The sequence below is a fragment of the Arthrobacter bambusae genome (genome assembly GCF_022606295.1).
In the GTDB taxonomy this organism is placed as follows: domain Bacteria; phylum Actinomycetota; class Actinomycetes; order Actinomycetales; family Micrococcaceae; genus Arthrobacter; species Arthrobacter bambusae_A.
Map to the genome: position 1 here is coordinate 1 of NZ_JAHHZS010000016.1, position 107763 is coordinate 107763.

Here is a 107763-nt window from a genome sequence, read left to right on the forward strand (position 1 = left end):
CGTCCAGATGATCCGCACGCGGTGATCTTGCGCAGCGATGCTCTTGTCGCGGTGGAAGATCGTCTTCTCGGCGGAGAATGCGCTATCGCGTTGGGCCCGGAAATATGCGGTGATCTCTCGTTCCTGGGAGCGGAATTGCTCGGGCACGAGCAATATCCACGACGATTCACTCTCATCGACCGTGACCGGCCGGCCGTTTGCGTCACGGATCGGGTATGTGTGGAGGTAGGCAGGATTTACTTGCATTGATCGGTACTGGCCGGCCTGTTGACTTTGCTGGAGCGCTGTCTTTGAGAATGCGCCGGCGTACACATAGAGGGCCCCGCGGGCGGTGAGTGCGTCGTAGAGGTCGGTGGCTTGAACGATGGATGAACCGGGCTGGCCGGTCTGCAGGTCCACTGCATCGTTGCCGTTGCTCACCGGAACGAAAACACCATACCCGGTTGTCGAGGTCCAATGTTGCAGCGATTCGCGTTCATTGTTGATCGCATCCACGTTGGACCAGGCGCCCGCAGCGACCACTACAAGGGCCGACGAAGTCACAACGGACAGCGCGATTCCTGCACCAAACAAAGCTCTGGTGTCACGTCGGTTCTTCAACGCGTCCGAGACTCGCATCCTTGCCACGTACGGTATGGTCAGCAAGCTGGCCGCAATGAGCAAGCCCACGGCAATTATCTGGTCGAAGACCACAACTGCAACGAATCCGCTGTCCGCGCCAGGCAGAAGGGCCGAGATGGAAACGAGAGCGACGCCGGAAGCAGTGCCGACGACGATCACTGGCCGCCCTGTGATCGTCCACCACACCCTAGTCGCACCGTAGCCAAGCAAGCGCATCGCGCCAGCTCTCTTTGCCTCATATAACTGTCGATATACAGCAAGCACCGCAGTGAGGAGAAGCCCGACGAAAACCGCGAGTTGCAAGTAGACCGGCGGGACGTTTGTCGGGACAATCAATTGCTGATTCGGTGCGCTCAAATCCGTGGCCTCGAAGGACCGTCCGGCAATGTGAGTAGTGAGCGCGGCAGCTACTGCGTCCACAAAGGCCGCGCACCCGGCGGGCCCACACTCGGCATAGTAGGTTCCCGGCGCAGGCATCGTGTCGAACGCTGTCCGTAGTGGACGGAATGAGAAACGCTCTCCGGCCCCCAGGACACGCAGAACACCAACCGTGTTCGGGCTGGTGTCCGGTGACGCGACCGAAGCGTCGCCTTCCTGTGACTCTTGGACGGTAAGGAATCTCCCCGATGAGAGGGCGGTCCCGTCGAAGACGCGAGTATCCGGCCGGGTCAAAAGCACGTACTGAGTCACGAACGCACGGTCGTTTTCATCCACCCCAACCACCGTCCTGAAAACGTTGCTGCGAGTGGCTGCGGCTGCGCTTCTCAACGTGGACAGCACTGCATCAGGATCCGCCGCATCGCCCGGGACTGAAAACGCCTGTCCGGCATCAGCTGCCGCGCGCGCCACGGCCGTGCGTTCTTCATTGATTCCGTTCACGACGCTCACACCGAACGTTGCCGCGCATACTACGATCACCAGTCCCAGCAGGACATGTTTCATCGGCCGACCACACCTTCAACTCTTCGACATTTCCGTTCGCCGCCCACAAACAAACAAGTCGGCGGGCCCAAAAGGGACCCGCCGACCGACACCCGCTGTGACGGCATCAGCGCATCGGGGACGGCTGCTACTCAGTAGGTCGCCCAATATTGAGCGGCATTCTCGCCAGCGCCGCACTGGGTATCAGCGTTGGCCCAGCTATTGGCATTGGCATAGACCTTGACATTGTTAGGGCCGCCAATAGCCGTAGCGGAATGGTACGCGCTTGGGTGAACGTAGTGAGACCAGACGTTCTTGAACCATGGTGGTTGGAACGCGGTCCCGTAATTCCAGGTGCCGCCACCGACGTTGGTGATCGTTCCTGCGAGTGCAGGAGCTGCTGCACCGATCGTCAACACACCGACCAGGGCACCCCCTGCCAGCAGACGGTTAACATTCATGACATTCCCCATTCTTCTACCGGCCAGAGTTGGCCCTTACGGAGTAATGATTCGCTTGAGCCTTACCGATCAGAGGCCTCTTTCGATACGGATTAGTGTGTAATGTAATGGCAGTTGGAGTCAATAGCTGAGCTCGTCAGCATCCACCTCGTCAGAGCCAACAGTCTCGGGGGGCAAGCGCGGCGAATTCGGCTGGGGACTTCCGGCGCTAAATGTCACCGCTGGTGCCCTTCAATCAGTCCTCCACCGCGAAGGCATCACGCCGGTCGATCGCCCACTGCGCCCCGCCGCGCGTCGACTGTAGCGTTGGACTATGTCTTTGCTCGTCCGGCCCTCGGTTGCCCTGCACGCGGCGTGGATGGAGGCGCACAAAGAATGGGGCGACGGTCTCCGTGAAGATGGTTTCGGTTTGGTGGAGGCCGACGACGTCCGATCGTTGGAAGGATTCCGAGTGTTCGTCGATCGGCTTTTGGCCAAGGAAGCGTCGAACTGCGACGACGGCTGCACCTTTCGGTGGATCGTCGAGGACGGCGAAGTCCTCGGGGGAATCGCTCTCCGCCACGAACCCACACAGGGTGCGGAAGCCCTCGGACATGTGGGCTATGGACTCCGGCCGTCTGCCAGAGGGCGTGGCCTCGCCGCTGCAGCGCTTCGGGAGATGCTGTACTTGGCGAAGGCCCGCAACATGGATCGAGTGGTGCTGGCCTGCTTCGTGGACAACGTTCCCTCGGTGAAGACTATTGAACTTTGCGGAGGCGTTCTGAACCGAATTGTCACGACAGACCGAGGAGAAGTCGGCCGCTACACGATCAGGCTCTCATAGCGTCGAGTGATCTCTGAGAATCGAACCGACTCGGTGAACCCGAGTTTCGCCGCGATGCGTCCTGATTGGTCGCTGGTATTTGCCCATTCGGCGGTGAGTCTGAACGGCAGCTCACGGGGAGGGGGAGTTGCTCGCTGTGGCGTGCGGGCCCTGCCGCTGAGGGGTGTCGACGAGCCGGCCATCGGGTCCGAGGGTCAATCGCCTGATGGTTATGGCCTGGCTGGTCCCGCAAGGGCCAACGACGGTTTGGTCGGCGAGTTCGACGCGCTCTTGGATCACCAGTGCGCCTGCGCTCTTGAGCGTAAGGCTGTAGGCGCCCTCATGGTCTTCGGGCGGAGCCTGGACAGTGGTGAGTTCCCGGCTAGGCGAGAGTAGTTCGCAATTCGCCGCAAGGCAGAGTTCGAGGGTCGTGCCCGGGTGGACACGCAGCCAGGGCCCTGCGTCAAGCTCGACTTCCGGCGCACCCGCGGCCGGCCCCGCACAGGCACGCGGGATAGCTGGCGTGCAGGCAGAGGCCGCCGCCAGCGCACAGGCTGCAGCCGCGATCCGAAGAACCCTCGCGATGCACATACCCGCATGCTACGCCGCACGATGCCGGACGCAGTGAGGCCGCGGCATCACACCGACGCTGAACTTGTCCTACTGGACGATCGCCGATCCCGCGACGGAGCTCCTGCCCGAGGCTGGCCAACCCGCGCGGTGGGTCGATGTTCGCTCGGACTGGCGAACGTTCCATAAGCCGGATGCGGCTGTGATAGCCCGGTTTGCCGAGCAACAAAGCACTTATTGACGGCTGCGATCTGGTCTAATGTTGACCGATGATTGAACCGCGCCAACTTAGTGGGAGCGTCAGCATGCGCGTGTTGCGCGTCAGTGATGCGGCAGCGCTCGCAGCCGCATATGTGCGCAACCGGGCTTACCTTTCGCCTTGGGAGCCAATGCGGCCCGAGGAATATTACACCGAAAAATGGCAGGCGGCCGACATTGCCAAGCGACTCGTCGCGCATGAAGCCGGGGAAGGGCATCCGCTCGGCCTGTTCGACGGCGATAGACTCGTCGGCCGGTTCAACGTGGCAGGAATCGTCCGCGGTCCTTTCCAGAGCGCGGGGCTGGGCTACTGGGTGGACGGCGACTATGCGGGCCGTGGCTTGGCGTCCGCAGCCGTCCAAGCAATAGTCGACATGGCCCGCGACGAACTCGGACTGCACCGCATCGAGGCAAGCACCCTGCTCCACAACGCTGCCTCGCAGCGGGTACTGCTCAAGGCCGGGTTCCAGCACATTGGCATGGCACCGCGATACCTGCTGATCGCCGGAAAATGGCAAGACCACAACCTCTACCAAGTGGTCCTTCACGACTGACAGGCTCAGTCAGCCCGCGACCATGAAAACGTCCACCGGATCCTCGGTTTCCAGGACAAAGCCGTGGCGTTCGTAGAGGCGTCGGGCCGGACTGCCCTGGAGCACGTTGAGCCGGAACGGCCGGTGGTCCTTGGGCTCGCCCGTGATCCGACGCAGCACTCCGGCTCCAAGTCCTTGCCCCTGGAACTCCGGAGCGAGGTAGAAGTGTTCGATCCACAGAGCATCGGGTTCCGGGCGCACTGCGATGACACCGGCAACCTGCTCTTCGACGGCAACGAGCAAGGTGTGTTCCGGCTGGAACGCGTTCAAGAAGCGCTCCCGGACCCGCACGGGATCCCAACGGCCAAGCCGCTCCAGATCGGGTCGCATGACGACGGCGCGCAGTTCCGCGATCCAGCCGGCGTCGGAGGGCAAAGCGGGACGGAGCGAGAAGTCAGCAGGCACGGGACTATTCAACCCCATTGAGGAGTCAAGAAATGAGCACCCGCACCGGATTCCCCCGCACCCACGCGCGGACGTCCTCGAAGGCCTCGCCGTAGAAGCGCGCGTAGCTTTGCGACGTGACGTAACCCAGGTGCGGCGTCAGCACGGTGCGGGGCGCCGTGAGGAGGGGGTGGCCCGCCGGGAGGGGCTCGACGTCGAACACGTCCAGGGCCGCGCCGCCGAGCCAGCCCTCGTTGAGCCCGCGGAGGAGGGCAGCCTCGTCCACGATCGGCCCGCGGGCCGTGTTCACCAGGACGCCTTCCGGGCCGAGGAGCCGCAGTTCGTCCTCCCCGACGAGCCCCCGGGACCGCTCCGACAACCGTACGTGGACGCTCACGACGTCGGCCTCCCGGAAGAGTGCCTCCTTGCCCACCTTCCGGGCACCTGCCGCAGCGGCAGTCTCTTCCGTGAGGTTCGGACTCCAGGCGATGACCTCCATGCCAAAGGCTTTGGCGTAACCGGCGATCTTGCTTCCGATCTTTCCGAGTCCCAGCACACCTAGTGTCTTCCCGGACAGTTCGAAACCCACGGTGTCCTGCCAGTTTCCGGCGCGCAGCCGGCGGTCCTCGAACGGCACCTTGCGTGCGAAAGCCAGGAGCAGGGCCCACGTCAGCTCGGGCGCCGCGGCGGGTGAGCCGCCCGTCCCACAGACAGTGATGCCCTGCACCTCGGCCGCGCGCAGATCGATGGCTGCGTTGGCCATCCCCGTGGTGACCAGGAGCTTCAGCTTCGGCAGCTGCCGGAGGAGCCCGGCATCGAAAGTGGTCCGTTCCCGCATGGCCAGGATGATGTCGAAGTCCCGGAGGGCGTCCTCGGCATCCGCCAACGGCTCCGTCAAGACGGTCACGTCGACCCCGTCGTCGGCGAGCTCGGCCCACGGCGCATAGTCGTAGGCGACCCCTTGGTAGTCGTCGAGGATGGCAAGGCGCTGGCCCATGGAAATCCCTTTCGCTTGTCCGGAACGCAGCGGTTCCCGATACGTGGAAAGGTACACCCCCGAAGCGAACCCTAGCTCTTCGGCAGGCCCGGCGGGTTCAGTTCAGACTTCTGGATGCCTTCCGCGGTGAGTCCCCAGCGGTCCAGGATCTTGCCGTAGGTTCCGTCCTTGATGAGGGCGTTCAGGCCGGCCTGGGCTGCTGCCGCGAAACCGTTGCCCTTCTTCGTGGTCACCGCGATGCTCGCCTTGAGCGGCCACCCGCCGTCCACCAGGCCCACGTTCTTGGTCTTGCCATCGGTCTGCGACTTGTAGGACGCGGTCGCGTTCGGTCCGAACGTGAGGTCCGCACGGCCCGACTGAAGCGCGAGCGTGGAGGCCGAGTCGTCGTCGTAATACTGGAACTCAACCGGCTTCAATCCGTTCTTCTTGTTCTCGGCGTCCCAGCGCAGCAGGATAGCTTCCTGGTTGGTGCCTGAGCCCACAATGATCCGCTTGCCCGCCACGTCCGGAGCCGAGTCCACCTTGGTGATGGGGCTGTCGCTCTTCGCGTAGAAGCCCAGTTTGTCCTCGCGGTAGCTGGCGAAATCGAACTTGGTCTTGCGCTCTTCCGTCACGGTGACATTCGATATGACCGCCTCGTACTTGCCCGATTCCACGCCCAACGGCCAATCCGCCCACGCCGTCGGGACGACGTCCGCCTTGAGTCCCAGCGATTCGGCCAGCGCAACGGCGATGTCCACCTCGTTGCCCACCGGCGTCTTGTTGTCCGTGGCATAGACGGCCAACGGCGCAGCGAAGGGACTCACCGCGACGGTCAGCTTCCCGTCTGCCTTGACGGACTCCGGCACCAGGGCGGCGGCTTCCGGGGAAACCTGCACAGGGAAGCGGTTCTGCTCGGGAGCCAGGTTGAAGGTTTTGCCGGCGGAGGCCGACGACGGCGCTGGCGCGGCCGAGGCGCCCGGGTCCGAGCACGCGGCCAGGCCGAGAGTCGTGGTTACGGCGAGTGCCAACGCGGTGCCTGTTTTGAGGCGTGAGAAAGCCATGGAGTCCCCTTCGAAAGTGATGGATGGTGTGCGTTGCTGCAACTATCCGGCAGGGACAAGACCCGGTCAAAGCGCTCTGAAACGCTGGGAGACAGGGGTTCACCGGGCTTCATTGGAGGTCCCGAAGGGTCACAAAACAGCCGCGGGGTAGGCTTCCCACACAACTGCCGGACACGTGAGGTGATTTTTCGTGGGCTACGGGCAAACCCCGGTCAATCAGGCGCTGGAGGTGCAGTCCGTGGCCGGGGAGGACGTGGCTTTCGGACATGCGGCCGTCACCTTCGCCGGGATCTCGGCATCTTCACGAGTTGAGACGGACCCCACGCAAGCGGGAGAAATAACCCGGGCGCCGCCGTCGTTGTCGAAAGAGTGGCCGGGAAACCGGCCCCTCGAACGAAACCACCTTCGAAAGGCCGGCATCACGTGACTGTTCCCCTCTCCATCCTCGACCTGGCAATCATCGGCAAAGGCCAGACGGCGGCGGAGAGTTTCGCCGGGAGCGTCGCGATGGCGCAACTGGCCGAACGTCTCGGCTACCGCCGGATCTGGTACGCCGAGCACCACAACATGGGCTCGATCGCGTCCTCGGCCACGAGCGTGCTGATTGCCCACATTGCGGCAAACACAAGCAGCATCCGGCTCGGCGCCGGCGGCGTCATGCTGCCCAACCATTCGCCGCTCACCATCGCGGAGCAGTTCGGCACCCTTGAGACGCTGCACCCGGGCCGGATCGACCTCGGCCTCGGAAGGGCGCCCGGCAGTGACCAGAACACGATGCGTGCACTCCGTCGCGATCCGATGGCCGCGGACACCTTCCCGCAGGACGTCCTGGAACTGCAGGGGTACCTCACGGGACCGACGCGGATCCAAGGGGTCGAAGCGACGCCGGGCAAGGGCACCAACGTGCCCCTCTACATCCTCGGGTCCTCGCTCTTCGGGGCGCATTTGGCGGCTCAGCTCGGCCTGCCCTACGCCTTCGCCTCGCACTTCGCGCCCAACGCGCTGCAGGACGCCGTCGCCGTCTACCGCCGCGAGTTCAAGCCATCCGAGCAGCTCCAGGAGCCTTACGTGATCGCGGGCGTCAACGTCGTGGCCGCAGATTCGGCGGCCGAAGCCCAACGGCTCTTCCTTGAGGTCAAGCGGGACCGCGTCTCGCGCTTCCTGGGTGGCGGACGCGAATTCACCGACGCCGAAGCGGACCTTATTCTCGACTCGCCACAAGGCCAGCACATCGCGCAGATGGTGAAGTACTCGGCGGTGGGAACGCCGGAAATGGTGCGCGATTACCTCGACGAGTTCACCCGCCACGCCGATGCCGACGAACTGATCGTTGCCCACCAGAGCACGGGCACGGAGCAGCGCCTGCGTTCCGTGGAGCTGGTGGCAGAAGCCGTCGGGCTGACGCGGGTGTAGCAAGCGAACTGCACCGCCCAAACGTAACCAAACAAACTCGTTACACCCCGGCAATACGCGGGTCACGGAGGCGAAACCAGCCGGGCGGAAACTGGACGAATCCACCCCGGAAGGATCGTCCCCCATGGCTACTCCGCTCAATTTGTCCGTGGCCGATTCGGCGTTGCTGACAAAGTCGCTTCCTCTGGGCCTCCTGCGGACGGCAGTCCAATCCGAGGCCGCCCACGATGGAATCACTCCGGAGCTGCTGGCGGAACTGAGGATGCTGGCCCGCACCCCGGGGCTCCTGGTGGCCTGCAACTACGGTGGAACCCTCTGTGCCGCGGAAGGCGTATCCACCGAGACGCTCCCGTTGGGGAGTGCCGCCGTCGCGCTCCGGGCATTGGCGGCGCTGCCGAACACGCACACGGCCGTCATCTCCGGCAGGTCGCTGCGGGACCTTGCCGCAGTGTCGCGCCTGCCGGCGGAAGTCCACCTGGTGGGTTCGCACGGCGCCGAGTTCGACATGACCTACGCGTACAGCGTCACGATGGCCACGGAAGCCGTCCTTCAACAGGCAGCCACCGCCCTCAACGAATCGATCGGCTTCGAAAAGGGCATCAGCATCGAGCGCAAGCCCGTGGCCGTAGCCATCCACACCAGGCCGGCCACTCCCGCCGTCGTGGCCCGGGTGACGCGTGAGGCGCACCAGATCGCCCGCGAATTGGGCTTGTTCTTCATTGTGGACGGCTCCGTTCTGGACTTGTCCATCGTGGAGCCCTCCAAAGACGCCGCGCTGGAGCATCTGCGTGCACAGTTGGGGGCCAGCGCGGCCCTGTTTGCCGGCGATGCGGAGAGCGACGAGCTCGCGATCGCCACCTTGCGGGGCCCGGATCTTGGCCTGCACGTTGGCGATGCAGAAACCAAGGCGCGCTACCGCTTACCGGACCCGGAGGCCTTCGCCAAAGTGCTCGCCATCCTGTTCGAACTGCGCCGAGCGTGGTTGTTCGGCGAGGACGCGGTGGGGCTGGAGCGGCATTCGATGATCGGCAACGGGACCTCCACAGCGCTGCTCACCCCGGAGGCCAAGATCTGCTGGATGAGCCATCCCCTCCCGGATTCCGGATCCTTGTTCGCGCACATCCTTGGTGGAGACCCGGCCGGCCACTTCAGCGTGGAGCCGGTCAAGACGTCGAAGGTGCTGGGACAGCGCTATGTGGACAACACCATGATCGTGGAGACGCGCTGGGCCGACGTTACGGTCACGGACTACCTTGAGCCCGCCCCGGACGGCATCACCAGCCTGGTCCGGGTCCTGTCCGGAACCGGCAGCGCGCGGATTGTTTTCGCACCGCGGCCGGACTACGCCAACGCCCCGTTCAATATGGAAATCCGTGGCGAAGAGCTGCACGTTGTGGGCACTTCGGATCCCATCGTCCTCTTCGCTCCCGGCGTGTCCTTCACGGTCACGAGCGACGGCAAACACGGCACCGCCACCGCCGAAGTCAGCCTCGCGTACGGTCCCGTCGTCATGAACCTGAGGTGCGGAGACACTGAGCCGACGACGCCGGACCCCACCGGAGAGCTCGCCCGGCGGGCCGCCGTCGCGCACCAGTCCCGGCAGTGGGTCCGCGGGCTGGAACTGCCCGACATGAAACCGTCGCTGGTGCGGCGTTCGGCATTGGTCCTGAAAGCACTGGTGCACGAGCCGACCGGGGCGGTCCTCGCCGCTCCAACCACGTCGCTGCCGGAGGGGATCGGCGGCACCCGCAACTGGGACTACCGCTACTGCTGGCTCCGCGACGGCTCCATGACGGTCAATGCGCTCGTGGACCTGGGTTCCACCGAGGAAGCAGACGGGTTCCTCCGTTGGCTGGGCCGCATCCTGGAGAACGCTCCCGGTCCGGAATGGCTGCATCCCTTGTACTCGGTGACCGGCTCCCCGCTGTCTACGGAGGCCATTATCGAGAGCTTGCCCGGTTACGCCGGTTCGCGGCCGGTGCGGATCGGGAATGCCGCCGACCACCAAGTGCAGCTGGATGTCTTCGGGCCGATTGCCGGGCTCATCCAGGCCCTCGGCAAGCGCCGCGGCACGTTGCCGGACGAGCACTGGAAACTCATGGAGCAGATGGCCTCGGCCGTCCTGGCCCGCTGGCACGAAGCGGACCATGGCATCTGGGAAGCCCGGCGGGCGCCACGGTACCACATCTACACCAAGGTGATGTGCTGGGTGACCCTGGACCGGGCCATGCAGACGGCGGTGCGGTTCCGGCGCCCCATCGGGGCCGAGTGGGAGGAAACGGCCAACATCATCCGCGCGGAAGTCCTCCGCGAGGGCTGGGATGATTCCGCGAACTCCTACACCGTGGCCTACGACAGCCCGGACCTCGACGCGGCCGTGTTGCATATCGGACTCTCGGGCCTGCTGGACGTCCGCGACCAGCGCTTCCTGGACACCGTCACCGCCGTCGAGCGCGAACTGCGGGTGGGTCCCACCGTGTTCCGGTACAGGTACGACGACGGCCTGCCGGGTCTGGAGGGCGGGTTCCACATCTGCACCACCTGGCTCATTGAGGCGTACCTGGCCGTTGGTCGGCTGGACGACGCGCTCGAGCTGTTCAACCAGCTCGTGGCGCTCTTCGGTCCGACCGGGCTGCTTCCCGAGGAGTTCGACCCGGGCACCGAGACCCACTTGGGAAACCACCCGCAAGCATATTCGCACTTGGGCTTCATCCGCTGCGCGCAACTCCTGGACAGGTACCTCGACTCGGTGGACGAAGAGTAGGCGCGAGGACACCAACCAGCCGCGCCGACCCAACTGACTCGCACTTAGTGTCGTTTTCAGCGCTCAAAACGACACTTACTGCGAGTTAGTTGGGCTAGGTGAGCAGGAGGGCCACGGCGATCATTGCCGGGACGGCCACCACGGTGGTGATCAGGACAGTATCCTTCGCCACGGTGATTCCCGTGTTGTAGCGGCTCGCGGCCACGAACACGTTCTGGGCAGTGGGCAGGGCGGCCGTGACCACCACCGCGAACAAGGCGTGCGCCTCAAGGCCGAGCGCGAAGCGGGCAAACAGGTAGGCCATCGTGGGGTGGACAAAGAGCTTGAAGCCGCTGGCCAGGAGCGCATCCGTCCGGCGCCCCGTGTCTTTTTGCAGCGGCCGGGAGCCGTTCAGGCTCATCCCGAATGCCATGAGCATCGCGGGAATGGCGGCTCCACCGATCAAATGGATCGGGTCCATGATGAGCGAGGGCACTTGCCAGCCCGTTCCGGCCACCACCAAACCGAGGGCCGATCCCACGATCATCGGGTTCCGCACGATCATCAAGACGAACCGCAGGGGAGTGGTGCGGTGGGCGCTGGTGCTGGCATCGAGAGCCATCAGGTACATGGGCGTGAAGAACGCGAGCTGGAAGATCAGCAGCGGTGCCACGTAGCTCGCGTCGCCCAGGACAAACACGGCGATGGGGATGCCGAGGTTCGCGGAGTTGGCCAAGGAAGCGCTCATGGAGGACATCAGCGATTCGGGGAGGGAGCGTTTGAGCCAGAACTTCACGATGACGAAGAACAAGCTGCCGGTAACGACGGCGCCCACCGCCGTGACCAGAAGCGGAGCGGCAAAGATGTCGCGAAGATGGGCCTTGCCGAGGGTTTCAAAGAGCAGCGCGGGACTTGCGACGAAGAAAGTCAGGGCGCTCAGGACCGAACGCGCGTTGTCTCCCAGGATTCCGCGCTTGCCGACGAACATGCCCACCAGAATGATGGCCCACACCACGAAGAACCCGGAAACGACGCCCAGCACTACGGCATCCGGAGGGGGACGGGTGCGGGGCGGCGGGGGTTCACAGTCCCAGCCTAAATCAGCTTTATTCGGCTGTAAGGCCCGACGGCGGCATGTCCCGCCATGTGGACCGCGAAGAAGGGGTCCCCGGGGCAGGGGAGTTAGTTCAGGTTCGCGTTGTTGAGGGCGTGCGGGGGGCGCATGACGCCCGGAGTGATGCCTTCGGCTGGATCACTGCCGAGCTGGACGATCTTGTTGGCCCTGTCCACATGGACAACCTTGGGTTGGTAGCCCTTGGCCTCTTCGGTGGTCATCTCCGCATAGGTGATGAGGATGACGACGTCGCCCACGTGCACCAGGTGCGCTGCGGCACCGTTGATGCCAATGACGCCGGAGCCGCGTTCGCCGGCAATCGTGTAAGTCTCGAGGCGTGCGCCATTGGTCACGTCGACAATGGAGACGAGCTCGCCGGGGAGAATATCCGCAGCATCCAGCAGATCCAGGTCAACCGTCACTGAACCTACATAGTGCAGGTCGGCATGGGTCACCGTGGCGCGGTGGATCTTGGACTTAAACATTGTGCGGTTCATAACGTGACAAGTTTAGCGCGTGGCCGCCCGATTGCCGGGTGATACCTGCCACAGGCTAGGCCTTGGCGGCGGCCTTTCTTGCCTGCCGCCGCTTCAGCGAGCCGTAACCGGCGAGCAGCTTCGGGACAACCAGGTAGACGGCGGTAGGAACGACGACGAGCGTCAGCACGAGGGCGCGCAGCGCGGGGTGCCATGACTCCGTGATCGGAGCGAGGATCGTCATGCCGATCGCGACGAGGGGGAAAATGGCCAGCCACGTGATCACTGCACGCGTGTGCACGGAAGGCAGGTGCACAGGGTGCGCGGAGTGCGGAGCGGGCTCGGCAACCGCCGCAACCGCGGCGCTGTCCGCGGGGGCGGCAACGGGGATCTGGGTGCTCATGGGATTCTCCAACTAATTGGTTGCTTTCGGCGTGAGTTCAGACTAGACCTCACCGCCAAAAACTGCAACTACTTGGTTGGAATCTGTTAAGGTGGACACATGGCATGGGATACCGAGCGGACCAAACGACTCCTCCTTGAGGCAGCGACCGCCGAGTTTTGCCAATTCGGACTAGCCGGCGCCAGGGTGGACCGCATCGCGGCTGCGGCCGGAGTCAACAAGGAACGCATCTACCAGTACTTCGGCAAGAAAGATCTTCTCTTCGACGCGGTGATCGCATCCCAGCTCAGCAAAGTAGTGGACGAAGTCCGCATCGAGGGCGATGGTCCCGAAGCCTTGGCCGATTACGCCGGACGCCTGTTCGACCATCACCACCAAGATGCCACCCTTCCGAGGCTGCTGTTTTGGGAGGGGTTGGAACGGGGGGAATATGTGGTCAACCGTCCGGACCGGGCCGCGAACTGCAGGAACAAGGTTGATGGTGTCATCCGGGCCATCCCGGGGACGTCCAGGGAAGATGCGGCCGATCTGATGCTCACCATCATTGCGTTGTGTGACGCCTGGCCGGTACTGCCGGAACTGGATGGCCTCATGGCCGGTAGCAAGGGGTCAAGCAGGGCGGAGCGGCGCCGCAAGACGATCGTCCAAACCGTCCTCCTCGCCGCACGGGAGCTAGCTACGCCTGCTTGTTGAGCGTTCTGCCGATGATCGCCTGCGTCAGTGCGTCCACTACCTCGGCGTTCGCCAAAGGGTTGCGGATCAAGGTGAAGTCCACGTCACCCACCGGCGGGAGGTCGAAGCGCTTGGTGATCACCGTGAGGTCCTCGGGAACCAGCGACGACGGCATCACCGCGACGCCGATGCCAGCGCGCACCGCTGCCAGGACGCCGGCGATCTGCCGGGTGGAGCAGGTGACCCGCCACGTGCGGCCCATGGCCTCCAGCGCGTCGATAGCCATTTTCCGGCTGACGCTCGGGGCCGGATAGCAAATCAGCGGCACGGGGCTGGCCGGGTCCAGCGCCGTCTGTTCGACGCCCACCCAGGCGAACTTGTCGTGGCGGACCACGGTGCCGTCCTTCGCCTCGCCCACCCACTTCACGAACACGAGATCCAACTGGCCCGCATTGACGCGTTTGTAGAGCTGGTCGCTCTGGCTGACGGTGAGTTCCAGGTTGATCTGGGGATACAGCTGCCGGAACTCGCGGAGGATCCGGGGCAAGCCCGTGATGGCGAGATCGTCGGCGGTGCCGAACCGCAGCCGGCCACGCATCGCGGAGCCGGAAAAGTACCTGGCTGCGGAATCGTGCGCGGAGAGGATGTTGCGGGCAAAGCCTGCCATCGCATCGCCATTGTCCGTGAGCCGGACATCCCGGGTGTCGCGCGCTACGAGCGCTCGTTTGGCCGCCGTCTCCAGCTTTCTTACGTGCTGGCTGACCGTGGGCTGGGCGAGGCCGAGGCGCTCGGCTGCCTTCGTGAAACTCAAAGTCTCGGCCACGGCCAGGAAGGACCGCAGCTGCACGGGTTCGAACACGGAGCTCCTTGAATAGGTATGTCCACCACTACTCACGCGGGTGTATTGCATTTCGCAATGCTAGTTATACAGCCAATTCACTTCCATAATCACCGCGGCCAACCCTAGCGTTAAAGGCATCCCAGCGAAACGCCTATCCAAGGACTACTTGTGGCACCCCCACCGCCCGCAGCGGCAAACGTCAGCCAGCCCACCATCGATTCGCTCGCCGCAAGCAGCCGAATTCCGCACGCTGCCGACCCGGACACGGTTACCCAGCCGATCGCCGTCGTCAGTGAACGGCTCCCCTGGCGGCACACCTTCATTTCCCTCAAAGTACCCAACTTCCGGATCTTCGCCATGGGCCATTTCGTGGCCGTCATCGCGCTCTGGATGCAGAGGATTGCGCAGGACTGGTTGGTACTCCAGCTCTCCGGATCCGTCACCGCAGTCGGAATAACCGTGGCATTGCAGTTCACGCCGTCGCTGTTCCTGGGCCCATGGGGCGGAATGATGGCGGACCGCTTCGCCAAGCGGCGCATCCTCATCTTGTGCCAAAGCGTCGCGGCCTCCTTGGCGGCCATCCTTGCCGTCTTGGCCCTGAGCCAGCACATCGAGGTGTGGCACGTTTATGTGATCGCCTTTGTCCTGGGCCTGGTGACGGTCCTCGACCAGCCCGCCCGGCAGGTCTTCGTCAACGAGCTTGTGGGACCGAAATACCTCCGCAACGCAATCAGCGTCAACTCCACCACGTTCCAACTGGGCGGACTGATTGGTCCCGCCCTGGCCGGCGTGCTGCTGACCGCAGTGGGCGCGGGGTGGGCTTTCGCCGCGAACGCGGTTGCCTGCTGCTCCACCGTGACCATGCTCCTGATGCTGCGCAAGAACGAACTTTATGTCAGCACGCCTGTGCCAAAACGCAAGGGAATGCTGCAGGAGGGCCTGCGATACGCCCTCAGCAAGCCCACCATCTACTGGCCGTGGCTCATGGCCGGCTTTGTAGCGGTCTTCGCGATGAGCCTGCCTGTGCTTCTCGCCGCCTTTGCGGACAACGTCTACCATGCGGGCGCGGGCGGCTACGGCTTGCTCAACGCCATGGTTGCCCTTGGCGCGCTCGCCGGGGCAATCACCTCCGCCCGCCGCCGGCAATTGCGCCTGCGCTCAGTGGTGCTGTGCGCCGGGATGTATGGCTTGATGCTGTGCCTGGCGGCGTTGGCCCCATCCATGGTGTGGCTGGCCGCTGCGATGGTTCTTTCCGGATTCTGGTGCCTCATGTTCCTGACGGCCGCCAACCAGTTGGTCCAGGTCAGCGCCAATATGAGCATCCGCGGCCGCGTCATGAGCCTCTACATCATGGTGCTCATCGGTGGCCAAGCCATCGGCGGACCCATGATGGGCTGGCTTGCCGAGCACCTGAATCCGCACGCAGCGCTGTTGGTGTCAGGCGGGGTGCCGGCGCTCGCAGCGGCGACAGTCGCCGTCGTGCTCGCCCGGAAGTCCGAGTTGCGGGTCAAAGTGGATGTCCGGGACCGACGGCGGATGGTGCGGATCGTCCCGCAGTCGGCGTAACGCCGAACCCGGCCGGGCCGGGCGCCTGCCAGGCGCCCGGATCAGCCGCATTCCGAGGCTACAAGTCCACTACGCCACAAGGTGCGGATAGTCCGCTGCGCGCCCCTGGAACTGCAGCACGTCCGGGTTGCGGATGATGCCGTCCCGGATTTCGATGGCCCGGGAGATCGTCTCATTGGCGGCCCAGGCCTCGGGGCCCGAAATGACCGTTTCGAGGAACGGCAGGAGCGCTTCGCTGATCTCCCAGCTGGACGAATTCCACAAGTAGGACGGGCTGTGGTCAACCGCGTAGTAGTTGATGTGGTCCCCCACCGTGAACATGGGCTCGGCGAACGTCGTGGTCCGCGCCCAACTGAAACCCATGCCTTCGTCGCAGGAGACGTCGACAATCAAGCTGCCCGGCTGGAACGCGTCCAGGTCCTCGGTCCGCAGGTACGTCAGCGGCGAGTTCGGGTCCTGCAGCGTGCAGTTGACCACGATGTCGCTCGCGGCGAGGAACGGTGCCAGTGGCAGGCGGCCACGGTCGGTGATGACCTCGCTCAGGAAAGGGGCGTTCTGGTCGTGATCGAACTGCACTATGCGCACCGAGTGGATGGGGGAACCGACCGCAGCAACGCCGCGGTTGGTCAGCACCTGGACGTCGTGGATGCCGTGGGCGTTCAGGGCGGTGACCGCGCCACGCGCCGTGGCGCCGAAACCAATCACGACGGCGCTCAGCCGCCTCCCGTAGTCACCCGTCGAACCCGTCAGGGCAAGTGCATGGATGACGGAACAGTAGCCCGCAAGTTCGTTGTTCTTATGGAAAACGTGGAGTCCGAAGCCGCCGTCGCTCGCCCAGTGGTTCATCGCCTCGAAGGCGATCAGGGTCAGCTTTTTGTCGATCGCGAGCTGGGTGATGGCCCGGTCCTGCACGCAGTGCGGCCAACCCCAGAGGACCTGGCCGTCCCGGAGGTCGGCGAGGTCTTCCGGTTGCGGTTTGGGCAGGAGAATAACATCCGAATTCGAAATCAGTTCTTCACGGCTTGCCATGCCACCGACCAGCGGCTCAAGTTGGCTGTCCGAAAAGCCGAAGCGCTCGCCGTACCCGCGCTCGAGCCGGATGTGTTGCCGGAGCTCCGGGGCAATGCGCTCCAGATGCAGGGGATGGACAGGCAGCCGGCGCTCGTCCGGCTTCCGCGATGACGAGAGGATGCCGAGGGTCATGGCGCCTGTATGGCCGCTCACTTTTTGTTGCCGGTTGCCGGCTTGGCCACGGTGGTGGCGGAGGACTCAGAAGCCCTCTTGTCCGCGCGCTTTTCTTTGATGGATTTGCCGGATTTTTTCGATGCAGCTTGGCGAGGTGATTTGTCAGCCATGATCGCTCCCTTAGAGCAGAGCCGAAATGGCTCCTAGCTCCTGACGATACACCCAGGGAGTTGGGCACCTTGTATCCGGGCAGAGATGGAGCGGGCGACGGGAATCGAACCCGCGTATCGAGCTTGGGAAGCTAGCGCTCTACCATTGAGCTACGCCCGCAATGCTCCGCGCATCAGCCGGAGCAGATCCCAGCTTAGCGCAGATGCCATGGTGATCCAGACACAGACTCACCGGTATCACGGTCCCATCAAATTCCCTGCGGAGCTCGTAAAGATTCGATTACGGCTCGACGCGGGTGTGTTGCGGTGCGCCGCGCCTGACTATTCTGTAGCAGTTAGCTGCTGTGTCATGGGGAACCCGGCTATGTCTATGAGCCGTACGCCGAAAGAGGATTCCGTGGCATTTGCAGAGCATGAAGTACTCATTGGTCGCGACGCCATGACCGTTTACCAATTTCTGGTGGACGGCCTGAACAACCCCCTGTGGCGCAGCGGAATCCGCAGCATTTCCCTTCGCTCGGGGCACGCTGGCGAAAAAGGCGCCGTCTACCAGCAGACCCTGTCGGGTCCGGGAGGGCGGCCGATCGCGGCTGACTTCCAGATCACCGAGGCCAGGCCAGGCGCTGAAGTGCGGTTCGCCGTCGTCGCCGGCCCCGCGCGGCCCACCGGCGGCTATTACCTCAGCACCGAGGGCCCCAATACCCGCCTGCGGTTCGCCCTGGAGTACCACCCCAAGGGCCTGCAGAAACTGATGAACACCATGATCCAGAAGACCATGGAAGGTGAAGTGGTCCAGCTGGAGCAGCTCAAATCGGTCATCGAGGAGCAAACCCCGGAGGCATGAGCGTTACTGCGCCAGCTTCAGTCCGCCCAAACCGCTTATCGGGGTGCTCGGCGTCGTGAGGCGTCCACCGGTCAGGTCCCAGTATTCGATCGTTCCGTTGCTCAGCAGGCCTGCGACTCCCGTGGAGTTGAGGCCGGTGACGCCCTTGAGCGAGCGCAATCCGGAGTAGTCCGTCCATCCGGTTCCCACGACCAGCCGGGCCTCTGCCTTGGGCGTGGTGAGTCCCGAACCCCGGTAGAGGCGCAGGTTCCCGTTTGCTTCCACGGCCAGCAGGTCCTGGAAGCCGTCGGCGTCGTAATCCACCATGCTGAGCCGGATCGCACTGACGCCCGAGCCCACCTGGGTCCGTCCGACCAGCGCGGTGAGTCCCAGGTTCCGGTACAGGTAGAGAGCACCGGTGGAATCGGTGGCGAGGATCTGCGGGAGCCTGTTGTTCCCGCACCAGGTGCCCACCGCCATGGTCATCGTCTGCCAGCCCGATGAGCCCAACGTCACGGGTGCCTTGAATCCTCCGCTGACCACCCCGGGGTACAGCAGGAGCCTGCCGTCCAGCATTTGGACGATGACGTCGATCACGCCGTCGCGGTCCCAATCCGTGGTCATCACTTCTTTCGCCCCGGCGAAACCGGAGCCGACCGTCCGGGCAGGGCCGAAGGTGCCGTTGCCGAGTGCCGGGTAGTCCCTCAGGTTTCCGGAGGGGTCGACGGCGACCAGGTCGCCGGTGCTGCGGATGGCTGCCGCACTGAGGTCCAGGGTGGGCGGCTGGTGCTTCGCGATGGGGTCGCAGACGCTCGGTGGCGGAAGCTGGGGAGGGGCTGTGCCCGCGCCGGGGCTGTTGACGGTTCCGGCGGGGAGGGTCGTATAGCCGAAGAGATTGACCACGCCCCACATCGTGTAGCTATTGGGGGTGGTCTGGTAGTTGCCGTCCGTGAAAGTGATTCCGACGCCGATCACGTTGAATCGGGGGTCGCGAAGCAGAGCATCGTGGGCGGGTGAGCTCTTCCACCATTCGACAAGCTGGGCTGCATCCCGGTCCCAGCGGACAGCGATGATCTCGCCCGCACCGTTGTTGGGGTTCAAGGCCCTGGGATCGGTCCAGAAGTTGGGGCGGTGCTCGATCACTTGGCGGCTGGCGATGTTGTTGGACCAGTCCTGCGACAGCGTGGACACCGTGGGGTTGTATTTCACCGGGTTCAAGCCAAGCGACGTCCGGTAGGCATTGATGGCGTTGAAGACGGCCAGCACCTGTGCCGAATTGTCGTCGTTGACCAACGCGTGCGGCGAAACCAGCGGGACGGCCGCGGGGGAGGACTTCGCCTGGGTTTGGGTCGGATCCGGGACATTCCCGGCCGGGCTTCCGGGAAGCGGGTCGGGGCCGGATGCCGGTGGGATGGAGGGGATCGGGGGCGGCCCGTCCACTGCCTGGGGCGACGTGCCGTTGCCCGGGGCGACGGCGGGGTTTGCCTGCGCGGGCGTCGTCGCCGTTTCGACGGCGTGCGTGCTGCCCCAACCCACGGGGGCGGCTGGAGCCGGGGCGGCTGCGGCTGCCGGGGTCGGGATGGTGGGCGCGGTGGCCGTTGGTGACGCCGGCGAAGGTGCGGCCTGCGGCAGGCCGGATCCCGACGGCGGTGCAGACGCCGTCGTCGTACTTTCAGTACCGGCGGCGGTGCCTGGGGTGGAAGGCGCGGCTGCGGCGGACGTTCCGGCGAGCTGCGCCGGAAGGGCGATTGGTCCGGAGGCAGGGGCCATCACCGTGACAAGGCAGGCCACCAGTACGGCAACGGGCACCGCAATTCGTCTCAATGTTTCCCCAGATTCGCGTCGTGCCACCGTCCCCAAACGCAACAGCGGTAACGGTAGTCTATGTGGTGCACTATAGTCCCATGCGCCACTCCGGCACCACGGGGTACGCGGCGCATACGGTACTTTTGATCCTGTGCTGATCTCTGACCGCGACATACGTGCCGAAATCGACTCCCGACGTATCGTCCTGGAGCCCTACGACCCCGCAATGGTTCAGCCGTCCTCGGTGGACGTCAGGATTGACCGCTTCTTCCGGCTGTTCGACAACCACAAATACGCGCACATCGACCCCTCCGAGGAACAGCCTGAGCTGACCCGCCTGGTGGAGGTCGAGGGCGACGAGCCTTTCATCCTGCACCCGGGCGAGTTCGTGCTCGGTTCGACTTACGAGACCGTGAGCCTGCCGGACGACGTCGCCGCCCGGCTTGAAGGAAAGTCTTCGCTGGGACGCCTCGGTCTGCTGACGCACTCCACGGCCGGCTTCATCGATCCCGGTTTCTCGGGCCATGTGACGTTGGAACTGTCCAATGTGGCTACCCTGCCCATCAAGCTGTGGCCCGGCATGAAGATCGGCCAGTTGTGCTTCTTCCGGCTCTCGTCGGCCGCCGAGCATCCCTATGGTTCCGGCGGTTACGGCAACCGTTACCAAGGCCAGCGCGGCCCTACCGCGAGCCGCAGCCACCTGAACTTCCACCGGACGTCTGTTTAGCGCATCGAGAGGTGAGGTCTCGCCCCTTTGATGCAGCGAAATGGCCGAGATCTCACGTCTCGCTGACCCAAGCTGCGCGGGCAAGGGCGTCTCGCACGCGGGTTACGACTCCGTCGAACCCCCCGGCGTTCACGTGCCGTGCCGTAATTGTCACCGAAGTCCAGCCGATCGCGGCGATGGATTCGTCGCGGCGAATGTCAGATTCCTTCTGAGTGGCTGTCAGGTGGTGACTACCGTCGTAGTTGACGGCCACTTTATGCCTGGGGAAGGCCAAGTCCGGCCACGCCAACTCCCATCCGCTTGAATCCTGGACAACAAATCGCAAGACAGGTTCCGGCAATCCCTGCCGGCCGATGGCAAGGCGGAGCTTGGTTTCCGGTACGGAGTCGGCTCCAACCCTCGCGAGTTCCAGTGCCAACCGGGCATTCTTGCGTCCGCGGATCCCCGGGTTTCCCTCCACTTGCGAACGCAAATCCTCAAGGGAACAAAGCGCGGCGCGGTTGTGGCCGAAACTGCGGGACTGGCTGCAGATGAAATGGTCGGCCGCGGCGACGAGATCGTCGAGGGGCAACAACGGAGCCAAATCAAGCCAGGTTCGGGCAGGGCTCGTGATGGGAATGCCATCGAGGGTTCGACGGTCCGCGGCACCCAAAGATACCCGGCGCCCGGCAACCCCCTTGCGAACCGGCCGGTTCCCGCCGTCCCACCGCAGCAAATGCACCAACGGCTGGCGTTCGAGATCACGGGGGAGGGGACAGCGCCACAGGATTGCCGCCGTCGGGCCGCAACACACGGTCCCGGGCGAGATGCCCGTCAACAACCGTGCCGTATGGGAAAGCTCCTGGACGGCACCCCAAGGAACGCGGACTCCACGGCTAGCCACGCGAAGGTCCTTGTTCCATGCCCGGCTCTCCGAAACCCCGGCAGCGCGCTGTTCGGAGAGCGTGAACGAGCGGCCCCTGAGGGTTTCAGGAAGAGGTCCAGGACTGCGCATGCACCAATTCTTGGCACAGAACAGGGCCTGCCGACCGGTTATCCACAGTGGGGAGGAGTAGTGAAGGCCCGCCTACAGATCGAGACGTGAGATCTCGCCTCTTTGAACCCTCGAGAAGGCCGGGATCTCACGCCTCGAGGGACGCAATAGGCTCCGACGCCTTCGATTTGCGGGGAGACTTGCGGAAGACCTTGACCATAGGCTCCACGAAGCGGGCTGCGAGCGGCCCGAAGATGGCCATGAGCAGCACATACGCGGTGGCGAGGGCGGCAAGCTCGTGCGGTACGACTCCCGAGGCTACGGCCAGGCCCGCAATGACAATGGAGAACTCGCCGCGGGCGATCAGGGCGGCCCCGGCGCGGAAACGCCCAGGAACGGCGATCCCTGCACGCTTTGCCGCCCAGAATCCGGTCAGCACCTTGGTAAGGGCTGTTGCGAGGGCGAGAAGCAGCGCCCAGCCCAGCACTGGCGGGATCTTGGATGGGTCCGTGTTGAGGCCGAAGGCTACGAAGAAGATAGCCGCGAAGAGATCCCGCAACGGTTCAAGGATGCGCGTCGCGTTGTGGGCGGTTGCCCCCGAAATGGCGATGCCCAGCATGAACGCCCCCACGGCCGCGGAGACCTGGAGTGCGGACGCGATGCCGGCCACCAGAAGTGCGGCCCCGAGGAGATTGAGCAGGAAGACCTCGGAGTTTTCGCTGTGCACGGCTTGGGATACCCGATGGCCGTGTTTGAGGGCCACCACCAGTACGAGGGTGACGACGGCCAACGCTATGCCCACCGTCTGGAGCCCGCCCAGGAAGCCCACGCCCGCGAGGATCGCCGTCAGGATCGGAAGGTAGATGGCCATGGTCAGGTCTTCGAACACCAGGATGGCAAGCACCACGGGCGTCTCTCTGTTACCGATCCGGCCGAGGTCAGTGATCACCTTCGCCGCGATCCCGGAGGAAGAAATGTAGGTGACGCCGCCCATGACGATCGCGCCCACCAGCCCCCAGCCGAGCCACACCGCTATGCCCGCACCCGGAAGGAAGTTCAACACCAGGTCCAGTACACCGGCTTGCCAGGAGCGCCGCAGCCCGGTGACGAGCTCCGCGGCCGTATATTCCAAGCCGAGCATGAGCAGCAGGAGGATGACGCCGATTTCGCCGGAAAGGTGGGCGAACTCCTGCATGCCGTCGAGCTTGACCAGTCCACCTGCCCCGAACGCGAGTCCCCCCACCAGATAGAGCGGAATGGGGGACATGCCGATCCTGCCGGCCAAGCGTGCCAAGAGGCCGAGGCAGAAAACGACTGCGCCCAGCTCAATGAGGGTCAGGGCCAGGGGGTCCATAAAGGTCAGCCGTTGCGCAGAATGGCAGCCGCAGAGTCAAGACCTTCCTGCGTACCGACAGCCACCAGCAGATCACCCGTGTGAAGGACGACGTCGGGAGCCGGTGAGGGAACCACTTCGCCTTCGCGCATGATTGCCACGATCGAGACACCACTGCGGGTGCGGATCTGGGCTTTGCCCATGGGCTGGTTGTTGAAAGGGGAGTCAGCGGTGATGGAGAACTGCCGCGTGACAATGCCGGGGATTTCCTTGTGGGCTTCGGCCAGGCGCATGGCGATGTGTTGTCCGCCCAGAAGGTTGCCCAGGGCGGCGGCTTCGTCTGCGGTCAACGGGATGGATGCCTGGCAGGTATCGGGATCGTCCCATGTGGAGACGAAAAGCTCGGTCTCACCCTCCCGCATCTCGACGACACCGATGCGGCGTCCCGAGGCCGTGATGAAATCCTTGCGGACCCCGAGGCCTGGAAGTTCTGTCTCATCCACGTTCATAAGTCCACCCTAGCCCTCTTGAAGGGGCGGCGGAATGACGCCGCTCGAGCCCTTCGCGCAAAGCGGTCCGCGCCGTTCTACGGGGCAAAAGCCAGGCCGCGCGCGGCGTCGTCGTAGTATTCGCGGTTCGCCAATCCGGCGGCTGCTGCCTCGTCCAGGACCACCACGGCGTCGGCATGCCATTGCAGGATCGAACCCGGGCACGACGCCGTCAGCGGCCCCTCGACGGCGGCAGCGACCGCAGCGGACTTCGCGGCACCCGTGGCGATGAGCACAAGCCGGCGCGCCTCCAGCACGGTCCCCAATCCCTGGGTGATGCAGTGGGTCGGGACGTCGCCGTGATGACCGAAGAACCGGGCGTTGTCCTGCCTCGTGCGGGCCGTCAGCCGCTTCAACCGGGTCCGGGAAGACAAGGAGGACCCGGGCTCATTGAAGCCGACGTGGCCGTTGGCGCCGATGCCGAGAATCTGCACATCAACGCCCCCGGCATCGCGGATCGCGGCGTCGTAGGCGGCAGCTCCGGTTTCGAGCTCGGCCTGCGTGGCGCCGGTGCCGTCAGGGACATTCAGCCCGGCCAGTGGAAGCCCGATCACCTCGCAGACCTCGCGAACGAGGACCTGGCGGTAGGACTGGACATGTCCAGTCGGAAGGCCCACATATTCGTCCAAGGCGAATCCCTTGGCGGCCGAGAAATCCACCCGGCCCGCAGCGGCCGCAGCCGCGAGTTCCGCGTACAGCCCGAGCGGGGACGAGCCGGTGGCCAATCCCAGTACTGGTCCTCTGCCCGCGGGGAGTCCTGCGAGGACGGCCTGGGCAGCGGCCGAAGCGGCCGATTCCGGGGTGGGCGCGACAATGACTTCCATGGCAGCTTTCTGTCGATGGGTTGGGCGGGCTGCAGTCAGGCCTTGGTGCTGCCGTTAAGCAGCGCCGTCAGGGCCTGGGACACCGTGAGCGACGCACCATAGGTGACGATGTCCGCCCCGCCGCGCGGCCAGCCGCACTCGACGGCGATCACCGCGTGCCCTTCCGCCCTCAAGCGGGCAAAGACGGTCCACAGCGGGTGTTCGGCATCCAGGCCGCGCCCGACGACGGCGACCCGCGCGCCGTCGGGAACTTCGCCTTCTCGGACCACTTCCGACGTTGTGGCGGCAGGGCCCCACGGCACGCGACCGACCGCGAAGTTGGACCCGGTCTCAACCTGCACGATCGCCACGGGTTCCGCCCGTGCAAGCCACCTTTGAGCGGCTTCGGAGACCTCGAAGGCCTCGGCGATGCGCTCGCCGTCGAGCGCGTTCGCATCGCCGGGAACGCCGGAGCGTTGCGGCTCGCCCCGCAGCCCCAGCTGGCCCCTGACGGCAGCCTCCTGGATTTCAGCAGCGCCGGCAGCAGGAAAGCGCGCGGACAGTGCTGCCGTGCGGGCAACGGCGTCCGCGAGGCGTTCCATGGGCAAGCGCCCCCCTTCCACGGCATCGGCGATCGCGGTGAGTGTTTGTTCGAAGAGGGCCGGTCCCGTTTCGGAACCAAGGCACAACAGGTCTGCCCCGGCCATGAGTGCACGGACGGCTGCTTCCGGAATGCCGGTCTGGGCGGACGCGCCGGCCATGTCCAAAGCATCGGTGATGATGAGGCCGTCGAACCCCATGTCACGGCGCAGCAGGTCCTGCAGGATGCGCGAGGAGAAGGTCGCCGGGTGGTCCGGGTCCAGGGCTTCGACCAGGATGTGGCTGGTCATGACCGTGGCTCCGCGAGCCGCCACGAGCGCCCGGAAGGGGACCAGTTCGCGGGCATCCAGGGTGGCGGCGTCGGCGGTGACCCGGGGGAGCGCCAGGTGGGAGTCCGTGGTGGTATCGCCGTGGCCCGGGAAGTGCTTGGCGCAGGATGCCACGCCCGCGTCTTCGAGGCCACGGATCCAGGCGGCAGTATGCCGGGCCACCAAGTCCGGTTCGGCCCCGAAGCTGCGCACGCCGATCACGGGATTGTCCGGAGCGGAATTGACATCGGCATCCGGGGCCAGGTTCACGTTGATGCCCAGGCCTGCCAGTTCGTGGCCGATGGCGCTGGCGCTCGCGGCGGTCAGTTCGACGTCGTCGAGGCGCCCGAGCACGGCGTTCCCGGGCTGCGTGGATCCCGTGAGGTAGTGCAGCCTCGTGACGTCGCCGCCCTCTTCATCGACGGCGATGAGCGTGTTCGGGGAATGTGCCCGCAGCCCGGCGCACAGTTCGCGCAACTGGACGGGGGACGCCACGTTGGTGCCGTAGAGGCACACAGCCGCGAGCCCGGCGTCGTACGCTTCAAGAATCCAGACGGGGACCGCGATGCCGGTGAATCCGGGCATGAGGGTTCCTGCCGCGAGGCGGCGCAGGTGGTCGCGGGCGGGCCTGGTGGCAAAGGACTGGGTAGCAGGGGACTGAATCGTGTCCATGTCCGGCTCCTTCGAGGGGATGCGTGGCTGGTTAGTCAGGGCTGGAAACGGCGCAGGCGGCACTCAGGCCACACCAAGCTGGTTTCCGAGGACCATCACGGCGGCGCCGCGCAGTACAATGTCCTGTGCGTCTGCCGCGAGACGGACGGACACCGGTGAGGGGTCCTGGTGCAGGAGCCGCTCAAGCAAGGTCTGCTGGACGGCGTTGAGAAGGGGGCCTTCCAAAAGCTCCCGGGGTCCGCTGAGGACCACTTCGCCCAAATCGAGGGCGCCAACCACGGGGGCGAGGGCGATGGCGAGCCGCTCGCCTGCTTCCCGGAGTACGACGTCGGCCGCGGCCTCCGGTTCGGAGCTCGCCGCAGCTTCGGCGAGGGCCCGTTCGAGGCTGGGGACGGACATCCAGGTTTCGAGGCAACCAGTCTTACCGCATTTGCAGATGGTTCCACCGTCGGTGCCGACCGTGACGTGGCCGATTTCGCCCGCCGCGGAGTGGGCGCCCCTGGTGCGTCTACCGCCCACGATGAGGCCTGAACCGACACCGCGCCCGATTTTCACGAGAACCATGTCGTCACTGCCGCCGCCGAAGGTGTAGTCCGCGTGGACTGCCGCGTCGGCGTCGTTGGAAACGAGGGTCGGCAGGCCGGTGCGCTCCTGGAGGAGGTCGCGCAGGGCGACGTCCTTCCATCCGAAGTTGGGGGCCGTGGTGACCACACCGTCGGCGTTGACGATGCCGGGGGTCCCGACGCCGATCCCGAGCAACGTGGCAGTGGCCCGCGCTTTTGCCTCGGACGCCAGTGCGAGGACCTGGTTGACTACGTCTTGTCCGGTTTCGTCCGAGAGGGTGCGTTCCGCACGGTCGAGGATGTTGCCGTCAAGGTCGAGGACAGCGGCGCGCAGCACGGAATTTTCGGCGAGATCCATGCCGATGACTTGGAGGCCCTGGCGGTTGATGTCCACCAGAATGGCCGGCTTGCCGGGGCGGACTTCATCGGAGTGCCCCAGTTCCACCACATGGCCGCGTTCCAGGAGGTCCGAGACGAGGTCCGATACCGTCACGCGGGTCAGGCCCAGGGTCCGGGAGAGATCCGCGCGGCTCATTGCCCCGGCCGAGTGGAGGGTCTGGCGCACCAGGGAGAGGTTGTGGGCGCGCCCGTCGGAAGGCAGGGTTGCCGCACTGGTCCGATCTGTGCGCTGGCGGTCGCGAAGGGCTTCCATGGGAGTTAGTAAACTCTACTAACAATCAAAGATCAAGGGTTTTTTGCAGATTGTGTGGAATCAAGCACCGTCTGTCAGCTCAGCGGAACCGTGGCGATTTCCGTCTTGCTGGGTGATTTTACGGGCAGGATCACCAACAAGCCGGCCAGGAGCACCACCATGATGCCGAGGATTCCCCAGCGTTGGGCCCCGCCCGAGGCCACCAGGGGCGTCGCCACGGTGATGCACAGGGTGAACAGTGCCGGCGCCAGGAAGCTCACCGCCCGGCCGGTGGTGGCGTAGAGCCCGAACAGTTCGCCGGATTCGCCGTCCGGCGCCAGCCTTGCGAGATAAGCCCGGGAGGACGCCTGGGCTGGTCCGACGAACAGGCAGAGGAACAGCCCGAATACCCAGAACGTGGTGCTGCCTGCCCAAGGGGCTCCGAAGAACACGTAGTCGCCGTTGCCAAGCACCAGGATCACGGTGCCGGCTGCCAGGAGTCCGATGAGGGAAATGACGATGACGGACTTGGGCCCGATCCTGTCGTCCAGGAATCCGCCGATCATGGCGCCAACGGCTGCCACCACGTTGCCGAAAATCGCGAAGAAAATGACTTGTTTGAGCTCGAATCCAAAGGTTCCCGCAGCAATGACACCGCCGAAGGTGAAGACCGCCGCCAGGCCGTCGCGGAAGATGGCGCTCGCGAGCAGGAAGTAGATGGTGTGCGGGCTGGTCCGGTAGATGGCCCTGATCCGGCGGACCAGCAAACCGTAGGATGCGAGGAATCCGAGCCGGGATTCCGGTTTCCTGACGGAGAGCTCCGGCACAGCGAAGAGCACAGGCAGCGCGAAGATGAAGAACCAGAGCGCGGAGAAGACGGCAACGAGCCTGATATTCAGGCTGTCCTGGGTGGATGCCCCGAACCACTCGAAAGACGGTTGGACGAAAAGCTGCAGCACCACGAGCAGCGCGACAATGCCGCCCAGGTACCCCATTCCCCAGCCGAAGCCACTCACTTTGCCGATGTTGGCAGGAGTGGAGATCTGGGCCAGCATGGCGTTGTAATTGACGCCCGCGAACTCGAAAAAGATATTGCCGAGCGCAACCAGCGAGACCCCCAAGAGCAGGAACTCGGGTTTGGGGAAGACGAAGAAGCATGAGCCAGTGAGCACGGCCACAATGGCTGTGTTGACGCCGAGCCACAGTTTCCTGCGCCCACCGGAGTCGGAACGTTGACCGGTGACGGGTGCCAGGAGCGCAATCGCGACGCCGGCAATCGCCAACGCGGCACCCAAGGTGGCTGACGCGGAGTCTTCCCCGCCAAAGGCCTTGGACGTCAGGTAGACCGTGAACACGAAGGTAGTCATGACGGCGTTGAAGGCAGCGGAACCCCAGTCCCAGGATGCCCAGGCAAGGATCTGGCCCTTGTTGGACAGGACAGGCCCCGAAGCGAGCTCGGATGCCGGGTGCGGGGCTTCAGGCGCAGTTGCCATGTTCATGGTTGATAAACTACCTGCACCGAACCCAACGTTTGACCGCCTGCTCCAACTTTTGACAATTCATTCCTGACTTTGCGGAGATTCCAGTGATCACAGTTCTTGCCGTGACCTTTGCAGCGGCAACTGTGGCGCCCTGGATCTTCCGGAAACTCCAGCGGAATGCCTTCTATGTCCTCGCGGCGGTTCCGGCCGCCGCGTTTGTCTGGCTGCTCCTGCAGTACGACCGGGTCTATCCGGGAAAAGGCGGGAATCCCACCGGCGGCTTCATCGAAGAAAACCTCCCGTGGATTCCGAACCTCAAGCTTGACTTCGCCTTCCGCATGGACGTCCTGGCATGGGTGATGTCCTTGCTGGTCCTGGGAGTCGGCTCGCTGGTCCTGGTCTATTGCGCTCGGTACTTCAAGAACAAGGACGCCAACCTCGGCGGGTTCGGAGCCCAGCTACTAGCCTTCGCGGGGGCGATGTTCGGCCTGGTGACGGCGGACGACCTCCTGATGATGTTCATCTTCTGGGAACTCACCACCGTCCTGTCCTACCTCCTGATCGGCTACGCGCGAACGCGCCTCGCCGCCCGCCGCTCGGCCTTGCAGGCCCTCATGGTCACCACCGCGGGTGGCCTGGCCATGCTGGTCGGCCTCATCATCCTGGGCCAGGCAGCCGGAACATACCGGATTTCGGCGATCATGACACAGGCGGCCGCCCTCATCACGGGACCCGCGCAAAGTGCGGTTGCAGCCGCCGTCGTACTCATCCTGGTAGGTGCGATTACCAAATCGGCGCTGGTCCCTTTCCACTTCTGGCTCCCGGGGGCCATGGCCGCTCCCACCCCGGTGAGCGCCTACCTGCACGCGGCGGCCATGGTCAAGGCCGGCATCTACATCGTGGCCCGCCTGGCGCCGGGGTTCAGCGAAAGCCCGTACTGGTTGCCGCTGGTGCTTGGGCTCGGCCTGGCGACGATGCTGGTGGGCGGCTACCGGGCGCTCCGGCAGACCGACATCAAGCTCATCCTTGCGTACGGCACAGTCAGCCAGCTCGGGTTCCTCATGATGGTGGTGGGCCTCGGCCGGCCCGACGCCGCACTCGCCGGTCTCGCGCTTCTGCTGGCGCACGGGCTCTTCAAGGCTTCCTTGTTCCTGGTGGTGGGCATCATCGACCACCAATCCGGCACGCGCGATATCCGCAAACTCTCGGGCGTGTACAAGTCCTCCAGGGCGCTCGCCATCGTGGCGGGGATCGCCGCCGCATCCATGGCCGGCATACCTCCGCTGGCAGGTTTCGTGGCCAAGGAATCCGTGTTGGAAACGTTCGTCCATTACGGCACGGGTCACTCCGGCGCGGGCGCTGCGCCGGAACCGTGGGGGCTTGTCCTGCTCGGCGGCTTGGTGCTGGGGTCCATCCTCACGTTCGCTTACAGCGCCCGCTTCATGTGGGGTGCATTCGCCACCAAGCAGGGCGTCGATCGGACGCCCTTCAAGGCCGTCCAGCCATCGTTCCTCGCGGCGCCCGCCATCCTGAGTTTCCTCACCATCGTGTACGGCCTGTGGCCGGATCCCGTTGACGGGTGGATCCAGCCGTACGCCGCGCTTTTTGCAGCGCCCGACGCCGGAACCAGCGCTTCCAGCGCCAGCCACCTCGCGCTGTGGCACGGCCTGACTCCCGCCTTGGGACTGACCGCCCTGACGTTCGCGGCCGGCGTCGTCATGTTCCATGCCCGCAACCTCGTGTCCCGGGCGCAAAGCCGAGTCCCGGACTGGGTGGACGGCGATCGGGCCTACCAGCGCACCGTCGGGGCCCTGGACGACGTCGCCGTATGGGTCACCGGCCGCACGCAGCGCGGTTCCCTCTACTTCTACTTGGCGGTCATCCTCACCGTGGCTTTCGCCGTCCCGCTCACGGCGCTCATCGTGGCCAACAAGCCGCTCCCGGGTGGTGTGTTCTTGATCGACCCGAATTCTCCGCTCCAGCTCATTGCCGCGGCAGGAATCGTCGTTGGCGCGCTGGCCGCGGTTCGTGCCAACAAGCGCTTCCTCGCTGTGCTGATGGTCTCCGTCACCGGTTACGGCATAGCCCTGATGTTCGCATTGCAGGGAGCCCCCGACCTCGCCCTGACGCAGATGCTGGTGGAGACCATCATCCTGGTGGCCTTTGTGCTGGCGATGCGCAGCCTCCCTCCGGAACTCCGGGACCGCACTGGCGGCAAATACCGGGTAGTCCGCGTCATCATCGGCGTGGCCTTCGCGGTCACCATGATCTTCGTGGCGATCTACGCCATGGGTGCCCGCATTGCCGAGCCTGTGTCGCTCTCCTTCCCGCGGTTGGCCTACGAAGGCGGCGGCGGACTCAACGTGGTCAACGTGACGCTGGTGGACATCCGGGCATGGGACACCTTCGGTGAGATCTCGGTGCTGGCAGTTGCCGCAACCGGCGTCGCGAGCCTGATCTTTGTCCGCAGCAGGGGAGAGCGCCTCGACAAAGCCGCCACGATCCCCGAGGGCACCGTGGGAAGGCGCGCCGCGGCCGGAGGCAGTTCGCGCGACGACGCCTCGCTGGCGCTCGTGCGCAAGTTCGCGGGCTCCCTGACGGACCCTTGGCTCGTGGCCGGCCGAACCCTTGCACCCGAACGGCGTTCCATCATCTTCGAAGTGGTCACGCGGCTGATTTTCCACTCGATGATCGTTTTCTCCGTGTACCTCCTGTTGGCGGGACACAATCTTCCCGGAGGCGGCTTCGCCGGCGGACTCACTGCCGGACTCGCCCTGACGATCCGATACCTGGCCGGCGGACGGTTCGAGCTACGGGAAGCCGCGCCGATCAGCGCAGGCATGCTCTTGGGAACCGGCCTCGCGACGGCGGCCGCCGCGGGATTCGTCCCGCTGCTTCTGGGCGGCCAGGTGTTCCAAAGCGCCATCATCGAGTTCTGGCTACCGCTGTTCGGCGACATCAAGTTCGTGACCTCCACGATCTTCGACATCGGCGTGTACCTGGTGGTTATAGGCCTGGCCCTGGACGTGCTGCGCAGTTTGGGAGCCGAGATCGACGAACACTTCGAAGAGACCTCCAGCGCAGACGCAGCGGATCAAGGGGACATCGGATCCGCCGCCCCCATCGCGTCGCCGGCAACCACTGGCGGGTCCGCAGCCACCGCGCCCGGAAAGGGAATCCCATGAGCGTCAATTTGACCTTGTTGATCGTTATGGGAGTGCTGTACGCCTGTGGGATCTATCTGATCCTGGAACGCAGCCTGACCCGTGTTCTCCTGGGGCTCATGCTCCTGGCCAACGCCACCAACCTGCTGATCCTCGCGACGGGTGGCTATGCCGGACTTGCCCCGCTGTTCAGCAAATCGACGGATCCGCGAGACTACAACGATCCCCTGCCGCAAGCCTTGATTCTCACGTCGATCGTGATTTCCTTCGCGGTGACGGCATTCATGCTCGGCATCATCTACCGGACATGGGCGTTGGCACGGCAAGACGACATCCAGGACGACGCCGAAGACCGGCGCGTCGCGAAGACACCCAGCTTTGACGCCGAGGACGACTCGGTGGTTCCCGAGGAAACATCCGAGTTCCCGGTCACGGCAGTCACCGAAGCAGCCAAGGAAGGAGGCCCCCTGTGAACATCGCCAGCCTGGCGCCGCTCGCCGTCGTACTTCCCATCCTCGGTGCCGCACTCACGTTCGCCTTGAACAGGAACCCGCTGGCCCAACGGGTGGTCAGCATCGGTTTGTTGTCCCTTACCTTGCTCCTGGAATGCTTGCTCCTTGCCTCGGTATGGACCACGGGCACCGCATCCGTCACCCTGGGTGGCTGGCAACCGCCCTTTGGCGTGGTGATGGTGGTGGACCAGTTCTCTTCGCTCATGTTGGTGGTCTCGTCCGTCATCAGCCTCGCGGTGCTGATTTACGCCACCGGCCAGGGCATGGCCGACGGCGACCGCGAGGCACCGGTGTCGATCTTCCACCCGACCTACCTGATCCTGGTGGCCGGTGTCTCCAACGCCTTCCTCACGGGTGACCTCTTCAACCTGTACGTGGGCTTCGAGATCCTGTTGACGGCGAGCTACGTGCTCATGACGTTGGGGGGCACCGGTCCGCGCATCCGCGCAGGGGTCACGTACGTGGTGGTTTCCGTCGTGTCCTCGGTGTTGTTCCTGATCGCCATTGCGATGATCTACGGAGCCACTGGAACCATCACGATGGCGGATCTCGCCATCAAGCTGGCCGAACTGGATCCGGGCACCAGGAACCTGCTCCACGTCATGCTGCTCGTGGCCTTCGGGATCAAGGCCGCCGTTTTCCCGCTGTCCTTCTGGTTGCCTGACTCGTATCCGACCGCGCCGGCACCGGTCACCGCCGTGTTCGCCGGCCTGCTCACAAAGGTGGGCGTGTATGCCATGGTCCGGACGGAAACCCTGCTCTTCCCTGGTGACACCTTGAATACCCCGTTGATGGTGGTAGCGCTCCTGACCATGCTGGTGGGCATCCTCGGCGCCATAGCCCAGAGCGACATCAAACGATTACTCTCCTTCACCCTGGTCAGCCACATCGGCTACATGGTGTTTGGGCTTGCCATGTCTTCCGTTGCCGGGCTTGCGGCAGCCGTCTTCTACGTGGCCCACCACATCACGGTCCAAACGAGCCTGTTCCTGGTCACGGGTTTGATCGAACGCCGGGGCGGCAGCTCATCCATGGACAGGCTGGGCGGGCTTGCCAAGCTCTCTCCGCTCCTGGCGCTGCTGTTCTTCATTCCAGCGATGAACCTCGCGGGAATTCCACCCTTCTCCGGGTTCCTGGGGAAGCTTGGACTCCTGCAGGCAGGGATCGCCCTGGGGACACCCTTGTCCATGACCTTGGTGGTGGGGGGAGTGGTCACGAGCCTCTTGACCTTGTTGGCGATCGCCCGCGTCTGGAACCGCGCATTCTGGCGGAAGCCCGAGGACGCTGAGTACCCGGCCCCCGTCCTGAAAGACTCTGCGGCCGTCGGGCTGCTTCCACGGACCATGGTGGGGCCGACCGCCGCGCTGGTGGTCTTTGGCGTGGCCCTGACCGTCTTTGCGGGTCCGCTCTTCCAATTGGCCGGAAACTCTGCGACCCAGATGCTGGACCGTACGGCGTACATCCATTCCGTGCTCGGCGGGAATGCGAAAGTTCCGGACATCGCTGGACCGGATACGTCGATCCCACCGCAGGGAGGTGGAAAGTGAGCCGCAAGCGGATCTCGTTCCGCACCGAGTTGCCGCTGCTGGTCTGGCTGGTGGTCGTCTGGGGTGCGCTCTGGCGGGACTTCAGCCCCGGCAATCTGGTGTTCGGTGCGCTGATCGCCGTGGTGGTAGCCAGGGTCTTCTACTTGCCCCCTGTGGAGCTCAGCGGGCGTTTCAACGTGCTGCGGGCCATTCCATTCGTCGTGGTGTTCCTCGGCAAAGTGGTGGCCGCGAGCTTCCAGGTCATGTACCTGGCGGTCTTCCGGGGTCCTTCGGTAACCAACGCGGTGGTTGCTGTTCCCCTGCGCAGCCGTTCCGACCTTATGGTGACGGCCACAGGGCACGTGATTTCGCTGATTCCGGGGTCCTTGGTGGTGGAGGTGGATCGCTCGACGTCCACGCTCTACATCCATGGGCTCAATGTCCGCAACGTTGTGGACACCGCCAAGCTGCGCAAGGAAGTCCAGGACACGGAAGCCTCGCTGATCCGGATCATGGGTACCCGTGCCGAAATGGACGCACTCCAGGCCGAAGGCCGGCCTGCAACGAGGGGAGCCGGCTCATGAAGGACATCGTGCTGATCGTCACAGCGGTGATTCTTAGCCTCGCGGCGGCGGGCGCAATCTACAGGATCGCCGTCGGGCCTTCACTGCTGGACCGGGTGCTCGCCTCGGACGTGCTGCTCGCCATATTGGGCGCAGCGCTGGCCATCGACATGGCCGTCAACAGGCACCTCAACAACCTCGTGCTCCTCGTCGCCCTGACGCTGATCGGGTTCGTTGGCTCGGTGACGGTGGCCCGCTTCGTGGCCGACCGAAGGGGACAAGTCAATGACTCCTAACGCCACCGGAGCGGACGCCGTCATCGACGCCGTTACCGCGGTGCTGCTGATTGTCGGTGCGCTGATGTCATTGGGCGCGGCCATCGGCCTGTTGCGGTTCCCGGACCTGATGAGCCGCATGCACGCAGCCACCAAGCCCCAAGTGCTCGGGTTGTTCCTTGTCTTGGCGGCCATCGGGCTTCAGATGCGCGAATGGTGGGTGTGGCCGATCCTGGCCGTCGCCTGGATCTTCCAACTGCTGACCGTGCCCGTGTCCGCACACATGGTGGGCCGCGCAGGCTACCGGACCAAACACCTCCACCCCGAGCTGCTGAGCATAGACGAACTCGAGGCTGTGGTGGTGCGGGCAGCCGGTCAACGGGCAGCGGAGAAAGCCCAGGAAGCGGCTTCGGAAATGCGCCACACCGGGAGCACGCGCGACGACGGGAGTGCCCGGGAGAGCGGCAACGCCCGCGACGCCCGGGATAGCGGGAGCGCGGGCGCTAACGACGGGCCGTCCGCTTAGACGACGTCCTGTGTCTTTTCGAAGTGCGAGATGGCGCGCTTCGTACCCCGCCCCGCTACAACCTGGATGACGGCGCTCACAGCGGCGGAAATCAGGGCGAAGGTCAGGGCGGAACGCAGGCTCGCTTCCATGTCGTCGTTGCCCTTGGGCGGCTTGTTGCCTGTGGTTTTTTCCCACACGGCGTTGACGAGCTTGGTGCCGGCAAAGCCTGCGCCGATGCTTACGCCGGTACCGAGCAGTTTGAAGAAGAAGTTCATTCCGGGACTCCTTGCGGGAGGAAACAGGACCGTCCCCAGCCTAACCCCACTTCAGGGCAGTTCCGGAGCATCGGATGGCGGCTGGTGCCTCAGCCGGAAGAACTCCTGCAGGGCCCCCGGCTTTGGACGCACGGGAACGATGTCCCGGCTCTCCCCCAGCACCGCTTCCATCGTGCCGAGGGCGAGGAGCTCATCCAGCAGCGCCAAGGTGGGCGGCATGAGCTTGAGCGTTCCGGCGGCTTCGGCATCAAGGATTGCGCGGACCGGCATCCACAGGGAGGATGACGCTTCCGTGGTCTGGTGCCTTGGCTCGGCACCGGAAACCGGGCAGGCAAGGTAGAAGTAGGTGTCGAAGCGCTTGGGCTGGTCTGCCGGGGTGACCCAGTTGGCCCACGGACGGAGGGTGGCGGCGTCGAGCTTCACCCCGGCCTCTTCGAAAACCTCGCGCTGCGCGGCCGCCAGTACGCGGCCGGCGTTGAAGCGGGCGGAAGAGGGCTCGACGGCGATGCTGCTCCGGTGCCACGCGGCGGCGTGCCGCTCCACGACGTCGTCCGCGAAGTCCCAGCCGGAGCTGTCCGCTTGGTCCACCCGCCCGCCGGGGAAAACGACCATTCCCGCGGCAAAGTCCATCGTGGTCACCCGGTGCTGGACGAACACTTCCAAAGCGCGCGCCGCATCTTGAGAGCCCTCCGGAACCGCGGCGTCGCGGACCAGGATCACGCTCGCGGCGAGTCTCGGTTCGGCCGTGCTGTTCGCTTCGTCAATCCCTGCCAAGACCGCTCCTCTGCCTGCGCTTCTGCGTCACATTCTGCTGGATCATTCTCCCAGTTTCCGCGGCAGCCCGCGTCATTCCGGGCCGGACTGCGCCCAACCCGCGAGTGATCCAGCAGAATCCGCCGATTCGCGTTCCGGCACAGCGCCCGCAACCCCGTCAAGGTGTAAACTGAACCACGCCCAAAAGGGCGGATTGATGACGACAGGGGAGCGCCGCCGTCGGGCTCGCAGCAATGCGGCACGGAGGACGGGCGCTGAGAGTGCGGACAGCCGCAGACCCTCGAACCTGATCCGGCTAGTACCGGCGCAAGGGAGTCGAGTTCTCATAGTGTCCGGAACCGGCGCGGCGGAAGCCGCCCGCAGGAAACCGGAAACACTTTCCCCTCCTGTTCCTCAGGAGGACAAAATGACTGGTATTTCTGCAAAGCGGGGCCTCACCAAGCCTGCCTACAATTGGCGCGTCGTGGACATTGTCGTGGCGGCGCTGATCTCCATCGCCGGTGGCGTGATCTTCTGGGCATGGGACCAGATGGCTCTGGTTGCCACGCCTATGTCCGCCGGCTACCCGCCCCTGAGCGGCCTGATCGCCGGCGGGTGGATGATTCCGGCAGTCTTGGGCATGCTCATCGTGCGCAAGCCCGGTGCTGCGATTTTCTGCGAGACGGTGGCTGCCACCAGTGAGCTCATCATGGGTTCGCAGTACGGCACCACGGTGCTGATCTCGGGCCTGCTCCAGGGCCTCGGCGCGGAACTCATCTTCCTGGCCTTCATGTACAAGAAGTTCAACCTGCCGGTGTCACTGCTGGCCGGTGCCGGCGCGGGCCTGTTCTGCGGCCTCAACGATTCCTTCCTGCCGTGGGGCTGGAACATCGCCTACGAACCCGTCGACAAGCTCGCGTACATCGTGTTCTGCACCATTTCCGGTGCCGTTATTGCCGGAGCTTTGTCCTGGGTTGCGACACGCGGCCTGGCCAAGACGGGTGTCCTGAGCGCGTTCGCGTCCCGCAAGGCCGCTTCGGAGCCCGTCTTTTCCTGATGCCCAGTCCTGATTCCGGCACCCCTGCTGCGGTGCGACCCGCCGCCATTTCCGCCCAAGGCTGGGGCTGGCGGCACGCCGGCCGCACCACGCAGGCCATCCATGCCCTCGACCTGGACATCCGCCCGGGCGAGCGCGTGCTCCTGCTCGGCCCCTCGGGCGCGGGCAAGTCGACGCTCCTGCATGCACTGGCCGGTGTGCTGGGCGAGGAAGGGGACGACGCCGACGAGACCGGCTCGTTGCTGGTGGACGGCGTGTCGCCGAAGGCCCAGCGGGGCCGTGCCGGACTCATGCAGCAGGACCCGGAAACCCAGGTGGTGCTTTCCCGGTTGGGCGACGACGTCGCGTTCGGTGCCGAGAACCTCTGCGTGCCGCGGGAAGAGATCTGGAAGCGCGTCGGTGAAGCGCTCGACGACGTCGGGCTGCGGAATAGCGCGAGCGGCAACTTTGCGCTCGACCACCCGACGTCGGCCCTCTCCGGCGGGCAGAAACAGCGCCTTGCGCTGGCCGGCATCCTGGCGATGCGGCCGGGATTGATCCTGCTGGACGAGCCGACCGCCAACCTGGACCCCGCCGGCGTGCTGGAGGTCCGTGACGCCGTGGGCCGCTGCCTCGACAAGACCGGCGCCACGTTGGTGGTGGTGGAGCACCGGGTCTCCGTCTGGAAAGACCTCGTGGACCGGATCGTGGTGCTCCAGCCTGGCAGTTCTTCCTCTGCGGGGGGCTCGACGCCGGCGGTTCTCCTGGACGGCGATCCCGAGACGGTGCTGGTTCAGGCAAGGGACATGCTCATTGCTGCGGGCGTCTGGGTGCCCGGGTACGTCCCGGCCACCCGGCCACGTTCGGGTACAGCGGCCGGCTCGGGGGCCGGCTTCGAGGCGGGGAGCTCCGGGGCGTCGGGAGGGGAGTTGCTCCTCGCCACCCGGGAGCTCGCAGTGTCCCGTGAACGGTCGCGGCGCCGGGGTTTCACGACGATCCCGCCGCTTCCCGTGCAGTCCGGTCTCGACGCCGAGGTGCTCGCCGGGCAGGCCCTGACCATCACGGGCCCCAACGGCGCCGGAAAATCCACCTTCGCCTTGACCCTCGCGGGGCTGCTGGCGCCGGTGTCCGGCGCGGTGACTGCCGCCGTCGGGCTCAGCGACGGCGCCGGCACGGACCCGTTCAAGTGGAAGGCCCAGCAGTTGATCTCGCGCATCGGGACGGTCTTCCAGGAGCCGGAGCACCAGTTTGTCACCGGCCGCGTGCTCGACGAGCTCATGTTCGGCCCCAAGCACCTTGGCCACGGCGAGGAGCGGGTGGACGAATTGCTGGAGCGTCTGCGCCTTCGGCATCTGGTGGACGCCAATCCGTACACGCTCTCCGGGGGCGAAAAGCGCCGGCTGTCCGTGGCCACGGTGCTCGCCGCGCACCCCCGGGTCCTGGTGCTGGACGAGCCCACCTTTGGCCAGGACGCGAACACGTGGGCTGAGCTTGCCTCGTTCCTGTCCGAACTGCTCGATGCAGGAACCTCCGTTGTGTCGGTGACTCACGATCGGGAATTCAGCTCCGTCCTGGGTGGCACCGAGATGCGGCTCGAGCCTGCGCTCCGGGGCGGGGCCCGGCAGGAAGCAGGTGCGGCATGAGGGAAGCCTTGACACTGCGCGGCAACAATGCCCTCCTGACACGCGCCAATCCGTTGGCCAAGTTCGTGTCGGTCTTCCTGATCACCCTGGTGCTGGCGTTGTCCATCGACCTGGTGTCGGCTTCGACGGCGCTCTTGGGCGAACTGGCGTTGTTCCCGCTCGCGGGCCTTACCGTGCGTTTGCTCTGGCAGCGCGGCTGGCCGTTGATCATCGCGGCGATACTGGGCGGCTGGAGCACAGCGATCCTGTCGGCTGGCAGCGGCAGGACACTGCTCGACGTCGGGATCTGGTCAATCAGCGAAGGCTCGCTCCAGCTGGGAGTCGGCTTCATGCTGCGCGGCCTTGCCATAGCGCTTCCGGCCATCCTCCTGATGAGTTGCACCGACCCCACCGATCTTGCCGATGCGCTGGCACAGAAGGCGAAACTGCCGCACCGTTTTGTCCTGGGTACCTTGGCCGCGCTGCGGCTCGTGGGGCTCATGGCGGAGGAGTGGCAGACCATCGGCATGGCCCGGCGCGCGCGGGGTGTCGGCTCGCACGGAAGCCCGCCGCAACGGGTCAAGGCCATGCTCGGCCAAAGCTTCGGGCTGCTGGTCCAGGCGATCCGTCGGGCGTCCCGCTTGGCCGTGACCATGGAGGCGCGGGGCTTCGGCGGGGGACAGCGGACCTGGGCCCGCGAATCAAGCTACAGCCGCCTGGACGTCTGGGTTCTGGCCGGCGGGGTGGTCATCGCAGCCGCAGCCGTGCTCGCGGCCCAATGGGCAGGGACGTGGCACTTCGTCTGGCTGAAGCAACCCAACTAGCTCGCATTTGTTGTCGTTTTGGCGCCTCATAACGACAACAACTGTTAGTCAGTTGGGTGCGCCAGATCCAATCCAGGCGGGCGTCGTCGTCGATGGCTGCCGCCAGCCTGATCGGGTTCGGAAAGGGACAGGCCGCTTCGGGGGTTCACTCGAGAGAGGCTTTCGCGGCGGGTGCGAACCTGTCAACCCCCGGCGCTTTCGGTGCCCGGAATCCGGCGGGGAATTTTGTTGACCCCCAGGTTCGTTGTAATTCACGAGTGACCAACTTCAGACCATGAATATCGCACGAGGCGACTATTGTTCGACGGAATCGGCGTGTTGCGTCACAAAATCTCTGATCAATAGACCATCTGTGATATTTGTTGATTATGACTCAACCGACTGCCGAACATGTAGGTCTCCTTCTTCGTGACGCCCGCGGCGAAAAGGGTTGGACGCAGGGACAGCTAGCCTCGGAACTGGGCACCAGCCAAAGCGCCATTGCACGCATGGAACAGGGCAAGCAGAATCTCAGCCTCCGCATGATTGAGCGCCTTGAGTCGATCTTCGGGCGAACCATCGTCAAGGTCGGAAAACGGCAGATGACCCACCTGCGCGTGGAAGGCGGACGCACGCTCTCGGGCTCGGTGGACGTCAACAGCAGCAAGAATGCCGGCGTCGCACTGCTTTGCGCGAGCCTCATCAACCGCGGCACCACCACCTTGCGCCGGCTTGCCCGGATCGAAGAAGTCAACCGGATCGTCGAGGTCCTGACCTCCATCGGCGTCGAATGCACCTGGCTGAACGGCAACGATCTGCGCATCCGCCGCCCGGAAACCCTGGACCTCGCCTCCATGGACGTGGAGGCCGCGCGGCGAACCCGCAGCGTCATCATGCTGCTCGGCCCGCTCCTCGATGAGGCTGCCTCATACCAACTGCCCTACGCTGGCGGTTGCGATCTCGGGACCCGGACCGTGGAACCGCACATGCAGGCGTTGCGGCAGTTCGGACTCTCGGTGGAGGCCAAGTCCGGCTTCTATTCCGTGCAGGCCCCGCCGGCCGACGGCGAGGACCGCACTTTCGTGCTTACGGAGCGCGGCGACACCGTAACCGAGAACGCCATCATGGCCGCCGCGCACCGCAGCGGTACCACCGTGATCCGCAATGCCAGCCCCAATTACATGGTGCAGGACCTCTGTTTCTACCTGCAGAGGCTCGGTGTGCTGATCGACGGCATCGGCACAACCACCCTCAAGATCACGGGCCGTCCGGCGGTCGACGTCGACATCGAGTACTTCCCGTCGGAAGACCCCATCGAGGCCATGAGCCTGATCACTGCGGGCATCGTGACCAACTCGGAAGTCACCATTTGCAGAGTCCCCATCGAGTTCATGGAGATCGAACTGGCCACGCTTGAGCAGATGGGCCAGCAACTCGACATCTCGGGGGAGTATTTCGCGCGCAACGGGCGGACGCGCTTGGTTGATGTCACCACCAAGCCATCGCGATTGCGTGCGCCGGAGGACAAGATCCACCCCATGCCGTTCCCCGGGCTGAACATCGACAACTTGCCGTTCTTCGCGGTCATCGCCGGCAATGCCGAGGGCCAGACCATGATCCACGACTGGGTCTACGAGAACAGGGCAATCTACCTGACCGAGCTCAACAAGCTCGGCGCCCAGGTCCAACTCCTCGATCCCCACCGCATCTATGTCAATGGCCCCACCAAGTGGCGTGGTGCCGAAGTCGGATGCCCTCCGGCCCTCCGGCCCGCAGCTTGCCTGCTGTTGGCCATGCTGGCGGCCCGCGGCACGTCCGAGTTGCGCAACATCTACGTGATTGAGCGCGGCTACGAGGACCTGGCCGAGCGGCTCAACACCATCGGCGCGAAGATCGAGTACTTCCAGGACTGACGGCGTCGGATTCTGCACGATCATGTGATCCAGCAGAATCCTTCAGCGGCGCCCCCAAAATCTCGATCTGTCTCCGCAAGGCTGCCATGGCGCACAATTGTTCCGTGCGCACTTTTGGTGTGGAAGAGGAATTGCTGATCGTCGATCCCGTGACCGGCGAGCCGCTCGCGCTTGCCGACGCGCTCCTCGCTGGCGCTGCCGATGGTGGCCTTGAGGGCCCGGCCCACGACGGCCCCGAACCCGGACCCACCCTTGACGAGGTCGACGGCCCCGATACCGGCCTAAGCCACGAACTCAAGCTTGAGCAGATCGAAACCCAGACCCGGCCATGCCGCAGCTATGCCGAGCTCTTACACCAGATCCGCAGGGGCCGGGGCCTCGCGAGTCACGCCGCACGGCGCCACGGCGCGCGGATCGCCGCGTTGGCCACGTCGCCCGTGGATGCCGCGTTGCACACCACTCCGGATCCCCGGTATGCCATCATGCTCGAACGCTTCGGCATCACCGCACACGAACAGCTCACGTGCGGATTCCACGTCCACACCTCGATCGAGTCTCCCGAGGAGGGCGTGATGGTCCTGGACCGCATCCGGGACAAGCTCGCCGTCTTCACCGCGATGAGCGCCAACTCCCCCTACTGGCGGGGGCTGGCCACGGGCTTTGAAAGCTATCGGACGCAAGCATGGAACCGCTGGCCTTCGTCGGGGCCGTCAGCCATCTTCGGATCCCTTGCCTCCTACCGGCGGGTTGTCCGGAGGCTCATCGAAACGGGAGTGTTGCTGGACGAGGGGATGGTCTACTTCGACGCCAGGCTTTCCCGGCACGTTCCCACGGTAGAGGTCCGGGTGGCCGATGTCTGCCTCCGGGCCGAGGATGCGGCGCTCATCGCCGTCCTTGTCAGGGCCCTCGTTGAGACGTCTGTTCGTGAATACCATGCCGGAATAGAGCCGGCGGCCGTGCCCACGGCGCTTCTGCGGATGGCGTCCTGGCAGGCAAGCAACTTCGGCCTGCGCACCGAGCTGCTGGACTTCGGGACCTTCCGCCCTGAGCCCGCCGCGGACGTTGTCTGGTCCTTGGTGGAGTATCTGGAACCTGTGCTCGCCGAACAGGGCGAATTCGACTTGGTCCAAACCGGCGTGGCAGCCATCCTGGGCCGTGGCAATGGCGCCATCGAGCAGCGTGGTGTTGCCGAACGCTGGAGCGGCAGCAACGGGGGCGCGCCCGACGCCGCCGGGCTGGCCGCCGTCGTCGAGCACGCTGTCCAGATCACGATGCGCTCAGAGCGGGACGAGAGCGACACCAAGCCGCAGCCCGTCCTCACCTGGGTGCGCCAAGACTGGCGCGAAGCGCCGGGCTAGACCTGCTTGAGGGCCCGCTCGAGGTCCCCGATGAGGTCGTCCACATCCTCCAGCCCCACCGAAAGCCGCACGACGCCGTCGCTCAGGCCAATGGCTGCGCGGCCTTCCGGACCCATGGCGCGATGCGTGGTGGTGGCGGGGTGCGTGATGAGGGACTTGGAGTCGCCCAGGTTGTTCGAGATGTCGATGACGGCGAGCCCGTCCAGCAGCGCGAACGCGGCCTCCTTCGCTGATCGCCCCGCGGAGGGGAGCAGCTCGAAAGTGAGCACCGTTCCGCCGGCCTTCATTTGCTTCGCGGCGAGCTCGTGCTGCGGGTGCGACTTCAGCAGCGGGTACTTGACCCAGCTGATGGCCGGTTGTGCCTCAAGCCATTCGGCGATCCGCAACGCAGATGCCGAGGAGTGATTGACCCGCAGGGCCATCGTCTCCAGGCCTTTGGTCAGGACCCAGGCGTTGAACGCGGAAAGGGACGGCCCGGTGTGCCGCATGAGTTGCTTGACCGGCCCGTCGATGAACTCCTTGGTGCCCAGGATCGCGCCGCCCAGGACCCGTCCTTGGCCGTCGATGTGCTTGGTGCCGGAGTAGACAATCACGTCTGCGCCGAGATCGCCGCAGCGCTGCAGCAAGGGGGTGGCGAAGACGTTGTCGACGACGACCGTGGCGCCCGCCGCGTGGGCAAGCTCGCTCACCGCGGCAATGTCCACGATTTCCTGCATGGGGTTCGACGGCGACTCGAAGAACACCGCCGTTGTCGGCTCGGACAACGCGGCACGCCATTGGTCGAGGTCCGGCCCGTCGACGAAGACGGTCTCGACCCCCCAGCGCGGCAGGATCTCGTTGAGGATCACGAAGCAGGAACCGAAGAGCGAGCGGGCGGCAACCACGCGGTCACCAGCCGCCAGCAACGCACCGAGGGCGGTGAAGACAGCTGACATGCCCGACGCCGTCGCGAAGCACGCTTCGGTGCCCTCAAGCAGGCGGAGGCGCTCCTGGAAGGTGGCGACCGAAGGGTTGCCGTAACGGGAGTAGACGAAGCGTTCGTCCTCGCCTGTGAAGGCACGCTCGGCAGCCGCGGCGGACTGGTAGACGAAACCGGAGTTCAAGAAGACGGCTTCGGACGTTTCCTGGAAGTTGGTACGGTCAAGACCGCCGCGGACTGCCTGGGTGTCAGGGCTCCAGCTGGCGGCGTCAGGATTGAAAGTCACTTAGATATTCCCCAGGTTCGTCGGAAGTCCGCGGTTTTTCCAGCCATTCACGGTTCGCTCGCCGTAGCGGTCCGGTTCGCCCTCAAAGCCCTCGAGGACGTTGTAGGCGGTGTATCCGGCCTGGGTTGCGGCGATCGCGGCCGCGATGGAGCGCTGGCCGGAGCGGCAGAGGAAGACGAGTTCCGTGCCGTCCCCCTCGGGAGCCTGTTGTGTCAGCTGTTCGATGAAGCGGGTGTTGGGGATGCCGCCGGCCAGGTTCCACTGGATGAACAAGGGATCGTTTTCGGTGGCTTTGGTGTCCGGGATCCCGATGTGTGCCCACTCGCCTTCGGTGCGGACGTCCACCAAGATGGCGCCCTGCTCGAGCTTGGCCCAGGCGTCGTGCGGGCTGAGGTCGCCTGCGTAGCTCATGCGTGGCCCTCGCCGTCGAACTCTTCATCAAGCTGATCCACCGCATTGGCGACGGCGGCATCCGCGCTCGCGATCGCCGCGGGCAGGACGATGGCTTGTGCCACAATCACGTCCTTGCCGTTGAAAGTCGCGGCCGGGCTGCCGTGCAACACGTATCCCTCTGCGAGGGCGGTGGAGATCCGCTCGCAGAATTCCTTGGTGTCAGGGCCCGTGATGAGACGGTAGGAGAGTTTTTCCTCGGTGGGTTCAGGCATTGGTGCTCCTCAGTCACGCTTGCAGTTCGAAAGTGTCGATACGCCGAGTAGTCACCTGAGGCACCCCGCCGGAGAGAGGGTTGCCGACCAGCAAGTCAGGGCTTCGCGCTGGTGCTCATTACTCAAGAAGAAAAATAACACCCACGACGGCGGCCCGCATCACCGGCCGTCGTCATGTTCCGTAACCGGGAGGCGGCCGGTGGGGAGCCGGCGGGTGGGGCCACGCTGGCGCGGACCCTAGGCTTCGGTTTCTGTAGGCAGCGGGTCCAGGCTTGCCTGGACCCGGGGTGAAACGGCATCAAAGCGCGATGCTACTCCTGTGGGGGAGTGATGAAACGTGGAACCTTGATGCTTCCGGATTTCCAGCAACTCGTGCACGGATATCCCGGTGGCCGTGGCGAGTGCGTGCAGCGAGAGGCTGTTGTGATGAGCCAGGGCAAAAACCACGCCAGACAGCGCTTCGAAACCTTCTGTCTCGTAGATTTCCTTTATCAAGTTGGACATGCCGTTCGCATCATCGATTGATCCCGCTGACGCACCGGTTGCCATGGCCGTCAGCGACCACGCAGCAGAGTCGGGGCTGATGTAGATGCTCATGTCGATACCCTACGGACTCAGGCCCAGTTGGGGAATGGGCGATACGTTTATCTTTATGGCAGCACTCACCGACCTTGACCGCCAGCTCCTCTCCGCCCTCAGGGAGGACGGCCGGGCATCTGTCGCGAGCCTCGCGCGCCAGCTGGGCGTCGCCAGGGCCACCGTGAACAGCCGGCTCGAGCGCCTGGTCTCCTCCGGAACGATCGTTGGCTTCACTGCGAGGGTGCGCGACGAAGTCGATCCACTTGCGATCCGGGCTATTGCGCTCATTGCCGTGGAAGGAAGGTCGGCCGACAGGGTCATTCGCCAGCTGAGGGGGCTCCCCGAGATTTGGGCACTGCACACCACGAATGGCGGCTGGGACCTCGTGGCTGAGCTGCGCACGGAAAGCCTCAGCGACTTTGACCAAGTGCTGGGCAGGATCCGCGGGATCGAGGGGATCGTCAATAGCGAGACGAGCCTGCTCCTCAGCTCCGTCCTGCGGTAGCCGCTGGCTTGGCGGCGACAAACCTCATGAGCATTATGTTCGAAACGACTCGTCATTTTGTGCATTTTTTCAATGAAAAGTACATATTTTGGCAATTGCGGATGCATATCGCCGCTCCGTAGCCTCGTAGCAACAATGCTTATGAGGGAAAGGAGCGCACATGACGCGCTTTGTCGATGTCCGCAATATGGTCCGCTGGACGGCCGGGCGAGGCCCGGAAACCATCATTTCGGAGATGATTCAGTACTTGGAAGACGACTTCCGGCGATGGGAATCTTTTGACAAGACCCCGCGGGTGGCGAGTCACACCGCGTTTGGCGTCATCGAGCTGATGCCCACCAGTGACCAGGAAACATACGGCTTCAAGTACGTCAATGGACACCCTTCGAATCCAGCGCGCGGCTTCCAGACTGTGACAGCCTTCGGTGTCCTGTCCGATGTCCATAACGGCTACCCGACGTTCCTCGCGGAGATGACAGTGCTGACGGCGCTGCGGACGGCGGCCACGTCCGGCATGGTCGCCAAGAAACTTGCGCGCCCCGATGCACGGGTCATGGCGATGATCGGAACCGGAACCCAGTCGGAGTTCCAAGCGCTGGCCTTCCGGGCAGCCCTGGGCATCAACACTGTCAGGATCTGGGACACTGATCCGGCTGCGATGGAGAAGTTCGTCAGGAACATGGCTCCCCTCGGCTTCGACATCACCATCGCGGGCTCGGCGGCCCACGCAGTGGAAGACGCCGACGTCATCACCACGTGCACCGCGGACAAGGCCAACGCCACCATCCTGACTGCAGACCAGGTTTCTCCGGGCGTTCACATCAACGCGATCGGCGGCGATTGCCCAGGAAAGACCGAACTCGACGCTGCCATCCTGGACCTCGGCGACGTCTTTGTGGAATACGATCCCCAGACGCGGATTGAAGGCGAGATCCAGCAAATGTCCGCCGATTTTCCCGTCACCGAGTTCTGGCAAGTCCTTGGCGGTCATGCGCCGGGCCGGACCTCCAGGCACCAGATCACGGTATTCGATTCCGTGGGCTTCGCGATCGAGGACTTTTCCGCCTTGCGGTATCTCCGCGACGCCGTCGAGGGTTCGGAATTCTTCGAGGAGATCGACCTCGTCGCGAACCCCGACGACCCCAAGGACCTCTTCGGCTTGGTGCGCGCGCTCTCTCCGGTCGGATCCTGAGAAGCCCAACTGACTCGCATTTGTTGTCGTTTAGGGCGCTCTAAACGACAACAACTGCGAGTCAGTTGGGGAGGGAGAAGCCTGGTGCGCCGGCCCCAGAACCGGCGCACCAGACGTTTTTCCCGGCCAGACTGCCAGCCCGGCAGCCCGGGCTATTCCGCCGCCAGTCGCAGGATCAGCTCAGCATGCCCGGGGAACCTCATGACGAGCGACTCGATGTCCCGTGCCGTTGGTTTCGCGGAGTCAGACCTCTCGTATCCGGGTGAGACGCTGCAGCTGACCAAGGCGAACCCTGGACCGGCCAACTCGGCACCGAACCAGGTGGAGCCCGGGGCAACTCCTTGCAGCGTCTCGCCTGCCTCCGGATCCGGCCCTAACACGGTCTCGGTATAGCCAAAGTCCTGGTGTCCAAGCTCCCGGGAGAAGACGTGCAGCCTGATGGGCGTCCCCAGGTGGAAGAACCACAATTCGTCCTGCTTCAGGGCGTGCAACTGGAGGACTTCTCCTGATTGCAGCAAGTACCAGTTGGAACTGTAGAGCGGATGATCGACGCCGAAGCGCGGAGGCAGCGCCGATCCCGCGATGTCCTCGTTGCTCACGAGCGCCGGCGCGAACCAGCCGCCCACGAGAGCGGGGGACATGTCCAGCCGTTTGATCCAGTCCTCGGCGGCGGCAATCACGTGACCGGATCCTTCAGTGAGAAGCAGGCCGGGAGGCCGATGGACTTGTCGGGATCCTGGGGTCCGGGCGTGGGAAAACCGTGATTGAAATTCCAGGACGAAGAAACTGCGCTCATCATGATGCCCTCCATCAACTGTGCTGATTCCACAGCACTGTGAAACCAGGTGCCCGCCGGGCCGAGAGCCAGATCACCCTTCCCCAGCAGAGGTCACGGGACTAGTTAACTACTGCCGCCATGGCGGCACAATAGCGTTCGCCACGCTGAATTTTCCGGCCCGTGGACGGAGCCGTCGCTCCCGACGCCCGCGCCGCCGGCGTGAGAGTCACAGCCGGCGGCTGAGATAGCCGCGGCGAGCACTCCGCGGCTATTGACGGTCTCCCGGTTTCGGCGGGGGCCCGGGCGGCCGATGCGGCGGTGGCGGGCCGGGATGCGGGGGCAGGGGCACATGTTTGTGCAAATGTGGCGGATGCGGCGGATGTGGCCCCCCGTGCGGGGGTGGCGGGCCGCCGTGCGGCGGATGTGGCCCCCCGTGCGCCATCGGGAGAGGCAGGTCCGGTGCGTTCTCGCCGGAGGGGGTGTCCGCAGGCGCGAGCCCGGTATCCTCGGTATCGTTTGCCGCGGCGGCATCATTGGATTCCTGGGCCACCAGCCCGTAATAGCTGTAAAGTTCCTGTTCCTGCGTCTCCGTGATCACGCCGCGTTCACTCTCGATGCGCGGGCCGTTCTTAACTTTGTCCTTGGCGAAAGCCACCTTGATCACCGAATTAACCAGGCTGGCTCCGGAGAGCGGAGCGAAAGATTCGGCCATGCCGAACAAACCGGTCCGCACGGTGACAAAAACCGGATCCCCGGAATCGCCACTGGTGAAGACCTGCTCCACTGAGCCGATTTTCTCCCCGGCGGAGTCCACCACAATCCCTCCGTTGAGGACGATGTTGTCGATGTCCTGCAGACTGAGCATGAGGCGGATCCTTCGTGTATTCGGCCCCGACTATACGACCGGGCTGTTCTACATTCTGTCTTGATTCTTCACGCCGGGCGACACGGCTACTGCCGAAGACGCTCAGTGGCCGGTGGCTGCCAGGACCGCCACTGCCGCGAGCACCGTCAGGGGCGCGACAATCAGTCCGAAGAGCGCATAGCCCTTCCACGTGATCAGGACATTCATGCGGACGAGCCGGTCGTGCCAGAGCAATGTGGCCAGGGAGGCCCAAGGGGTGATGATCGGTCCGGCATTGACTCCGATCAGCAAGGCCGCCATCCGCGCAGGCGTCCCCGCCAGCGGTTCCGCCAGCAGGTAGGCAGGCAAATTGTTGAGGACATTGGAACCGGCGGCGCCCGTCACGGCAAGCCGAACCAGGTCCATGAAGCCTTGGCCTTGTCCGGCCAACTGGCTCAGCAACACGGGAGCCCCCAGATGCCTGGCGGCTTCCATCACCAGGAAAAGTCCGGAAGCGAACAGCAGCAAGGACCATGGAATCAGCGTCACCTTGAGGACCCGCGGACTCCGGAGCGCGAACACGACCCCCAGTACAACAGCCCCGGCCAGGGCCGGGATCCAAACCGGGACCCCGGACACCAACGCAGGCAGAAGCAACGCCAGCACCAAGGCGCTGAACCCGAGCAGTACCCGGTCCGCGGCAGGCCTGGTTTCAGCCCCGGCCGGCTGATCCGGCCTGATCCGCACCACCGGGATCCGTGAGTAGCGGTTGCGCAGATCCCGTCGGAAGACGATACCGATGAAGAGCAACGGCACGACGACGGCGGCAAGGGCGGGTGCCCACATGAGGCCGGCGAAGCCACCCGGAGTAATGCCGCCAAGGCTGTGCTGGGCGAGAAGGTTGGTCAGGTTGGAAATGGGCAGCAGCAGGCTTGCCGTGTTGGCCAGCCACACGGTGGTCAGGGCGAAAGGCAGGGCCGGCAGCCCGGCTTGCCGCGTCACACTGACCACCACGGGTGTCAGGAGCACCGCTGTTGTATCCAAAGAGAGGAAGACGGTGCTCAGCGTCGCGAAGACCGCCAGGAACAGCCACAAGAGAATGCTGTATCCGCGGCCCCAATAACGGAGCCGCCGGGCTGTCCAAAGGAAGACTCCGGCCTCACTGCACAGCTCAGTCACAACTGTCATCGCCACGACGAACAGCAGAATCGGAGCCACCCGATCCACGAGTGCCATGAGATCCGTGAAAGGCAGGGCACCCGTGGCGATCGCCACGGCCCCTAAGCCAAGGAGAACCGCTCCAATGATCGCCAGACGCATGAACGGAGTCTATTGCCCGGCAAGCGATCCTCAGACCAAGGACTGCGCCCCCTACGTCAATCGACGGCGGAATTCAGGACAGCCGCTAAGCTCGGATCACGTCGATACTGACTGAATCCCTGCTTGACGGAAAACATAGGTGCAACCGTGACGCTTGCCGAGGACAACCTCAACCAGCCAATTCGGATCCAATTCGAAGCATTCATCGACGAGCACCGGCGCGCGCTCAACGACTGCTTGAACGGTTTGACGGAGGAACAGGCCCGGCGGTCATTGGTCCCGTCCCGGACCACGCTGCTGGGCCTCGTGAAACACGTGACCTTCGTGGAAAAGGTCTGGTTCGACGAAGCCGTCACGTGCCGCTCCCGCGCAGAGATCGGCATCCCGGCCACGCCGGACGAATCTTTTATCCTCGACGACGGCGACACTATCGCCACGATCCAGCAAGCACACCGCGAGGCATGCGAAGCTTCGCGCCAGGCGACGTCGTCCTTGGGGCTCGACGACCTGCTTAACGGCAACCGACGCGGTCCGCTCCCGTTGCGTTGGGTTTACCTCCACATGCTCCGGGAGCTAGCCCAACACTGCGGGCACGCAGACATTCTGCGCGAACAGATCACCGCACCCAAGTAGCTCGCAGTAGATGTCGTTTTGGGCGCTCTTAACGACATTTACTGCTAGTCACTTGGGCAGGCGGAAGCAGTCGGGTTGGAACCCCTACTCAATCCCCGCGAACAGCTCGTTGAGCTCGGCCGTCAGCTGCTTGCGCATTGCCGGGGTGCCGATCTCCCTGCCGTCCACGTGGTTCACGGGAGCGATGAGCCGGATGCTCGAGATCAGCCACACCGCATCGGCGTCGAACAGGTCTTCCGGGACCAACGGGCCGTAGCCCAGCTCCCAGCCCGCTGCCTTTGCCTTGGTGAAAAGCGCGTCCTGGGACGTGCCCGGCAGGATGCCGCTGTCCAGTTGCGGAGTGATGAGGCGCTTGACCGTGCGCACCGAGCCGGCGCCGTCGTCGACCGTTTCCACGTGAGCCAGCAGCACCGTGGACGTCGGGCCCTCAAGAACCCGGCCGTCCGTTGAGGTGAAGATCGCGTCGTCCGCGCCTTGCTTGTGGGCGTAGCGCAGTGCGGCCATGTTCACGGCGTAGGAGAGCGTCTTGGCGCCGAGCAGCAGCCAGGGAGCGCGGTCGCCCGCCTCCGTGTCGAAGCCACGGTCAAGAAGTACGACGTCGATGCCCGTCTCGCGCTGCCGGCGGCTGCCCGCGGGGGACGGCGAAGCCTGGATCCAGCAGGTAGGAGTCGAGGCGCCTTCCACTCCGCGCGTCACCAAGAGCTTGACGACAACTTCGTCCTCGGCCGGGCTTGGCGCGGGGAAGGCGTCCCGGAATTCGGTGATCGCGGTGTCGATCGCTCGGCGCCAGACCTCCTGTTCGGGAATGTTGAGGTCCAGCGCGCGGGCTGAGCTCTCAAGCCTGTTCAGGTGCGCCTGTACCTTGCGCGCACGGCCCTCGACGGCGAGCAGCGACTCGAAGACGCCGTCACCCCGGGTGGCGCCCAGGTCTGTGGCCATGAGCTGCGGCTGGCTGGAATCGGCGACGCGGCCGTTTTCGAACGCTGGATCCAGGAATACGAGGACCGTCGAGGCAGGTAAAGTCATGTTTCCAGCTTAGTGCTGGCCCGCGGGACGGACGGTCGGATGCGGCGTGCCAGATAGGCTGGGCTGACTGTTGGTTCTTTGAATAGCTGTTCGATCGTGGGGGTGTGGGTGCTGTTTCCTTTTCAGTTCGGGCCAGAGTGGACCTGGCTCCTCGGTGCGTGGGCCATCTTTGAAATCATTTTGCGCATCGTGCTGCTGGGCGTCATTCCTGGAAACCGCCGACCCACGACGGCCATGGCGTGGCTCCTCGCCGTCTTCCTCGTTCCATCCGTCGGTTTCGTCCTGTTCCTGTTGTTCGGCAATTTCCGTTTGTCCCGCCGCCGTCGGGAGCAGCAGGAGCAAGTCAATGATCGGGTGCGTGCAGGCACGTCGGCGCTCGCCGACGTCGTAAGCACGTACTCGGGACCCGAATGGGTGACCTCGGCCGGTGAGCTGAACCGGCGCCTGGGTTCCTTGCCGATGGTGGACGGTAACTCCGTGGAGCTCTTCCCAGGCTACGAGGAGTCGATCAAGGCCATGGCGGAAGCGGTCCGGGGGGCCAAGAAGTTCGTCAATGCGGAGTTCTACATCATGAGCAGTGACTCGGTCACTGACGAGCTCCTCACCGAGTTGGAAAACGCGGCAGCGCGCGGCGTCAACGTCCGCCTTCTGTTCGACCACATCGGCACCCTGCGTATCCCCGGCTACCGAAAGCTCGTCCGCCGGCTCAAGCGCGGCCAGATCCAGTGGCGCCGCATGTTGCCGCTGTTGCCCATCCACGGCCAGTGGCGTCGGCCGGACTTGCGGAACCACCGGAAAATCCTGGTGATCGACGGCGAAATCGCCTTCACGGGCTCGCAGAACCTGATCGAGCCCTCCTACAACAACCCCAAGCACCGACGCGCCGGGCGCAAATGGGTGGAACTCATGGCGCGGATGGAGGGCCCGATTGTTGCGACCCTCAACGTCGTCTTCGCTACCGACTGGCTCAGCGAAACCGACGAGTCCCTCGAATACCAGCTGCAGGTTGCGGTCCAGGCAACGCCCGGCCGGATGACGGCCCAGGTGGTTCCCAGCGGGCCCGGGTTTGTCACCGAAAACAACCTGCGCCTGTTCAACACGCTCATCTACTCGGCCCAGCACCGCATCTCGATTTGCAGCCCGTACTTCGTGCCCGACGATTCGCTGCTGTACGCCATTACGACGGCGGCCCAGCGCGGCGTCGACGTGGAGCTTTTCGTCTCCGAGAAGGGCGATCAGTTCCTCGTCCACCATGCCCAGCGCTCCTATTACGAGGCGTTGCTGGAGGCCGGGGTCCGGATCTACTTGTACCGCGCCCCTTACGTCCTGCACGCCAAGCACTTCACGATCGACGAGGAAGTGGCTGTCCTCGGCTCCAGCAATATGGACATGCGCTCCTTCTCGCTCAACATGGAGGTGTCCGTGATGATCCTGGGCGCCGAGGCCGTGGACAGCATGCGCGCCGTGGAATCGAGCTACCGGGAAATGTGCCGTGAGCTGACCCTGGAGGGCTGGTTGCACCGGCCGATGCTTGCCAAGTACGTGGACAACGTGGCGCGGCTGACGGCCACCCTGCAGTAGGGACTCAGTCCTCGCAGGCCTCGTCCGCGGGTTCGCCGTGGATCCTCGACAACAGCGCATGGAGTTGCTGGAGCTCATCGGAGGAGAATCCGGCAAAGGCCTCCTGCTCGACGTCGGCCACCGCCACTTCAATCGACGACACCGCGCGCTTGCCTTCCGCGGTGATGTCGACGATATGACGACGGCGGTCCGCGGGATCGCGGCGCCGTTCCGCCAGTCCCGCGCGCTCAAGGTCGTTCAGGACCGCAACCAGTCCGCTCGCGTCGATTGAGAGGATATCGATCAGGTCCTGCTGACTGAGCGGGCCGGAATCGTCAAGCCGGCACAGCAGCACGGCATGCCTTGGGCTCAGCCCGGAGGAGTCAAGGGCTTGGCGGAGGCGCGTATTCATGATGCGCCCGTGGCGTGCCAGGAGAAACCCCAGTTGCTTTCCTGCTGCCGAAGAACTCATCAGGAAAATCTTATCACTGAGGAAATTATTGACTACGGGCAATCGTTGTCCTTCATAAACGATCTGAGCGGCACGAGCCGAGCAGCGTGAGCTTTCTACCTAAGGAGTTGCCATGAACAACGAGGCTCCGCACCCCACTGTGGCAGTCATCGGCGGAGGTTACGGCGGGATCTCCGTAGCGAAGGCGCTGGACGAATACGCGACGGTTACCTTGGTGGAGCCCAAGGACGCTTTCGTGCACAACATTGCGGCCCTCCGATCCGTGGTCCAACCCGACTTCCTGCCGCGGATGTTCCTTCCTTATGACCGCCTGCTGGGGCACGGTGAGGTACTCCGGGATCGCGCTGTCCGGGTCGACGGGCACACTGTCGAGTTGGCTTCGGGTGCCCGGCTGGCGCCGGACTACATCGTCCTCGCAAGCGGTTCCAGCTACCCCTTCCCGGCCAAGAGCGATCGAATGGTCACGAGCGACGCCATCGCCCGCTACCAAGCCGCACATGACGACCTCAAACGTGCCGGCAGGGTGATGCTGCTGGGCGCCGGGGCGGTGGGCCTTGAATTTGCGGGCGAAATCGCGGCGGCATGGCCGGACAAGGACATCGTGATGGTGGATCTTGCGCCGGACATCCTTCCCGGCCCGTACGACCCGCGGCTGCGGATCGAGGTCAACCGGCAGCTGGATGAACTCGGCGTACGGCGAATTTTGGGAAGCCCGTTGGTGCAGTTGCCGCCGGTTCCTGCGGGTGAATTCGCCACATTCACCGTCAACACCGTGGACGGTACCGCCATCGGGGCGGACATCTGGTTCCGTTGCTACGGAATCGCCCCGCAGACCGACTACGTGGCAGGCGACCTCCTGGCCGCACGGACCGCCGATGGCTACCTGGACGTCACCTCCGAACTGCGCGTCGTAGGCTTCGACAACGTCTACGCCTTGGGTGACATTTCGGCGATCGACGTGAACAAAGCCGGAGTCGCGGGACGCGAAGCCGCGGTGGTTGCCAGGAACATCCAGGCGCAGATCGAGGGCTCCGTGGAACTGGCCGCGTACACGCCGTCGAAGCCCGTCATCATCCTTCCCCTGGGGCCGTCCGGCGGCTCGGGACAACTGCCCGACGGCGAGATCGCCAGTCCGGAACTGATCTCCGAGATCAAGGGCCAACACATGATGATCGACCGCTACGTCGAAATGTTGAACCTCGGCGCTTGATGGACTGCGGCGGAAGGGTGCCGTGTTCGTAGTCCGCCGTGAGACTGTGGAGCATGGTGAGTTCAATCGAAGTTTCCTGGCAACTGGACGGCATCACGATGGAGGGCACGGTTGTCCGTCCCGACGGCGAGGGGCCGTTCCCTGCTGTGGCGCTCGTGGCCGGGAGCGGACCGACGGACCGGGATTGGTGTTCGCCCCTGCTCCCCGGCAGTAACGGAAGCGGGCGGCTGTTTGCCGAGGAGTTTGCACGCGCCGGTATCGCCTCGATCCGCTATGACAAAAGGGCGTCCGGCCCGCATGTGATGGACAACATCACGAAGCTCATCGGGAAGCTGAGCATGCAGTCCCATCTGGACGAGTTGGTGGCGGCCGTCCAGGTGCTTTCCGGGTTGGATTTCGTTGACTCCGCAAGAATTGCCGGGCTCGGCAACAGCGAGGGTGCCCTCCATGTGCTTCACTACGCCACGAGCAGCCAGACCGTTCCCTTCGCCGGGATCGTTCTCGCTGCGCCTCCCGGCCGCGCGATACAGACTGTGCTGCTGTCCCAGTTGGCTCTTCAGTCCGCCCAGGTCCCAGGCGGCGCTGAATTGATGCCCAAAGTCGAGGAAGCTGCTGCGCGGTACGCGGTCGGGCAGCCGATGAATCCCGACCCAGGCCTGCCCGACAGTGTGAAGATGGTTCTCGCGAGCTTCGAGGCTCCGGCAAATCTGCCCTTCGCCCGTGAGCTATGGAGCGAGTCTTCGTGCGACTCCCTGGGCAAGACGCGGATTCCCACACTGGTATTGATCGGCGGCAGGGACGTGCAGGTCGACGTAGACGCCGACGGCGGCCCTCTCCGGGAAGCCGCCGCCGGGATGGCGAACGTGGCTTTCGCCTTCCCGACCAACGCGAATCACGTGTTCAAGGAGGATGGGCGGAGTCCGGCCGAAGTCGCCGCATCCCCCGGGAACGGCTACAACGAACCGGGCACACATCTCGACCCTGAAAGCCTGGAAACGATTGTCGCCTGGCTGGGGGAGACCCTGAAGATTCAGAGCCTCCCGCCTGGCGGGCCGGGCTGAGTCCTCCGCCGCCCGATTACTGGCCGAGGACCGCGTCGACGAGTTTGACCAGTTCCGCCGCCGAGTCAGGGGTGACGGTGGCGCCCGTCTTGATCGCCGTGGCCCCGAGGTTGCCTTTCACTCCGGTCACGGTCAGTGTGGTGGCCTTCTGGCCCGACGCAAGGACCTGGGTCATCAACATCCCGACCGACTGGTCCCCGCTGGTCTTTTCCGGCAACGACTGTGTCTGGGTAGTGACCTTCTGCCCTCCCGCCTCGATCGTGAAGGTAGAACACTGGGCCAGCGCATCACTGGACTTCTTCGTCTGGCCGCCCAACACCGTGGGATCCTTCACCGCCAGGGCGGTGATCACGGTGACGGACTTGTCCGCCGCCGAGATGCTCTGCCCCGCCGCATACGTCGCCCCCTCCGGAACCTGAGCGTTGTTGTTCGCCAAGGCCGCGCACGCCGGGGGTGTGATGACGGCGGACTTGAGCATCTGCTTCGCGGCGATGATGCCCTGGTCGATCTGCGCAGCGGGTATGACGGTCAACGGCTTGCCCTGGTCGTCCTTCAACTGCGCGACGATCGAAGCGAGTTCTTCATTCGTGTACGTCTTCGGAGTGGGCGTCGGTGTAGGCGTCGGCGTCAAGGAAGAAGCGGCCGCGGTTCCCGGATTCGAGGGACCTCCGCAGCCTGTCAACGCCAGGACGGCAGCAAAGAGAATCCCGAGCGGTGCGAGCATTTTTTTCATGTGTAAACCCCAATTTTCGTGGCGGCATGGCCTTTCCCGGGGGTAACCGGCACAGCCTTGCCTCAACCGCCGGGCCGGTCTTTTCCCGCACCGATCCCAAGCAGTCATGAATAGGATGGTTGCCACGGTACATAATCAGTAGGCTTCCTAAATAGAGTGTTGTCTACTTGGATGCCGTCGGCACGGTCAGTACTCGCCCTTGATCACGAAGAACGAGCCGCGGATAACGCCTGCAAGCTTCGACTTCTGGCGGGCAAACTTGAAGCGTGACTCCAGTTCCTCTGGAATCTCCATGCCGTCGGAGAGCTTGAATCCGACTGCCCGCTTCCCGCCGGCCTCGATGCTGTACATGACGTTGATCGACAACCCCGACTCGTAGAAGACGTAGGCCATGCGCAAACCGTCGACGTCGAAGGCGGTCGCTTCCAGCGGGCGGGAGCCGATGACGATGTCACGCTCCTCCTTCAGGATGCGGCTCACGTGCTCCACCACCTCCGGAACCTCGCCGGCAGGGCTCACGGTGAAGACGTGGCCGTACTTGTTCCTGTAGTAGCGGCCTTCGTTGGCGCGCAGCCCGGCAAGGGCCTCGGCAACGGGAGACGATTCCAGCCCGGTAGTAGAAACATTCTCGAAGTCAACGATGTATGGCATGCATCCTCCTGGTACGACGTGGTTTGACCAATGCTAACGCGACCAGGATCCGGCGCTCCCGAGGGGTCTTTCCATCCTGGAGCAATGGGGCGATTCTGGAAGTCCAAGCATGTTTGGAAGCGTTGTTCGGAGGCGTCATGGCGCGGAAAAACGAGTCCCCGGCTGTGCAGGCACCGCCAGAGCCTGGAGACGAATACCCTGAGAAAGTCCGGATCCTGGCCGAGGGCAGATTGGTCAGCGACAGGTTGTGGAACGCAGACCTAGCACCGGCCCGGCAACGCAACTGGAGGGTCCGCAGCCTCTTCGCCCTGTGGATGTGCGACGTCCACAGCATCGCCGGATACACTTTCGCGGCCGGCCTCTTCATCACCGGCCTCGTGGGCTGGCAGGTCTTCCTTGCCCTTGTCCTCGGCATCACCCTCGTCTACTTCCTGATGAACTTTGCCGGGACGGCGGGGCAGAAGACCGGCGTACCGTATCCGGTCCTGGCGCGGATGTCCTTCGGCCTCTTCGGTGCCAACCTGGCTGCACTGATCCGGGCACTCATCGCCATTGCCTGGTACGGCATCCAGACCTGGCTCGCCTCCGAAGCCGTGTTGGTGCTGCTGTTTTCCGTGTGGCCCCAGTTGACCCCGCTCGATGGCCCGGACGTGCCACACATCCTTGGCTTGACGCCGATCGGCTGGGCGGCGTTCCTGGTCCTCTGGGCGGTCCAGCTGCTCGTCATCCGGCGCGGCATGGAGACCGTGCGGAAATTCCAGGACTGGGCCGGCCCTGCTATCTGGGTGGCAATGTTCGCGCTCGCGATCTACATCCTGACGCAAGCGGGCAATAAGTTCAGCCTCTCGATCCCCGGCGTCGCCCCTTTGGACGGCCCGGCAGCCGTGACCCAGTTCTTCTCGGCAATTGCCCTGACCGTCACCTACTTTGCGGCGCTGCTCCTGAACTTCTGCGATTTCTCGCGGTTCGCACCGGACCGCAAGACCATCCTGCGCGGCAATTTCTGGGGCCTGCCCGTGAACTTCATCGCGTTCGCCCTGGTCACAGTGGTGGTCACAGCGGGCGCGGCGTCCTACTTCACCGCAGACCAGTACCGCGGCCAGGACATGTTCAAGGTCATCACCGATCCGGTGGCGATCGTCCAGGCGATCAAGAATCCGTGGATCACCATCATCGCCGCCGTCACGTTCGTGGTGGCCACGATCGGCATCAACGTGGTGGCAAACTTCGTCTCCGCCTCCTACGACCTCGCCAACGTGGCCCCGCACAGGATCGACTTCCGCCGCGGCGGCCTCATCAGCGCGGTGCTGGCCATCGTGATCCTGCCCTGGAACCTCTTCAGCAGTCCCGTGGTGATCGTGTACTTCCTGGGCGGCCTCGGCGCGCTGCTCGGTCCGCTGTTCGGGGTCATCTTCACGGACTTCTTCCGCATCCGGCACCAGCGGTGCAAGGTCTCGGACCTTTACCACGAGGACGAGAAGGGCCTCTACTTCTACACCAAGGGCTGGAACCTCAAGGCCATCGCCGCGTTGGTTCCAGCCGCCGTCGTCGCAGGCGTTCTGGCCTTGGTCCCGGCGCTGCAGACCTTCCTGCCGGGAGGCTCGGGCCTGGGTCCGTATTCATGGTTCGTGGGGGCGATCCTGGCCAGCCTGATCTACTACACGATCACCCGGAACGATCCGCGGACGGTCCGCGCCCGGACGGAAGAACACAACTGATTCTCAGGTAGAGGGAAACTCCGCGCCCAGGGCGGAGAGCACGCCGAACGCCTTGGTCCGGATTTCCTCGTATTCGTCCTGGGCCGTGGAGTCCGCCGTGATGGCGCCCCCGACGCCGAGACTGAGCGTGCGTCCGCCGTCGCCGTCGGGACCCATCACCAGGGTCCGGATCACGACGGCGAGATCCGTCGCCGCGTTGAGCGAAAAGTACCCAATCGCGCCCGAGTAGACCCCGCGCGGTCCGGACTCCAAGCTGTCAAGGATGTCCATGGTGCTGATCTTCGGAGCTCCCGTCATGGACCCGGCAGGGAACGCTGCCGCGACGGCTTCGGCCCGGGGTGCTCCGGGTCGCAACCGGGCGTCGATCGTGCTCACCATCTGGTGTACGGTGGCGTAGCTTTCCACCGCGCATAACCGGCTGACCGTCACCGATCCGGGCACGGCGAAATGGCTGAGGTCGTTGCGAAGCAGATCCACGATCATGATGTTCTCCGCACGGTCCTTGAGGGAGGATTCAAGGCCACGCCGCAGTGCCTCGTCGATGACAGGATCGTTGGCCCGGCCCCTGGTGCCCTTGATCGGCTCGGCCCGCATGCCGCCGTCGGAGGTTATCCGGAGGAAGCGCTCAGGCGAGGTGCTCGCGACCGTCAGATCGCCGAAACGCAAGTAGCTCGCGAACGGCGCCGGGTTGCGCTTGCGCAGCGCGAGGTAGCCTTCCCACGGGTCCAGCCCGGGATCCGTGGCGGTCACGGTGGTGGTCAGGCAGACCTCGTAGGTGTTGCCCTCGGCGATCTGGTGCTGCGCGTCGCTGATTTTGCTTTTGTATTCGTCCTCGGTGTCGCGGCTGGAGAACTCAAGCGCCACTGTGCGACCCCCGACGGCGGGATCCCCGGCCGAGTGCCTCGGCGCGCTGGCCGCTTGGGGTGCCGACGCCGCGGACAGCACGGCCTCCCGCGCAAGCCCAAGCCATTCGCCGGCGTCGGGGGTATCGATGGCGAGCAGCCACACGGCAGCCTCACGGTGGTCGATCACCACGGCCCTGCCGGCGAAGAGCAACGCGGCATCCGGAGTGCCGGCCTGGACATCGCTGCCACCGGTCTCCCGCTTCAATTCATAGCCGAGGTAGCCCAACCAGCCGAGCGTGAATTCGCAGTCGTAGCCTTCCGGCGCCTTCAAAGCCTTGCGGCCCCACACGGTGTCCAACCAACGGAAGAAGGGTCCGGTGGTCTCCACGGTGGCGCAACCGGCACTGAGCCGGGTGGTTCCGGAACGGTGCGTTACGGCTTGGCCGAAGGAGCCGCCGTCGTCCGCGAGGATACTGAAGCGGCTGCGCTCGGCCGCGGCGTTGGAGGATCCGGCGTCGCCGACCGTGTCCCTGTTGGAGGACGTGTTGGAGGAATCGAGCCAGACGGCGTTGGCGGAGTGGGCGTAGAGCGTGTGGAACAGGGCCGCGGCGTCCGGCGTGGCATCTATCCGTTCGGCCTTGAGCTGCAAACCGCGGCGTGCCGAGAGCTCGGGAGCCAGCACGGGGGAGAGCGACGGGAGGTAGTTCAGCGCCTGCAGCGCGTCATCCGGGGCGTTGCCGTCAGCCCGGTTCAGCACCCTGACGTCAGTGTGGTCGAGGACGTCGTCGGTCTCCAGCCACTCGTCCTCCTGGGCCGCCCAGCTGTCCCAGAACGGTTCGTAGCTGCTGCCGTCCCGGGCCATCGCACGGTGCCTGCGGTCGTCCTCGGGAGCGTCCACCCAAACCACGGCGTCCAGCATCGGGCGGGCAGCATTCGCAGCGGCCCCGACGCCCTCGACGATGACGATTTCGGCAGGCAGCGTCACGTGGTTGCGGCCGTCGTAGTGCTTCTCCCAGTCCCAACTGACCCACTCGGCGGCGTCGCCGTGCCGCAGCGGTGCCAGGACCGTGGTGACGTACCGCTCGATGCCTGCAGCGAGGCCGTTCCAGCCCGGATAGATGTCCTCGAGATGGAACAGCGACACCTTGTGATGCATGCGGAGGCGGGCGGCAAGTTCGACGGCGAGAGTGGTCTTTCCGGCGCCGGACCGGCCATCGATGGCGATGATCACGGGTGCTGGGGTCATGAAATAGAGCGTACCTGCTGTGGGTCGTGGTGCCGTGCGTGCTGCCCGGCGGCCACGGCGTCGCGCGTGAAGGCGACAATCCCGGGGACGGCCGCCCGGATGAGGTCCCAGGTGACGTCGAAATCGTGGTGGCCCCCGTACCAGGGATCTTCGATGCCCAGGTCCAGGGTGCTCCGGCCAGCGACGGATGGGTCGAAGCTGCGCAGCATCCGGATCTTGGCGAGCGTCTCCGAATCCGGGGCGGCCTCATGCAGCCAGCCGTAGTGATCCACGTCGAGCGCCAAAATCAAGTCCCGCTCCCGGAACCACTCCTGGCGCCAGCTCCTGGCAAGGTGACCTTCGGAGTGGATCCGGTGTGCTGAAAGGACCCGTGCCGCACGCGGATCGATAGGGTGTCCGGCCTCGTATGAGGTGGTTCCCGCGGAGTCCACCACAACCGCTCCACCCAGCCCTCCGGCGTCGAACGCTTCGGTCAGCATGAGCTCCGCCATGGGTGAGCGGCAGATGTTTCCCGTGCAAACGGTGATGATGCGGTATGGGCTCGGCGCTGAGTACATGGAGCAAGCATGGGGGATCCCACCCCGTCTTGGCTAGTCAAAATTACAAGATTTGTAAAGTCGCTGGTGGAGGCGTAAAAGCGCAGGCTGGGTCAGGAAATCCGCAAATGCTCCAGGACTTCCTCGGCGCCGGGGTAGGCCGCCTGGGTGCCCTTCTTGGTCGTGGCGAGCGCCGCGGCAACCGATGCGAACGCCGCGGCTTCGGCCAAGGTCTCGCCCGCGGCGAGACGGGCAGCCACCGCGCCGGTGAAGGCATCCCCTGCACCGGTCGTGTCCACGGCATTGACCTTGGTGGGTGCGATCCGGGAGATCTGTTCTCCGGGCGCCGCGAGTGAATCCAGCACCACCGAGCCGTGGGACCCGAGGGTCACCAAGACCCGCTCCAGTCCCCGCTCGGCGAACTGGCTCCGGACTGACTCCCAGGCGCTGGCGTGCGCTCCCGGGTGCGGCATTTCGGCGTCGCCCAGGAACATGGACGCTTCATGGGCGTTCACCAGCACGACGTCGCTCAAGGCGGCCAGGCTCTGCGGGATTTCGGCGTACGGGGAGAGGTTCAACAGAACTGTTGCGCCGGCGTCGTGCGCTGTTTTGGCGGCAGCTTCCACCGTGTCGAGGCCGACCTCCAGGCAGAGGCAGAGCACTGCCGCGTCGTCGAAGGCGTCCGCCGACACGTCCGCCGGGGCGAGCGTTCCGTTGGCGCCGGCCGAAATGATGATGTTGTTCTCACCGTGCGCGTCCACCGCGATAACCGCGACGCCGGTGGCGGCATCCGCGGAACGGCGGACGCGCGAAACGTCCACGCCGCCCCCTTCCGTGGAGGCGAGCAGCATGGCGCCGTTGGAATCGTCTCCGACGGCGCCGATCAGGCTCACGGTGCCGCCCAGTTTGCTCGCCGCGACGGCCTGGTTGGCGCTCTTGCCACCGGGATTGACCGCGAAGCCATTGCCGTGGACGGTTTCACCGGGGAGCGGGAGCCGCTCGCAATAGATGGTCAGGTCCGCGTTCAAGGACCCGACGACGACGATCCGGCGGCTCACTTTCCGACCTCGGCTTCGAGGGGCTTGGGGATGAGCAGCGACGCCGCGAAGGCGGCAACCGTGATGGCAAGGCCGACGACGACGACCGTCAAATATGAGGCCTTGGCGTCGCCGAGCGCGGAGGTCGCCACAAGGACAGCCGGCAACACCAGGAAGCTCAGTCCGGCGCCGAGGTTGAAGGCCCCGGCGTTCATGCCGGGCAGGAAGCCGGGGTTGCCGGCGGGGGAGAGGACGACTCCGAGTCCATTGAGCATGATGTTGACCGTACCGGCGTACATGATGCCGAGCAAGGCCGTTCCCACGATCATGAGGGGGAGGCTGCTGAGTCCGAGGAACGCGATGACGGCCAGGGCCGCGATGCTGCCCAGCATGCCGATGCGCAGGACTTTGGTGTAGCCGAGCACGGGAGCGAGCCGGCCGCTGATGGGGCCGAATACCCAGCCGAGGAGGGCGTACGGCGTGAGGATCATGAGCGACATCTCGGTGGGGCCGACCCCGAATCCCGGTGCCGCGGCCTGGACGTAGGCCGGGACGATGCCGTTGATGACCGCGAAGATGCCGGTCATGGCGAGGGTGGTGGTCAGCAGCGGCGCCCACGTGGAACGCTGGCGGAGGTGGACGGTTTCCACCATCGGTTTCTTGGAACGCTTCTCCACCGTCCAGAAGGCGGCGAAAGCAACAGCAGCGACCACGATCAGCCCGATGGACAGCATGAGCGTTCCGGAAGAGAAGGCGCCAACCAGCTTGGATCCCTCATTGAGGGCTGTCAGGAGTGCGCCCACGGCGATGACGATGAAGAACACGCCCAGCCAGTCCATGCCGGTGCCCGCGGCAGGCTTGCTCTCGCCGGCAAGGATGGCGATCAAGGCCGTTGCCACGATGGCGAGGCCAACCATGAGCCAGAAGATGCTGCGGAAGCCGAAGTGCTCGGCGAAGTAGCCGCCCACGAAGGAGTCGACGCCGGCAACGCCGCCGTTGACTGCCGTGATGAGGCCCATCAGGGCTCCGTATTTGCGCGGGTTGTCGACGGCGGAGCGCAGCATGATGAGGCAGAGCGGCACGGTGGGGCCGCTGACGCCCTGGATGATGCGGCCCACGAAGAGCCAGGTAACGTCGGGCGCCATCGCTGCGATGACCGAGCCGATCGCCATCAGCAGCATCATGCCGAGGAGGATCTTCTTGCGTCCCACGATGTCGCTCAGGCGCGGCAGGAAGAGCGAGAACAGGGCTGCGGCCGTGAAGAACCAGGTCTGCGAGAGGCCGATGACTGCCTGGTCCGTGTGGAGCTCGTTGCCCATGGTGACCAGGGCCGGGCTGAGCATCGATGCGTTGAGCTGGAAGGCCACGCAGGCGGCCAGCAGGGCGACCATGAGTGCGGCGACGTTGCCGCGGTTGGTCTTGGTTTCATTGATGAGCGTGGTCATTTACTTTGCCTCTCCTGCGATGCTGACGGCGACGGCGGCGTCGGCGGCGCTCATGGTGGCGGGAGCGCCGGCGTCGGGCTCACCGATGCGGATGATCGCGTCGGTGACGAGGTTCCAGAACTTCTCGTGGTCAAGGTCGACCGCGACGGAGGTGTTGCAGTCGGCTGGTGCGGGGGCCCGGAAATCTGCCACGGTCATGCCCAGGGTGAGCTTGCCCTGCAGTTCGATGTCGACCGGGACCTTGCGGGTGGTCATCACGGTGGGGTCGATGACGTATGCCACGGCGCAGGGATCGTGCACCGGGGGATAGTCGAATCCCTGGGCGTCCTTGTAGGTCTTGGTGAAGAACTCCATCAGTTCCATGACGAACTTGGCCGGCTTGGTGCCGACGGCGGCGATCTTCCCGACCACCTCGGGAGTGGCCAGGGCCTGGTGCGTGAGGTCCAATCCGACCATCACCACGGGCCACTTTTCGTTGAACACGATGTGCGCGGCTTCGGGGTCGATGATGATGTTGAACTCGGCCACGGCACTCCAGTTGCCTACGTGGTAGCCGCCGCCCATGAGGACGACTTCCTTGACGCGTTCAACGATGCGCGGCTCCTTGCGGGCGGCCATGGCGATGTTGGTGAGTCCCGCGGTGGGGACGAGGGTGACGGTGCCCGGCTCGTGCGCCATGATCGTTTCGATGATCAGGTCCACGGCGTGGCGCGGGTCCAGTTCGATGGTGGACTCGGGCTGTTCGGGGCCGTCCATGCCGGTTTCGCCGTGGATGTCCGGTGCGGTTTCGATCGAGCGCACCAGCGGACGGTCGCAGCCGGCGGCAAAGGGAACACCCGTGATGCCTGCGATGGTGCCCACGGACAGGGCGTTGCGGGTGACCTTTTCGAGGGTCTGGTTGCCGACCACCGTGGTGACGGCGAGCAGCTCGATGTCCGGGTTGCCGTGGGCCAGCAGCAGGGCCACGGCGTCGTCATGGCCGGGATCACAATCCAGGATGATCTTCTTGCGTTCACGGGTCATGGTGTTGGGATCCATGTTCATCTCCACGTCATTGGGGCCTGCCGAGGCAGGGCGCTAAAGCATTCAGGGGAATTCTGGCACTGGCTTGCGTGTCGCGTCAAGCGCTTAACGCAAAACACGTCAAGCGCTTGATGCGTTGGCGCGTGGGAATTGGCTGATTCCGACTACGATCGTTGTATGGAATCCGCCGAACCAGTGCATCGGACCTCAAGCCGTACGCAGCGCGTCACCGCGGCGATGGTGGCCTCCTTGGCAGGGGTCTCGACTGCGACGGTGTCCTTGGTTGCCAATGGAAAAACCCAGGGCAGGGTCTCCGAGGACAACATTTCGCGGGTCCGCAGGGCCATCGCCGAGCTTGGCTACGTGGTGGATGGCATCGGCAGTTCCTTGGCCAAGGGCGTGAGCTCGATTGTGATCCTCGTGGCGCCGGACATTTCCAACCCCTTCTTCGCGAAGGTCATCGCCGGAGTCCGGGAATCGCTCGGCTCCGAGTACCAGCTGTTGCTATCCGTCACCGACGCCGGCGAGTTCCCCCGGGCGGAGGATGTCCGAAAGCTCATGGCCCTTCGCCCCGCCGGACTGCTGGTGGATGCGCCCAACGCGGCCTTCCTGGAGGACCTGTCCGTCGCCGGGCCCCTGGTCCTTCTGGATGCGCCTGGCCTTGAGGCCTACGCTCCGTCGGTGAACCTCGATGTCGCCCACGGCGCCCGTGAATTGGCCGCGCACCTTGCGGCCTCCGGACACAAGCGCGTTGCGTACGTGGACAGCGTGACGGGCACAGCGACATTCGAGGTGCGCCGGGCTGCCTTCTTGGATGAGGCAGATTCCTGCGGTATTTCGGTGGCGGACTCCCACATCATCAGTACCACCATCGACGTCGGCGCTGCCGCGGCTGCCTTCGCTGCCGCCTGGCCGGACTGGCAGCGCGCCGGGGTCACCGCCGTCGTCTGCGGAACGGACACCCACGCCTACGGTGTGCTGCAGGAGGCCCGCGTGGCCGGGGTCCGGATTCCGGAGGAACTCGCTGTCGCCGGCTTCGATGACCTGCCGTATTCGGCCACGAGCAACCCGAGCCTGACCAGCGTGCATTTGCCGGCCACCCCGCTGGGTCTCCAGGCCGGGAAACAACTCCGGGGCCTGATGGAAGGCCGCGAGCTGGAGCAACCGCAACTGACGCTCGAGAGCTCATTGGTGGTACGCGGCTCCACGGGCTTTCCCCTTTCCCCATCGATTGCTGAGTAATTGTCGCTTTGAGGGTTCAAAACGACCGTTTTGGAGCAATCGATGGAGGCTGTGGATAACTTCTGCGTCGCTGTCACCGCTGTGGAGCGCACTTGGCCGGTGGGGAGCAGTCGAGTTGTTTTAGTGGATGGCGGCGAGCAGCACTCCCACGGACATGAAGAGCACGCCGAAAGTGCGGTTGAGGACTTTTTGTCCGTGCGCGTTGTGCGTGAACCGTTGGAATGAACGGGCCGCCAAGGCGAAGAAGAACCACATGACGCAGATGTCGATGAAAACGATCGTGGTGCTGAGGATCAGATACTGCGGAATCAGTGGCTGCTCGGGGCGGATGAATTGCGGCATGAAGGCCAGGAAGAAGACGATCGCCTTGGGGTTGAGCAGGTTGACCCAAATGCCTCGCTGGAACATCGACCACGCCGGCTCGTTCCGCCGGGCCTCCACTTTTTCCTTGTCCAGGTCCGGCCGGTGCAGGAACTGCCGGATGCCCATGTACACGAGATATGCCGCCCCCGTGTAGCGGATCACGTTGAAAACCACGGGTGAGCTCGAGACCAGAACACCTACCCCGAGAGCCACGATCAGGATATGGATGATCAGTGCCGCCTGTTGGCCCAGCACTCCCCAGATGGAGCGGCGGAATCCGGAGTTGAGCGAGTTGCTCATCGTGGAGATGGCGCCTGCGCCGGGAGTGAAACTGATCAGGGTGCCGGCGCCTACCAGGGCCAGCCAAAGCGAAATTTGCACCAATCCAGCTTATGCCCGCAGGGCGGGACGGCGAGACGAATGGCTACCAGATCGTGCTGACGAGTCGGAATTCCTGGAGCACCCGATCGGACATCACAAGCGTCGAGCCCTCGACGGCGGCCCGTGAGTACTTGTAAGCCAGTTCATAGGCCGAGGCAGCTGAGGCAAAAGTTCGATTTTCGAGATCTTCGATGATCGACCGGGCCGTGCTGGACAATTGTTCTGGCCTGGTCATCGCGAGCACCAACGCGTTGGAATCCAAGAGGAACGCAGTCATTCCCACTCCGCCAGTTCTTGCTCCGTCTGAGGGTCGAACAGGTTGTCAGGAAGATCGATCTGACCCAGGAAGCCCAACTCGCGCTTTCGAGGATGCTCAATACGAACTATTCGTGGATGATCATGGTTTGAGGCTATTCGCGGCCGAGGAGCACAACCAGAGACCACTTAGCCTATGTGGACAACTGCCCGAGTTTGGCCACCTTCACCAGGAGATACTGCCGCTCCTGCAGACTCCCGGTCTTCTTCGCCGCGGTCAGCAAGCACTCCCGGGCGCCCGCAGGGTCGCCGGACATTTCGAGCAGGTGTCCGCGAACGGCGTCGAGCCTGTGCCAGTCTCCCAGCCCGGTCCCAAGCCCATCCAACAGCTCAAGGGCCGCCCGCGGGCTTTCCGCCATGGCCACCGCAACTGCCCGGTTGAGCGTCACCACCGGGCTTGGCGCTACGGCTTCGAGGACCGTGTACAACGCCAGGATCTGCGGCCAGTCGGTCTGGGCCGCGGACGGTGCCTCGGCGTGGACCGCCGCAATGGCGGCCTGCAGCTGATAGGGCCCCGGACGCCCGGCCCCCAGCACCGTTGACAAGAGTTCGAGACCTTCGGCGATCTGGGCCCGGTCCCACAGCCGGCGATCCTGCTCGGCGAGCGGCACCAACATCCCGTCCGGGAGGGACCTCGCGCGTCGTCGCGAGTCGGTCAGGAGCATGAGGGCCAGCAACCCGCCCGCTTCGAACTCGTCCGGGAGCAGCTCCCGAAGGAGCCGGGCAAGGCGGATGGCCTCGGCAGTGAGGTCTTCGCGCTGCATGGATGGGCCGGAACTGGCCGCGTAGCCCTCGTTGAAGATCAGGTACAGGACGTGGAGGACGACGCCGAGCCGCGCCTTTCGCTCGCCCGGTTCCGGGAGCTCGAAATGGGCTCCCGCCTTCTTGATGCTCTGCTTGGCCCTGCTGATCCTTTGGCCCATGGTGGCTTCCGGGACAAAGAACGCGCTGGCGATTTCCGCCGTCGTGAGCCCTCCGACCGCCCGCAATGTCAGTGCCAGTTGCGAGGGTGCTGACAGGGCCGGGTGGCAGCACAGGAAAAGGAGGGTGAGGGTGTCTTCCGCAATCCCGTCCGTCTCACTGCTCGGGGAAGGGTCTTCTCGAGGCGGCGGTTCCAAGGCCGCCGCGCGTTGTTCGCGTGCCTGCCGGGCACTTTCGCTGCGCCAGTAGTCCACCAAACGCCGTGAAGCGACCGTGAGCAGCCACGATCTCGGGTTCTCCGGAACACCGGAGGCGGGCCATTGCATTGCTGCCGCGAGCAGCGCTTCCTGGACGGCATCCTCGCATTCGGCGAACTGGCCGTGCCTTCGGATGAGCACGCCAAGGACCTGCGGCGCGAGCGTGCGCTGCAGGTCCTCGAACGTGGATTCCTTGGAAGGTGCGGCCAAGCGCTAGATCTCCGGCGGAGCGTCCTGGACGCGGCGCAGCTCCACAACCGGTGCGTATTTCACGATGCTGGAGCAGATTTCCACGGCCCGTTCCTCGCTGGCGACGTCCACTACCCAGTAGCCGATGAGGGATTCCTTGGCCTCGGCGAAAGGTCCATCGGTGGTGATGACCCCGTTGTCCGTCTGCTTGACCAGCTTGGCAGTACCAGGATCGGCCAATCCGGCGTTGAAGACCATCTCGCCGGAATCAGTAAGGTCCTTGTCGATCTGGATCATGAATCCGATCATTTCCCTGATCCACTCGGGGTCCGCGGCCTCCATCATGCCCTCGGCAGAACCAAACATCATGATCATGTATTTCATCTCGAACTCCTTTATCAGGGCGCTCCGTGTGGACGCCTTCGTTCATAAGTCGGAACTGCAGGACGGTTTTCGACATGGGCCGAGGGAAATTCCAAGAAACTTTGGGCGGCCGGCTAGGCCCGTGCGATGACTTCCCCGTTCGGGATCAGGAAGAAGCCGTCATCCGTGGAGCCCCAACGGTGCCAACCGGCGGCGATCCTGGCGAGGTCTGCCTCGTTGGCCAGGCCATATTCCAGCGCCTGCTCGGCAAAGGCGGAGTGCAGGACGCGTTCGCTCCACACACGCGACTGCCAGCGGCGCTGCTGCGCGGTGGCGTACAGCCAGTTGCTGCTGGAGGGAGCGACGTCGGTGAAGCCCGCCTGCTGCGCCCAGGACACGAGCCGCCGCCCGGCGTCGGGTTCTGCTCCGTTCCGTCGGGCGATCTTCTGGTAGAGCTCCATCCAGTCGTCGAGCTCGCGGACCTCCGGGTACCAGCTCATGCCGTGGAAATCGGCGTCGCGGACTGCAACGATGGCGCCGGGTTTGGCGACACGCCGCATCTCGCGCAGCGCGGCGACGGGGTCGGTCAGGTGCTGCAGGACTTGGTGGGCATGGACGAGGTCGAAGGTCTCGTCCTCGAAGTCCAGATCGTAGATATTGCCCGTGACGAACTCCACGTTTTCCACGCCACGCTCGGCCGCGAGCGTCGCAGCCTGCGCCACGATCTCGGCGGAACGGTCGAGCCCGACGACCTTCGCGGGAGCCACCAGCTCCGCGAAGTCGCACGTGATGCTCCCGGGCCCGCATCCGACGTCGAGCACCGACGTCCCGGCGGTGAGATGCGGGATGACAAACGCGGCAGAGTTCTCGGCTGTGCGGGAGGCGTGGGCGCGTACGACGGACTCGTGGTGGCCGTGTGTGTAGACGTCTTCAGGCTTCTGCTCGTTCATAGGGAAACGCTACCCCGATGGAGCCGAAAGCGGGCGGAACTGCGCGTGGCCCTTACGCCTGGGGCCGGTTCCGATACGCCGCCAGGAACGTGGCGATCCGCCGCACGGCTTCCTCGATCTCGCGGACGGATGGCAGGATGACGAAGCGGAAATGGTCCGGGGCTGGCCAGTTGAAAGCCGAGCCGTGGGAGACCAGGATCTTCTGGTCCTGCAGGAGGTCCAGGACGAATTTCTCGTCGCTCTCGATCGGGTAGACATCAAGGTCCAGCCGCGGGAACAAATACATCGCCCCGGCTGCAGGAACGCAACTCACCCCGGGAATCGCCGTCAGGAGCTTCAAGGCCAGGTCCCGTTGTTCGCGGAGCCTGCCGCCTGGCCTGATGAGTTCCTCGATGCTCTGGTAGCCGCCAAGGCAGGTCTGGATGGCGTGCTGCGCCGGAACGTTGGAGCACAAGCGGAGGGACGCCAGGAGCTCCAACGCTTCGCGGTATTCGGCAGTTGCCGCGTGCGGGCCGGTCACAGCGACCCAGCCGGCCCGGTAACCAGGCATCCGGTAAGCCTTGGAGAGGCCGCTGAAGGTGAGGACGCAGATGTCGTCTGCCACGGATGCCGTATGGATGTGCTGGGCGTCCTCGTAGCGGATCTTCTCGTAGATCTCGTCGGAGAAGAGGACAAGATCGTGCTTGCGTGCCAGTGCCGCGAACTCCTCCAGGATGTGGCGCGGGTATACAGCACCCGTGGGGTTGTTCGGGTTGATGATGACGATGGCTTTGGTGCGCTTGGTGATTTTGGCTTCGACGTCGGACATGTCCGGCCACCAATTCCGGCCCTCGTCGCAAAGATAGTGAACCGGCGTTCCGCCTGTGAGGGTCACCGTTGCCGTCCACAGCGGATAGTCCGGCGCGGGGATCAGGACCTCGTCGCCGTTTTCCAGGAAAGCCTGCAGCGTCATGGAAATCAGTTCGCTGACGCCGTTGCCGATGAAGATATCCTCGACGCCGATATTCATGAGGTTTTTGGTCTGGTAGTACTGCGAAATCGCTGTGCGCGCCGTGAAGATGCCTTTGGAATCGCTGTACCCTTGGGCGCCGCGGAGGTGGTGGATCATGTCCACCACAACCGACTCTGGAGCTTCCAGTCCGAACGGCGCGGTGTCCCCGAGATTCATCTTGAGGATGCGGTGCCCTTCGGCCTCCATGGTCTTGGCGGCTTGGAGGATGGGCCCGCGGAGTTCATAGCGGACGTTCTGTAGTTTGCTGGAGTGCTGCATCGGACGCATGGTTGATCATTTCACGTCCCGCGCCTCACTCCCATCGGATGATGACCGGCAGGCTGCTCGTGTTGGCCGAGACTTCGCGTTCGGTGCCGCGGACTGCCACCACAAAGTGCTGGAGATCGTCCGCCGAGGCCAGGACCTCGAAATGGCCGGTGGGATCGCTCACGACGGCGGTCGCCGACGAATGCGGGCGGATATAAGCCTCGGGGATGCCCTTGTTGTGGACGTCGACCAACCTGCCGTGGATGAGGCGGGCCAGCGTGGAAGCGGCAAGCAGGGGTTCGGCGACCGGAGGCCCGGAGGGCTCGTCGAGGCTTATGCCCACAGGGACGCGGACCAGGAAGCCGAGGCCTTGGCGGATCCCGGCGTCGTATTCGTCCGGTTGGAATTCACCGCTGGAGACCACGGAGTACTGGGTGTTTTGTTCGATGGCCACCAGGAGCTTCTCCATGTTGTCCAGTTGCGTGGGTCCATGGCATTCCACGGCCACTTTGAGCTCGAGGTCCAGCAGCGGCCCCTCCCGCCGGGACCGGCCCACCCTGTTCATGGCGACGGCGTGGACCGTGACGGGAGCGTCGGAGGATTGACCCCTTGGCGGTTCCGAACCGTCGTCGAAACGGACGCGCACTGGAGAGACGGCGTCGGAAAGTATCCCGAGGAGCTCGGTCAGGGATGATCGCACAACACCCACGGTGACACTCCAGTCCACAAAGTGGTCCAGCTAGCCGTTGTGCACTACGTTACTCCCGCACTGGTCCGCGAGTCACCGGGGTTCAGGCGTCACTCCATTCGATGGTTGGCTGTTTGCCGGGACGTCGTTGCGGGCCGTCTTGGTGGCCTCGATGACGCCTTGCATGAAAGTCATGACTACGTGGACTTCTTCCGGCGAAAGTGCGTCAATGACAGGGGTTATGGCGCCCGCCAAGGGAGAGAACAATTCGCTGCCGGTGGCGCGTGCGGAGTCAGTCATCTCCAGCTGGACCTGCCGACGGTCCTTTTCGCTGCGGCGGCGTGCCAAATGGCCTGCCCGGTCAAGTCGATCCACAAGCGCGGTTGTTGCCGGAGAACTCAGGTTGAGTGCCGCCCTGAGCGCCCCGGGAGTCATTGTCTTGCCCTCCCGCGCGGCGGCCACCATGGCCGCCAATGCGTTCAGGTCCGTTCGATGGAGATGGTGGCGGTTGCTGACAGCCTCCACGTAGCGCTCCGTTTCGACCGTGAACTGCTGGAGAAGCCCAAGGAGTGCCGCTGCGGACCGAACGTCGTGATTGTCATCCATGAGGCCTCCTTCAGCCTCAAATTATCCCACCGGGATGCCATTGACCAATTATCTCCATGATAGATATATTTCACCATGGAAGTAATTACGGAGGGGGCGGCCATGATCGACAGACGGCCTGGAATCGGGCGACGAAGCAGTTCGCGGTGGTGGGTGGCGGCGGCGGTGCTAGCGCTGGCGGCGTGGATGGTCATCGGTGGAATCGGCGGCCCGACCTTTGGAAAGCTCAGCGAGGTGTCCAGCAACGACCAAGCATCCTTCCTGCCGGCGAGCGCCGAATCCACCGAAGCCCGCGCATGGCAAAGCAAGTTCGCTTCCAGCGGCAGTGTTCCCGCGGTGGTGCTGTTCGAGTCTCCCGAGAAACTTTCACCCGCTCAACTGGCCGGATTGGCGCCCCTCGGCACCCAGCTGTCCGCCGTCGCCGGGGTCAGCCATTCGACGGCGATGGTCGGGCCGATTCCGTCCGCGGACGGCAAGGCGGTGCAATTCATCGTCCCCGTGGAGGAAGGAAACGGTGTCAAGGAGAGCATTCAAGCACTTCGCGCAAACGCGACGGGGTATGCGGCGGGGGCAGGGCTCCCCGCTGGAACAACCAGCTACGTGACGGGACCGGCAGGCTTTCTCGCCGATTTGGTGAACGCTTTTGGCGGCATCGACGGGATATTGCTCTTCGCGGCGCTGGGCGCCGTCCTGGTCATCCTGCTGGCAGTCTATCGATCCGTGGTGCTGCCCTTTGTGGTGCTCCTTACTGCCGTCTTCGCGCTTTGCGGGTCCATCTTGGTGGTCTTTGCCTTGGCGAAGGCGGGCGCAATCCAATTGACAGGACAGAGCCAAGGGATCCTGTCCATCCTGGTGGTGGGCTCGGCCACCGACTATGCGCTCCTCTTTGTGGCCCGTTACCGTGAGGCCTTGGGTGACGCGTCAAACAAATGGTCGGCTGTGGGACGCGCGTACAAGGGTAGCTTTGGGGCCATTGTGGCGTCCGGCACGACGGTCGCGCTGGCGTTGCTTTGCCTGCTCTTCTCGGAACTGAATTCAAACCGGGGGCTGGGGCCTATCGGAGCGATCGGAATCGTCTTCTCAATGTTGGCTAGCCTCACGCTGCTTCCCGCGGCGCTTGGACTTCTCGGCCGGTCCGCATTTTGGCCGCGAACGCCGAGGAAAGCCCAGGCCGCGAGTGCTGCGGCGAGTGCCGCCGTCGCCGCCCCGGCCCACTCCAACATTCCCCGGGTCTGGAGGCGTCTGGCCGGAATCATAGCCAAGCGGCCCAGGGCCGTATGGCTGGGGGCCGCCGCCGTTTTGGTGGTCTGCGCTTCAGGCCTGCTGCAACTCCAGGCGAGCGGTGTTCCGCAGTCGGCACTCATCCTGAGCAAATCCGAGGCTGTGGACGGCCAAACGGCTGTGGGCCGGCACTATCCGGCCGGCGCAGGAAGCCCCGTAGTGGTGGTGGCCGAGGAAAAGTCGGCAGCCGTGGTGCTTGCCGAAGTCAAGGCCCAGGAAGGCATCTCGGATGCATCCGTGGTTGCCGTTCCACCGGATTCCGGAGCCCGACCGCTGGCTGACGCCGCGACCGGTGCTGCCCCCTTGGTGCGGGACGGACGGGTGTTGATCAATGCCACCCTGTCCTCGGAGGCCGACTCGGCGAAGGCCGAACAGACCATCGCCACGCTCCGGCAGAAGCTCCATGACACGGCCCCCGGAACCCTGGTGGGAGGAACCACGGCCACGGCCACGGACACCAACGCGAGCGCGCAGTCGGATTTGTGGCGCATCATCCCGATCGTCTTGGCGGTCATCTTGTTGGTGCTCATGGCACTGCTGCGGTCCATCCTGGCGCCGCTCTTGCTGATAGGAACCGTGGTGCTGTCCTATGCCGCCGCGTTGGGTGTCTCGGCCTGGGTGTTCAACCATGTGTTTGGATTCCCCGGAGCGGATGCCTCGGTTCCGCTCTTCGGTTTTGTCTTCCTTGTAGCCCTCGGCGTGGACTACAACATCTTCCTCATGACCCGCGTCCGGGAGGAGTCGATGCTCAACGGAACCAGGGCCGGCATCTTGAAGGGGCTCGGTGCCACCGGCGGAGTGATTACCTCGGCCGGCGTTGTCCTTGCTGCAACCTTTGCCGCCCTGGGGGTCATTCCGATCCTCTTCCTTGCGCAGATTTCCTTTATCGTGGCGTTCGGGGTGCTGCTCGACACGACGATCGTGCGATCGCTCCTGGTGCCTGCGCTGTCCTACGACGTCGGGTCCCGCATCTGGTGGCCGGGACGCTTGGCCCGCCATCCGGCGTCGAAAGAGGATCAGCGGGCGGCCACGGCTTCCTGATCCCGCCACCAGGCCACGGTCGCCGCCATCGCGTCCGCGCGCGGCGTCGGTTCCAGCCCGAGCTTGGCCTGGCTCGCCGTGGAATCCATGACGAACGGCCGCTCAAACTGGTACATCATTTCGGCCAGCTCCCGCATGTCGGTTGAAAACAAGCCGAGTGCCCGGAGCAGCCAACCGGGAACCACGCTCAGCTTCGGTTCGGGAACGCCGGCCGACCGTGCGAAGTTGCCGGCAATTTCCCGCATCGTCATTGCCGGTCCCGTGGGGGCGTGCAGCACCGAGTTCCAGAGTTCGGGCTTCTGGGCCGCGGCGATCATGGCTGCGGCGAGATCCGGGACATAGGTGAAAGAGTGCGGCTGCTCGGCGCTTCCGAGAACCTGGACTGTCTTGCCCTTCAGTATCAGCGGGACCATGCGCTCGCCGGCATGCGCCATGCGTGCCCGTGGACCGAAGAAATCGCCTGCCACCACGCTGACGGTGTTCGCGGCGTGGGTTTGCCGGGCCTTCAGCAGGGCGGAACGGATCCCGCGTTTCCCGCCGGCCGCTTCGCGCGGGCTGCTTTCAGTGAGGGTATTGTCCGGCTCGCTGTAGGAGTAAAGGCTTTCAGGGAAGACGACGACGGCGCCCGCCGCCCATGCCGCGTCCATCACCACCCGCTCTGCAACAGGGAGTTCGGCCGCCCAGGCTTTGGCGCGATAGGCGGAACCGTGGATGCAGTGGAAGACGGCCGCGGCCCCGTCGAAGGCTTGCACCAACTTCGCCGGGTACGAGACATCCACGCGGAGCTTTTCGACCAGCGGGTGGTCCGGGCCGCTACCTGAGCGCGTCAGGACACGCACCTGTTCTCCGCGGTCCGCGAGTTGTTCGGCAATGGTCCATCCGACGGGGCCTGCTCCTGTGACGACATACATGGTGTTGCTCGCTTTCCGGCTGGGATCTATTGGTGGAAGTCTTGATTAGAGAGCGGTGCTCTCTGAATTCAGGATGGATCCTTTCGAATTGCATGTCAAGAGCATTGCTCGCATTTGTTTCCAGTGCTCTCCTTTATGGCATGCTGGATGCATGGACCTCCCCTTAGTTGCAGCGGCCAAGCAATCGACGCCCCGAGAGCGGGCCCGGGCCCAGACCGTGGCGGACATCATCCGGCTGGGCCGTCAGCACCTTGCTTTGCATGGCGCCGCGGGCCTGTCCCTGAGGGCAGTTGCGCGCGACCTCGGCGTGGTGTCTTCTGCTGTGTACCGCTATGTGGAGAGCCGCGACGAACTGCTGACCCTCTTGCTGATTGACGCGTACGGAGAGCTGGGCGACGACGTGGATGCCGCCGTCGACGCCCTCCCTGAAGGCGACTATCGTGGCAGGTTCCTGGCGCTCGGCCGTGCCGTGCGGCAGTGGGCCCTGCGCGAGCCGGCGCGGTACGCCCTCCTGTTCGGCAGCCCGGTGCCCGGATACCAAGCGCCCGCGGAACGGACCACCGAACCTGGAACGCGGGTGATCTACCGGATGGTGGGGATCTTCGACGCCGCCTACCGCGCGGGCGCCTTGGCCGCCGAAGTGGCGCCCGCCGTCGTCGTTCCTCCCGCCCTCGCCGCGAACCTGGCGGCGGTCCGGGCCGAACTGGGCGTGGCCGTTCCGGAGCCCGCGTTGGCCCGGGGCGTGCTGGTGTGGACATCGGTTTTCGGCGCGGTCAGCTTCGAGGTGTTCGGCCAATACGGCGCCGACACCTTTGCCGCGCGGGACGAGCTCTTTGAGCACCAGCTCGAGGTGCTGCTGGGGGTCGTGGGGCTGTAGCCGCGAATGTACAGTAACTGCATGGGTCGTGGACTTGCTGACATCGGCGCGGAGGGCGTGTTGCTGGCCGGTGCAGGCCGCGCCATCCTGATGCAGGTCGCCGATCCCGCGGTCGGTCACGGCGTCGCCGAGCACAGCAATTTCGCCGAGCGGCCACTCGACCGCTTGCGTGCCACCATGACGTACGTCTACGCCGTGGTCTATGGCTCGGAAGAGCAACTGGCGGCGGTGCGCCGGGCCGTGAATCGTGCGCACGCCCCGGTTCGCCGGCCAGCGGACGAGGCGTCGAACGGGTACAACGCCTTCGATGCGCACTCCCAGCTCTGGGTCGTGGCCACCCTCTATGACACCGCTGTCACCGTTTACGAAAAGGTCCACGGAGCCCTCGACGACGACACTGCCGACCGGATCTACCGTGAGTATGCGCGGATCGGGACGGCCTTGCAGCTTCCCGCGGAACTCTGGCCGGCCGACCGCCCGGCCTTCGCGCGCTATCGGGACGATTCCTTGCGGCACCTCGAACCGGATGCGGCCGCTTTGCGAGTGGCCCACGAGCTCCTGTACCCCGCGAGCGGGCCGTTCTTGATGCGTTTGAGCATGCCGTTGGTCCGCCTGCTGACAGCCGGGCTCTTGCCGGAGCAGCTTCGCGCGGGATTCGGACTTCCTTGGAAGGCGCGTCACCGGCGCAGCTTCGACGCCATCATGCGGTTGTTGGCCGTGGCTTATCCGAGGCTTCCGGAAAAGGTCAGGCATTGGCCGAAGAACTACTATCTTGCCCAGCTCGGCCCGGGCGAATAACGCGCCGGCCCGTCCTCGACATCGCCGGAACGGTGCGCAGTCGCCGGAGCGTTCCGGCGAACCGGCACTGTTCCCGCGAGCTCGACGTCGGCCCTCAACCGGGCGTTCTCCCACGGCGAAATCGCCCATGGATCCCTGAGTTTCCGGGGTTCATGGGCTCTCGTTGAAAAGAGTTGAGCCTACTCGACTCAACTTTGGATTGACATTGAATGAGGCCTGAGTACAGTTGAGTGCAGAACGCTCAACTAGCCGAAGGTTGAGTGCTCCCCGGCTCCGAACCCTCCATGAGGAAAGGAATCGGGTGAAATCTCGATCGTCGGCCATTGAAAGGAAGCACCATATGTCACGCGCTGTAGGTATCGACCTCGGAACCACCAACTCCGTCGTCTCTGTTCTCGAAGGTGGCGAGCCCACCGTCATTGCCAACGCCGAGGGTGGCCGCACCACGCCGTCGGTCGTTGCATTCTCCAAGTCGGGCGAAGTCCTGGTCGGCGAAATCGCCAAGCGCCAGGCCGTCAACAACATCGACCGCACCATCGCTTCCGTGAAGCGCCACATGGGCACCGACTGGTCCGTCGCCATTGACGACAAGAAGTACACGCCGCAGGAAATCTCCGCGCGCATCCTCATGAAGCTGAAGAACGACGCCGAGAGCTACCTCGGCGAGAAGGTCACCGACGCTGTCATCACCGTCCCGGCCTACTTCAACGACGCCGAGCGCCAGGCCACCAAGGAGGCCGGCGAGATCGCCGGCATGAACGTTCTCCGCATCGTCAACGAGCCCACCGCCGCTGCACTTGCGTACGGCCTGGACAAGGGCAAAGAAGACGAACTCATCCTGGTCTTCGACCTCGGTGGCGGCACGTTCGACGTCTCCCTGCTGGAAGTCGGCAAGGACGAAGACGGCTTCTCCACCATCCAGGTCCGCGCCACCGCCGGCGACAACCGCCTCGGCGGCGACGACTGGGACCAGCGCGTTGTTGACTACCTGCTGAACCAGCTCAAGATCAAGGGCATCGACCTTTCCAAGGACAAGATCGCCCTGCAGCGCCTGCGCGAAGCTTCTGAGCAGGCCAAGAAGGAACTCTCGTCCTCCACCAGCACCAACGTCTCCCTCCAGTACCTCTCCGTCACCCCCGACGGCCCGGTCCACCTGGACGAGCAGCTGACCCGTGCCAAGTTCCAGGACCTCACCAAGGACCTGCTCGAGCGCACCAAGAAGCCGTTCCACGACGTCATCGCCGAGACCGGGATCAAGCTCTCCGAAATCGACCACATTGTGCTCGTGGGCGGTTCCACCCGTATGCCCGCCGTCTACGACCTCGTGAAGGAACTCGCCGGCGGCAAGGAGCCCAACAAGGGCGTCAACCCGGACGAAGTTGTTGCCGTTGGCGCAGCCCTCCAGGCTGGTGTGCTGAAGGGCGAGCGCAAGGACGTCCTGCTGATCGACGTCACCCCGCTCTCCCTCGGTATCGAAACCAAGGGCGGCGTCATGACGCACCTGATCGAGCGCAACACGGCCATCCCCACGAAGCGTTCCGAGACCTTCACCACCGCTGACGACAACCAGCCGTCCGTGGCCATCCAGGTCTTCCAGGGCGAGCGTGAATTCACCCGCGACAACAAGCCGCTGGGAACGTTCGAACTGACCGGCATCGCACCGGCCCCGCGCGGCGTCCCGCAGGTCGAGGTCACCTTCGACATCGACGCCAACGGCATTGTCCACGTCTCCGCCAAGGACAAGGGCACCGGCAAGGAGCAGTCGATGACCATCACCGGCGGCACTGCGCTGTCCAAGGAAGACATCGACCGGATGGTCCGTGAAGCCGAGGAGCACGCAGCCGAGGACAAGGCCCGCCGCGAGGCTACCGACACGCGCAACACTGCCGAGCAGCTCGCCTACTCCGTGGACAAGCTCATCGCCGAAAACGACGACAAGCTGCCTGAAGAGGTCAAGACCGAGGTCAAGGCCGACGTCGACGCCCTCAAGAAGGCCCTCGAAGGCACCGACGACGCAGCAGTGAAGACCGCTTTCGAGAAGCTGCAGCACTCGCAGTCGAAGCTCGGCGAAGCGATCTACTCGCACGCCGGTTCCCCGGATGGCGCAAGCAGCGCCGCTGGTGCTGAGGGCGCTCACGCCGATGCCAAGGCTGCCGACGAGGACATCGTCGATGCCGAGATCATCGACGAAGACGAAAAGAAGTAAGCATGCCTCACCACGGCAACGACGCAGAGCACTCACCGTCCAACAACGAGGGCAACGAGCAGCACAAGCCGGTCATTCGGGACAACCGCAAGGTTGACCCGGAGACCGGGGCCGCCCGCCACACCCAAGGATCGGCAGCTGAATCCAACGCCGCTGCCGCCGAGGGCGACGCCCTGTCCCAGGCTGAGGAAATCCTCAACGGCGTGGAGGTTCCGGCTGAAGAGTCGGTAGCCCCCGGAGCCGCTGCAGAAGCAGCGGCCGCGGAACTCCGCAACGACCTCCTGCGCCTGCAGGCCGAGTACGTCAACTACCGCAAGCGCGTCGAACGCGACCGCGCCGTCGCAGGGGAAATGGCCGTCATCGGCGTCCTGAACTCCCTGCTGCCGGTGCTGGACGACGTCGACGCCGCCCGCCAGCACGGCGACCTCGTGGACGGCCCGTTCGCCGCGATCGCCGCCAAGCTGGAGAATGCGCTGAAGACGTACGGCTTGGAACGCATCGCGGAAACCGGAGTCGAATTCGACCCCACGATCCACGAAGCACTCATCCAGCAGCCGGGCGAGGACATCGAAGTAGACACGGTCAGCCAAGTGCTGCGCTCCGGCTACAAGTCGGGCGAGCGCGTGCTGCGTGCGGCACAGGTGATTGTGGCTGTGCCGGCGTAGTTGTGCTCACCGCGCCTTCGCGGATGAGGGGGAGCATCGCGAAACGAGACAGGGGGCCCCGCCCCTTCGCCGGGTGGCCCAGGATCTGCGATCCTTGGCCACCCGGCTTCGGCAGCGGATATTGGCCTTCCCAACACTCGCAAGCTCGTGTCGGGGCCCTCGGCCAGATCCTTAGATGCCACTCCCGGGCCCCTTGCCTCGCTCCGCTCAGACGGTCGTCTCACCTAAGGTGGGATAAGCGCAGCGCACGCAACTTAACCAGAAACGAAAGAGAGTAGCCGAGTGGCCAGCCAGGACTGGGTTGAGAAGGATTTTTACGCCATCCTTGGTGTCGCCAAGGACGCCTCTGACGCTGACATCAAGAAGGCGTACCGCAAGCTTGCGCGGAAGTACCATCCGGATACCAATTCCGGGGATGCTGCTGCGGAGAAGAAGTTCAAGGACATCTCAGAGGCCTATTCGGTGCTCTCGGATGCCGAGGAGCGCCAGCAGTACGATGCCATTCGCGCCATGGGTGGTGCACGCTTCGCTCCGGGCGCAGCTCGCGGCGGGCCGGCCAATGGCGGCTTCGAGGACCTGTTCGGCGGGCTTTTCGGCGGCGGCGGACGCCAGCCTGCCGGTGCCGGCGGCATCCCTCCCGAGTTCGCTGACCTGTTCGGCGGCGGCTTCGGCGGTGGGCAGACCGGCTTCCAGCGAGCCCCGCAAAAGGGCAGCGACCGCACGGCGTCCACCTCGATTTCCTTTGCCGGATCCATTCATGGCACCACGGTGAGCCTGCGCGAAAGCAACGGCAACGTCATCGATGTGAAGATTCCCGCGGGCATCAGGGACGGCCAGAAGGTCCGCCAGCGGGGCAAGGGCAACCCCGGGGCGGCCGGCAACGGGGACCTCATCATCACGGTGAACGTCAAGCCCCACGATTTCTTCAACCGCGACGGCGACAACATCCGCATCCACGTTCCGGTCACCTTCGCGGAGGCGGCGCTGGGTTCCAACATCCACGTGCCAACGCTCGACGGCGACACGGTCACCGTCCGCGTCCCGGCGGGCACGCCTTCCGGGCGCACGCTCCGGGTCAAGGGCCGCGGCGTCAAGACGTCGAAGGGCACCGGGGACCTGCTGGTGACAATCGACGTCTCCGTACCACAGAACCTCAACAAGCAGGCCGAGGAGGCCGTCAAGGCGTTTGCCGCGGCCACTGCCGACGCCGACCCCCGCCACGACCTGGCCTCCAGGGCCCGCTTGTAGCGGCAGAACACAATGGGAGGGGACGCAGGCATGGGCATCGACATCAACCAGCCGATCTTCGTCATCTCCGTCGCGGCCGAACTGGCTGACATGCACCCGCAGACCTTGCGCCAGTACGACCGCCTCGGCATCGTGTCGCCGAGCCGTGCCCCGGGCAAGTCCCGGCGATACTCCCAACGCGACATCGACCGCTTGCGCGAGGTCCAGCGGCTCTCCCACGAAGGCGTGTCCCTCGAGGGCATCAAGCGCATCCTCGAACTCGAAAACCAGGTGGCCGCGCTGCAATTCCGCGTTGCCGAACTGAGCGAGGAACTGCAACGCCGGCGCAGCCCGATGGAGGCCCGCGTTTTCGCGGCGGGAGCAGCCGGCGACGTCGTCAGCCTGGCCCGCGGGCAGCGCCCCCGGGCGCGGTCCCAGGCAATCGTGGTGTGGAGACCGCGGACGGGGGAGTAGTCCCTAGGCCTGCGAGAGGGAAGCCAGCAGCACCGGCCCTTCCTGGCCGGCCCACGTGCCCCGCAGGACAGCCGAATTTTCCGGACCCGGTGTCCCCGGAACGAGGACACGGTTCACCTGCACGGTGAGTTGACCGGCGTCGATACTGGTGATGCCGTCTTCGGTGATCGGGGCCGCCGGGCTCAGCGCAGGCACTTCGCTACCGGGGGTACCGCTGCCCTTGACCTCGACGGAACTCTTGCGAGGCTCCAGCACGCCGTCCATATCCACGAACTGTTCGGCCTCCCGCTGACCAGTGACGATGACGGTGGCCAGGGCAGCGACGTAGACGGGATCGGCGCAGGCGTCGTACACCCACCGCGTGCCCAAAACGGAGTGTTCCATGGTGCCGAGGAACGAGTCCTTTGCCCCGGGCAATTCCGAACCCCGGTAGCTCAGGGGAACCTGGTAGATCTTGCCGCCGTGGGAGACCAAGTGGGTCTCGAGGCCGACTTCGCCGTCCGGATCATCGAAGCGGTATGCGCCGAGCAGCTCGGGCGGTGCGGAGCCGTCCTTGGTGAACCACGGCTGGACGGGCAAGTACTTTTCGATGAGTTCACGTTTGCTGGGACTCAGGGTTGCTTGATGGATGATAGCCATGCGGTCCAGCCTAGTTGGCCAGTGCGGGCGCGGAGACTGCTCTCGGGGTCCAACGCAGGTGCGTGTTGTCGGCGTCGGACTCGCGCTCTTTCAAGAGTGAAAGCCTGGGCCTAACGGCATCCGTGCGGGAGCTCGGCGGTTTGCGTCGCCCCGCCCGGAACTGCGGCACCCACTGCGCCCCGGGGCCTTGGTATTCCTGCTCGGCTGCGGCGTGGAGCGTCCACTGGGGGTCGAACAGGTGCGTTCTGCCCAGTGCCACGAGGTCGGCCCGTCCGGCAAGAAGGACGGAGTTGACGTCGTCGTAGCTGGAGATGGCACCGACGGCGATGACGGCTGCTCCGGCGGGTGCGGCGACCTCCTGGCGGATGCGGTCGGCGAAAGGCGTCTGGTAGCTGCGGCCGAAAGCCGGTTGTTCTTCCTTGGCGACCTGGCCGGTGGAGACGTCGATGCCCGCGGCGCCATGGGCTACGAATGCCCGCGCGATGTCGAGCGAGTCGTCTGAGGTGTTGCCGCCTTCGATCCAGTCCGTCGCGGAGATGCGTACCGTCACAGGCTTGCTGGCAGGCCACGCCGCACGGACGGCGTCGAACACTTCCAGGGGGAACCGCAGGCGGTTCTCCAAGCTGCCGCCGTACGCGTCCGTCCTGCGGTTGGACACGGGTGAGAGGAACGAGGAAAGCAGGTAGCCGTGGGCGGCATGGACCTCGAGGAGGTCGAAGCCTGCCTCTTCGGCACGGAGGGTCGCGGCGTCGAACTCAGCCTTGATGGCGGCCATTCCTGCGTGGTCGAGTTCCACAGGCGTCTGGTTGCCGGGACCGTATGGCAGGGCCGTCGGTCCAACAGCCTGCCAGTTGCCGGATGCGAGCGGTTCGTCGATGCCTTCCCACATGAGCTTGGTGGAGCCCTTGCGGCCGGAATGACCCAGCTGCGCACCGATCTTGGCCGTCGAACGCGCATGGACGAAGTCCACGATTTCCTTCCAGCTGTCTCGCTGTGTGTCCGTGTACAGGCCGGTGCAGCCGGGGGTGATCCGCCCGGTCTCGGAAACACACACCATTTCTGTCATGACCAATCCGGCGCCGCCGAGTGCCTTGGAACCGAGGTGTACTTTGTGGAAGTCGCCCGGGACGCCATCCACCGCGGAGTACATGTCCATCGGAGAGACCACAATGCGGTTCTTGAGCTCCAGTCCGCCGATCCGGAACGGTTGGAACATGGCCGGGGCAGTCTCCGTCAGTCCTTGGGACTCGGCGAAGTTGCGGTCTACGGCGTCGGCGAATTCCGGGTCGCGCAGGCGCAGGTTTTCCTGTGTGATGCGGCGGCTCCGGGTGAGGAGGTTGAAAGCGAACTGCGTCGGGTCCTGCCCCTTGTATTGGGCGATCCGCTCGAACCATTCAAGCGAAGCCTGGGCGGCGCGCTGTGTGGATGCGACAACGGGACGACGCTCCGTTTCATAGGCAGACAACGCCGACTCCACATCCGGGTGCTCGTGCAGGCACGCGGCGAGTGCCAGGGAGTCCTCCATGGCCAGTTTCGTTCCGGAACCGATGGAGAAGTGTGCGGTATGAGCCGCATCGCCGAGCAACACCACATTGTTGTGGCGCCAGCTCTCGTTACGGACCGTGGTGAAGTTGATCCATTTGGAGTTGTTGGACAGGACCTCGTAGCCGTCCAGTTCTTCCGCGAAGATCGTGCGGATCTTGGCAATCGCCTTCTCGTCGGACACCCCTGGCGGGAAGACGTCGGTTGCGGTCTCGTCGAAGCCGGCTGCCCGCCACACGTCCTCGTGCATCTCGACAATGAACGTGGATCCTTCGTCGGAATACGGGTAGCCATGGATCTGCATGACGCCCCATTCTGTTTCCTTGACGAAGAACTTGAACGCCTCGAACACCTGGTCCGTACCGAGCCACATGAACTTGTTGGGCCGCAGATCGAGGGTCGGAGCGAAGGAGTCCGCGTACTTCGCGCGGATCTGGGAGTTGATGCCATCCGCTGCGAGGACCAGATCATAGTTGGCCTCAAGCTCTTCCACCGCCGGCGCAAGGGTCTGGAAACGCAGGTCGACGCCGAGCTCGGCACACCGGCGCTGAAGCAGTTCCAGCAGTTCCTTGCGACTCATGGCCGCAAAGCCCTGGCCGCCCACCGTCACCGTTTCGCCGCCGAAGTGGATGTCGATGTCGGACCAGCGGGCGAAGCGCCGGCTCATGTATTCGGCCACGGCGGGGTCGGCGTTGCCGATGCCGCCGAGAGTCTCATCGGAAAATACGACGCCGAAACCGAAAGTGTCGCTGGCGGCGTTGCGTTCCCAGAGGGTGATCTTGTGGGACGGGTCGAGTTGCTTCATCAATGCCGCGAAGTACAGGCCGCCGGGGCCGCCCCCTACGATTGCGATTTTCATGCTTTTGCTCCTTCTCAGGCCTGGCCCAAGCCTGCGCTGGCAAGCTGTTCGGGGTCGTCGTTGATGCGGTCGCGCAGCTTGAAATGCTGCAGCTTGCCGCTGGGGTTGCGGGGAAGTTCGTCGACGAACCGGATGTCCCGCGGGTACTTGTAGGGGGCGATCGTCCGTTTGACGAAGTCCTGTATTTCCTTGCGCTTCGCGTCATCGCCCCTGACGCCTTCGCGCAGGACGATGAATGCGCAGACGACGCTGCCGCGTGCTTCGTCGGGGCGGCCGATGACCGCGTTCTCCACTACGTCGGGGTGCAGGTCGATGGCGGTTTCCACTTCGGGGGCGCCGATGTTGTAGCCGGAGGAAACGATCATGTTGTCCGACCGGGACTGATACGTGAAGTACCCGTCCTCGTCTTTCGTGAAGGTATCGCCGGTGACGTTCCAGCCGTTGACCACGTAATTCGCTTGCCGTGGGTCGTCCAGGTAGCGGCATCCGGTGGGGCCGATGACGGCGAGCCGGCCAAGCTGCCCGGGTCCTAGTTCCAGGCCCTCGTCGTCGAGGATGGCTGCCCTGTACCCGGGCACGGCCCGTCCGGTGGTGCCGGGCCGGATGTCATCCCCGGACGCGGAAATGAACACATGCAACAGTTCGGTAGCTCCGATGCCATTGACGAGCCGGAGACCGGTGGCCGCCCGAACGGCTTCCCACGTTTCCTTGGGCAAGTGCTCGCCCGCCGAGACCGCTACCCGGAGCTCGCGGAGCAGCGATCCGCGGCCTTCCTTGAGGATGGCCCGGTACGCAGTTGGTGCAGTGAACAGGATGGTGGCCCCGGCAGCGGCGGCACTCTCGGCAAGTTCCACAGGGGTGGCCCGTTCGGTCAACAACGAGGATGCGCCGAAGCGCAGGGGGAAGACCACCAGCCCACCGAGGCCGAACGTGAAGGCGAGGGGTGGTGAACCGGCAAACACGTCGTCAGCGGTTGGCTGCAGAATATGGCGGGCGAACGTGTCGGCGTTCGCCAGGATGTCCCTGTGGAAATGCATGGTGATCTTGGGCGTGCCCGTGGTGCCCGACGTCGGGCCGAGCAGCGCGACGTCGTCGGCGGAGGTCGGAACGGCAGCGAACTCGCCGCTCTTGGCGTCACAGCGGGACGCGAGGTCGCCGGCGTCGTCTGATCCGTAGGAGAGGACAACGGTGTCCTCTCCTGCCGCCGCGAGCAGTTCATCCATGAACCGGTGGTCGGAGATGGCTACGGCCGGACGCGTAAGGCTGATGAGCGTGCCGACCTCGCTGGAACGCAACATCGGCATGGTGGTGACAACAACGGCTCCCGCTTTGAGCACGCCAAGCCAGGCCGCGACAATCCAGGGATTGTTCGGACCGCGCAACATGACGCGGTTGCCAGGCACCACTCCGAGGTCCTCGGTGAGGACCTGGGCAACTTGGTTGGCGCGCCGCCGCAGCTCACCGTACGTCCAGACCGTGCCGTCGGGGGTCCGCAGAGCGGCCCGCTCTGCACCATGGCTTGCGACGGCGTCGTCAATGAGCACCGCCGCTGCGTTGAGCGTCGCCGGGTACTGGAGTTCCGGCAGGGTGAATTCGAGGGTCGGCCACGTGCCGGCCGGTGGCAAATGGTCGCGGGTAAAGGTGTCCACGTGGGCTGATCTCAACATTGTCATGGCCACTCCTTTCAGTAATACGGCGGATAAGTCGAAGGTGTTCAGGAGCCGGCGCGGATCATGCCCTCTTGGGCAACCGTTGCCAGCAGGCGTCCTTGCCTGTCAAAGAAACGGCCCGTGGCCAGCCCCCTGTTGCTTTGCCCGGACACGGCCTCCTGGGCGTACAGGACCCAGTCATCCGCGCGGCCGTCCCGGTGGAACCACATGGAGTGGTCCAGGCTGGCCGTGGCAAGTCCGGGGCTGGACCAGTGGAGCCCGTTCACCCGGAGCAGAGGCTCGAGGATGGTGTAGTCGCAGACGTATGCCAGCGCGGCCCGGTGCAGATCTGCCGTCGCGTGTTCGTCACCGGCGTCGGGCAATTGCTCGAAGGCTTTCACCCAGATTGCCTGGTGCGGCACAGAATCGCCTTCGACCTGCAGATATACCGGCCCGGGAATGTGTCGCATGTCGAAGCTGCGCTTCGAGGACCAGTACTCGGCAGCAGGCCCTTCGACCCCCTGTAGCACCTCGGCGGCACTGCGCAGGGATTCGGGTTCGACGGCGGTAGGCGCCGGAGGCTGGAACTCCGGACCGTCTTCGGGAACCTGGAAGGAGCCCATCGCCGCATACACGGTCTTGCCGTTCTGGTGTCCACGCACGCTGCGGGTCGAGTATCCACGGCCGTCGCGGAGGCGTTCGACCTCATAGCGGACCGTGGCCCTGATCTCCACGGGGCGCATGAAGTAGCTGTGCATTGAGTGCAGCTGCCTGTCAGCGTCGACCGATCGCATCATCGCTGCCGCGGCCTGGGCCACCATGTCCCCTCCGTATGCTTTGGGCCACGGAACGTACTGTGAGGTGGCTTCGTAGGCTTCGTCGTGGATCCGGGCGGGGACGGCTGTCAGCTCGATGGCCTTGAGGAACGTCTCCGAGGTCAGGATTCCAGTGGACATGTCCATCAGGCCCTGCGGAAGTCTGCGAGGGCCTCGTCGGCAACGTCTTCGAGGTTGACCACGAGGTTCTCCGGGGTGCGCGCGGTCAGCCACACGAGTTCTTCGGTGACGGACATGTTGGCCTCGACATGCGGCATGAACGGCGGGACAAATACCCAGTCGCCCGTCTTCATGTCCAGGAACTCGGAGTAGTTCTCACCAAAGTAGATCCGGCCGTGGCCGCGGAGCACGTAGCCGCCGGTTTCCGCTTCGCCGTGATGGTGCGGCAGGGAGCGGTAGCCGGGAACGTTGGAGACCTGCCCGAACCAGATCTTGGTGGCCGGCGTGTGCTGGATGCTGACGCCGGAGACGCGGACACAGTCGCCGGACTGGGCAGTGTTGGTATCTTCTTCACCGGCGCGGGTGACGACGGGAACCACCTTGCCGTCGGCCTGGGCGTAGATGGAGTTGTCGCCTTCGAGGCGGTAGTCGGTAGCGGTTGTGTTCATAGTGGTCACTCCTTTGAAGTGCTTGGTATTGGCTTAGGCGTTGGCGGGGACGGATGCGTGGATTCTGAATTGGTTTTCCAGCCTTCCGATCCCGTCGATTTCGGTGGTGAGGAGGTCGCCGTCGTTCAGGAAGCGCGGCGGTCTCATGCCCATCCCCACTCCGCCGGGCGTACCGGTCAGGACAAGGTCTCCGGGGCGCAGGATAGTGAACTGGGAGATGTAGGAAAGGAGTTTCGCCGGTCCGAACACCAAGGTGCTGGTGTTCCCGTGCTGCACCAGCTCGCCGTTGACATAACCGCGGACCTCGAAGTCGCCGTCGAGCTCGTCCGCGGTCACCAAGACCGGGCCCACCGGGGTGGTTCCGTCGAACGCCTTGCCTTGGAACCACTGCAGCGTGCGGTTCTGCCAGTCGCGCATGGAAACGTCGTTGGCGATGGTGTACCCGGCAATTGCCGCGAGGGCTTGGTCCTCGTCCGCGCGGTACAGCACGGAGCCGACCACGACGGCCAGCTCGGCTTCCCAGTCGACCTTCGCGCTGTCGTGGACGTGGATGGTGTCAGCCGGCCCGATAAGGGTGTCCGCGTACTTCGCGAAGAGCGTGGGGTATTCCGGCAGTTCGCGGCCCATCTCCTGAATGTGGTCGCCGTAGTTCAGCCCGCAGCAGATGACTTTTCCGGCCCGTGGAAGCAGGGGTGCCAGTTCAGGGTCAGTGATGCCGTGGCCTCCGGCGGTTGCCGCTTTCTCTACGATGGTTCGCCACTGCGGCTGTGCAAGAAGCGCCCCGACGTCGGTGCACGGCAGCGCGAGGTAGGAGTCGGCACCCGTGGCGAGCGCCGCCGTTGTGCTTCCACCGACCATCCGCAGTGTCGCGAGTTTCATGCGTTCTGTCCTTCCAGTGCTGCTTCCCGAAAATCTGTATGTCGACTTTTTTACGATCGTCACATATGCTCAACGTAGCACGGCAGGAATGATCTGCACAGAGGCTTTTCAAAAGTTTTCGTAGTAGCCACAACGAGGAGGAACAACATGGGCCACAAGACCGTCAATCCCGGGTCGCTCCCGAAGCCGTCGGGCTTTGCGCACGGAATGCTTGCCGGAAACACGCTGTTCTTGGGTGGGCAGACGGCCCTGGACAAGGACATGAACATCGTTCCCGGCGGGATCGTAGAACAGTTCACCCAGGCGTTTTCCAATGTGCTGACTACCCTGCGCGAGGCGGGCGGATTACCCGAGGACCTGGTCAGTGTGACCATCTACCTCACCGACGTGGACGACTACATGGCCAACGGCCGCGAGATCGGGCGGATCTGGCGCGAAATGGCCGGATCCGACTATCCCGCCATGGCTGGAATCGGCGTCACGCGGCTTTGGCAGAAGGAAGCCCTCATCGAGATCCAAGGCATCGCTGTCATCCCGGAGCGCTAGCCCCTGCGGCACAACCCCCAGAAGTTTCGAGCAAGGAGACAACGATGTCACACAGCTTCGACCTGATTAAAAACCGCGAACGCGGACTCAAGCGCGAACTCACCAGCCCACAGTTGACCATGATCGCGCTGGGCGGTGCGATCGGCACTGGGCTTTTCCTCGGAAGCAAGTTCGCAATATCTTTCGCCGGACCCAGCGTCCTGCTGAGCTATGCGATCGGTGGCCTGATCGCAGTGATGCTGATGGGCGCGCTGGCAGAGATGACCGTGGCCCATTCGACCACCGGGTCCTTCGGTGCTTTCGCCGAACACTACATTTCGCCCCTCGCCGGATTCCTGGTGAAGTACCTCTATTGGTCCTGCGTCGTGCTGGCCGTAGGCACCGAGGTCCTTGCGATCGGGGACTACATGAAGCTGTGGTTCCCCGGAGTCCCACCACTGTTCTGGATCCTGCTGTTTGCCGGGGTCCTCATCGCCGTCAACATGTTCAACGTCAAGGCCTTCGGCACCCTGGAATACTGGTTCTCCAGCATCAAGGTGTTCGCCATCCTTGGATTCATCCTGCTCGCCGCCATCCTGGTCTTTGGAAAGCGAGAGGCTGGTTACGGAATCCACAACTACACTGCCGAGGGCGGGTTCTTCCCCAACGGCGTGTCCGGCATGTGGGTAGCCGTGATTGTGGCGATCTTCAGCTACCTCTCGGTGGAGATGATCGCAATTGCCGCGGGCGAAGCGAAGGATCCGGGAACGGCCGTCAAGAAGGCGTTCAAGGTCACGGTATTCCGTCTCTTCCTCTTCTACATCCTGACCCTGGCGCTGATCCTGGCCATTGCACCTGTCAGCCAGATCCTTGCCGGAAACAGCCCTTTCGTCACCGTCATGCAGGTCATTGGCATTCCGTTCGCCGATTCAGTCATCAACGTCGTGGTGATTGTGGCTGCGCTTTCAGCCATGAACTCGCAGCTCTACATCTCCACGCGCATGATGTTCAGCTTGTCCCGCGCAGGGCAGGCGCCCGCCGTGTTCGGGCGGCTTCACAAGAACGGTTCCCCGGTCAATGCACTGGTCCTCTGCACAGGTGGAATCGCCGTGGCGGCCTGCGTGTACGCCCTGAATCCGGAGTCAGGCTTCACCTTCATGATGGCGCTGTCCATGTTCGGAGCCATGGCCACGTGGCTCATGATCTTCGTGACCCATCTGGCGTTCCGACGGGCAGCGAAGCGCGACGGGACGGCTCTGTCGTACAAGCTGCGGTTTTACCCGGTGGCCTCCTGGGCCGGAGCGATCCTCATGGTTGCCATCATGGTCACCACCCTCTTCGTTGACGCCTTCCGGATGACACTGATCTTCGGGGTTCCGTTCGCCATCGGTATCGTCGTCCTCCACTTCGTCCTGAAGAAGGGCCGCAGAGGCTCCGCTCAGGGAACTGCAGAGTCCGACGCCGACGGTTCTGCAACCGGCGACGAAGGCACCACCTCCGGGCCCGCCGTCGTCGGATCCGGCTCCGACGCCGACCGGAACATGGAAGGGGCTGTGCGCTCCTAGGGTGTGGTGTGGGCCGGCCGCATTGCGGCCGGCCCACCTGCGTGCTGCCTGGACTTGCCCACGAGAACTGGTTGCCGCAGAGTTCCAGTGAGTCACGGGCGAATTCGTGTCAGCGCGGCGTCCACAACCGTCCAAGCCATCGCGATTGCGCCTTCGATGAGCGCCTGATCAGCTCGCTCCGAGGCTGCAGCTTCCGTGAACGCGGACTGATGGTTGGACACAGGCGAGTCACAAATCTTGACGTGCGGATGAAGGCTTGGGACGACTTGGGAGACGGCGCCGAAGTCGGTGGAGGCACGGAATGCGCGGGCTTCCGGATCCTGCGGAAAGCTTCGGCCTAGGGCCTCCGCATTCTGCTGATAAAGCGAGGCCAGCTGCGGCGACTGCACAACATTCGGGTATGTCAGTTCCCATTCCAATTCCACTGTGCACCCGGCCGCGAGGGCCGCCCCCGTGAAGCAGGCCTCGACACGTGGGACCATATCCTCAAGGTCCCCAAGGGTCTGGGCTCTGATCCCGTAGACACCCGCGGAACTTCCTGGGATCACGTTGGCAGCAGAACCGGCACTCGTGACAACACCATGGACTCGGGTGTCGTTGGGGAGCTGCTGGCGAAGCAAACCGACGGCGACCTGCGCGATGGTCGATGCGTCGGCGGCGTTCGCTGCCCCCCATGGCGACGCGGCGGCGTGCGAGCTCTTACCCGAGAACTCGAAGGAGAAACCGGTGCTCGCGAGGAAGCCTGGCGAGGCGTCTTCGAATGGCGCAGGATGAATCATCATGGCCATGTCGGCACCGATGAATGCACCTTGTTCCAGCATGAGGATCTTGCCGCCGCCGGTCTCCTCTGCCGGGGTGCCCAACACTTCGACCGTGAGATCGAGCTGCTCAGCCACGCCCTTCAGTCCGACAGCGGCAGCGACTGCGCATGCTGCGATCAGGTTGTGGCCGCAGGCGTGGCCAAGCTCTGGCAATGCGTCGTACTCTGCCACCACGATCGCTTTGAAGGAGCCTGCTCCGGCAACTGCGGAGATCGCGGTGTCCAGCCCAAAGGCGCGTTCTGTCACTGTGAATCCGGCTGCGCGCAGCTCGTTCGCGACTTCCCTGCTGGACTTAAACTCGGCAAAACCGAGTTCGGGCATGCCGTGGATGCGATGGCTGAGGTCTATGGCCCGGTCGCGAAAAGCCTCTATCTCCGCCTGCACTGCCCCTTTAATGGCGTTTCGAAGTTCGGTATTCCTGGTGGCAGATGCACCCATGGTCGCGGGGATGGCTGCGTTGGCGCTCATAGGTCGGCCGCCGCAACGAATCCGACAGCATGGCCTTCGGGCACGGCAAAGGACCCACCTCCTGGCGCGGTCGTCAGGAAAGCCCACACGAATCCCGTGACGGGCATCTTGACCTCTTCCAACACCGACCCATCCATGCCCACGATGTGCGCAACAATGCTGCCTTGCTCCATAACTGTTCCTGGATCGCAAACCGGGAATAGAACGCCTGACTCGCGGGAGGTGAGTACCCCATGGTAGGTGAAACTTCCTTGGAGCTTTTCAACCAACTGGGGTGCAACCGGTTCCTCCAACATTCCTAGCTTGGACATGATGTTGAGGACACCTCGGACACCCGCTTCGTATCCTTGGTGTCCATGCTCGTCGAGCAACTCGACCATCAGACCCGGAATACCATGTGCTGACGCGGCAGCAGCGGGCTGGCCGTCCACGGACCCCACCTTCTCCGCGGTGCCGTCCTCTGGGTCGGTCATCAGCACCGGGGTGACGCCGAACGCTTCCGCCATTGCGCGCTGGACTTGGCGGACCTCGGGTGAGGAGCACTGTGCCGCGAACTCCATCGACATGGGCACGGCCGGCTCCGCGTTGTTGTGCAAATCGATGTAGTGAGTCGCGACATCGAAGAGACTGCGGACTTGCGCCCCTATCCGCAGCGTTGGTGATCCGGCTGGGTCGCTGGGCCAGTAGCACGGCATTCCGAGGTGGATGCCGTCCTCGGGCGAGGCGTAGGTCGCGCGGTCGAAAGCAAGGGGATTGGTCACCGGAACTGAGATCAATGTTCCTCGCAGCCTCGCCGGGTCAATGCGCGCGACGAGCTTGAGAAGTGTTCGTGTTCCCGTGATTTCAGTGCCATGCGTGGCACCAGTGACAAGAAGGACAGGACCAGGCTCCACCCCGTGCATGATGCTTACCGGCACACTGACTACTTGTCCGGAGGCGGACGTGGTGGCGGTCAGGCGACCGTGTCGCAGTTCCCCTGCGGGTACGTGGAGGGATCCGACCTCGAATACGCTCATTGCGGGATTCCTTAATGTTGGTTTCACGATGTGGCAGGCGTCGCTGTGGAGGCGAGGCAGCGGTGGGTTATGGCATCGGTGGTTAACTGATCCCCGGTCAGCTCTCCGGAGACGGCCCCGTTCTTGATGACGATGACTCGATGACAAAGATGGGCGAGATCCTCGTATTCACTGCTCGCGATCACGACGGAGCAGCCGTCTTGGGCTGCGCGGTTGATCAGGTCAAAGAGAGTCTTCTTTGCTCCCACGTCCACGCCGTTGGTCGGTTCGTGGAGGAAGAGAACGTGGGGACGGGTGAGCAGCCACTTGGCAAGGATTAGTTTTTGCTGGTTGCCGCCGCTGAACGAGCTGAGGGGCAGATCGGGCGCCAGTGGCCGCAACCCAACACGGCGCATCGCCTCGATTGCGTCCTTGTGCTCCTCTGAGTAGGCCATGCGACCCGAACGCCAGTAACGCCTCATGGTGGCCATTGTGAGGTTCTCGGCCGCCGAAGCCGCCATGAGTCCGCTGGAGGTCGCCCGATCTGCGGGGATATACGCCATCCCCATGCTCATGGCACGGCGCGGTCGAAGCCACTTCTGCTCGACTTCCGTGCCCTTGACTTCGACTTTCCCTTCTCCGCGGCTTGCGCCGAAGCACAGACCGATGATCTCCTCGAAACCATCTCCCACGAGGCCCGTCAGCCCGAGGATCTCTCCGCGGGACGCCACGAATGAGACATCACGCGTTTCTGCTCCGCTGAGATTTGTAGCCCGTAGGACGGGTTCAGTCACGCTCGTATGCTCGGACGGATAGAGGTTCGTGAGCTCCGTGCCAAGGATGGCCGTTATGAGGTCGTCGGTAGTCGCTGACGCGACATCCATGGTCGCCACGACTTCGCCTGACCTCAGGATGGTCGCCCGATCGCAAATATCCTTCACCTCGTCGAGTCGGTGCGTCACAAATACCACCGAGCTACCGGTGGCCTTGATCCTGCGGAGGACCTCGAATAGCTGGTGCACCGCGTCCGCCGGGAGGTAGGCTGTGGGTTCGTCTAGGACGAGCACACCCTTTTCCTCGCCGCTTATGGACTCGATGCCCCTGATGATCGACAGCATGGCCCGCTCTACTGCGGACAGGCGTCCGACCACCGCGTCGGGCGAGAGCCCGAGCCCGTACCGTCGGAGGGTCTCCTCGGTATAGGACCGCTGGGCGCGCCAGTTGATCCTTCCCCACTGTGTTCGGTAACGCCCTAGCCCTAGCGTCTCCATGACGGTGGATGAAAGGACCAGGCCGAGATCCTGGTGCACAAATCCAAGCTTCAGGCGTTCTGCCGTCTTAGGGTCGATCGGGAGTCCCTCCGACCGGCCGGACACCGTGACGCGGGGAGCATTGTCTGCCGCGTAGCCCCCATCCGGGGCGATCTGGCCGGCGAGGAGTTTGATCAGTGTGGACTTGCCTGAGCCATTCTCGCCCAGTAGGGCATGGATCTCACCGGACACGATGTTGAGATATGCCTCCTTGAGGACGGGACGGGCGCCGTAGGACTTAGTGAGATGCTCGGCCCGGAGCAGGGGCTCCTGGTTCGTTGAGTTCATGGTACTGATCACCCTTGCCAGAGCCGGGTGTAGAAGGTTCGGAAATCGAACGAGCCGTACCAGTCGCCGGACTTCTTCGCCAGGTCGATCGTGTCGATGTTGGCCCGCGTAAATGTCCGGTTCGGGACCTGCTCGTCTGCAACCGCGTCCTCGCCTGCGATCGCGCGCATCGCCTGGTCAACCGCCGCCCACCCCATTTGGTAGAGGTTGGTCCCTACTGTGGCCGCCTCCGGGTCCGCCTTGTCCTGGAGCCCGCTCAGCGCCCCGACAATGGCGTTCGAGCCCACCAAGCGGATGTTTCGGCCAGCGAGCCCGGTGATCGACGGCTTGATCGCCAGATTCATGTCGTCGACAAGGCTCACAACGTAGCGGGTTTCTGGATTGCGCTGCAGAAACGCGTTGACCTGCGGTTGCAGGAGGGACGACCAAGCTTCCAAAGGTGCGTCCTGCACGGCGACCTTTGCATCGGGGCACAACTGGGCGAACTGTTTCGTGAACTGGTCGACCATATCGGAACTCGAGGTTCCGAAGCTCGAAGAGCCCAGGTAAAGCACACCTGCGTGGCAAGACGAGTCCGCAGCCACGAAGTTGGCCTGCCGTGTGCCCACGTCGTTCGTTGCCGACGCGTAGGCGAATACACCGATATCCGCAAGTTCCTTGGAGACCTTGCCCGGCGCGTCACTGCCGACACTGATCACAGGGATCCCGTGGCTTTTGGCCCCGGTGATGCTCGATGCGACGCTCTTCGGGGGCGTGCCCTGAAGGAGGATGACGTCGACGGATTGGGCAACTGCCTGATCTACGAGGGAAGCGGCCTTCGGAGGATCGCCCTCGCTGTCCGAAACAGTGACGGTGGCACCCGCCGCCGCGGCGCCCTCCTTGACGCCGGCAAGAACGTCCTGGCTGAAGGGGAAACTGAGGCCGCTCGCGATGAACCTGATGTTTTTGCCCCGTAAGGAAGTCCCGTTCTTGACCGACGGGATCTTGGGACTAGCGGTCACCGGCGCAATGTCGAGGGCTAGCGCCTTGGTGGCGATGCTTTCCGGGTTTGAGGTCCCCGCGGCATTTGTGCTCTCACTCGCTCGTTGACAGCCCGTCATGCCCAGGAGCGCAACGGAAATCACGATGGGCAGGATTGCTGCACGTTTCTGTCTCATCATTTGAAATCACCTAAATTTTGTTTGGGTCGAGAACGACATTGTTCTTGGATGCTTATGCGCGAATTGTTCGGCCGTTGCGGCGGGCCGCAAACGTTGAGAGGGCGACTCCCAGGATCAGGGCCATGCCGTAGAACACCTGCGTCACCCAGCCGGCCAGTCCCAAGAGCTGGAGCCCGGTGATGCCGGTTGCGAGGAAGTATGTCGCGACCGCCGTTCCTAAGATGTTGAAACGACCGGGCGTGAAACTGGTGGATCCGAGCATCGCGGCCGCGAACGGTGCGAGCGCGTAGCTGGTACCAACGTTTGGGTCGGCCGAGCCGAGCACTCCGGTAAGCAGAACTGCGGCCACCGCGCCAAGAAGGCTGGATACGATAAGGGACCCGGCTCGGATCGCGTCCACTCGAACTCCGGACAGGCGAGCTACCTCTCGTCCGGCACCTGTGAAGTACAGGCTGCGGCCGATGGGCGTGTGCTGGAAGACGTACCACGCCACCACAACCACACCCAGGGCGTAGAAGAAGACGAGCTGGATCCCGCCCACAGTGCTTCGGGCGGCATCGACCAGGTCCACAGAGATGCCGGTGACGGTGAGGTTATTGAGCCCCAAAGCGAAGCCGATGAGCACCGAGGTCATCGCGAGCGTCACAATGAGTGAACTGATCCCGATACGGACGACGAAAAAGGCGTTCACGCATCCGACTACCAACCCAATTGCCAGCGCCACGAGCACTGTCGGCATCAGCGGCCACCTTTGGATGACGTTTAGATACCCCATCGTGACCACCGTGATCACAACTACACCGCTCGACGACAGATCGAACTCCCCGGCGGCCATGGGAATGGTCACTGCGATTGCCACGATAAGGACCGTGGCCTGCGAACTCAGAAGGTAACCCAAGTTCGAGCCTGAGAGGAAAACTCCGGGCAGGAGCACGCCAAAAGCCACGATCATCAGGGCCCAGGTGATAATCAGCCCGAAGCGCGAACCGATCAGAGCGATCCAATCGTGACGCCGCAACCTGGGCTCGGCCAGGGGTGCGTCAGTCGTGTTTGCGGGACGGGATGGTCCGTCCTTAACCAGGCCGCCGCGAGACGTCGCGGGGGAGGCCGCAGGGTCTTGTCCGATTCGCGTTTGCGCCATTTTGTCACTCCTATGGATCTCACTCAGTGCTTGCGCGTTGTCGCGCTTTAAGGAAAGTCTGAGGTCAACGATCATAAGAGGCAGAAATTTGTTTGAATTCAGCAACAACACGGCCAAAATTGTAGGAAAACGATCCTCGCTCCGGGTGGTTGGGCTCAGTCCGTCCACGGTCGGAGCGGGACGACGCCCGCGGACCGACCATTTTCTCCGAGAAGCCTGCCCATTCGCTTGACGGACCGCAGATCGATAACCCGGTTAGACACAACTACAAAGGGAAACCGCTCAAGCAGGGTTGCCTCTACCGCCTCGATCTCTCCCAGCGAGTGGAGCCAACAGGTCGCCATGAGATTGTTGGGTCCTGTCGTTGCCGCCGCGACACGAACTTGAGAGGATCCAGCCAAGCTCCGACACACCTCCTGAAGCCTGTTCGCGGGAACCTTGCCCCAGATTGTTGCCGAGATGGGCCAGCCAAACACTGGCGCGGCAAGATCGCACCTGACTCGCACCACCCCACTGTCAACAAGCCGGCCCACGCGACGCCGGGCGGTCGCCGGGGTCACGCCCGCCTGTGCCCCCAAATCCTGGAAGGCCATTCGGCCGTCCATCACCAACGCGTCCAGCAGAGAACGATCCACTGGATCTAGCTGCGGCATCTCCCGGCGGTCGAGCGGATCCCGTGAAGTTACTGATGCGAGCCTGCCAACCTGACCGGCGTCCATCGCGCGGAGCCGCCAGCGGCTACCCTCTCCGTACAGTGTGGTTACAATCGATACTTCGACACGGTCAACTCCGGGATAGCTCCCCAGCCGGCTCAATACACTCTCGTGAAGCGAGTAGAGGCTGCTTGAGAACACCGTCATGGAAAGATCGGGCGCGCCCCCCGTGATTTCCAAGGTCGCCACTGAAGGGTCGTTCTGCAGCCTTACGACCAATTTTTCCCGAAGCCGTGGACGGCACCACATCAAGACGAACGCGGTCACGCCAACAGTGTGAAAAGCCGGACCGGGCGTAGCGCTCACCCAAGCGAGCCCGGCTTCGCGCAAGCGGTCCCACCGGCGAGCCAAAGTGATTGGCGCGACGTCCAGCGCCTGGGAGATCAGAGCCCATGGCGCGCGCGGCGCGCGCTGCAGTGCCTCCAACAACGCCAAGTCAAGCTCGTCCGGAGCGATGGATTCGTGCACAATTCCTCGACTATTTGAAGGTTGCTTCCCTGATGAGGCGGGACGAGACGACCCCGCGTGGCGTTGGCCGCGAGACCTGTGCGCGAACTTAACAGTCGACTCGGCGGTATGTCAACGTCCGTGTTGCCTCGCTGGATCGCACTAGGGCGCCACCAGGTCGATGCTGCCGTGGATGAGTTCGTGCGCGTGCGCTGCCGCGAGGGGCGCGGCAAGGCGATGAACCGCCTGGAACGTCTCGCGAACCGCCGGACCGCGCCAGTCCTTCGGGAGGTATTCCGACGGCAGGTTCGGGTCCCGGTACGGGAAGCGGCGCCACAGCGTCAGCATGGGGATGTAGTAGCGGAAAGCATCCCGGCGCAGCTGGGCCGTCGAGTTGGCCAGGGCGGCCTCGGGATCATCTCCTACCAGTGCGGCCCAAAGATCTCCAGCCCCTTCGTAGAGATCCAGGAACTCGGCGAATTGCTCGTCGATGGCCTTTAGATCCCACCATTCGGCCACCTTCGGACGCATGGGGCCTTCAAACAGGTAGTCGCCCCGGAAGAAGTCCACAAACTGGATGAGACCGCGCGAGGCAAGCCGCTCCCGGGCCTGATCAAGGACTTGGGCCGGCGCGATCCACACCCCTGAGGCCACGGATCCAAAACCGAGCCCGGACAGCTCGGAGCGTAGTTGGTGCCGGCGGTTCCGCATAGATTCAGGGACGGAAAACACCGCGAGGACCCAGGATTCCAACTGGGCGGATCGATCGGCGGCGAAGATCCTCCGGTCGCCCTCGCGGAAGACGTCCAGAACGGTGTCAGAGAGCTCGTACTTGGCGACCCCGTCCTGGCGGACGCTTTTGAGGACACCTTTGGCCTTCAGCCGCGAGACCGAGGAACGGACTCCCGGCGCGTCGTAGCCGAGGTCGCCCAGCATCGAAATCAGGACGGAAACAGGGAGGGCATCGCCCGAACTCCGGCCGTAGAGCCCATAGATGGTGACGATCAGCTGCTGGTGACGTACCGGCGGAGCGGGCATGTCCGTCATGGTTCAGAACCCCGGACTGTTCGGGACCGCTACGCCAGCAGCCTGCCGGATCCGTTCCGGCCACGGCTGGGCTGAGGCTGAGCCCGCTGGCACGTGTGCTGTGGTCAATGTCCCATGTGCAGCCAGGCCGCCCGGCGAGTTTGGATGTGCGTGGCCGTAGACCTCGAACGCAAGGGTCATGGACGTACGGCCGACTTTTTGGATCTTCACGGTTGCTGTCACCCGTTGGCCAAACCACAGCTTGGCCGTGTAATTGACTACTTGCTGCACTCGCGGAGCACTCGGGAAGTACTCCGGAAGCGCCAGATTGCGGAAGAGCTCTGCTTCGGCAGCCTCGACCCAACGCATGATCGCCGAATTGTGTTGATGGCCCGACGCATCGGTGTCCACCCACTCCACAGTTCTGTCGATGCTTGCCTGCATCACTGCCGGCGCTTCGGTGCCATCCACGGTTCCCCCTTCGGCGACGCTGTATTGCTCAGGCCGCCTTCAATTGTATACATCAAGTGACGGCCGTTCGGAACCCGATATGCCGAAGCGGGGGTGGCCCGGGCGGAACCAATCACGGAAGCAGCCATATAGCCTCCTGAAACGGTGAGTTAGTCGCTCCCTATTCACATTTGTGGCATCAAAAGTGAATAGCGGCGGTCCTGGTCGTTCCTCAGGCGCGCATCCTTACTCTGCGAACAAGCCCGCCAGGTCCTCCGCCGTGAGCGCGCCACCGGACAGGGCGTCGCCTTCCATGACGTCCGCGAAAAGCTGGGACTTCCTGGTCTTGAGCGCCATGACCTTTTCCTCGATCGTGTCCTTGGCCACCAGGCGGTAGACCATGACGTTCCTGGCCTGCCCGATCCTGTGGGTGCGGTCCACGGCCTGCGCTTCGGAGGCCGGGTTCCACCAAGGGTCCAGCAGGAACACGTAGTCGGCTTCGGTCAGGTTCAGGCCGAAGCCGCCGGCCTTCAAGGAAATGAGGAACACGGGCGCTGCGCCGTTCTTGAATTCGCTCACGACGTCGGCCCGGTTCCTGGTGCTGCCGTCGAGGTAGCAATATTCAATGTCCTCCGCCTCGAGCCGCTCCCGGACCTTGCCCAGGAACCCCGTGAACTGGCTGAAGATGAGCGCCCGGTGCCCCTCGGCAACGATGTCCTCCAGCTGTTCGAACAGCACATCCAGCTTGGACGAGCGCACCGCGGACAAGGACTCGTCTACGAGGGAGACGTCCAGGCTCAGCTGCCGCAGCAGGGTGAGCGACTGGAAAATGGTGAAGCGGTTCTTATTGACGTCGTCGATGAGCCCCAGGATTTTCTGCCGCTCACGCTGCAGGTGCGTCTGGTACACCTTCTGGTGCCGCGGGTTCAGCACCACTTCGAGCACCTGCTCCTGCTTGGGCGGCAGGTCCTTGATCACTTGCTCTTTGGTGCGGCGCATCATGAGGGGACGTACCCGACGTCGGAGCTTGGCGAGCTGGGCCTTGTCGCCGTTCTTCTCGACCGGTTTTTGGTAGTACTCGGCGAAGCGGCGCGGGCTGGAGAACAGCCCGGGTGCGACAATCGAGGTCAGCGCCCAGAACTCCATGAGGTTGTTCTCAAGCGGCGTTCCCGTGATGGCCAGCTTGAAGGACGCCGGGAGTTTGCGGGCGCACTGGTAGGCCTTGGACTGGTGGTTCTTGACGAACTGGGCTTCGTCGAGCATGAGCCCGGCCCATTCCTTGGCTGCGTAGGCCTCGTAGTCGATCCGGAAAAGGGCATAGGAGGTGATGACAACGTCGGTTCCGGCCATGGCTTCCTGCGGATCCGCGCCGGACTTGGCGAAAGTCTCTCCGATGGTCTTCACGCTCAAACCGGGCGCGAAGCGTTGAACCTCTGCAGCCCAGTTGCCCACGACGCTGGTGGGAGCCACCACCAGGAAAGGAGCGGAGCCACTCGCACCGGCCGGGCCATCGGCGTCGGATTCAGCTCGCTCCTTCGCCGCGCACATCAGGGCAATCGCCTGCACTGTCTTGCCGAGGCCCATGTCGTCGGCCAGCACACCGCCGAGGCTGTGCCGGTACAGGAAACTCAGCCAGTTGAAGCCCTCCAGCTGGTATGGACGCAGCTCCGCATCGAGCGAGCCCGGCAGCGGCAGTCCGGTCACGCCGTCGTCGAGCAGGCCGCCCACGGCCTCGCGCCAAGCAGCCGCCTGCTCATCGACAATTCCCAATTGCGCAAGCTCATCCCAGAGTCCGGCCTGGAAGCGGCTGATCTGGAGGGTGCCGTGCCGGTCCGGGTTGTCCTGCAAGGACCTGGCTTCGTCGATCAGCGCGCGGAGCTGGTGCAGTTCGGGCAGGTCCAGCGAGAAGTAGGCGCCGCTCGGCAGCAACATCCGGCTCTGGCCAGCGGCGAGGGCGGAAAACACCGCGGCGAAGGACACCGGTTCGCCTTCGAGCGTGATGACGATGCCGAGATCGAACCAGTCGCGGCTGTCGGTGGCCTTCGTCGAGATGGAGACAACGGGAGCCTCGGTGGCCTCGCGGTAGTCGGCGATCTCACCCGAGGTGTCCACAACGACGTCGGGCAGCTCGCGGAGCCGGGGCAGCACCTCTTCGGTGAAGGCCAGGGTGTCGAGCCCGTCCAGAGCTACCGACGCCGCTAGCCGCGGAGCCCCCCATCCGCCGCTCGACGACTCGCCCAGCGCGCCAACCACGTCCCAAGGCCGGCCCAAGGTCTCCAGGATCCGGGCTTCCTCGGCGTCGTCGCGGTAGCCGTGGTCGTCCGGGTGCCGCCAGAGCGGCTGGGCCGTCACAAGCTTTCCGGCTTTGTAGTGCCACTCCCAGTGCAACCGCACGCGGTGGTCGGAGCCGTAGTTCGCCAACAGGGACAGCGTGGGCACTGCCAGGACCGGCAACTCCACGGAATGGTCCGCCGCCGTGACCCGGGTGGACTGCTTGAGCTTCGGATAGAACGCCGTGAGGAATCGCTCTTCGTCCTTCGCCGGGATCTGGAGCCGGGATGCGCCCATGACGAAATCGAGGAGTTCCTGCGACTCGCCGCCCTCCAAGGGGGCCAGCGTAATCAGGTTCTCCGGTGCCGACACCCCGGGCAAGTGGCCCTCGCCGGGACCAGTGAAGAACAAGCCATGCGCCGGACGCCCAAGCAATCCCAAGGTCGCGGGATCAAGAGTGTCCCCGCCCAAGGTCACCGACGGCGCGAGCTGCAGGCCGTCGTCGGGCCGGCTGAGGTCAAGCCCGACGACGGCGGGCTCCGCGGCAACGCGGACCGGCTCGCTCCCGCCGGAGTGGATGAGCGAAACCCCTATCTTCTCGGCTTCGGCCAGCAGGCTCCACAGGTTCTTGCCGGCGAATTCGTTGAGGAGCATCCACATGCTCGACGTGAGCTGCCGGTAGTCCGCAGTCGAATGCGCGGCCAGGAAGTTCTGCATCCAGTCGATATGGGCTTCATTGAACTCGCGCTTGTAGCCAAGGTAGTTCAGGTTGGTCCAGGAAACGCCGCCCCGGATCCACTTGCCCTTGGCTCCCATCATCACCGGACGGGCCTTGAGCTGGCGCACGCGGCGGAGCGGGTCGCGCCGGCCTGTGTAGGAGAAGTGCGGGGCCGGCTCTTCCACTTCGAAGGCAAGGGCCAAGGGGAGGCCCTGGCCTTGCGGGGTGGTCCCTGGAGTGGCGATGAGCTTGCTCAGTGCCTGCTCCCAGGCCGGCCGCTGAACGATTGCTCCGGGCTGGGCCGTCTGCCCGAACGCGGGCGCGCTGAGCAGCTGTGCCCGCACGGCGGGATGGTCTTCGGCCGCGAAAAGAAGGGCGGCCACGTGTTTGCAGTCCTTCCGGACGGGGCAGCTGCACACGCCCACGGTGCAGCTCCAGCCGCCGGGCTTGCGGACCAGCTTGGCCGACGTTGAATACGGCGACGGGCCGCTGCCCCTGACCTTGCCCATCATCAGGCCGGTGGCGGAGTCGAAGGTGATGCCGCTGACCCGGCTTCCCATGGCATAGGCGAGGCCGGCCGCGAGGGAGCGGTCGTTAATGGCGGGTGTCTGAATCGCCAGTTCCCAGGAATCGTCTGAGTGGGAAGGCATTCGTTAAGGCTACTTTCGGCAGGAGGCTATCTATGAATCCTAGGGCCCACTGAGCGGCCCTGAAACTTTGCCGGACGTTCACCTCTGCCTAGCTTGCCCGACAACCGCCCCCGCGTACGTTGAAAGGGTCCGGAGCAGCACAAGCTTCCCAGCAGTGAGGAAATCCCATGACCAGCAATGAGAACCCCGTCGTTCTGACGAAGGACAGCATCGAGGCCGACAGTGCCGACGTTGTGGACGCGAACGTCACCGTGGTCAACGAGATGTACGAGGAGCTCCTCAACCATGAGGAAATCGCTACCAATGCCCTGCGCAGCTACTTTGTGGACTACTACCTGACACAGGCACTCGCGGGCGGTTTCGCCCAGTACGTGTTCACGGTTCCGGAACGCGAAGAGGTGGATGCGTTTGTCCGCGAAGGCCTCGAAGGAATGGGCGCCAAAGGCCACCTTGAGCTGTTCAACCGCACCGCCGCGGCTTTTGACGCGCTGTCCGAGGATGATGCCGAGGCCTACCTGGACGGCGACCTTGACGAGTCCGAAGTGGCACCGGAAGCCGTTGCCGAACTCGAGGCCCTCGACGGCGAATTCGAATCCCTCCTCGAGACCGAAGACATCATCGAACTCAACGCAGCGTGGCTCCGCAGCCAGGACGGCGTGCTCTACCTGGACGAGGAGCAGCTGAAGGCCCACATCGCCGAGCGCGTAGCCCTCATCCCGAACCTCGAAGAGCGTCAGGCCGAGGCGGCCGAAGCTGAACTTGAGAACGCCCCTGAATTCGAGCTCATCATCCGTGAACTGTGCGACGTTGCCGGCTACCAGCTGGAGAAGATCACCATGGGCGATCCCAACTACGAGCATGACGGCGAGACCATCCTCGCCTGGCACTTCGCCACGGACCAGGGCAACTACATCATGATCGAAGAGGACGACGAAGCCTTCATGATCCACCCGGAGACGAAGGAAATCATCGCTGCGGTGGAGTTCGAGGACGCTGACGAGTTCGAAGACGCCTAAACGCCCGCTCACCTTTGGGGCTTCTGAGGCCGACGCCCGCTCACCTTTGGGGCCTTTTGGACAAACGCTCGCTCAGATCTGCCGGCCGGTCCGGACAGATCTGAGCGAGCGTTTGCCTTTTGGGGTGCAAAGGTGAGCGAGGGTTTCAGTAGCCCATGCTGCTGCCGCTCGGGGTGCTGCTGCTCGGGGTGCTGCTGCTCGGGGTGCTGCTGCTCGGGGTCACCATGGAGCCGGACGGGCTGACCAGCGACCAGACACCGCCCACGCCTTGGCCGTAGGTGTCACCGGAGTCTTCGTCCTTGGAGTAGAAGTAGATGGGCATCCCGTTGATGGTGATCTGCATCTTGCCGGCGGCTGTTGGGATGGTGCCGATGGTTCCGCTCACTCCGTCAACTCCAGGCATGGCCGACGTCGTTGTCACGGGAGGCCAGAGGGTAGCGCAGCCGCCGGTGCAGGCACTCTTGCCGGAATCCTTGGCGTCCTTCGCGAAGATGTAGACGCTCTTGCCGTTCGCCGCAACCACTCGCTCGCCGAAGCTCGACGACGCCGTCTTCAGTTCCGCCGCGCCAGCTGAAGTGCTCGACGACGAGCCGGTAGGGCTCGCCGAACCCGATGCCGCCGGACTCGAGGCCGCGGGGCTGGAGGCACTTGAGGACGACGCGCCGGGGCTTCCTCCGCAGCCAGTGAGGGCGATGGCCAGAGCAAGGATGCCGAGCCCGGTGCCGAGTTGCTTCTTCATGGTTTGCTCCTTCGCTTCGACCGGCCGTGGACGTGCCGGAAGCTAACCCGTACGACGCCGCCGGGTGAAGAATGGTTCACAGGGCTTGAACCCTATTCGCGGTGCGCACGTCGTATCCCAAGAGAAGGGGAAGCCGAGCACCAAGGAGGCGCCGATGCCGCTCGACGAGGACGTGGTGGCCGCGATCTATCGCGACCACGGTACGGCCCTGCGCCGCTTCGTGCTGAGTTGCACGCCGGACGCGCACTTGGCTGAGGACGTGGTGCAGGAGACCATCCTCCGCGTGTGGCAGCACGCACCGCAGATCACCGGCAGCTTGCGCAGCTATTTGTTCCGCACTGCCCGCAATGTCATCATCGACAACTACCGCAAGGCCCAGCGGCGCCCGGCAGAGGCTGCCGAACGCGACATGGCGGACCCTGAGGAGGCCACCGAGCGGGTGGACGAGCTCCTCAACCGGGTCCTCATGGAGGAGGCGCTCCTGCGGCTCAGCACCGAACACCGGGAGGTCCTGGTAGCACTGCATTACGAACGTTTCACGGTGAACGAGGCCGCGCTGAGGCTCAACATCCCCAGCGGCACAGTGAAATCCCGGGCCTTTTACGCCGTCAGGGCGCTTCGCACGATTCTCGACGAAATGGGGGTGCAGCGGTGAACGAAACCGGACTTCACCAATTGCTGGGCGCCTACTTGCTGGGCGGACTCGAGCCTGCCGAGGCCCGTGTTTTCGAGGAGCATTTGGCAAGCTGCGCCGACTGCCGGCTCGAGTTGGGCGAGCTGGAAAGCCTCCCGGCCCTCCTCGACGCCGTCCCCGTGCCCGACGCCGTCGCGCTCGCCGCCGGGCGCCCCGCCGTCGAGCCTTCCGCCGTCGAGCCCGCCGCGGCCACTGCCGACCCCCGCTCACTTATGGGGGCTTTTCCAGAAACGCTTCCGCAGCCGATTCTCCTGAAGATGGCAGCCCGGCGGCGGAAATCCCGACGCCGGTGGACGGCCCTGGTGGGTGCCGTTGCCGCCGCTTGCCTTGGAGTGGGCATATTGGCGGGGCCCGTGTTGAACCAGCCGCCCAAGCCAGACGCCAGCTATTCGGTGCAGACGGACAACGGCCTGCAACTCACGGTGGGGCTCGTCCGGAAGGCGTGGGGGACGGAGCTGCAGCTGGAAGGCCGCAGCATGCCGCCGCAAGGCACCATGTACCTGTGGGTCAAGGGCCGCGACGGCACGGAGGAAATGGCCTGCGGCTGGACCGCGACGTCCAGCGGGCACATCAAGGTCACGGGCGCGACGCCGGTCCAGCTCGCCGGGATTTCGGGCGTGGAACTGCGCGACGACACCCAGAAGACGGTCGCGGTGATTTCGGTCCCGGGGAGCTAGGGGTTTCCGGGACCTAGGCTGTTGGCAGCGCTACGCGGTCGCTGCTTCGCTGGCGTCAGGATCGGGCAGATCGTTTCGCTCCCAGATGGGCATGTCCAGTCGGTTGAAACTGTAGAGATGGATTCCCGAGACCCCATTCGGCTGCGCCATGAGCTCGGACACCAGGGTTTCCGGTGAGTACTTGTCCGGGCCCAGGAGCTTGCGGGCAAGAGTTCCCTTGTTGCTGAGGAACTTCAGCGACGTCCCGACGCCGATCTGGGTTGCCAAGGCCAGCAGTTTTGTCCGGGGAACTGCTCCGGCCACGCCGGCCCATACGGGAAGCTCGACGCCTTCCCGGCGCAGGAGCGCGGCGTAGTCGAGGATCTTCGGCGCGGAGAAGCACATCTGCGTGACAACATGCGTCGCCAGCTGTTGTTTCGCCAGCAGGGCGTCCAACAAGTCCAGCCCGCTCACGGAGGGGTGTCCCTCGGGGTAACCGGCGATGCCCGCTGTGATGCTGCCGCCGGTGTACTCGGCGATATCCGCCAAGAGCCCAAGGCTCGATCGGTAGGGGCCCGCGCCAAGAGGTCCGTCTCCACCGATGGCGAAGACCTCACTGATCCCGGCGGCCTCGCAATCCCGGAGGATGCCGGAAAGCTGCGCCCGGTTCTCCAACCCACGTGCCGAGAGGTGCGGAATCACGGTGTAGCCAAGGAGGCTGAGCCTGACGGACGCCTCCATGGTCCGCGCGATGCCGTGATGGGGCAGGCAGGTGACGGTGAGTGTTGTGGAAAGCGGTACTGTTGCCTGGACTTTCTCAACGATTCCGTCTGAGGGAATGATTTCAATCCGGGTGGGGAACATGCTGGCTCCTTCCGGATCAGGCCGTCGCGTGGTGTGCGAGGAGGGTGCGGGCTTCCTGGCGGGTGGTGCCGGAGTCCTGGATGCCTTCGGCGATGTGGGCAAGGTGCACGGGGATTTCGCGGCCTTTT

At 64.4% G+C, this 107763-nt stretch carries 103 protein-coding genes, 1 tRNA gene, 2 pseudogenes and 2 riboswitches; of the genes and pseudogenes, 39 read left to right on the forward strand and 67 right to left on the reverse strand.

All coding sequences use genetic code 11. From position 1 onward, the window contains the following. Both KNN17_RS12365 and KNN17_RS12370 read right to left on the reverse strand, forming a co-directional pair. On the reverse strand, window positions 1–1563 hold a 1563-nt coding region (locus tag KNN17_RS12365; protein ID WP_241709370.1), incomplete at its 3' end, for a hypothetical protein. Between the two features lie 131 nt (window positions 1564–1694). Next, on the reverse strand, window positions 1695–2003 hold the full coding sequence (locus tag KNN17_RS12370; RefSeq protein WP_241709371.1) for a lactococcin 972 family bacteriocin: 309 nt from the start codon (window positions 2001–2003) through the stop codon (window positions 1695–1697). A gap of 313 nt (window positions 2004–2316) precedes the next feature. Here KNN17_RS12370 and KNN17_RS12375 point away from each other — a divergent pair, with 313 nt between their 5' ends. Then, on the forward strand, window positions 2317–2826 hold the full coding sequence (locus KNN17_RS12375; protein ID WP_241709372.1) for a GNAT family N-acetyltransferase: 510 nt from the start codon (window positions 2317–2319) through the stop codon (window positions 2824–2826). A gap of 111 nt (window positions 2827–2937) precedes the next feature. Here the strand turns inward: KNN17_RS12375 and KNN17_RS12380 are convergent, their stop codons facing one another. Further along, a complete protein-coding gene (locus KNN17_RS12380) occupies window positions 2938–3396 on the reverse strand; it encodes a hypothetical protein (RefSeq protein WP_241709373.1) in 459 nt (152 codons plus the stop codon). 284 nt (window positions 3397–3680) lie between these two features. Between KNN17_RS12380 and KNN17_RS12385 the strand changes: the two genes are divergently transcribed. After that, on the forward strand, window positions 3681–4187 hold the full coding sequence (locus KNN17_RS12385; protein WP_241709374.1) for a GNAT family N-acetyltransferase: 507 nt from the start codon (window positions 3681–3683) through the stop codon (window positions 4185–4187). A gap of 9 nt (window positions 4188–4196) precedes the next feature. Here the strand turns inward: KNN17_RS12385 and KNN17_RS12390 are convergent, their stop codons facing one another. From KNN17_RS12390 to KNN17_RS12400, 3 genes are all read right to left on the reverse strand, one after another. Beyond that, on the reverse strand, window positions 4197–4631 hold the full coding sequence (locus tag KNN17_RS12390) for a GNAT family N-acetyltransferase (RefSeq protein WP_241709375.1): 435 nt from the start codon (window positions 4629–4631) through the stop codon (window positions 4197–4199). A 25-nt stretch (window positions 4632–4656) separates the two neighbouring features. Further along, a complete protein-coding gene (locus KNN17_RS12395) occupies window positions 4657–5607 on the reverse strand; it encodes a D-2-hydroxyacid dehydrogenase family protein (protein WP_241709376.1) in 951 nt (316 codons plus the stop codon). Between the two features lie 71 nt (window positions 5608–5678). Next, entirely contained in the window at window positions 5679–6650 is a 972-nt protein-coding gene (locus KNN17_RS12400) for an ABC transporter substrate-binding protein (RefSeq protein WP_241709377.1), read from the reverse strand. 423 nt (window positions 6651–7073) lie between these two features. On the opposite strand from KNN17_RS12400, the gene KNN17_RS12405 reads away from it, so the two are divergent. Continuing rightward, a complete protein-coding gene (locus tag KNN17_RS12405) occupies window positions 7074–8063 on the forward strand; it encodes an LLM class flavin-dependent oxidoreductase (protein ID WP_241709378.1) in 990 nt (329 codons plus the stop codon). Between the two features lie 124 nt (window positions 8064–8187). Then, entirely contained in the window at window positions 8188–10827 is a 2640-nt protein-coding gene (locus KNN17_RS12410) for a trehalase-like domain-containing protein (protein WP_241709379.1), read from the forward strand. A 94-nt stretch (window positions 10828–10921) separates the two neighbouring features. Here the strand turns inward: KNN17_RS12410 and KNN17_RS12415 are convergent, their stop codons facing one another. From KNN17_RS12415 to KNN17_RS12425, 3 genes are all read right to left on the reverse strand, one after another. Further along, entirely contained in the window at window positions 10922–11848 is a 927-nt protein-coding gene (locus KNN17_RS12415) for an AEC family transporter (RefSeq protein ID WP_241709380.1), read from the reverse strand. Window positions 11849–11988: 140 nt separating this feature from the next. Continuing rightward, window positions 11989–12417, reverse strand: coding sequence for an aspartate 1-decarboxylase (gene panD, locus KNN17_RS12420; RefSeq protein ID WP_171983469.1), 429 nt, complete (start codon window positions 12415–12417; stop codon window positions 11989–11991). Between the two features lie 55 nt (window positions 12418–12472). Beyond that, entirely contained in the window at window positions 12473–12799 is a 327-nt protein-coding gene (locus tag KNN17_RS12425; RefSeq protein ID WP_241709381.1) for a hypothetical protein, read from the reverse strand. 99 nt (window positions 12800–12898) lie between these two features. Here KNN17_RS12425 and KNN17_RS12430 point away from each other — a divergent pair, with 99 nt between their 5' ends. Then, entirely contained in the window at window positions 12899–13492 is a 594-nt protein-coding gene (locus KNN17_RS12430; protein WP_241709382.1) for a TetR/AcrR family transcriptional regulator, read from the forward strand. On the opposite strand, the gene KNN17_RS12435 is transcribed toward KNN17_RS12430, so the two are convergent. Then, window positions 13476–14330 (reverse strand): LysR substrate-binding domain-containing protein, encoded by an 855-nt coding sequence (locus tag KNN17_RS12435; protein ID WP_241709383.1) that lies wholly within the window; start codon window positions 14328–14330, stop codon window positions 13476–13478. The genes KNN17_RS12430 and KNN17_RS12435 overlap by 17 nt on opposite strands. A 150-nt stretch (window positions 14331–14480) precedes the next feature. Here KNN17_RS12435 and KNN17_RS12440 point away from each other — a divergent pair, with 150 nt between their 5' ends. Beyond that, window positions 14481–15878, forward strand: coding sequence for an MFS transporter (locus KNN17_RS12440; protein WP_241709384.1), 1398 nt, complete (start codon window positions 14481–14483; stop codon window positions 15876–15878). Between the two features lie 69 nt (window positions 15879–15947). Here the strand turns inward: KNN17_RS12440 and KNN17_RS12445 are convergent, their stop codons facing one another. The 3 genes from KNN17_RS12445 to KNN17_RS12450 all read right to left on the reverse strand — a co-directional run bounded on the left by KNN17_RS12445 (window position 15948) and on the right by KNN17_RS12450 (window position 17393). Beyond that, window positions 15948–17081, reverse strand: a complete 1134-nt coding sequence (locus tag KNN17_RS12445) for a N(5)-(carboxyethyl)ornithine synthase (RefSeq protein ID WP_241709385.1) — start codon at window positions 17079–17081, stop codon at window positions 15948–15950. Between the two features lie 17 nt (window positions 17082–17098). Beyond that, window positions 17099–17233 carry a hypothetical protein gene (locus KNN17_RS22435; protein ID WP_264637052.1) on the reverse strand — a complete coding sequence of 45 codons (135 nt, stop codon included), beginning with the start codon at window positions 17231–17233 and terminating at the stop codon, window positions 17099–17101. Window positions 17234–17319: 86 nt separating this feature from the next. Next, window positions 17320–17393 (reverse strand) — tRNA-Gly (locus KNN17_RS12450). 237 nt (window positions 17394–17630) lie between these two features. Between KNN17_RS12450 and KNN17_RS12455 the strand changes: the two genes are divergently transcribed. Then, window positions 17631–18077 (forward strand): SRPBCC family protein, encoded by a 447-nt coding sequence (locus tag KNN17_RS12455; protein ID WP_078107360.1) that lies wholly within the window; start codon window positions 17631–17633, stop codon window positions 18075–18077. Window positions 18078–18080: 3 nt separating this feature from the next. Here KNN17_RS12455 and KNN17_RS12460 read toward each other — a convergent pair whose 3' ends face one another. Then, on the reverse strand, window positions 18081–19865 hold the full coding sequence (locus KNN17_RS12460; RefSeq protein ID WP_241709386.1) for a CAP domain-containing protein: 1785 nt from the start codon (window positions 19863–19865) through the stop codon (window positions 18081–18083). A gap of 148 nt (window positions 19866–20013) precedes the next feature. Here KNN17_RS12460 and dcd point away from each other — a divergent pair, with 148 nt between their 5' ends. After that, window positions 20014–20589 carry a dCTP deaminase gene (gene dcd, locus KNN17_RS12465; protein WP_078107361.1) on the forward strand — a complete coding sequence of 192 codons (576 nt, stop codon included), beginning with the start codon at window positions 20014–20016 and terminating at the stop codon, window positions 20587–20589. Between the two features lie 52 nt (window positions 20590–20641). Here dcd and KNN17_RS12470 read toward each other — a convergent pair whose 3' ends face one another. The 7 genes from KNN17_RS12470 to KNN17_RS12500 form a co-directional block, all read right to left on the reverse strand. Next, the gene (locus KNN17_RS12470; RefSeq protein WP_241709387.1) at window positions 20642–21583 is read right to left on the reverse strand and encodes an endonuclease domain-containing protein; all 942 of its coding nucleotides are present in this window, start codon (window positions 21581–21583) and stop codon (window positions 20642–20644) included. Window positions 21584–21710: 127 nt separating this feature from the next. Beyond that, window positions 21711–22916, reverse strand: a complete 1206-nt coding sequence (locus KNN17_RS12475) for a cation:proton antiporter (protein ID WP_241709388.1) — start codon at window positions 22914–22916, stop codon at window positions 21711–21713. Between the two features lie 5 nt (window positions 22917–22921). Then, window positions 22922–23404, reverse strand: coding sequence for a cation:proton antiporter regulatory subunit (locus KNN17_RS12480; RefSeq protein WP_059389838.1), 483 nt, complete (start codon window positions 23402–23404; stop codon window positions 22922–22924). Between the two features lie 77 nt (window positions 23405–23481). Continuing rightward, a complete protein-coding gene (locus KNN17_RS12485; protein ID WP_241709389.1) occupies window positions 23482–24267 on the reverse strand; it encodes a glucosamine-6-phosphate deaminase in 786 nt (261 codons plus the stop codon). Between the two features lie 35 nt (window positions 24268–24302). Continuing rightward, complete coding sequence (locus KNN17_RS12490) at window positions 24303–25826, reverse strand: glycoside hydrolase family 3 protein (protein WP_241709390.1); 1524 nt, start codon at window positions 25824–25826, stop codon at window positions 24303–24305. Window positions 25827–25889: 63 nt separating this feature from the next. Then, a complete protein-coding gene (locus KNN17_RS12495; RefSeq protein WP_241709391.1) occupies window positions 25890–27041 on the reverse strand; it encodes an ROK family transcriptional regulator in 1152 nt (383 codons plus the stop codon). Window positions 27042–27115: 74 nt separating this feature from the next. After that, window positions 27116–28519, reverse strand: coding sequence for an MFS transporter (locus KNN17_RS12500; RefSeq protein ID WP_241709392.1), 1404 nt, complete (start codon window positions 28517–28519; stop codon window positions 27116–27118). A gap of 86 nt (window positions 28520–28605) precedes the next feature. Between KNN17_RS12500 and KNN17_RS12505 the strand changes: the two genes are divergently transcribed. Genes KNN17_RS12505 through mnhG form a run of 6 tightly spaced genes read left to right on the forward strand, consistent with a single transcriptional unit; the run spans window position 28606 to window position 35067 of the window. Further along, complete coding sequence (locus KNN17_RS12505) at window positions 28606–31686, forward strand: Na+/H+ antiporter subunit A (protein ID WP_241709393.1); 3081 nt, start codon at window positions 28606–28608, stop codon at window positions 31684–31686. Further along, the gene (locus KNN17_RS12510; RefSeq protein WP_078107368.1) at window positions 31683–32138 is read left to right on the forward strand and encodes a Na(+)/H(+) antiporter subunit C; all 456 of its coding nucleotides are present in this window, start codon (window positions 31683–31685) and stop codon (window positions 32136–32138) included. The genes KNN17_RS12505 and KNN17_RS12510 overlap by 4 nt, the downstream gene beginning before the upstream one ends. Next, a complete protein-coding gene (locus KNN17_RS12515; RefSeq protein WP_241709394.1) occupies window positions 32135–33724 on the forward strand; it encodes a Na+/H+ antiporter subunit D in 1590 nt (529 codons plus the stop codon). The genes KNN17_RS12510 and KNN17_RS12515 overlap by 4 nt, the downstream gene beginning before the upstream one ends. After that, the gene (locus KNN17_RS12520; RefSeq protein ID WP_241709395.1) at window positions 33721–34287 is read left to right on the forward strand and encodes a Na+/H+ antiporter subunit E; all 567 of its coding nucleotides are present in this window, start codon (window positions 33721–33723) and stop codon (window positions 34285–34287) included. Before KNN17_RS12515 ends, KNN17_RS12520 begins: the two co-directional genes overlap by 4 nt. Then, window positions 34284–34562: a monovalent cation/H+ antiporter complex subunit F gene (locus KNN17_RS12525; RefSeq protein ID WP_078107371.1), complete on the forward strand. Its 279-nt coding sequence runs from the start codon at window positions 34284–34286 to the stop codon at window positions 34560–34562. The genes KNN17_RS12520 and KNN17_RS12525 overlap by 4 nt, the downstream gene beginning before the upstream one ends. Then, window positions 34552–35067, forward strand: a complete 516-nt coding sequence (gene mnhG, locus KNN17_RS12530; protein WP_241709396.1) for a monovalent cation/H(+) antiporter subunit G — start codon at window positions 34552–34554, stop codon at window positions 35065–35067. Before KNN17_RS12525 ends, mnhG begins: the two co-directional genes overlap by 11 nt. On the opposite strand, the gene KNN17_RS12535 is transcribed toward mnhG, so the two are convergent. Together KNN17_RS12535 and KNN17_RS12540 are read right to left on the reverse strand one after the other, a co-directional pair. Further along, entirely contained in the window at window positions 35064–35324 is a 261-nt protein-coding gene (locus KNN17_RS12535; RefSeq protein WP_241709397.1) for a DUF4235 domain-containing protein, read from the reverse strand. The genes mnhG and KNN17_RS12535 overlap by 4 nt on opposite strands. Window positions 35325–35375: 51 nt before the next feature. Next, entirely contained in the window at window positions 35376–36098 is a 723-nt protein-coding gene (locus tag KNN17_RS12540; protein WP_241709398.1) for an NUDIX hydrolase, read from the reverse strand. Between the two features lie 194 nt (window positions 36099–36292). After that, window positions 36293–36429: riboswitch (TPP riboswitch) on the forward strand. Between the two features lie 75 nt (window positions 36430–36504). On the opposite strand from KNN17_RS12540, the gene KNN17_RS12545 reads away from it, so the two are divergent. The 5 genes from KNN17_RS12545 to KNN17_RS12565 all read left to right on the forward strand — a co-directional run bounded on the left by KNN17_RS12545 (window position 36505) and on the right by KNN17_RS12565 (window position 42809). Continuing rightward, the gene (locus KNN17_RS12545; RefSeq protein ID WP_241709399.1) at window positions 36505–37134 is read left to right on the forward strand and encodes an ECF transporter S component; all 630 of its coding nucleotides are present in this window, start codon (window positions 36505–36507) and stop codon (window positions 37132–37134) included. After that, window positions 37134–38756, forward strand: coding sequence for an ABC transporter ATP-binding protein (locus tag KNN17_RS12550; protein ID WP_241709400.1), 1623 nt, complete (start codon window positions 37134–37136; stop codon window positions 38754–38756). Before KNN17_RS12545 ends, KNN17_RS12550 begins: the two co-directional genes overlap by 1 nt. Continuing rightward, window positions 38753–39559, forward strand: coding sequence for an energy-coupling factor transporter transmembrane component T family protein (locus KNN17_RS12555; protein WP_241709401.1), 807 nt, complete (start codon window positions 38753–38755; stop codon window positions 39557–39559). The genes KNN17_RS12550 and KNN17_RS12555 overlap by 4 nt, the downstream gene beginning before the upstream one ends. Before the next feature lie 368 nt (window positions 39560–39927). Next, a complete protein-coding gene (locus KNN17_RS12560) occupies window positions 39928–41451 on the forward strand; it encodes a UDP-N-acetylglucosamine 1-carboxyvinyltransferase (RefSeq protein WP_241709402.1) in 1524 nt (507 codons plus the stop codon). A gap of 104 nt (window positions 41452–41555) precedes the next feature. Further along, complete coding sequence (locus KNN17_RS12565; protein ID WP_241709403.1) at window positions 41556–42809, forward strand: glutamate--cysteine ligase 2; 1254 nt, start codon at window positions 41556–41558, stop codon at window positions 42807–42809. Here KNN17_RS12565 and KNN17_RS12570 read toward each other — a convergent pair. The 4 genes from KNN17_RS12570 to KNN17_RS12585 all read right to left on the reverse strand — a co-directional run bounded on the left by KNN17_RS12570 (window position 42806) and on the right by KNN17_RS12585 (window position 45276). Next, entirely contained in the window at window positions 42806–44014 is a 1209-nt protein-coding gene (locus KNN17_RS12570) for an O-succinylhomoserine sulfhydrylase (protein ID WP_241709404.1), read from the reverse strand. The genes KNN17_RS12565 and KNN17_RS12570 overlap by 4 nt on opposite strands. Continuing rightward, a complete protein-coding gene (locus KNN17_RS12575) occupies window positions 44015–44425 on the reverse strand; it encodes a rhodanese-like domain-containing protein (RefSeq protein ID WP_241709405.1) in 411 nt (136 codons plus the stop codon). After that, complete coding sequence (locus KNN17_RS12580) at window positions 44422–44679, reverse strand: DUF1737 domain-containing protein (RefSeq protein ID WP_078107380.1); 258 nt, start codon at window positions 44677–44679, stop codon at window positions 44422–44424. Before KNN17_RS12580 ends, KNN17_RS12575 begins: the two co-directional genes overlap by 4 nt. A 10-nt stretch (window positions 44680–44689) precedes the next feature. Further along, a riboswitch (SAM riboswitch) is annotated at window positions 44690–44802 on the reverse strand. 114 nt (window positions 44803–44916) lie between these two features. Then, entirely contained in the window at window positions 44917–45276 is a 360-nt protein-coding gene (locus KNN17_RS12585) for a hypothetical protein (RefSeq protein WP_241709406.1), read from the reverse strand. Window positions 45277–45331: 55 nt separating this feature from the next. Here KNN17_RS12585 and KNN17_RS12590 point away from each other — a divergent pair, with 55 nt between their 5' ends. Both KNN17_RS12590 and KNN17_RS12595 read left to right on the forward strand, forming a co-directional pair. Then, window positions 45332–45763 (forward strand): Lrp/AsnC family transcriptional regulator, encoded by a 432-nt coding sequence (locus KNN17_RS12590; protein WP_078107421.1) that lies wholly within the window; start codon window positions 45332–45334, stop codon window positions 45761–45763. A 160-nt stretch (window positions 45764–45923) separates the two neighbouring features. Further along, window positions 45924–46955, forward strand: coding sequence for an ornithine cyclodeaminase (locus KNN17_RS12595; protein WP_241709407.1), 1032 nt, complete (start codon window positions 45924–45926; stop codon window positions 46953–46955). 152 nt (window positions 46956–47107) lie between these two features. Here the strand turns inward: KNN17_RS12595 and KNN17_RS12600 are convergent, their stop codons facing one another. The 3 genes from KNN17_RS12600 to KNN17_RS12610 form a co-directional block, all read right to left on the reverse strand. Further along, entirely contained in the window at window positions 47108–47635 is a 528-nt protein-coding gene (locus KNN17_RS12600; protein ID WP_241709408.1) for a cupin domain-containing protein, read from the reverse strand. 366 nt (window positions 47636–48001) lie between these two features. Continuing rightward, a complete protein-coding gene (locus KNN17_RS12605; RefSeq protein ID WP_241709409.1) occupies window positions 48002–48598 on the reverse strand; it encodes a hypothetical protein in 597 nt (198 codons plus the stop codon). 102 nt (window positions 48599–48700) lie between these two features. Continuing rightward, window positions 48701–49897, reverse strand: a complete 1197-nt coding sequence (locus KNN17_RS12610; protein WP_241709410.1) for an SLC13 family permease — start codon at window positions 49895–49897, stop codon at window positions 48701–48703. 123 nt (window positions 49898–50020) lie between these two features. On the opposite strand from KNN17_RS12610, the gene KNN17_RS12615 reads away from it, so the two are divergent. Further along, window positions 50021–50530 carry a DinB family protein gene (locus KNN17_RS12615; protein WP_241709411.1) on the forward strand — a complete coding sequence of 170 codons (510 nt, stop codon included), beginning with the start codon at window positions 50021–50023 and terminating at the stop codon, window positions 50528–50530. Between the two features lie 84 nt (window positions 50531–50614). Here KNN17_RS12615 and KNN17_RS12620 read toward each other — a convergent pair whose 3' ends face one another. Next, entirely contained in the window at window positions 50615–51556 is a 942-nt protein-coding gene (locus KNN17_RS12620) for an aminodeoxychorismate lyase (protein WP_241709412.1), read from the reverse strand. Between the two features lie 108 nt (window positions 51557–51664). On the opposite strand from KNN17_RS12620, the gene cls reads away from it, so the two are divergent. Beyond that, window positions 51665–53137 carry a cardiolipin synthase gene (cls, locus tag KNN17_RS12625; RefSeq protein WP_139359640.1) on the forward strand — a complete coding sequence of 491 codons (1473 nt, stop codon included), beginning with the start codon at window positions 51665–51667 and terminating at the stop codon, window positions 53135–53137. Between the two features lie 4 nt (window positions 53138–53141). Here the strand turns inward: cls and KNN17_RS12630 are convergent, their stop codons facing one another. Continuing rightward, complete coding sequence (locus tag KNN17_RS12630; protein WP_241709413.1) at window positions 53142–53588, reverse strand: MarR family winged helix-turn-helix transcriptional regulator; 447 nt, start codon at window positions 53586–53588, stop codon at window positions 53142–53144. A gap of 112 nt (window positions 53589–53700) precedes the next feature. On the opposite strand from KNN17_RS12630, the gene KNN17_RS12635 reads away from it, so the two are divergent. Together KNN17_RS12635 and KNN17_RS12640 are read left to right on the forward strand one after the other, a co-directional pair. Next, window positions 53701–54798: an NAD(P)/FAD-dependent oxidoreductase gene (locus KNN17_RS12635; RefSeq protein ID WP_241709414.1), complete on the forward strand. Its 1098-nt coding sequence runs from the start codon at window positions 53701–53703 to the stop codon at window positions 54796–54798. 53 nt (window positions 54799–54851) lie between these two features. Further along, a complete protein-coding gene (locus tag KNN17_RS12640) occupies window positions 54852–55859 on the forward strand; it encodes a dienelactone hydrolase family protein (protein ID WP_241709415.1) in 1008 nt (335 codons plus the stop codon). A gap of 16 nt (window positions 55860–55875) precedes the next feature. Here the strand turns inward: KNN17_RS12640 and KNN17_RS12645 are convergent, their stop codons facing one another. Together KNN17_RS12645 and KNN17_RS12650 are read right to left on the reverse strand one after the other, a co-directional pair. After that, complete coding sequence (locus KNN17_RS12645; protein WP_241709416.1) at window positions 55876–56592, reverse strand: hypothetical protein; 717 nt, start codon at window positions 56590–56592, stop codon at window positions 55876–55878. A gap of 186 nt (window positions 56593–56778) precedes the next feature. Then, the gene (locus KNN17_RS12650; protein WP_241709417.1) at window positions 56779–57243 is read right to left on the reverse strand and encodes a phage tail protein; all 465 of its coding nucleotides are present in this window, start codon (window positions 57241–57243) and stop codon (window positions 56779–56781) included. A gap of 137 nt (window positions 57244–57380) precedes the next feature. Between KNN17_RS12650 and KNN17_RS12655 the strand changes: the two genes are divergently transcribed. After that, window positions 57381–58961, forward strand: coding sequence for an NCS1 family nucleobase:cation symporter-1 (locus KNN17_RS12655; protein WP_241709418.1), 1581 nt, complete (start codon window positions 57381–57383; stop codon window positions 58959–58961). 3 nt (window positions 58962–58964) lie between these two features. On the opposite strand, the gene pabB is transcribed toward KNN17_RS12655, so the two are convergent. The 5 genes from pabB to uriH all read right to left on the reverse strand — a co-directional run bounded on the left by pabB (window position 58965) and on the right by uriH (window position 65108). After that, complete coding sequence (pabB, locus tag KNN17_RS12660) at window positions 58965–61052, reverse strand: aminodeoxychorismate synthase component I (RefSeq protein WP_241709419.1); 2088 nt, start codon at window positions 61050–61052, stop codon at window positions 58965–58967. After that, window positions 61049–61609 carry a low molecular weight protein-tyrosine-phosphatase gene (locus KNN17_RS12665; protein ID WP_078107392.1) on the reverse strand — a complete coding sequence of 187 codons (561 nt, stop codon included), beginning with the start codon at window positions 61607–61609 and terminating at the stop codon, window positions 61049–61051. The genes pabB and KNN17_RS12665 overlap by 4 nt, the downstream gene beginning before the upstream one ends. Before the next feature lie 92 nt (window positions 61610–61701). Next, on the reverse strand, window positions 61702–62646 hold the full coding sequence (locus tag KNN17_RS12670; protein ID WP_241709420.1) for a ribokinase: 945 nt from the start codon (window positions 62644–62646) through the stop codon (window positions 61702–61704). Then, a complete protein-coding gene (gene uriT / locus KNN17_RS12675; protein ID WP_241709421.1) occupies window positions 62643–64070 on the reverse strand; it encodes a uridine transporter UriT in 1428 nt (475 codons plus the stop codon). Before uriT ends, KNN17_RS12670 begins: the two co-directional genes overlap by 4 nt. Continuing rightward, on the reverse strand, window positions 64071–65108 hold the full coding sequence (gene uriH / locus KNN17_RS12680; RefSeq protein WP_241709422.1) for a uridine-preferring nucleoside hydrolase UriH: 1038 nt from the start codon (window positions 65106–65108) through the stop codon (window positions 64071–64073). Window positions 65109–65330: 222 nt separating this feature from the next. On the opposite strand from uriH, the gene KNN17_RS12685 reads away from it, so the two are divergent. Further along, entirely contained in the window at window positions 65331–66335 is a 1005-nt protein-coding gene (locus KNN17_RS12685; RefSeq protein WP_372489672.1) for a LacI family DNA-binding transcriptional regulator, read from the forward strand. A gap of 120 nt (window positions 66336–66455) precedes the next feature. Here KNN17_RS12685 and KNN17_RS12690 read toward each other — a convergent pair whose 3' ends face one another. From KNN17_RS12690 to KNN17_RS12725, 8 genes are all read right to left on the reverse strand, one after another. Continuing rightward, window positions 66456–67079, reverse strand: coding sequence for a LysE family transporter (locus tag KNN17_RS12690; protein ID WP_241709424.1), 624 nt, complete (start codon window positions 67077–67079; stop codon window positions 66456–66458). A gap of 43 nt (window positions 67080–67122) precedes the next feature. Beyond that, window positions 67123–67356: a PIN domain-containing protein gene (locus KNN17_RS12695; RefSeq protein ID WP_241709425.1), complete on the reverse strand. Its 234-nt coding sequence runs from the start codon at window positions 67354–67356 to the stop codon at window positions 67123–67125. A 172-nt stretch (window positions 67357–67528) separates the two neighbouring features. Beyond that, the gene (locus KNN17_RS12700; protein ID WP_241709426.1) at window positions 67529–68782 is read right to left on the reverse strand and encodes an RNA polymerase sigma factor; all 1254 of its coding nucleotides are present in this window, start codon (window positions 68780–68782) and stop codon (window positions 67529–67531) included. A gap of 3 nt (window positions 68783–68785) precedes the next feature. Next, on the reverse strand, window positions 68786–69145 hold the full coding sequence (locus KNN17_RS12705; RefSeq protein WP_241709427.1) for a YciI family protein: 360 nt from the start codon (window positions 69143–69145) through the stop codon (window positions 68786–68788). A gap of 113 nt (window positions 69146–69258) precedes the next feature. Continuing rightward, window positions 69259–70074 carry a methyltransferase domain-containing protein gene (locus KNN17_RS12710; RefSeq protein ID WP_078107399.1) on the reverse strand — a complete coding sequence of 272 codons (816 nt, stop codon included), beginning with the start codon at window positions 70072–70074 and terminating at the stop codon, window positions 69259–69261. Window positions 70075–70126: 52 nt separating this feature from the next. Next, window positions 70127–71353: a pyridoxal phosphate-dependent aminotransferase gene (locus KNN17_RS12715; protein ID WP_078107400.1), complete on the reverse strand. Its 1227-nt coding sequence runs from the start codon at window positions 71351–71353 to the stop codon at window positions 70127–70129. Window positions 71354–71378: 25 nt separating this feature from the next. Further along, window positions 71379–72032, reverse strand: a complete 654-nt coding sequence (locus KNN17_RS12720; RefSeq protein ID WP_241709428.1) for a hypothetical protein — start codon at window positions 72030–72032, stop codon at window positions 71379–71381. Between the two features lie 81 nt (window positions 72033–72113). Next, on the reverse strand, window positions 72114–72626 hold the full coding sequence (locus tag KNN17_RS12725) for a MarR family winged helix-turn-helix transcriptional regulator (protein WP_241709429.1): 513 nt from the start codon (window positions 72624–72626) through the stop codon (window positions 72114–72116). 102 nt (window positions 72627–72728) lie between these two features. On the opposite strand from KNN17_RS12725, the gene KNN17_RS12730 reads away from it, so the two are divergent. Further along, complete coding sequence (locus KNN17_RS12730) at window positions 72729–74948, forward strand: MMPL family transporter (RefSeq protein WP_241709430.1); 2220 nt, start codon at window positions 72729–72731, stop codon at window positions 74946–74948. Here KNN17_RS12730 and KNN17_RS12735 read toward each other — a convergent pair. Next, window positions 74924–75859 carry an NAD-dependent epimerase/dehydratase family protein gene (locus KNN17_RS12735; protein ID WP_241709431.1) on the reverse strand — a complete coding sequence of 312 codons (936 nt, stop codon included), beginning with the start codon at window positions 75857–75859 and terminating at the stop codon, window positions 74924–74926. The two genes, KNN17_RS12730 and KNN17_RS12735, sit on opposite strands and share 25 nt — an antisense overlap. A gap of 151 nt (window positions 75860–76010) precedes the next feature. Between KNN17_RS12735 and KNN17_RS12740 the strand changes: the two genes are divergently transcribed. From KNN17_RS12740 to KNN17_RS12765, 6 genes are all read left to right on the forward strand, one after another. Further along, on the forward strand, window positions 76011–76736 hold the full coding sequence (locus KNN17_RS12740; RefSeq protein WP_241709432.1) for a TetR/AcrR family transcriptional regulator: 726 nt from the start codon (window positions 76011–76013) through the stop codon (window positions 76734–76736). A 21-nt stretch (window positions 76737–76757) separates the two neighbouring features. After that, the gene (locus KNN17_RS12745; RefSeq protein WP_241709433.1) at window positions 76758–77534 is read left to right on the forward strand and encodes an oxygenase MpaB family protein; all 777 of its coding nucleotides are present in this window, start codon (window positions 76758–76760) and stop codon (window positions 77532–77534) included. 340 nt (window positions 77535–77874) lie between these two features. Then, window positions 77875–79740: a molecular chaperone DnaK gene (gene dnaK / locus KNN17_RS12750; RefSeq protein ID WP_078107406.1), complete on the forward strand. Its 1866-nt coding sequence runs from the start codon at window positions 77875–77877 to the stop codon at window positions 79738–79740. 2 nt (window positions 79741–79742) lie between these two features. Then, window positions 79743–80405, forward strand: coding sequence for a nucleotide exchange factor GrpE (locus KNN17_RS12755; protein WP_241709434.1), 663 nt, complete (start codon window positions 79743–79745; stop codon window positions 80403–80405). 282 nt (window positions 80406–80687) lie between these two features. After that, window positions 80688–81653 (forward strand): DnaJ C-terminal domain-containing protein, encoded by a 966-nt coding sequence (locus tag KNN17_RS12760; protein WP_078107408.1) that lies wholly within the window; start codon window positions 80688–80690, stop codon window positions 81651–81653. 30 nt (window positions 81654–81683) lie between these two features. Next, window positions 81684–82106, forward strand: a complete 423-nt coding sequence (locus KNN17_RS12765; protein ID WP_078107409.1) for a heat shock protein transcriptional repressor HspR — start codon at window positions 81684–81686, stop codon at window positions 82104–82106. Between the two features lie 3 nt (window positions 82107–82109). On the opposite strand, the gene KNN17_RS12770 is transcribed toward KNN17_RS12765, so the two are convergent. From KNN17_RS12770 to KNN17_RS12795, 6 genes are read right to left on the reverse strand one after another with little or no spacing between them, the layout of a single operon-like run. Further along, window positions 82110–82745 (reverse strand): CG0192-related protein, encoded by a 636-nt coding sequence (locus KNN17_RS12770; protein WP_241709435.1) that lies wholly within the window; start codon window positions 82743–82745, stop codon window positions 82110–82112. 10 nt (window positions 82746–82755) lie between these two features. Next, window positions 82756–85146 (reverse strand): bifunctional salicylyl-CoA 5-hydroxylase/oxidoreductase, encoded by a 2391-nt coding sequence (locus KNN17_RS12775; protein ID WP_241709436.1) that lies wholly within the window; start codon window positions 85144–85146, stop codon window positions 82756–82758. 14 nt (window positions 85147–85160) lie between these two features. Further along, window positions 85161–86819 carry an AMP-binding protein gene (locus KNN17_RS12780; RefSeq protein WP_241709437.1) on the reverse strand — a complete coding sequence of 553 codons (1659 nt, stop codon included), beginning with the start codon at window positions 86817–86819 and terminating at the stop codon, window positions 85161–85163. A gap of 41 nt (window positions 86820–86860) precedes the next feature. Then, on the reverse strand, window positions 86861–87751 hold the full coding sequence (locus KNN17_RS12785) for an acyl-CoA thioesterase (protein ID WP_241709455.1): 891 nt from the start codon (window positions 87749–87751) through the stop codon (window positions 86861–86863). Between the two features lie 5 nt (window positions 87752–87756). Then, complete coding sequence (locus KNN17_RS12790) at window positions 87757–88239, reverse strand: cupin domain-containing protein (protein WP_241709438.1); 483 nt, start codon at window positions 88237–88239, stop codon at window positions 87757–87759. Between the two features lie 33 nt (window positions 88240–88272). Then, entirely contained in the window at window positions 88273–89118 is an 846-nt protein-coding gene (locus KNN17_RS12795) for a fumarylacetoacetate hydrolase family protein (RefSeq protein WP_241709439.1), read from the reverse strand. A gap of 147 nt (window positions 89119–89265) precedes the next feature. On the opposite strand from KNN17_RS12795, the gene KNN17_RS12800 reads away from it, so the two are divergent. Beyond that, window positions 89266–89664, forward strand: a complete 399-nt coding sequence (locus KNN17_RS12800; RefSeq protein WP_241709440.1) for a RidA family protein — start codon at window positions 89266–89268, stop codon at window positions 89662–89664. A 44-nt stretch (window positions 89665–89708) separates the two neighbouring features. Further along, on the forward strand, window positions 89709–91208 hold the full coding sequence (locus KNN17_RS12805; protein ID WP_241709441.1) for an amino acid permease: 1500 nt from the start codon (window positions 89709–89711) through the stop codon (window positions 91206–91208). A gap of 92 nt (window positions 91209–91300) precedes the next feature. On the opposite strand, the gene KNN17_RS12810 is transcribed toward KNN17_RS12805, so the two are convergent. From KNN17_RS12810 to KNN17_RS12850, 10 genes and pseudogenes are all read right to left on the reverse strand, one after another. Then, on the reverse strand, window positions 91301–92497 hold the full coding sequence (locus KNN17_RS12810; protein ID WP_241709442.1) for an amidohydrolase: 1197 nt from the start codon (window positions 92495–92497) through the stop codon (window positions 91301–91303). Then, complete coding sequence (locus tag KNN17_RS12815; RefSeq protein ID WP_241709443.1) at window positions 92494–93513, reverse strand: succinylglutamate desuccinylase/aspartoacylase family protein; 1020 nt, start codon at window positions 93511–93513, stop codon at window positions 92494–92496. The genes KNN17_RS12810 and KNN17_RS12815 overlap by 4 nt, the downstream gene beginning before the upstream one ends. A 23-nt stretch (window positions 93514–93536) precedes the next feature. Continuing rightward, window positions 93537–95090: a sugar ABC transporter ATP-binding protein gene (locus KNN17_RS12820; RefSeq protein ID WP_241709444.1), complete on the reverse strand. Its 1554-nt coding sequence runs from the start codon at window positions 95088–95090 to the stop codon at window positions 93537–93539. Window positions 95091–95098: 8 nt separating this feature from the next. Continuing rightward, window positions 95099–96250 carry a sugar ABC transporter substrate-binding protein gene (locus KNN17_RS12825; RefSeq protein WP_241709445.1) on the reverse strand — a complete coding sequence of 384 codons (1152 nt, stop codon included), beginning with the start codon at window positions 96248–96250 and terminating at the stop codon, window positions 95099–95101. Between the two features lie 52 nt (window positions 96251–96302). Beyond that, window positions 96303–97391 carry an ABC transporter permease gene (locus tag KNN17_RS12830; protein WP_241709446.1) on the reverse strand — a complete coding sequence of 363 codons (1089 nt, stop codon included), beginning with the start codon at window positions 97389–97391 and terminating at the stop codon, window positions 96303–96305. 155 nt (window positions 97392–97546) lie between these two features. Then, complete coding sequence (locus KNN17_RS22555; protein WP_241709447.1) at window positions 97547–98371, reverse strand: Lrp/AsnC family transcriptional regulator; 825 nt, start codon at window positions 98369–98371, stop codon at window positions 97547–97549. 57 nt (window positions 98372–98428) lie between these two features. Beyond that, window positions 98429–98572 (reverse strand): annotated as a pseudogene (locus KNN17_RS22675) (AsnC family transcriptional regulator); the annotation flags it as partial. A 141-nt stretch (window positions 98573–98713) separates the two neighbouring features. Further along, on the reverse strand, window positions 98714–99598 hold the full coding sequence (locus KNN17_RS12840; RefSeq protein ID WP_241709448.1) for a PaaX family transcriptional regulator: 885 nt from the start codon (window positions 99596–99598) through the stop codon (window positions 98714–98716). A gap of 3 nt (window positions 99599–99601) precedes the next feature. Next, window positions 99602–100048, reverse strand: a complete 447-nt coding sequence (locus KNN17_RS12845) for an acyl-CoA thioesterase (RefSeq protein WP_241709449.1) — start codon at window positions 100046–100048, stop codon at window positions 99602–99604. A 225-nt stretch (window positions 100049–100273) separates the two neighbouring features. Next, window positions 100274–103666 carry a DEAD/DEAH box helicase gene (locus tag KNN17_RS12850; RefSeq protein ID WP_241709450.1) on the reverse strand — a complete coding sequence of 1131 codons (3393 nt, stop codon included), beginning with the start codon at window positions 103664–103666 and terminating at the stop codon, window positions 100274–100276. A 167-nt stretch (window positions 103667–103833) separates the two neighbouring features. Here KNN17_RS12850 and KNN17_RS12855 point away from each other — a divergent pair, with 167 nt between their 5' ends. Beyond that, the gene (locus tag KNN17_RS12855; RefSeq protein ID WP_241709451.1) at window positions 103834–104682 is read left to right on the forward strand and encodes a DMP19 family protein; all 849 of its coding nucleotides are present in this window, start codon (window positions 103834–103836) and stop codon (window positions 104680–104682) included. 145 nt (window positions 104683–104827) lie between these two features. Here KNN17_RS12855 and KNN17_RS12860 read toward each other — a convergent pair whose 3' ends face one another. Then, window positions 104828–105421 carry a COG4315 family predicted lipoprotein gene (locus KNN17_RS12860; RefSeq protein ID WP_241709452.1) on the reverse strand — a complete coding sequence of 198 codons (594 nt, stop codon included), beginning with the start codon at window positions 105419–105421 and terminating at the stop codon, window positions 104828–104830. A 154-nt stretch (window positions 105422–105575) separates the two neighbouring features. Between KNN17_RS12860 and KNN17_RS12865 the strand changes: the two genes are divergently transcribed. Beyond that, window positions 105576–106076 (forward strand): sigma-70 family RNA polymerase sigma factor, encoded by a 501-nt coding sequence (locus KNN17_RS12865; protein ID WP_059389901.1) that lies wholly within the window; start codon window positions 105576–105578, stop codon window positions 106074–106076. Next, the gene (locus KNN17_RS12870) at window positions 106073–106792 is read left to right on the forward strand and encodes a zf-HC2 domain-containing protein (protein ID WP_241709453.1); all 720 of its coding nucleotides are present in this window, start codon (window positions 106073–106075) and stop codon (window positions 106790–106792) included. The genes KNN17_RS12865 and KNN17_RS12870 overlap by 4 nt, the downstream gene beginning before the upstream one ends. Window positions 106793–106822: 30 nt before the next feature. Here KNN17_RS12870 and KNN17_RS12875 read toward each other — a convergent pair whose 3' ends face one another. Together KNN17_RS12875 and KNN17_RS12880 are read right to left on the reverse strand one after the other, a co-directional pair. After that, window positions 106823–107635: a methylenetetrahydrofolate reductase gene (locus KNN17_RS12875; protein ID WP_241709454.1), complete on the reverse strand. Its 813-nt coding sequence runs from the start codon at window positions 107633–107635 to the stop codon at window positions 106823–106825. A gap of 16 nt (window positions 107636–107651) precedes the next feature. Continuing rightward, window positions 107652–107763, reverse strand: a pseudogene (locus KNN17_RS12880) (lipoyl synthase); the annotation flags it as partial.

Coding starts and splice junctions, on each gene's coding strand:
- KNN17_RS12545 (WP_241709399.1), top strand. CDS start 36,505: ATGACTGGTATTTCTGCAAAGCGGGGCCTCACCAAGCCTGCCTACAAT.
- KNN17_RS12785 (WP_241709455.1), bottom strand. CDS start 87,751: ATGTCCACTGGAATCCTGACCTCGGAGACGTTCCTCAAGGCCATCGAG.
- KNN17_RS12580 (WP_078107380.1), bottom strand. CDS start 44,679: ATGCCTGAACCCACCGAGGAAAAACTCTCCTACCGTCTCATCACGGGC.
- KNN17_RS12830 (WP_241709446.1), bottom strand. CDS start 97,391: ATGGCGCAAACGCGAATCGGACAAGACCCTGCGGCCTCCCCCGCGACG.
- KNN17_RS12770 (WP_241709435.1), bottom strand. CDS start 82,745: ATGGCTATCATCCATCAAGCAACCCTGAGTCCCAGCAAACGTGAACTC.
- KNN17_RS22435 (WP_264637052.1), bottom strand. CDS start 17,233: ATGGCTGACAAATCACCTCGCCAAGCTGCATCGAAAAAATCCGGCAAA.
- KNN17_RS12500 (WP_241709392.1), bottom strand. CDS start 28,519: ATGAACATGGCAACTGCGCCTGAAGCCCCGCACCCGGCATCCGAGCTC.
- KNN17_RS12475 (WP_241709388.1), bottom strand. CDS start 22,916: ATGGACCCCCTGGCCCTGACCCTCATTGAGCTGGGCGCAGTCGTTTTC.
- KNN17_RS12490 (WP_241709390.1), bottom strand. CDS start 25,826: ATGGACACGATTCAGTCCCCTGCTACCCAGTCCTTTGCCACCAGGCCC.
- KNN17_RS12815 (WP_241709443.1), bottom strand. CDS start 93,513: ATGAGCGTATTCGAGGTCGGATCCCTCCACGTACCCGCAGGGGAACTG.
- KNN17_RS12795 (WP_241709439.1), bottom strand. CDS start 89,118: ATGAAACTCGCGACACTGCGGATGGTCGGTGGAAGCACAACGGCGGCG.
- panD (WP_171983469.1), bottom strand. CDS start 12,417: ATGAACCGCACAATGTTTAAGTCCAAGATCCACCGCGCCACGGTGACC.
- KNN17_RS12610 (WP_241709410.1), bottom strand. CDS start 49,897: ATGCGTCTGGCGATCATTGGAGCGGTTCTCCTTGGCTTAGGGGCCGTG.
- KNN17_RS12715 (WP_078107400.1), bottom strand. CDS start 71,353: ATGCGTCCGATGCAGCACTCCAGCAAACTACAGAACGTCCGCTATGAA.
- KNN17_RS12775 (WP_241709436.1), bottom strand. CDS start 85,146: ATGAAAATCGCAATCGTAGGGGGCGGCCCCGGCGGCCTGTACTTCGCG.
- KNN17_RS12430 (WP_241709382.1), top strand. CDS start 12,899: ATGGCATGGGATACCGAGCGGACCAAACGACTCCTCCTTGAGGCAGCG.
- KNN17_RS12555 (WP_241709401.1), top strand. CDS start 38,753: ATGAGGGAAGCCTTGACACTGCGCGGCAACAATGCCCTCCTGACACGC.
- KNN17_RS12665 (WP_078107392.1), bottom strand. CDS start 61,609: ATGTACTCAGCGCCGAGCCCATACCGCATCATCACCGTTTGCACGGGA.
- KNN17_RS12810 (WP_241709442.1), bottom strand. CDS start 92,497: ATGAGCGCCAACGCAGCCATCCCCGCGACCATGGGTGCATCTGCCACC.
- KNN17_RS12735 (WP_241709431.1), bottom strand. CDS start 75,859: ATGTATGTCGTCACAGGAGCAGGCCCCGTCGGATGGACCATTGCCGAA.
- KNN17_RS12725 (WP_241709429.1), bottom strand. CDS start 72,626: ATGGATGACAATCACGACGTTCGGTCCGCAGCGGCACTCCTTGGGCTT.
- KNN17_RS12865 (WP_059389901.1), top strand. CDS start 105,576: ATGCCGCTCGACGAGGACGTGGTGGCCGCGATCTATCGCGACCACGGT.
- KNN17_RS12640 (WP_241709415.1), top strand. CDS start 54,852: ATGGTGAGTTCAATCGAAGTTTCCTGGCAACTGGACGGCATCACGATG.
- KNN17_RS12825 (WP_241709445.1), bottom strand. CDS start 96,250: ATGATGAGACAGAAACGTGCAGCAATCCTGCCCATCGTGATTTCCGTT.
- KNN17_RS12745 (WP_241709433.1), top strand. CDS start 76,758: ATGGGTCGTGGACTTGCTGACATCGGCGCGGAGGGCGTGTTGCTGGCC.
- dnaK (WP_078107406.1), top strand. CDS start 77,875: ATGTCACGCGCTGTAGGTATCGACCTCGGAACCACCAACTCCGTCGTC.
- KNN17_RS12780 (WP_241709437.1), bottom strand. CDS start 86,819: ATGACAATGTTGAGATCAGCCCACGTGGACACCTTTACCCGCGACCAT.
- KNN17_RS12400 (WP_241709377.1), bottom strand. CDS start 6,650: ATGGCTTTCTCACGCCTCAAAACAGGCACCGCGTTGGCACTCGCCGTA.
- KNN17_RS12630 (WP_241709413.1), bottom strand. CDS start 53,588: ATGAGTTCTTCGGCAGCAGGAAAGCAACTGGGGTTTCTCCTGGCACGC.
- KNN17_RS12860 (WP_241709452.1), bottom strand. CDS start 105,421: ATGAAGAAGCAACTCGGCACCGGGCTCGGCATCCTTGCTCTGGCCATC.
- KNN17_RS12790 (WP_241709438.1), bottom strand. CDS start 88,239: ATGAACACAACCGCTACCGACTACCGCCTCGAAGGCGACAACTCCATC.
- KNN17_RS12485 (WP_241709389.1), bottom strand. CDS start 24,267: ATGGAAGTCATTGTCGCGCCCACCCCGGAATCGGCCGCTTCGGCCGCT.
- KNN17_RS12605 (WP_241709409.1), bottom strand. CDS start 48,598: ATGCTCAGTCTGCAGGACATCGACAACATCGTCCTCAACGGAGGGATT.
- KNN17_RS12645 (WP_241709416.1), bottom strand. CDS start 56,592: ATGAAAAAAATGCTCGCACCGCTCGGGATTCTCTTTGCTGCCGTCCTG.
- uriT (WP_241709421.1), bottom strand. CDS start 64,070: ATGACCACGCTCATCAATGAAACCAAGACCAACCGCGGCAACGTCGCC.
- KNN17_RS12510 (WP_078107368.1), top strand. CDS start 31,683: ATGAGCGTCAATTTGACCTTGTTGATCGTTATGGGAGTGCTGTACGCC.
- KNN17_RS12710 (WP_078107399.1), bottom strand. CDS start 70,074: ATGAACGAGCAGAAGCCTGAAGACGTCTACACACACGGCCACCACGAG.
- KNN17_RS12380 (WP_241709373.1), bottom strand. CDS start 3,396: ATGTGCATCGCGAGGGTTCTTCGGATCGCGGCTGCAGCCTGTGCGCTG.
- KNN17_RS12370 (WP_241709371.1), bottom strand. CDS start 2,003: ATGAATGTTAACCGTCTGCTGGCAGGGGGTGCCCTGGTCGGTGTGTTG.
- KNN17_RS12820 (WP_241709444.1), bottom strand. CDS start 95,090: ATGAACTCAACGAACCAGGAGCCCCTGCTCCGGGCCGAGCATCTCACT.
- KNN17_RS12495 (WP_241709391.1), bottom strand. CDS start 27,041: ATGGAAGCCCTTCGCGACCGCCAGCGCACAGATCGGACCAGTGCGGCA.
- KNN17_RS12410 (WP_241709379.1), top strand. CDS start 8,188: ATGGCTACTCCGCTCAATTTGTCCGTGGCCGATTCGGCGTTGCTGACA.
- KNN17_RS12595 (WP_241709407.1), top strand. CDS start 45,924: ATGACGCGCTTTGTCGATGTCCGCAATATGGTCCGCTGGACGGCCGGG.
- KNN17_RS12425 (WP_241709381.1), bottom strand. CDS start 12,799: ATGAGCACCCAGATCCCCGTTGCCGCCCCCGCGGACAGCGCCGCGGTT.
- KNN17_RS12855 (WP_241709451.1), top strand. CDS start 103,834: ATGACCAGCAATGAGAACCCCGTCGTTCTGACGAAGGACAGCATCGAG.
- uriH (WP_241709422.1), bottom strand. CDS start 65,108: ATGGATCCCAACACCATGACCCGTGAACGCAAGAAGATCATCCTGGAT.
- KNN17_RS12395 (WP_241709376.1), bottom strand. CDS start 5,607: ATGGGCCAGCGCCTTGCCATCCTCGACGACTACCAAGGGGTCGCCTAC.
- KNN17_RS12655 (WP_241709418.1), top strand. CDS start 57,381: ATGGCGCGGAAAAACGAGTCCCCGGCTGTGCAGGCACCGCCAGAGCCT.
- KNN17_RS12445 (WP_241709385.1), bottom strand. CDS start 17,081: ATGACCCTCGGCATCCTCTCGTCATCGCGGAAGCCGGACGAGCGCCGG.
- KNN17_RS12850 (WP_241709450.1), bottom strand. CDS start 103,666: ATGCCTTCCCACTCAGACGATTCCTGGGAACTGGCGATTCAGACACCC.
- KNN17_RS12635 (WP_241709414.1), top strand. CDS start 53,701: ATGAACAACGAGGCTCCGCACCCCACTGTGGCAGTCATCGGCGGAGGT.
- KNN17_RS12575 (WP_241709405.1), bottom strand. CDS start 44,425: ATGAGCTACGCAGGCGACCTCAGCCCGCACGACGCCTGGGCCAAGCTC.
- KNN17_RS12550 (WP_241709400.1), top strand. CDS start 37,134: ATGCCCAGTCCTGATTCCGGCACCCCTGCTGCGGTGCGACCCGCCGCC.
- KNN17_RS12740 (WP_241709432.1), top strand. CDS start 76,011: ATGGACCTCCCCTTAGTTGCAGCGGCCAAGCAATCGACGCCCCGAGAG.
- KNN17_RS12805 (WP_241709441.1), top strand. CDS start 89,709: ATGTCACACAGCTTCGACCTGATTAAAAACCGCGAACGCGGACTCAAG.
- KNN17_RS12560 (WP_241709402.1), top strand. CDS start 39,928: ATGACTCAACCGACTGCCGAACATGTAGGTCTCCTTCTTCGTGACGCC.
- pabB (WP_241709419.1), bottom strand. CDS start 61,052: ATGACCCCAGCACCCGTGATCATCGCCATCGATGGCCGGTCCGGCGCC.
- KNN17_RS12800 (WP_241709440.1), top strand. CDS start 89,266: ATGGGCCACAAGACCGTCAATCCCGGGTCGCTCCCGAAGCCGTCGGGC.
- KNN17_RS12585 (WP_241709406.1), bottom strand. CDS start 45,276: ATGAGCATCTACATCAGCCCCGACTCTGCTGCGTGGTCGCTGACGGCC.
- KNN17_RS12480 (WP_059389838.1), bottom strand. CDS start 23,404: ATGAACGTGGATGAGACAGAACTTCCAGGCCTCGGGGTCCGCAAGGAT.
- KNN17_RS12535 (WP_241709397.1), bottom strand. CDS start 35,324: ATGAACTTCTTCTTCAAACTGCTCGGTACCGGCGTAAGCATCGGCGCA.
- KNN17_RS12385 (WP_241709374.1), top strand. CDS start 3,681: ATGCGCGTGTTGCGCGTCAGTGATGCGGCAGCGCTCGCAGCCGCATAT.
- KNN17_RS12525 (WP_078107371.1), top strand. CDS start 34,284: ATGAAGGACATCGTGCTGATCGTCACAGCGGTGATTCTTAGCCTCGCG.
- KNN17_RS12755 (WP_241709434.1), top strand. CDS start 79,743: ATGCCTCACCACGGCAACGACGCAGAGCACTCACCGTCCAACAACGAG.
- KNN17_RS12470 (WP_241709387.1), bottom strand. CDS start 21,583: ATGCGCAGTCCTGGACCTCTTCCTGAAACCCTCAGGGGCCGCTCGTTC.
- KNN17_RS12375 (WP_241709372.1), top strand. CDS start 2,317: ATGTCTTTGCTCGTCCGGCCCTCGGTTGCCCTGCACGCGGCGTGGATG.
- KNN17_RS12840 (WP_241709448.1), bottom strand. CDS start 99,598: ATGACGGACATGCCCGCTCCGCCGGTACGTCACCAGCAGCTGATCGTC.
- KNN17_RS12685 (WP_372489672.1), top strand. CDS start 65,331: ATGGTGGCCTCCTTGGCAGGGGTCTCGACTGCGACGGTGTCCTTGGTT.
- KNN17_RS12620 (WP_241709412.1), bottom strand. CDS start 51,556: ATGACTTTACCTGCCTCGACGGTCCTCGTATTCCTGGATCCAGCGTTC.
- KNN17_RS12705 (WP_241709427.1), bottom strand. CDS start 69,145: ATGAAATACATGATCATGATGTTTGGTTCTGCCGAGGGCATGATGGAG.
- mnhG (WP_241709396.1), top strand. CDS start 34,552: ATGACTCCTAACGCCACCGGAGCGGACGCCGTCATCGACGCCGTTACC.
- KNN17_RS12730 (WP_241709430.1), top strand. CDS start 72,729: ATGATCGACAGACGGCCTGGAATCGGGCGACGAAGCAGTTCGCGGTGG.
- KNN17_RS12695 (WP_241709425.1), bottom strand. CDS start 67,356: ATGACTGCGTTCCTCTTGGATTCCAACGCGTTGGTGCTCGCGATGACC.
- KNN17_RS12875 (WP_241709454.1), bottom strand. CDS start 107,635: ATGTTCCCCACCCGGATTGAAATCATTCCCTCAGACGGAATCGTTGAG.
- KNN17_RS12650 (WP_241709417.1), bottom strand. CDS start 57,243: ATGCCATACATCGTTGACTTCGAGAATGTTTCTACTACCGGGCTGGAA.
- KNN17_RS12590 (WP_078107421.1), top strand. CDS start 45,332: ATGGCAGCACTCACCGACCTTGACCGCCAGCTCCTCTCCGCCCTCAGG.
- KNN17_RS12765 (WP_078107409.1), top strand. CDS start 81,684: ATGGGCATCGACATCAACCAGCCGATCTTCGTCATCTCCGTCGCGGCC.